Origin of the sequence: Sinorhizobium psoraleae (assembly GCF_013283645.1) — a bacterium.
Classification (GTDB): domain Bacteria; phylum Pseudomonadota; class Alphaproteobacteria; order Rhizobiales; family Rhizobiaceae; genus Sinorhizobium; species Sinorhizobium psoraleae.
Window position 1 is genome coordinate 1,644,246 of record NZ_JABEKV010000001.1, and the last position, 110,097, is coordinate 1,754,342.

Here is a 110,097-nt window from a genome sequence, read left to right on the forward strand (position 1 = left end):
GTGCCGATCGCGAGCATGGCGACCACCGAGCCGACGCCGATGACGATGCCGAGCAGGGTGAGGATGGTGCGGAAGAGGTTGGCGCGGAGCGCCCGCATCGCCATCTTCACCGCTTCGGAAACGTCGGCAATCGCGGCAAAGCCTTCGCGGGTGCGCTGGGCGAGGCCGATTGCCGCCTCCGGATTGCTGCGGCCCTTCTTCGCCCGGTCGGCGACGATGCGGCCGTCGTGGATCTCGATCAGCCGATCTGCCTGCTCGGCGACTTCACGCGAATGGGTGATGACGATCACAGTGTGGCCGTTCTCGTTCATCTCGCGCAAGAGCGCCATCACCTCGTCGCCGCTCTGACTGTCGAGTGCGCCCGTCGGCTCGTCGGCGAGGATTACGCGGCCGCCGTTCATGAGAGCACGGGCGATCGATACGCGCTGCTGCTGGCCGCCGGAAAGCTGGCTTGGCCGATGGTCGAGCCGCTCGCCGAGTTTGAGGGATTTCAGAAGCTCCTCGGCGCGGTCGTGCCGGTCGCGCGCAGGCATTCCGGCATAGACGGCCGGCACCTCGACATTCTCCCTGGCGCTCGCGGTCGGGATCAGGTTATAGGCCTGGAAGACGAAGCCGAAGGTGCGGCGGCGCAGCGCCGCGAGCTCGTCGCCATCGAAGCCGGAGACGCGTTCGCCATCGATCAGGTATTCGCCGGAGGTCGGCTGGTCGAGGCAGCCGAGAATGTTCATCAGCGTCGACTTGCCGGAGCCGGACTGGCCGATGATTGCGACGAATTCGCCGGCCTCGATATCGAGCGAGATATCGTGCAGCACCTCGACGGCGAGATCGCCGTTGAAATAGGTCTTGCTGACGTCCCGGAGCGAGAGGAGCGCGGTCATGTTCGTGCTCAGAACATCGGCGGCATGCGCATGCCGCGGGACCGCGTGTTGCGCGTGCCGCTGCCGGCCGAGGCGGTATCGACGACGACGCGGTCGCCTTCCTCAAGGCCGCTGACGATCTCGGCGCTGACGCGGTTGCGGATGCCGACCTCGACGGCGCGGGCTTCGGTTACGCCCGAGGGCGTGACCACGGTCACCTCGGCCTTGGCCGGCTTGCCGTCCGTGGCTTCGCCGTTCGCATGGATCGCCGCGCTCGGCACGACGAGCACGTCCTTGGCCGCAGCCTCGACGAAGAAGACCTGAGCGCTCATCGACATCATCAGCTCGCCCGTCGGATTGGGAACGTCGAAGAGGGCGTAATAGAGGACGACGTTGTTTTCCGTGTCCGGCATCGGCTGGATCTGCCGCAACTTGCCGGTGAAGCGCTTTCCGGGCTGGCCGAGCAGGGTGAAATAGGCGTCCATGCCGATCTTCAGCTTGCCGACATCAGCCTCGGAGACCTGCGCCTTCACCGTCATCGTCGAAAGGTCGGCGATGGTGACGATCGTCGGCGTCGTCTGGTTGGCGTTCAATCGTCGAAAGGTCGGCGATGGTGACGATCGTCGGCGTCGTCTGGTTGGCGTTCAGGGTCTGGCCTTCCTTGGCCGGATTGGCGACGATCGTGCCGGCCACAGGCGCATAAATCTTTGTGTAGCCGAGGTCGACTTTGTCGCCGGCGAGCGTCGCCTGCTGCTTGCGGATCTGCGCCTCGATCGCCTTCACGTCGGCGCCTGCCGCGGCATGGTCAGCGATCGCCTGATCCAGGGTCGATTGCGAAACGCTGTTGGTCGCGACGAGATTGCGCTGGCGCTCGATATTCGCCTGCTTCAGCACGAGCTGCGCCTTCTTCGAGATGAGCTGCGCCTCGAGATTGGCGAGCTCCGCCTGGTCGATCTCGATCCGGTTCTCGATCGTGGCCGGGTCGATTTCGGCGACAAGCTGGTTCTGTTCGACCTTGTCGCCGATTTCGACATGGAGCGATTTCAGCTGGCCGGAAACCTGCGCGCCGGCATCGACGGACTTGATCGCGTCGAGCGTGCCGACAGCGGTGACGCTGTCTTCGATGTCGCCGCGCGTGACGACCTGCGTGATCATCGCGGTGGCGGGCTCGGACCCGTACTGGCTCCAGGCGTAATAGCCGGCGCCAAGGACGGCGAGGACCACGGGCAGGGCGATCCAGAGACGCGAGCGGCGTTTCCGGCGCACCGGCGGCGGCGCTGCCGGGATCACGCGCACGTTGGCCGGGGCGGGTTTAAGCGCCGTCGTCTCGTCGCTGATCGTCTTGGCTGCCTTGCTCATGGTCTCACTTGCTTCGCTGGCGTTCTTTCCTTCTCAAGATAGAGGTGAACGAGATCGGCGAAAAGCATTGAGATCATTATATTTTTGTAATGTGAGAGAGGCGCCGGCGAGCAGCCGGGCCCGAAACATCATCTTCACCAACAACTTAGGTGACGCGGCCGCTCAGCGTAGCGGGGCGGCGAGCGTTGCGGCGTCGGCGACGCCCGCGTGATGGTCGGCGAGCGCCGCGAGTTCGGCGACGCTGCGGTCGTCGCCTTCATCGAGGCGGCGGTGCGCGATTGGAAATAGCGGGGTTCGAGCGATCCTTCACAGGAGTGGGCGGAGGTAAATGCCGCTGAACTTGCCGTCCGCGCCGAGCGCAAAGGCCCATTCCAGAGCGCCGTTGGCGAATTTCACGTCGTAGACGTCCCACCCATCCTGCGCCACGCCCTTGAAGGACACGGACTGCAGCGGCCCGAGGCGGGCGAGATCCGCCTCGATCGTCGCCGCCTGTTCCCGGGCGAGTTCGGCCAGCGGCGGGCTCATCCGGTCGTAATCGGGCTCGCCGCGCTGATGCTCGTCGATGAGGCGACGTAACAGGGCTTCGCTACCCGGCAAAGGCACCTTGTCGCGCACCCGCTTCTCCAGCGCGTCGGCCGCGCTCTTTGCTGCCTCGTCTTCAAGACGCGGGGCGATCTGCTCGTAGCCGTTTTGGTGAAGAACGAGGCTTGCGACGTTTCCCTCGGCATCGCGAACGAAGCTCAACTGCGCGGGCACGATCTTGTAGAAGAAATGATCTTCGCGTTCTGGATAGATATCGATTATCGGTTGGCCTGTCAGTTGCGCAGAGAGACCGCCTTTGCGGCGGGTGATGGTCATGATTGCGCCGAAGCCGAATTGATAGGCGCCCTCATATTCCGGCAGAAGCGATGGTTCGACCTGCACTTCCTTGCGCGGCTTTGCCTGTTCATATCGGCGCCAGGCGACAGCGTCGGATGAGGCATCGGTCATTTTCGTCTCCTTTGCTATGTCGATGAGCTCAGTGATCGAAACGCTTTCGCCGGCAGCGATTTTCTGCCGCGATGCAGCGATCAGATTCAGGCTGCGTTCGACACGTTCGTGCAGGTCGATGAGCGTGGATTGCTGCAGGGCGAGCGTGCGGTCGAGATCTGCCGTCTGACCGCCCAGCAGCGCTGTAATCCTGGAAAGGCTGAGGCCCAGCCGTTTCAAGGCGACAATCTCGTTGAGGCGGGCGAACTCCTCTGCGCCGTAGAGCCGCCAGTTCTTGCCCGTCCGTCGCGGCGAGATGAGGCCGCGGCTCTCGTAGACGCGAAGCGCCCGAACGGTCAGCCCGAGGCGTTCGGCGCATTCGGCGGCGGTTAGCCATTGGTTTTCGTCGGTTTGCCCAGTCATGCGGCCTCCTTTCGTGAAGTCCTTGTAAGGTATGACCTTGGGTCCGGCTCAAGAGGGGAGGCGCCATTATTTTGGATCGGGCCGGACAGACGCATACTATCTCGCGCTTCGCCGGCAAAACTTTCTGCAAAATCGCCTTGACGCTCTTCCTCCGTCTAACTAAAACAATGCGAACCGTACCGTACGGTACTGATGGAGCGACGGCGAAGTGCAGGGTGTCTTGGAGAGCAGGGGGGCGAGTGCCGGAAGCGGCCTGACCGAGCGTCAGGGCGCCGTGCTTGAACAGGCGCTGAGACTGCTCGTCGATGGCGGCGAGAAGGCGCTGACGACGGCAGGCGTGGCGCGCGCCGCCAATTGCTCCAAGGAAAGCCTCTATAAATGGTTCGGCGATCGCGATGGGCTGCTTTCGGCGATGATCGGCTACCAGGCGAGCAAGGTGAGGACGCTCGACGTTTCCGCCGGGGCGCTCGACGCGGCGGGTCTTCGGCGGCATCTCGTCGCTTTTGCCAAGGATCTGCTCGACGTGCTCGCCGGTGACGTGTCGCTGGCGCTGAACCGGCTGGCGATCGGCCAGGCGAGCCGCGAGGGTTCCAAGCTCGGCCACATGCTGCAGGAACGCGGCCGCCGCCAGATCGGCCGGCGCGCCGGCGCGCTGCTCGAGGCTGGACGCAAGGCCAGGCTTCTTGCCTTCGATGATGCCGAGGAGGCCTATGGCGCGCTTTACGGTCTCGTCGTTTCCGACTGGCATTTGCGGATGCTGCTTGGTGAAGAGCCAGGCGAAATGAAGAAGAGTTTCAGCCGCAGGGCGGAGCGGGCGGTCGACGCCTTTCTCACGCTCTACGGCAAGAAAGAGTAGCGGCGGGTCTCAATCGGACGCATAAGCCTTTGCGAGGATCAAGGGGATCTTACGGGGCATGCGTTGGGCCAGCCAGAGGAACAACAGACAGCAAAGGGAAGGAAAATTCGATGCGCGTCTATTACGATCGTGATGCCGATCTCAACCTGATCAAGTCCAAGAAGGTAGCCATCGTTGGCTATGGCAGCCAGGGCCGCGCCCATGCGCTGAACCTCAAGGATTCCGGTGCCAAGGAAATCCGCATCGCGCTGAAGCCGGGTTCGGCAACCGCCGCCAAGGTCGAGGCCGACGGCCTTTCGGTTCTCTCGGTCGCGGAAGCCGCCAAGTGGGCCGACCTCATCATGATGGCGACCCCGGACGAACTGCAGGCCGACATCTACAAGGGCGAGATCGCCGACAACATCCGTGACGGCGCAGCGATCGCCTTTGCGCACGGCCTCAACGTTCATTTCGGCCTGATCGAGCCGAAGGCTTCGGTCGACGTCGTCATGATCGCGCCGAAGGGCCCGGGCCACACGGTTCGTGGCGAATACCAGAAGGGCGGCGGCGTTCCCTGCCTCGTTGCCGTTCACCAGAACGCTTCCGGCAACGCGCTTGACCTCGCGCTCTCCTACGCCTGCGGCGTCGGCGGCGGCCGCTCGGGCATCATCGAAACCAACTTCAAGGAAGAGTGCGAAACCGACCTCTTCGGTGAGCAGGTCGTTCTCTGCGGCGGTCTGGTCGAACTCATCCGCGCCGGTTTCGAAACGCTGGTCGAAGCCGGCTATGCCCCGGAAATGGCCTATTTCGAGTGCCTCCACGAAGTGAAGCTGATCGTCGACCTGATCTATGAAGGCGGCATCGCCAACATGAACTACTCGATCTCGAACACCGCCGAGTGGGGCGAATACGTCACCGGCCCGCGCATCATCACCGAAGAAACCAAGGCCGAGATGAAGCGCGTTCTCAAGGACATCCAGACCGGCAAGTTCACCTCGGAATGGATGCAGGAGTACCGCTCGGGTGCTGCCCGCTTCAAGGGCATCCGCCGCGTCAACGACGCCCACCAGATCGAGGAAGTCGGCGCCAAGCTGCGCGGCATGATGCCCTGGATCGGCAAGAACAAGCTGGTCGACAAGGCGAAGAACTAAGCCTTACCTCCCAAGAGGCGAAGGAAGCCGGGGCATGTGCCTCGGCTTTCTTTTTGCACTCAATCGTGACCAGTTCCGGTCGCCGCGGCTATCCACCGCGAATGGCTTTCAGGATCGGCGGCGAGGCCGATCGTCACCCGCGTTCCGTCCTTGATCCGTTTGCGGAAAATGCCCGGACGATGTGGGTCGGCTCGAATCCTCATTCCGTCACAGGCATTCTGCAACTCGGACCGCGCGGTGCCGAGCTCGCGGGCGAGCAGCCGATCCAAGCGGAGGCCAGTGGCGAACGGAACCGCAAGGTCGATTTGCAGCGTCGTGCAGGCGTTGCATTCGCTCAGCACCTCTTTGCGGACGTCGGCATCGGCGCATTCGTCGACCGACTGGGCTTTCCGCCGGAGAGCATCGAGATCGAACGCCCAGCCGCGTACCCGATCCGGATCGTTGCATTGCAGCGCCTCCAATGTCGCGCGATCGAGATCGCGAATGTTCCGGCGCTCGAAGATCGGCCGGTTCCAGGTATTGCCGCAGCCTGAGCATCTGTAGATCAGCCAGGCATCGAGCGTCCTGCCATTGGCGTTGAGCCTGACCTTGCCGCTCGAGCGGAAAGATCTCACGCCTTCACATCGGCTGCAGGCAATTCGCGGTTCAGGGGGAGTGCGAGGAATAATGGTCCAGCGGACCCGAAGAATATTGCACATATCGTCTCGGTCTTCCGTTCGGAAGTTCGTCGAGACGACGGTCGGAGAAAGCCCTTATGGGCACGGTGTGGCGTTGTTTCGGCTGGTTGAAGAGCTGAGACGCAGGGACTGCGCGTGGCACATCTGACAAGGCCAGACCGGTCTCAGACCCACCACCCGACGAACGCAATCCTGCGTCGACAGCAACAGCTGTGCGGCACATGGGGTGAAAATGAATGAGACCGGAATTTACGACGGCAAAATCGAACCTCGATGCACCAATTAAACGTGTTGCAGCGGTCCATGCGCCTCTGAAGAGGCGCAGCGCTGCAATGCTCTTCGGTTCGAAGCTGTACCAGATAAAGGCGAACAATTGAAGCATGCTCGTCAGACTGGCCGGAAGCCCCGGCCGCTCCGCAGCTTCCACCAGAAATTTCCTACAGTAAGGAGCGAGCTAGATAATTTCACTGTTTCATTGAAACGGTGAAATGCTCTAACTCCTTGACACTACGCAATTCCGACGGAAAACCCGTTACATACGTTTCCTGGAACTGCTCCGGGCCGATCGCGCGACGTGAAGCGGAGGGCCTCAGCGTACGTCGGCCCTCGCGGCCGTTACATCGGGTCATTGCCCTTCATGGCGTTGGACATGTGGGTCTTGCACTTGTCCTGATCATTCGCCGCCAGGGCTTCCTTCGCCATAGCCAGCTCCTTCTGGGCAAGCTCCTTGCGTGCGGAGTCGGTGACCTGACTTACGTCGGTTTCGAGCTTCGCCATCGCCGCCTGGTCGCACGTGATATCTGCCTGTGCAAAGACGGGCGACGCAACCGCCGTGAAAATGGCAGCCGCAACCAACACTTTGTTCAACATGGTGGAACCTCCGATGTTCTTGCTCGCACCTCGCGTGCGGTACGTAAGGTTCAAACCACGATCCGCCATTTCGGTTCCCCCAAAACGGGCCCAGGCTCCAATATGCGCGCACGAGATGCAGCGCTGGCGGGGAGTAGATCGCCCGCGCTGTGCGATCGAAAGCTCAATCGCGATAGAAATTCCGCGGCCATTTGTGCGCACGCAGTTTCTCCCGCTCACCGGCGGGAAGGCCGCGCCCTCGCAGGTGGGATTGACCGGAGCGATCAAGTTTGCAGGTCGCCTTCGACAGGTTTCGGGCGCGAGAAGTCAGACAGGGGGGGGCGCCGGCCGCCGCAGTCGCGGATCTAGTTCCTGTCGACGGGCTTCGAGCGCATGCGCGAGACGGTTTCGCGCTCGGCGCGCTTGCAGCGCATCGGCGGCAGGCCGCGGTCCATCAGGGCCATGTCCTCGAGCACCATGTCGCCCATCCGCTTGAAGGCGATGTCGAGGGCGCCGGCGCGATGCGCCGAGCGCAGGAAGCCGGGCAGCGCGCGGACCGGATGGTCGAGGCCAGGCGGCTCTTCCGGAAAGACGTCGCTGGCGGCGACGATGTGCCCGCTGCGCACCGCCTCCATCAGCGCCTCGAAATCCACGACGCCGGCCCTGCTGAGCAGGATGAAGGCAGCACCCTTGCGCATCTTCGCGAAGGTGTCGGCGCCGAGAAAACCCTGGTTTTCGCTGGTGACGGAGGCGACGACGAAAACGAAGTCGCTCCCGGACAGAACCTCATCCAATGAGGCCGGCTCCACGCCGTGCTCGATCAACATCGACGGCGGCAGCCAGGGGTCGAACACGCGCGTGCGGGTACGGAAGCCGGAAAGCAGGCGGTTGAGCGCCTTGCCGAGGTCGCCGAAGCCGATGATGCCGACGTCGGCGCCGGAGATCAGGCGCGCCGTGCGGTTGCCTTCGCCGCCCCACAATTCCCTGCCTTGGCGGAACGCGAGATCCGCATCGACGATGCCGCGCGCGAGGTTGATCGCCATGGCAAGGCCGAGTTCCGCCACGGGCTCGGCGAAGACCGCCCCGGTCGTCACCACATGGATGCCGCGCTCGAACAGCGTCTCGTAGGGCATGTTGTCGATCAGATTGCTCTCGACGTTAAAGACGCAGCGGAGTGACTGCATGCGAGCGAGCAGTTCGCCCGAGATCGGCGGCTGGCCGATGATGTAGCGGGCCTCGGCGAGAATCTCGGCGGGGAGCGCTGCAATATCCCGATCGGTCGTCTCGGCGACCCGGTAGCCGGCGCGAAGCCGGACGAGGGAAGCAGGGGTGAAAATGAGATCGAGCGTGCGCGGTTCCGGCGCGCTTATCACCAGCGGTTGCGAACTTTCGGACATGGGTCCTTCCTTCCGGGCAAGCAGTTTCTCCATCGGCGAAAAAGTTCTGCGCATGTGACATCGGTACGGATGCCTAACTCAAACGGCTGCTTCCGCCGGTGCCGTCGGGCGAAGTTAGGCCTGAGACTTGCGAATAATCAACGACAAGTTGACTGACGGGAAGAAGCTGGTGCATCCTGCCGGCCGTCAAGACATGCCTGCATAGATTCCGGGTCGCTTCGATCCGCCGACTTAAGTTGCATGCCGTGTTGCGTCGCGTAGGCCAGGTCCCGCGTGGCGCCCAAAATTCGAGCCAGAGCATTCATTCACATAGATCAGCCGCCATTTTGGGGGAGGGGACTGTGAAGAGAAGCACGAAACTCCATGCGGCGGGCTTCGCAGCCGTGTTTGCCGCGACCGCCGCCCTGCCGGCACAGGCGGCCGATCTGGTGATCGCCATGCCCAATTGGCCGTCCGGACAGGCAACGGCCAATATCCTCAAGGAGAGCATCGCCAAGAAGTTCGGGCTCGAGGCCGAGGTGCGCGAACTCGGGACGATCAGCGCCTTCGTCGGGCTCGACAAGGGCGAGGTCGACATCCAGCCCGAGGTGTGGCGGCCGAATTTCGAGGATCTCATCAAGAAATATGTGACCGAGAAGGGTGCGGTTGTGCTGAGCGGGCGTGCCGTGCCGGCCTGGCAGGGCCTTTGCGCCACGCCGGAAGCGGCCGCGGCGGGTCTCAAGACGATCGCCGACCTGAACGACCCGGCAAAGACAGCGGTGCTCGACACCGACGGAGACGGACGCGGCGAAGTGTGGATCGGCGCGCCGACCTGGCTTTCGACGGGGATAGAGCGGGTGAGGGCGAACAGCTACGGCTATGGCGCGAACCTCACGCTCGTCGAGGCGGAGGAAGACGTGGCGATGGCGGCGGTCGATGCGGCAGTCGCGACGGCCCGGCCCATGGTGTTCTATTGCTATGCGCCGCATCACGTCTTCGAGTTGCACAGGCTCACGCGCATCGAGGAGCCGCCGCACGAGCCGGCGAAGTGGAAGATCGCGCAGGCGGACGATCCCCTGTGGGTCACGAAGTCGAGCGCGGCCACCGCCTGGGATACGGCGCATTTCCACATCGCCTATGCGACGGCGTTCGGAAAGAAGCATCCTGATATCGCGAAGTTCCTCGAAGAGGTGGATTTCTCGCCAGAGGAAGTGACCGCGATGAGCTACGCGCTCGAGGTGGAACGCCAGGCGCCTTCCGACTATGCGAAGAAGTGGGTCGACGGCCACGCAGCACGCATCGACGGGTGGGCAAAACAATGACGAAGATCCGGAATAGCTTTGAAACGGAAGGAAAGCGTGCCGGAGGGATGCGGAAGATCGGCCTGATCGTGCTTGCCGCCGGCCTCTGCCTCGGGCCACTGGCGGCGCTCGCCGCCACGCAGATCTACGACGCCCGCACGAAGAAATGGGTCGATTACGATAAGCGGAAGGCGCGGCAGTATTTTGCGCGCAACAAGCAGGTGCCGGAGGCCTTTCGCCGGCAGGTCGTTCCCTTCCGCACGGCCGAGCCGCCGGGCACGATCATCATCGACGGCAACCAGCACTTTCTCTATCTCGTCCAGCCCGGCGGCCAGGCGATCCGCTACGGCATCGGCGTCGGCCGCGAAGGCTTCGGCTGGGCGGGCATCGTTCGCGTCGGTCGCACTGCCGAGTGGCCGACCTGGACGCCGCCTCCCGAGATGGTAGCGCGCGACCCGAACGCGGCGAAATGGGCGGCCGGCATGCCGGGCGGGCCGGACAATCCGCTGGGAGCGAGGGCGCTCTATCTTTATGAAGGCGAGAACGACACGATCTATCGCATCCATGGCACCGTGGAGCCCTGGACGATTGGCCTCGACGTTTCCTCCGGCTGCATCCGGATGAACAACGACGATGTCATCGATCTGCACTCCCGCGTGAAAATCGGCGCGAAGGTCATCGTGCTGATGCAGGGGGCGGCACTTTACAAGGGTGTATGAAGTACCGGGGCGTGTGGAAAATGGCCAGCGAAGGCGACATCTGGAGGGTGAGAATTTGTCGACAACCAGCTTGAAACGGCATTCGATCGCATGGTGCGCATTTACCGTGGCATGCGTCTCGCTTGTTGCCGGATGCCGGTCATCGGCGCCCGAGCCGCAGAACATGGCCCGAACCAGCCTGCAGACTGCGCCCGCCGACCTGCAGCTCATCTGCGCCAATGCCGTCGTGGCGCAAGCCGGCGGCGCCAGGGTTCTGCCGACGAGTTCGCGCCAGCTCGATGCGACGAGCTACAGCGTCGACGTCGACGCCGGCGGCCGCAAGTTCAACTGCGTCGTCGACAGCAGCGGCGGCGTCAAATCCGTCCAGCCCGCCTAATGGGCGCAAAAACCCCGGGATGCCTATTTGCCGCGGCTATGAGCAACAGTAGGCTGAAACTCCTTCTTCTGCACGCGCTGCCGCTTGATGGCTCGATGTGGAAAGGGCAGATGCATCTTCTGCCGGGCTCCACTCATGCGCCGACGCTCTATTCTTTGGGGGACAGCATTGACGCCTGGGCAGTTGAGGCCCTGAGGTCGGTTCGCGGTACCCGCCTGATCGTCGTTGGCTGCTCGGTCGGAGGGTCCTGTGCTCTCGAGATTGCCGCACTCGCGCCGGAAAGGATTGCCGCACTGGTGCTAATCGGGACGAAGGCTCGCCATCGGCCAGATCCGACGCTCCACGTTTCCGTCTTGGAACTGCTTCAAGCAAAGGGCTTGGCGGCTGCATGGGATACCTATTGGGCTTCGCTGTTTTCCGAATCAGCCAGCAGCCAAGTGATCGACGCCGCAAAAGCCATTGCCTTTCGCCAGCCGCTGCAGGACGTTGCGCGGGGCGTCACGGTGTTTCATACGCGGCCGAGCAGAGAGCACGTTGTGTTGAGCTTGCCGCGGCCGATCGTGATCGTCACCGGCGAAGATGATCGCGCGCCTGGACCTGAGGCCAGCTCAATGCAGACAGCGCAGGCGCGGCACGGACGCCTGACGATTGTCCGAAATTGCGGCCATTACGTTCCGCTGGAACAACCGGAATACCTCAACGCCGTACTGCAAGAGCTGATAAGCGAACAACAACGGTCGTCTCCGGAGCAGCATCTTCGTTGACTTGATCGCTTGACGATAGTCGGCGAACGGGAAGCGCTCTCCCGCTCGCTGCTGTCGTCGCCAAGTTCAGAACATATCGCGTCTGCGGCTTCGTTGGTCGTTGTCCGCCAGGTGCGGCTCGTAAATGCCTCCCCGTGCCGTTCGCCTCCAAGACCGGGCGAGGTCTCCCGGATCGTCATTGATATCGACGACGGCAATCGAGGGTGCTCCATCCGCTGCACATTGTGCGACCCATTGACCGCCGGGACCAACGATTCCCGAAGGAGCAGTCAGACCACGCCGCGCGAGAACAGAGAAGCTAATCCAATATCTGTTGCTTGCGGCGTGTCCCTGCGTCTCGGCGGCGAAAGCCAGGTCATTGGACGAGCCGCCGGTGGTCGAGAACAAAACACAATCGACAGCAAGCCGCTCATATTCGATGAAAATCTCCGGAAAGTGCGACTCCATGCCCAGCGCGCAGCCGAAGCGGACCCCATCAACCTCGAACGTCACCGGGGTTGAACCCGGCGTATACATAAACAAGATCTTGGTGTTTGACAGCATGCGCTCGTCGTAACGCGTCACCACTTCCCCACGATCGGAGATGACATACAGGCTATTGTGCGGCCTGTGAGGTGGGGTGAGTTGGTGCACTGATCCGACGATCGTCCAGAGCCCCAGCTGCCGTGCAAGCTTCCTGGTGGCTTCCAGTTCCTCACGCAGGACAGTCCATTCGAACCGGCGCCAATCGGAAGTTCCGACTTGTTCGGGACCGATACTGGACATGATGCGCTTGTTAGGGGAGCAGGTCGCGCCTTCGGGAAAATGCACGAGTCTTGCTCCGGCTTCATGCGCTTGACGCATAAGGCGTCTCATTTCCAGCCCGCTAGCGCGAAGCGCCGCGACGTTGCGAGGATCATCGAAGACAGTGGATTGCGCTACAGCCAAACGCACTGATTTGGCTTCAGGCTTTATATCGTTCGACGAGCTCCGGCGAACGTGCATGAGAGCCGTCGTGTAGGACTCGCCTGTTCTAGCCGCGCGGGCGCGTACACGACGTTTGAAGTTTCCGTTTTGCGTCATTGTCGGGCCTTTCACGTCCCGGACGGAGTTCCCCAGCAACACGCCCGAAACGATCGGACCAAGACTGCGACCCGAGACAGAAGTCCCTTTGCCTCCGTTTAAGACCGTGCTGGGGAAGGTCCTGGGAGGTTAGGCGTAGGCCACGCCGAGCAGAAGGCTGCCGATGCGATTCTGATTCGTCAACTCCGGGACTGCCCGTCGCAAATATTTGTATTTGATGCTGTCTATACTCAAGCGAGTTTTGCGAGAGAAGTATTGCGCATTCATATTAGCCAGACGTCACGCCCCGGCTTTCACGGACATGCAACTTTCCGAAAAAAGCTTTTGTGCATTGCAGAATAGTGTTGTGCGGTGCAAGAATATCAGCCATTCCGCACGGTATCTCGAAATAATATTCCGCATTTCTTCTTTCTCTGGAAACCAATTCATGTTCTTATGTGTTGGTTGGCAGGAGGAAGCGCGATGCAGGCGATTCTGCAAAACTTCGCTCTTTTCGATCTCCTCATCCTGGCTGGGATCTGTTTCTTGCTGATCTGCAGCTATCTGGACGAGGGCGAGGCCTGAGCGGCACCATTCAGGCTGGAAAGGCCTTGCAGACCGGATGCAATCCGGCCTTCCCCCGTTGTTTTGCCAACGGCTCATGAAATTGGTTTAGCGGCCGACACATGCAGCCAGCGGGTCGGTTCGCCGTCGTAGCCGCCGCCATCCGCCTCGGCGATTTCCAGCTCCGCCCAGTCCTTCTTGTCGAACCGTCGCATCAGCCAGTCGCGCGAAGGATAGTTGTAATAGCGCCCAAAGCGATCGCGGCCTTCGCCGTTTCCTGCCTTGAAGCTCGCATGAAATATCCCGCCGGCTTTCAATGCGCGCTGGATGCGGGCAAGCACATCGGCAAGGTCGGCACGCGGCACATGGAGGAGGCATGCTTCCGCCCAGACGGCGTCGAACACTTCGTGCCATCCGATCTCTTCAAATCGGACGACCTCGACCGGCCGGCCGAGCAGCCGTTCTGCCTCCACCGCGAGTTCCGGCGAGCCGTCGGTTGGCGTCACGTCGAACCCCCTGGCGAGCATATAGGCGCTGTCCTGGCCGCCGCCACAGCCGAGTTCAAGGATCCTTGCGCCGGGTTCAAGCCTGGCGAGAAACCGATCGAGGCGCGCGACCGGCGCCTTGCGCTCCCGGCTTGCATAGGCTTCAGCGTTGTCGCGGTAGAAGACATTCGTCTCGTTGCTGAGCGGCGGCATCTCTTTTCCTTCATCGAACGTCATGCGTGCCTGATAAGGCGCGCCGTGACGTAGGACAAGCGCCTCCGGCGTGGCGCGGAAGAGTCTTTTCAGCCCAAGGACTTGGGCTGACTGGATTCCTGTGACAAGCACAGGAATGAGGAAGCGAGGAGATGCCTTGCAGTACCCCAACTGACGAAACATGCAGTAAGCGAGCCGCACGCACGTCTTGAACCAATCCCGCGGGTGAGGGGATCTAGCGCGCGCTCAGCAGCTCATTGAACGTCTTCAGATCGACATTTCCGCCGCTTAAGAGAATGCCCACCCTCGCGCCCGCACAGCGCAGAACGCCTTGCAGTACAGCCGCCGCGGCCAGGCAGCCGGTGGGCTCCACGATGATCTTCATGCGTTCGGCGAAGAAACGCATGGTCTCGACCAGTTGGGCGTCGGTCACGGTTACGATGTCGTGGACCGTGTGTTTCAGGATGGCGAAGTTGTGATCGCCGACATGGGTGACGATCGCGCCGTCCGCAATGGATTTCGGCGCCGGTATGCGCACGACCTCGCCCTTGCGGAGCGACTGCTGGCCGTCGTTGCCCGCCTCCGGCTCGACGCCGACAATCTTGCATGCGGGTGAGAGCGCGCGCGCGCTGAGCGCGCTGCCGGCGAGCAGGCCGCCGCCGCCAAGCGGCACGACAATGAAATCGAGCTCTCCGACCTCTTCGATCAACTCCAGCGCGGCGGTGCCCTGTCCTGCAATCACCTCCGGGTGGTCAAAGGGGGGAACCAGAGTTGCGCTGCGCTCGGCGGCGAGGCGTCGGCTTATTGCCTCGCGATCCTCAGTATAGCGGTCATAGAAATGGATTTCGGCGCCATAGGCCTTCGTCGCCGCGATCTTTATCTCCGGCGCGTCCTTCGGCATCACGATCGTTGCCGGAACGCCTTGCAATCTCGCCGCATCGGCGAGGGCTTGGGCGTGGTTGCCGGAGGAGAAGGCGACGACACCGTTGCGCCGCGAAATGTCATCAAGTGCGGCGACGGCGTTGTAGGCGCCGCGAAACTTGAACGCGCCGGCGCGTTGCAGGTTCTCCGCCTTGAAGAAGAGAGACGCCTCGGCCATTGCGTCCGCCGTGCGCGACGTCAAGACGGGGGTGCGGTGGGCTGCGCCGGAAATGCGCTCCCGCGCGGCTTCGACGTCCGCAAATGTCGGAACCTTAAGTGAAACGGATGCTGATGAAGTGTCGATCACGCAAACCTCCCGGCGCCGTCACTGCGCATCGAAAATAGCCCTGGCGTCAGCTCGGAATCTAGCACGTCGCGAAGATATCCACGAGCGCTGGCGACGCGTCAAAGATCTCACGTTACGTCATCCAAGTCACCATGCGGCAGCGGCCGGTTCGAAAGCCGTAGACGACGAAAAAAGAACTGATTTAGGTCAATAACGTTGACATAAAATGGCGGACATGATCCTGTCGCCGGACAATCGACAAAGAAACGCGGGACGTCGGAAAGCCGCTTCATCCGTGGTCCCGTTGCAAAGATCTCGAGGAAACTGCCCATGCTGAATTGGGACCATATCTTCGCGACGCGTTCGAGCCGGATGCGCGCCTCCGAAATCCGTGAGCTTCTGAAACTGCTCGATCGTCCCGATATCATCTCCTTTGCCGGCGGCATTCCCGATCCCGAACTCTTCCCCGATGCGGAATTCAAGGGGGCCTACGCCGAGATCTTCGACGGTCCGGCCGTCAGCGCGGCGCTGCAATATTCGGTAAGCGAGGGCTATCGCCCCTTGCGCGAATGGCTGGCCAAGCAGATGGCGGCCCTCGGCATTCCGGCGACGGTCGACAACATCTTCATCACCTCCGGCTCGCAGCAGGGGCTCGACTATCTCGGCAAGCTGTTCCTGTCGCCGAAGGATACCGCGCTCGTCACCTGGCCGACCTATCTCGGCGCGCTGCAGGCCTTCAATGCCTACGAGCCGACCTACGACCAGCTGAACCCCGGCGGCAACCGCACGCCCGAAGCCTATCGCCAGCAGGCCGCGCAGGCCGGCGGCCGGGTGAAATTCGCTTACCTCTCGGCCGACTTTGCCAACCCGACCGGCGAGACGGTTGATCGCGCCGGCCGCGAGCGCGTGCTCGACCTCGCCGAGGAACTCGACATCGCCGTCATCGAAGATGCGGCTTACCAATCGCTGCGCTACGACGGTGAGGCGATCCCGCCGATCCTGGCGCTGGAGATCGCGCGCAAGGGCGACATCAACAGCACGCGCACGATCTATTGCGGCAGCTTTTCCAAGACGCTGGCGCCGGGCCTTCGCGTCGGCTGGGTCTGCGCCTCCGAAGCGGTGATCCGTAAGCTGGTGCTGATGAAGCAGGCGGCGGATCTGCATTCCTCGACCATCAACCAGATGGCGATCTGCACCGTTGCCGAGCGCGGCTTCGACGAACAGGTGCAGAAGATCCACAGGGTCTACAAGCACCGCCGCAGTGCGATGCTTGCCGCACTCGAAAAATACATGCCGGCAGGCGTGACCTGGACCAAGCCGGAAGGCGGCATGTTCGTCTGGGTGACGCTGCCGAAGGGCACGGACGGTGCCGAGCTTCTGGCGAAATCGATCCAGACGGCGAAAGTCGCCTTCGTCCCCGGCCGCGCCTTCTTCGCCGACGGATCGGGCGAGAACACGCTGCGCCTGAGCTTCTCCTGCGCCAACGACAAGATGATCGAAGAGGGCATCCGCCGGCTCGGCGACCTGATCCGCGGCGAGGTCGCCGAGGCGGCCTGAACCGGAAGGACGAAGCGAGCACATTTGAAGAGGCCCGGCGGAAACGCCGGGTCTTTCGCTTCCATCAGAGCCGTTTGCCGATCGGCGGTAGTCGGATGCCCGCGGTCGCTCTTTGCTTGCCAGCGGTGGCGATTGGCGGCAAACTTGCAAGCCAGCCCATGCTCTCGCATGACGAGCGAAGCCGGCTGCCATCGTTTCCGATTCACGAGAGTTGTGCAGTAACCGAAAGGGGAGGACTGCCATGACCGATCGAAGCGAACTTGAAAACATCATGCAGGCGATCTACCAGGCGCGGGCCGACAACGACCTCGACGCGTTGATGGCCTATGTTCATCCTGCCTGCAGCTTCCGCATCGCCGGGAGCGATCGCCTCGGCCCGATGGCCCAGAAGATCGAAGGCGGGGACGCCGTGCGCCTCAATTTCAAGTCATTGATGGACGTTTGGGATCTGTCCAAGGTGGGAACACTCGCGCTTCATGTCGACGGCGAGACGGTTTTCGCACATCGCGCCGGCGAGGTGCGTTTCGTCCCGAGCGATGCCCGCTTCGAAACCGAGTTTGTCGACAAGGTCACCTTCAGGGACGGGCTGATGGTGGAGATCATGGAGTTCGTCGACACGCAGCAACTGGTCGAGGTGGCCACGCCGGTCGCTATCACGGTGCCGCTTGCGAGCTTCACGGTGACAGAGCAGGCGGGCGGCTGAAACAGCCACGGCGTTCCGGTCGTAACCGAATCATCGACTCGGCGACCTGATTCGTGTGGCGGTCCGCAGGCCAAAACAGATGTTTCCTGAACGTCGGGAGGGCGCCGGCCACGCGCAGGCGCCTTGAAGACGCACGTGCTCTCGTGGCGTTTGCGCCTGCGGTGTTTTACATGTTCGAAGCACGCCTCTCTCGTGGTCACCGACAATGTTCCCGCTCCGGCACCGTGCTTCCGACGCCACGCTGCGCAGGTCGCGTCGAACCGTGAGTTTCTTGGGTTTTCGGCATGCCGGCCCTTTCTTTTTGAGGGGGCGTGATATTCGTGTTGTTCAATCCCGGATTGTTCTCTGGCCGCACCATTCCGGGGGCATTCGGACGGCAATTGTCCGGTCTCTGTGAAGGGCGTGTGACCGGCCGGGCGCGGGTGATTGTACAAAGCCCACGGAAAAAATCGAGAAAAGCCCCATATTGACGCCTTATTTTCGGGCAGGATCACCGCACCATGATGTGCTGCGTTGCGGCAGTGAATGCTGCGTCGCGTCATATAACCCCTTGCCTCCAGATCTGTTCGTGCCATGAATAACTGGGGCGCCTGAGAAGGTATGCAACCAGCGGTATGAGTACACAAGCCCTGAGCACACAAGCAGCCCCAGGAAGCTTTCGCCCCGACATCGAAGGGCTGCGCGCCCTGGCGGTCTCCGGTGTCGTGGCCTTTCACTTCGGCATGACTGGTCTGCCCGGCGGCTTCGTCGGGGTCGATATCTTCTTCGTCATATCCGGTTACCTCATCACCAGGCATCTGCAGCAGGAGATCGCGAGGAGCGGCACGGTCAATCTCTGGCGCTTTTACGGCCGACGCGCCCGCCGCCTGCTTCCGGCGTCATTGTTCGTCATCCTGGCGACGCTGCTTTTCGGCTACTTTATTCTCGCGCCGTCCGAGCAGCAGTTTTATTCGAAAGGGTCGCTGTTTGCCTCGTCCTACATGATCAACCTGTGGCTCATTCGCTGGGCCGTCGATTATTTTGCGTCGGACGCGTCGAACAACCCGTTCATCCATTACTGGTCGCTCTCGGTCGAGGAGCAGTTCTATCTCGTCTGGCCCGCGCTCCTCCTGGTTCTTGCGCGGTTTCGTCCGGGCAAGCGCGGCCTGTTCCTCCTGCTCGCCGCCGTGGCCGCGGTTTCCTTTGCGCTTAGCTGGCGGGTGACTGCGATTTCGCAGCCCTGGGCGTTCTATTTTTCGCCGCTGAGAGCCTGGGAGTTCGCCGCCGGTGGCTTGGCTTCGATGGCGGTCTCGCAGCAGTGGGCAAGACGGTTTCGCTTTTCGCCCGTACTCGGCTGGCTTGGGCTCGCCTTGATCGCGGCGGCCTATCTGACCGTGACGGAGGATATTCCCTTTCCTGGCTCCATTGCCCTGGTGCCGGTCTTGGGCACGGTGATGGTGCTTCTTAGCGGCGCGCATGAAAGCCGCGCCGGACCGAGGTCCGTTCTCGCCCTTCAGCCGTTCCAGGAGATCGGAAAACTTTCCTATTCCCTCTATCTCTGGCACTGGCCGGTCATCGTCTATGCGGGAATCCTCGAGCCGGACCTGACCATCGCCGATCGGCTCCTGTGCCTGGCGCTCACGCTCGTCCTTTCGCTTTTCAGCTATCGTTTCATCGAAAATCCGGTGCGCCACAGCGGCTGGCTAGCGGCCAAGACCAGCCGATCGCTCGGTCTCGCCGCGCTTCTCACGGCGACAGGGGCGACGGTTGCCTACGGAAGTGCCACCTTGGCGAGCTTCAATCTCGATTCCGAGCAAAGGCAGGTCCTCAAAAGCGCCGAACGGAAATCGGCGGCGCGGGAATTCGATTCGGCCTGCGTGCTCGAGAGGGACGAGATTGCGCCAAGGGCCTGCGAATTCGGCGCCAAGAACCCTAAAAAGACGATCGTTCTCTTCGGCGATTCCCATGCCGACCATTGGTCGACGCCGCTCAAGCGAATTGCCGAGAGCAACGGCTGGAGGCTCGTCACCTATCTGAAGTCGTCATGTCCGGCGGCAAGTGTCACGACCTGGAACTCGGTGTTGGCGCGGGACTATAGCGAGTGCGACCAGTGGAGGAAGCTGGTGCTTGGTGAGATCGCCTCGCTGAAGCCTGACGTCGTGATCCTTTCGCAATATTCGTCGAGCTATGTCCGAAACGACATCAATCACATATCCAGCTACCAGATCGATGTCAGCGAGTGGGCCAAGGGCATCAAGCGCACGGTCGAGACATTGAAAGAGACCGGCAGCGATATCGTCATGCTCCGGGACGGCCCGCTGCACAAATCCTACCTGGACAAATGCGTTGCGCGCGCCCTGTGGCAGGACGAGAACCCCAGCGTTTGCGACACACCGCGCAACGAGGCGGTGGAGGAGACAATCCCGGCGGCGGAACGAAAGGTCGTTACCGAAGTGGGCCATGCGTCCTATGTCGATGTCGTCGACCTGTTTTGCAACAAAACCACGTGTCCCGCGGTGATCGACGGCAAACTGACCTTCCGCGATCGTCATCACATTGCCACGCCCTATGCGGAATCGCTCGCGGCCTCGCTTCAACGGGCGATCTTCGGCGAGACGATCGTCGGCGCGATCCGGAACAAGTAGGCGGCGGCGGTGAAGTGAGGCGAGTGTGGCAGCCCCATGGCCGCGCCGCGGGAGAGTCTTTTCAGCCCAAGGACTTGGGCTGGCTGGATTCCTGTGACAAGCACAGGAATGAGGATAGGACGAGAAGTCTTGCCGTACCGTAACTGATGAGGCTGAAGCTGGCTTCTGCCGTGCACTGTGACGTCTCGTGAGACGCGCGGCGCTGTAGTCGTCTAAAACCCCGGTTTGGCGCCTTCTTCCTCGCTGATCCGGCCATCCACGAGATGGATGCGCCGATGCATGCGGGCGGCCATGTCGAGGTCATGCGTGACGGCGACGACCGTCTTGCCGCGCTCGTTGACGAGCGCTTCCAGGATCGCAAACACCTGTTCCGAACTCTTGCTGTCGAGGCTGCCGGTCGGCTCATCGGCGAGGATGAGTGGCGGATCGTTGGCGAGCGCTCTCGCGACCGCGACCCGCTGGCGCTGGCCGCCGGAAAGTTGGTCGGGTCGCTTGTGGAGGTGTTCTTCCAACCCGAGCGATGAGAGCAGTGTCGTCGCCCGTTCGCGCATCTCGGCGCGGGTGAGGCGGGCGAGCTTGCGCATCGGAATCTCGACGTTTTCTCGCGCGGTGAACTCGGGCAGCAGGAAGTGGAACTGGAAAACGAAGCCGATGTTGGCGAGGCGCGTCACGGCGCGCTCCTTCTCGCTCATCGGTTCGGCATCGCGGCCGCGAATGTTAAGCGTTCCCGCGGTCGGCCGGTCGAGCAGACCCAGGAGATAGAGGAGCGACGACTTTCCCGATCCTGACGGGCCGGTCACGGCGACGAATTCCCGCTCGCCGATACTGAGCGTGACGTTTCTCACCAGCGTGACCGGTACCGCCTCGTGGAGAATACGCGTGAGGTCCGTCGTCTCGATCAGGCTCGTCATGTCGCGCCCCTGATGATGTCAACCGGGTTGAGATGGGCCGCGCGCCGGGCGGGCAGGTAGCCGGCGACCGCCGCGGAGCCGACCGCCGAGGCCGTTGCGATCAGGTAATGAAGCATGCTCCAGGCGATCGGCAGCCGTGTCATTTCCTGGCCGGTCGCGGCGATTTCGAAGTGTACGAGTGAAAGCGCATAGGTAATGGAAAACCCGAGCGCCCAGCCGAGGAGCGAACCCGCGCCGCCGATTGCCAGCCCTTCGAGCACGAAGAGGCGCCGCATGTCGGCTTCCGAGAAGCCGAGCGATTTCATGATGGCGATGTCGCGCGCCTTCTCGTGGGTGATGGTCGAGATGATGTTGAAGATGCCGAAGCCGGCGACGAGCATGATGGCGGCCACGACCGTATACATGATGATGTTGCGTACCACGAGCGCCTCCAGAATGGATTCGTTCGCTTCCTGCCAGGCAACCGCCTTGTAGCCGAGTTCCGCCTCGACGCGTCGTGCAATCGCGGGGGCGGCATTCGGAACGTCGAGCTTGATGCTGATCCGGTTGATCGCGTTCGGTCGGTTGGAAAGGATCTGTGCATTCTTCTGCAGCACATAGGCCTCGCCTTCGTCACGCGCGGTGGTTCCGGTGTGAAACAGCCCGACGATCTTGAAGTTGCGGGTAAGACCCTCCGACGATACCGCGGTGATCGTATCGCCAAGCCCGGCGCCCAGTCTCGAAGCCATCGTATCGCCGATCACGACATTGTTGCCGCCGGCGGTGAGCGCGGCGAAGCTTCCGTCGCGGAAATCCTCGACGATCGGCGAAACGCTTGCCTCCCTCTCCGGATCGATGCCGATCACCACGGCGCCGACCTCGCGGCCGGAATAGCGGATGACGCCCTCGGCGTTGAGCCTTGCGGCGAAGCGTCCCGGGACCCATTCCTCGAGCCATGATTGCGCTGCCGTCGGGTTGATGATGCCGCGGCGGTCGTCGCGCGGCCGCAAGCCAGATATGGCGGCTACTTCGAAGATGTCCTCCGCCGGCTGCCGGCGCGCCGAACGCTGCTCGTCGCTCACCTCGACATGCGGCATGGTATCGACGAGCTGGCGGACGAAATCGTCCTGGCCGCCCTGCATCAGCGCTGCCATCGCAATGGAGAAGCCGACGCCGACGGCCACGCCGACTATCGCGACGAAGGTCTGGCGGCCGCGACCGGCAATGTGCGTCCACGCGATATCGAGGATAAGGTGCATGATCGCCTCAGTTCCTGCCGCCTCCCGCAATGGTCACGCGCGTGCCTTCGGCAAGGTCGGCGGGGAAGGGGGAGATGACCTGTTCCGTTTCCTCAAGTCCCGAAAGAACCTCGACGCCGCCGGTGCCGCGTATGCCGGTCTCGATCTCCCGCAGGCGCACGTCACCGCCCTCGACCACGGCGACCCGCTTGCCGCTGATGGCGCCCGAGGGAAGGATCAACGTGTTCGGCGACTGGCGCACGACCACGTTGACATCGGTGGACATGCCGATCCGGAGCGGCGTGTCGTCGGGCAGGCGGAAACGCACGCGGTAGGTCTTCGTCACCGGATCGCCCTTCGGCGTGATGATGTCGACGACCGCCTCCAGTTCTTGCCCGGGAAAAGCGTCGGACCGCAACAGCGCCCGCTGGCCCACCTCGACGCGCGGGATGTCCTCTTCGTTCACTTCGGCCGTGACGATCAGGGGTCTCGGTTCGCCGACCCAGAATAAGACGGTGCCGAGCTCCGCGACCTCGCCGATCTCGCCGTCCTGGCGCAGCACCTGCCCGGCACTCGGCGCGCGCAACACATAGCTCGCGAGCCGTGCTTGCTGGGCGGCTATCAGCGCCTCCAATTGCGCCACTTCGGTGCGGGCCCTGTCAACCTCCTGCTCGCTGATCGTGTTGCGCGCGGAAAGAGCGAGCTTGCGGCGATACTCCTCCTGCGCCAGCGACAGCCGCGCCTGGAGTTCGCCGCGCGTGGCGCGCGCCTCCGTGTCGTCGAGGCGTGCGAGCACATGGTCCTTTTCCACGCGCTCGCCCTCGCAATTGCATTGCTCGACGATGCGCTCGCGCACAGTGGGCGTGACCTTGGCCCAGATGCGTGGTTCCACGACGCCGCTCGCATAGACGATTTCGGCCGCATCGCCACGCTTCGGCGTGACCACGGCCACGGGCGCCGGACGGGAGACGTACCAGTAAGCCGCCGCACCCGCCGCCGCGGTCATTGCAATGGCGATCGCATAACGCTTCAACCGCACGAAATCTCTCCACGGAAACCGAATGCCTTGCCTCCAGAGGCTGCGCGTTGGAGTAAACACGCAAAGGATGCGCCAGACTTTGATCTGGAGCATTCCTGAAGGCGGTATGCGCTCTAGTAATAGACCGACCGTCGGTCTATTATCAAGTCAATACTTCCACCGCAGGGTTTCGCGCGGGCTCGATACCACGTGTAGCACGTTGCGCCCCATTCCCAGGACGACCATGGCTCGAATTATAAAATCGCCGGATGTTCGAACGAATGAGCTGATCGATTGCGCGCAGCGTCTCTTCTTTGAACACGGATACGAGAATACGACGGTCAATGACGTGATCCGGAAGGCGGGCCTGTCCAAGGGCGCCTTCTACCATTACTTCGCGTCGAAGGAGGCGCTGCTGGAGGCGCTTGCCGCGCGAATGGCCCGCCAGAGCCTGGATGAGATGCGGCCGCTTCTCGATGATCCGTCGCTCGACGCCGTCGGTCGCCTGAATGCGCTTTTTGCCAACTCGCGGCGCATGAAGGTGGACATGGCCCCGCAATTGAAGAACACCTTCAATGCTCTCTTCAAGCCGGAAAACATCGTCCTCTACCACCGCATCGACGAGGCGTTGACCGCCGTCACCCTGCCGTTCATGACGGAAATCCTGAGGCGTGGCCAAGAGGAGGGAACCCTCGATGCGCCCGATCCCGAAGCGATGGCGCTGATGCTGCTTAACCTCCGACTGGGCGTCGCCAAGGTCATGCACCGCGCCCTGCAGCAGGCGGAAGCCGGCGACGTCGAGAGCGCGGCGGCCATGCTCGATAGCTGGATGCAGAGCTACGGTCTGGCCGTGGAACGGATTCTGAAGCTCCCGGAAGGATCGATCCAGGTCACGGAACCAGGCTTTGCCCGCGCGTTTCTCGCCGCTTAGATCATGATGAGTTGAGACGCGGGATGCGGGCGGAAAACCGCGCACACTTTTCCTCATCCCGCTTTAGCTTGCCATTTCGCTCAAGATCCTCGGCACCGGCGAGCCTGTCCATTCGAAGGTTATCGTGCGGCCCTGGCGGATGTTCTGGATGACGGCGGGGCGGAAGACGGCAAGGCATTCGCCTTGCGCGTGGCGGGCGGAGGGATAGATCACGCCATTGCCGCCCTTGGCGAGGATGGTGCCGGCGAGCGCCTGGCCGGCCGGATAGGCGACCGCCGGATCGGAATCGAGATAGGCCGCGCCCCTTTCGCCGCGCACGTCATGGAAGCGGCAGAGGAAGCCGGCGATCAGCTCGCGATAGTGGCCGATGTCGTTGAAATTTCCGGCGTCGCGGAGCGCCCGCGTGCGGTGAAAGATGATCTCCGCCTGGCAGGTCTCGCTCGCCAGCGCCCCGAAGGCGCAGTACCACGCGCCGCGCTCCTCGCCATTGAAGCGGTTGCCAGGCGGGCGGGCATGACAGAAGGCGGCGTTGATCAGCGACCAGCCATAGCCGAAGGATTCGTTGAGCAGTTCGGTGGGGCTGACGCCGGAGGGCAGCGCCAACGGGCTCAGCCGCGCCGAGGTCTGCGCCTCCAGCCGGTTGAGAATCTCCAGTTCGTCGTCGTTGTCGCAAAGCGGTGTGACCGCCGGTTCGTCGATATAGGCGGTGGAGATCAGCCGAACCGTCGCGGGATCGGTGAAGTCGATTTCGGGGATCATAGCCCACCGCGCAGGCCGTCGACATAGCGGCGGACGCGGAGCATCGCAGGGATGCCGCCCTCGATCATCGTGGCGACGGGCGTCTTGCCGTTGAAGACCGGGCCGGTATTGACCGATTTCGGCCACTGATAGGTGAGGGGACCGTTGAAGAACAGGCGCAGTCCCTTGAAGATCCCGACGATCAGGCTTGCGCGCGTCCGCTTGTCCTGGTCGAGCCTGCCCCGGAAGTCGCCGGCCTTCATGCGGTTCCAGGTAGCGATCGGCACGTCGAAGAGTTCGGCAGACTCCTTGTTGGTCAGCTTCCAGAACTCGCAGGCGCGCACGACCGCCTTGACGATGACGGCTTCTTCCTGTTTCGCGGTCCCGCGATCAGGGACGATTGCGGGCTGAAGGCTGGACATGATCGTCTCCTCTGATTTCCTTGTTTATATCATATGATATAATTCTTGCATTTCAAGGGGCAATCGGCCCACCCACCTCATTCCTGTGACGAGCACAGGAATGAGGTGGCGAAGGGCCGCCAAGGCGGCTCGATCGATGCTCGGAGGTGACCGCGAGAGCAAGCTAAATCTGGTGCCGTTCTGGCCGCAAACCTGATAAGTTCAGACTGCGGAACGAGGGGGTTTTGCAATGAAGCGTCGCCTCACAACGATCCTTTCGGCCGACGTGGCCGGCTACAGTCGCCTCATGGGAGCAAACGAGGCGGAAACGCTTGCGGCGCTGACGGCGCATCGCGCGGAGCTGGTGGATGCCATGTTGGCCGACCATCAGGGGCGCATCGTCAAGCTGATCGGCGACGGCATGCTGGTCGAGTTCGAAAGCGTGGTCAGTGCCGTCGATTGCGCCGCCAAGATCCAGAAGGAGATGCGTCAGCGTAATTCGGCCGTGCCCATGGACCGGCGGATCGAGTTCCGCATAGGCGTCAATATCGGCGATGTGATTGTCGAGAACGACGATATCTTCGGCGACGGCGTCAACATCGCGGCGCGGATCGAGAATTTCGCGAAACCGGGCGGCGTCGCCGTATCCGCCGCGGTGCGCGAGCATGTCGGCAACCGGCTCGATCTTGTCTTCGAGGATGCCGGCGAACAGCTCCTGAAGAACATCGAGCGGCCGGTCCGGGTCTACAATGTCGTTCTGGACGTTCCGCAGACGGCAAACGACCCATCCGGAGCGCCGGCAACGGCGCACAAGCCGTCCATCGCGGTTCTGCCGTTCAACAACATGAGCGACGATCCCGCGCAGGAGTATTTTTCCGACGGCATAACAGAAGACATAATCACGGATCTTTCGAAAATCTCCGGCCTTTCCGTCGTCGCCCGCCACACGGTCTTCGCCTACAAGGGGACACGGGTGACGGCGCAGCGGGTGGCGGCCGAGCTCGGCGTCAGCTTCTTGCTGGAGGGAAGTGTGCGCAAGGCGGGCCAGCGCGTCCGCATTACCGGGCAGTTGATCGACGGCAAGGATGGACGCCACCTCTGGGCCGAGCGTTATGACCGGGACCTCACGGACATCTTCGACATCCAGGACGAGATCACGCAGGCGATCGTCGCACAGCTGAAGATCAGGCTGCTGCCAAAGGAGAGGAAGGCGATCGAACAGCCCGCCACCGCAAGTGTCGAGGCCTATAACTATTGCCTCAAGGGGCGGGAGCTTTTCCACACGATGACGAAGGCATCCCTGCAACACGCCCGGCGGATGTTCACCTACGCGGCGGAACTCGATCCCGATTTTGCACGCGCCTACGCCGGCATAGCGGACTGCGACTCGTTTCTCTGTGGCTTCCACGGTGTGAACATCCCGCCGGAATCCCTGCTCGAGACGTGCGCCAAGGCGCTGGAACTCGATCCCGGGCTGCCGGAGGTGCACGCGTCGCATGGTTACGCGCTCTCGACGATCGGACGCTACGAGGAAGCGGCCGCCGCCTTCGAGCGCGCGCTCGCGCTCGATCCAAACTCTCACGAGGCCCATTATTTCTATGCGCGCCACTGTTTTGTCCGATGCGACTACGAGAAAGCCGTCGAGCACTACGAGCGGGCCGCCGAGATCCGTCCTGACGACTACCGCTCTCCGGTCCTGGCCGGAAACGCGCTAGACCGCCTTGGCCAGCTGGAGAAGAAGGAAAGGTTCATAAGGATCGGCCTTGAGCGCGTGGAGCGGAGCATGGTGCTGCACCCGGAAAGCTCCGATGCCGCCCAACTTGGCGCGTGCACATGCGCAGCCTTGGGCGAACGCGACCGCGCACTGGATTTAATCGCGCGGGTCAACGCCATCGATCCGGAGGACGCGCGGGCATGCTACAACAACGCCTGCGCCTACGCGCTGCTCGGAGAACACGACCTCGCGATGGAGTTGCTGGAACACTCCCTTCCGCTCGTTTCGCCGGAGCTTCACGCCTGGATCTGGAACGATTCCGATCTCGATTCGATCCGCTCGCACCCGCGCTTCCAGGAGCTTCTGAAAGCGACGCAGTAGGAGCGCCTCACAACACGTCCGTCAAACATGCGGCCCGAGCAGCGACAGGTCGGCCTCGCCGAGGCGATCCTTGGCGGTCCAGAGCTGGTGCCAATAGGGATAGATGAGCGGCGGCAGGCTGACGGCGTCGAGGAGCTCGCGTTCCTCGTCGGTAAGCTTGAGGCTGGCGGCGGCGAGGTTGTCGCGGAACTGTTCCTCCTTGCGTCCGCCGATGATGACGGAGGTCACGCCCTTTCGGCCGATCGCCCAAGCGAGCGCCACTTGCGCGGGCGAGATGCCGCGCTCGCCGGCGATTGCCACCAGCATGTCGACGATCTTCCACAGCCGGTCCTCGTCGCGGATCGGCGGCTCGTTCCAGCCGGCGAGCTGGCGCGTGCCTTCGGGCGTCTGGTCGCGCCGGTGCTTGCCGGACAGGAGGCCACCGGCGAGAGGGCTCCATACGAGCACGCCGAGGCCCTGATCGATCGCGATCGGGATCAGCTCGTATTCGGCCTCGCGGGCCTCGAGCGTGTAGTGGATCTGCTGGCTGACGAAGCGGTGGCGATGCTCGCTCGCGCTGATGCCGAGCGCCTTCATGATGTGCCAGCCGGAATAGTTGGAGCAGCCGATGTAGCGCACCTTGCCTTGGTTGACGAGCGTGTCCAGCGCGGCAATCGTCTCTTCGAGCGGCGTCTGGCCGTCCCATTGATGCACCTGATAGAGATCGATGACGTCCGTCTTCAGTCGCTTGAGGCTCGCCTCGCATTCGCTGATCAGGTGATGGCGCGAGAGGCCGCCGTCGTTCGGGCCTGGACCCATGGAAAAGCGCGCCTTCGTGGCAATAAGCACGCCGTTCTTTCGCTTGCCGCCGAGGACATCGCCGATGATCTCTTCCGACGCGCCGGCGGAATAGACATTGGCGGTATCGATCAGGTTGACGCCGGCATCGAGGCAGAGATCGACGTAGCGGCGCGCTTCGTCGATCCCGACATTGCCGACCTGGGCGAACTTGCCGCCGCCGCCGATGGTCATCGTGCCCATGGTGATCGTCGAGATTTTCAGGCCCGAGCGGCCGAGCAGACGGTATTCCATTTCTTGATCCTTCCGTGGTTTTCAAACTGGGTAGCGGGGGCGCGGGCGGGCGCCGCGAGCCTTGGGTCGCTGCATGTTTCCGGTCCCGATTTAAGGAACCGTGCCGTAGGCGGGCATCCGTGGAAGAACGTCCGGGCTCGCGCCGTATTGCTGTTTGCTTTGGTGATAGAACGCGATGAATTCTTCGAGCGGCAGCGGCCGGGCGAAGAACCAACCCTGGCCGAAGGCGACTCCCAGTGCCGCCAGACTATCCGCCTGTTCCTTTGTCTTGACGCCTTCCGCCACGGCGACGAGGGACAGCGTCCTAGCCATGTCTATGATGTGCGGTGTGACCGAGCTCGTCGCCGTATCCCTGCCGACCGTGTCGATGAAGGTCTTGTCGATTTTCAGGGCATCGAGCGGTAGTCCCTGCAGATATTGGAGGCTCGAATAGCCCGTTCCGAAATCGTCGATCGCGACCATATGCCCGCGTGCGCGCGCCGCTGTGATCGTCTCCCGCGCGGACTCGATGTCCATCAGGCCGCGCTCGGTCATTTCCAGCCAGATTTGCTCGTTGTGTATTCCGGTATGGTCGAGCGCGTTCTCGATCACCGACAGGAATCGCCCGGTCTTGAGGTCGGACACGCTGAGATTGATGGCGATGTGCAGCCCGCGATCGGCGACGAGAAGCTTGCCGAGATCGGAGACGACTGCCTGGATCACCTGATCGGTGATGGGCAGGATAAGGCCGCTTTCCTCGGCCAGAGGAATGAAGAGATCGGGGCGGACGATCGATCCGTCCGGACGCCGCCACCGCACCAGCGCTTCCGCGCCGACGCAAATATGCGTCTTCAACGCAACGATCGGCTGGTAGTGCACGATGAACTCCCTGTTCTGTACGGCAAGCGTCAGTTCTCCGAGCGGCGACAGCCGCTTCTTCGAAAGCCAGTAGACGATGCCGACGATGAAGGCGGCGATGAAGGCGCCGACCGGCAGGAGCATCATCTGCTGGCGCCTGAGATCTTTCCGCATGCCCGTGCGCGGCGCGGTCGCAATTGCCAGCCAGCCGTCGCGGCGGGCCACGGCGAAGAGGTTGTTTTCGTCTATGCCGGTCCGGGGCGCGGCAATGATCGATTTGATCAAGGCCGGATTCGGGGCATTCAGCGCGCTGACGAGCGTACCGTTTGCGCCGACGATGGCGAGCGTTATGTCCTCGTCGAGTATCACGTCGACGAAGCGCAAGGGATCGACCAGCACGTTGTAGTTTCGGTGGTGAAGCGCCATCATCGGTTTGCCGCCGCTGACGGCGGGCTGGATCCGGATCGTTACGGCGATGCCGTCGGGCGTCACGTAATCCGCGCCGGCCTGCTCGACCGCTCCCTCCGTCACGCCCCAGGACGTGCACCTCAGAAGCCGGTTCTCGAAATAGCCCATTTCCTCCACGGCGCGGCTGTCGAAGACGGCGAGCCGCATGCGGGCGATGTGGTCGGGCGAGCAGGGCTCTACGCCGGAATCGGCGATCGTGAAGAGCACAAGCCTTGCCTCGGCGAACGACCTGTTGGCGCGTGTGATGGCTCTTTCCGCGAAAAGCTCCAGGCGATCCTGCTCGGACCTGACGGCGAGGTTCCAGGAGACATAGAGCATCGCCGCGATCGGTACGATGGCGCCGATCACGGCAAGCGCCACAGCGACGATGACGACACGTTGCCGGTTCACTTCCGCGTCCTCGATGAAGCGGGCGATTGGCGGAATCGGCGGGCGCTTTCCGCCGGACGGTTCCTGCCAGCGCAGGCTGGCGTGGATATTACCACAGGGGCCGGCGCCGTACGATCATGAGTGGAGTTGGGCGCCGGATACGTGCGGAATTTGCGGGAGGCGACCTTCAATGCACGCAGGTTCGTCCATGTCTATTCGAGCTTGGCCCTCTGGCCGGCGTTCGCCGTCAGAGGAAACGTTCGGGGATATCGTCCTTGTAGGGGAAGAGATCGAAATAGGGCCGCGCCTCGGCGAGCGTGCGCTGGAAGGACGGGCGCAAGAGCAGCCGCTCGAAATAGGCAGCGAGGTTGGGGTGGGTTGTTTCGAACGGCACGAGAATGCCGGCATAGAAGAGGGCGGGGCAGGCGGCGCAATCGGCAATCGTGAAGCTCTCCCCGGTTGCGAAAGTCCTGTCGGCCACCTGTCGTTCGGCCATGTCATAGGCGACGGCGAGGGCTGCGCGCGCATCGGCGACGCCGCGGTGGTCGCTCTCGTCGGGTGCACGCAGCCTGTCCGTGACGATCTTCTGCATCGGCACCTGGACATAGAGGTCGAAGAAGCGATCCCAGAGCCGTGCCTCGAGCGCCTGCGCTGCGTCGAGCGGAATGAGCGGCCTCCTGCCGGGATAGTACCGCTCGAGATATTCGATGATGATCGAGGTTTCGGGCACCGTTCGGTCGCGGGCCTCGTCGCGCAGCACCGGAATCTTGCCGACCGGCCAGAGTTCGAGAAAACGGGCGTTCTCCTCGGCATCCGCGAGGTCGATGAGCCGGCCTTCAAAGGGCGTGCCGGTCTCGTAAAGCGCGATCAGCACCTTGTGGCAGAAGGAGGCGAGCGGATGGAGATAGAGAGTAAGCGCCATCGGGTAATCCTTCTCTTCGGCCGGATGCCGTCGCGTCGTGACTATAAGGCGCAATCGCGGTGCGAAAAAGGGGAGCTTTGGGAAGGCGGAGAGAGTCTCCCGCGCCCAAAGACTTGGGCGCTGCTGGATTCCTGTGACAAGCACAGGAATGAGGGAATCCTTGGCTATGTCTCAGTGAAACCAAGCCAACCGAGAAACGCTCGTCCGTTGCTGCTCGTCCTGTTGCCGACAACTCACTCGCTCACCCTGTGCTTTCCGTGAACGCGGCGACAAAGCGGTCGAGGCTTTCGCGGACGTAGTCCTGCACCGGCATGCGCGGGTCAAAACTCCACCAGAGGAGGGCGCCCTGCCACTGGGCGGCCATCATCAGGCCGATGCCGGCGGGTGCCTGCGGTGCATCGGCGAAGCGCGCATCGATCGCTTCCGACAGCACGTCGCGCCAGCGTGCGCCGCGTGCGCGGAGCGCCGGGTCACGCAAGTCCTCGCGCAGGATCATGAGGTCGTCGGCATAGGACTCGATGCCGCCGTAATCGCCGGAAAGCCCGACGAGCAGCGCCACCGCGCCTTCAGGCGTCTTCGGGGTGCTCTTGGCAAGTTCGAGCGTCAGGCGGTCGAGCCGGTCCCAGGCTTGCAGGAGGGCGGCCTGGATGAGCCGCGCCTTGCTGTCGAAGCGCTGCACCAGCGTCGAGGCGGAAAGGCCGCAGCCGGCCGAAAGTGCGGCGAAGGTCAGTGCGTCCGGTCCGTGCTTCCGCATGATCTCGAGCGCCGTGTCGAGCACGTCTTCGTCAGACATGGTTTTGGGGCGAGGCATTTAGGACCTTTATTTATAACCGAATAAGCGTTTATATATAATGCTCACGCCGAATGCCAATGGTTTGATGGAGGAAGGGATGTCGCTCACGGGAAAAGTGGCGCTGGTCGCCGGCGGAACACGCGGCGCGGGACGCGGGATCGGGGTGGAACTCGGGGCCGCGGGAGCGACCGTCTACGTCACCGGGCGGACGACGCGCACGGAGCAATCGGAGTACCGCCGGCCGGAGACGATCGAGGAAACGGCGGAGCGGGTGACGGCAGCGGGCGGCGTCGGGATTGCCGTTCAGGTCGACCATCTGGAGGCGGAGCAGGTGAAAGCGCTCGTCGAGCGCATCCGCCAGGAGCGCGGCCGGCTCGATATTCTCGTCAACGACATCTGGGGCGGCGAGCGGCTGTTCGAGTGGAACAAGCCGGTCTGGGACCACAATCTCGAAAACGGTCTCCGGATACTCAGGCTTGCGATCGACACGCATCTCATCACCGCGCACCACGCCCTGCCGCTTCTGATCGAACGCCCGGGTGGGCTTCTCGTCGAGGTGACGGACGGCACGGCCGAATACAATGCCGAGCACTACCGGCTCTCCCCCTTCTACGATCTCGCCAAGGTTTCGGCGAACCGTATGGCTTGGGCGCACGCCAAGGATCTTGCGTCCCACGGCGCCACGGCGGTTTCGCTCACGCCCGGCTGGCTGCGTTCGGAAATGATGCTGGAGGCCTTCGGCGTGACGGAGGCCAACTGGCGCGACGCGGCTGAGAAGCAGCCGCACTTCGTCATATCCGAAACGCCCCACTTCATCGGCCGCGCGGTGGCAGCACTTGCCGCCGACCCGGACAAGGCCCGCTGGAACGGCAAGTCTCTCTCAAGCGGCGGCCTCGCCAAGGTCTACGGCTTCACCGATCTCGACGGCTCGCGGCCGGATTGCTGGCGCTACATGGACGAGGTGATGGACCCCGGCAAACCGGCGGACGCGACCGGATATCGGTAAGGCCGACGACGTCGGATCACCCACCTTCCGCGCTCGTCTCGACCGGCGTATGATCGCGCTACTGCATGTTTCCTTAAAATCGGGGCCTGATTTAAGGACAAAAACATGCAGCAATCCGAAGTGCTACAGCGACCTTTGCGCGTCTGAAAAGACGCACGGCGCTGTAGGACATGTGTTTGGCGGGAGGGCGAGCACGATGGCGGAAATGGACAAGGTGTTTGCGGGCGCGATACCCGATCTCTACGACCGCCTGCTTGTGCCGCTCATCTTCGCGGGTTATGCCCGCGACCTTGCCGCGCGCGTGGCACGGCTAAAGCCCCATGACATTCTGGAGATCGCGGCCGGAACCGGTGTCGTCACCCGCGCGCTCGCGCCGCAAATGGACGCCAACGCGCGGCTCGTCGCGACCGACCTCAACCAGCCGATGCTCGATCTTGCGGCTGAAAGGCAGGGCGACGATCCGCGCATCACCTGGCGGCAGGCGGATGCGCTGGCGCTGCCGTTCCAAGCCTGGAGCTTCGACGTCGTCCTCTGCCAGTTCGGGGCGATGTTCTTTCCGGACAGAGTGCAGGCCCACCGCGAGGCTCACCGCGTGCTGAAGCCGGGCGGCTATTTCCTCTTCAATGTCTGGGACGCGATCGAGGCGAACGAATTGCCGCTGGCCGTGACGGAAGCCCTGGCCAGGCATTTTCCCGACGACCCGCCGCGTTTCCTCGCGAGAACACCGTATGGCTATGGTGACCCGGCCGCCGTCCGCGCCGACCTGGAGGCGGCCGGTTTCCGCAACATCACGCTGGAGACGCTGGAAATGAAAAGCGGAGCGCTTTCGGCGGAGGAGATCGCGACCGGCTTGTGCCAGGGGTCGCCGCTCAGAAACGAAATCGAGGTTCGCGACCCTACGGGCCTCCACGCGGCGACGCGGGCGGCAGCCGATGCCCTTCGGCAACGCTTCGGCGAGGGGGCGATCGAGGGGCGGATCAGGGCCCACGTCGTGAGCGCAAGCCGGTAGAGCATTTCACCGGTCCATGGACCTAACGCGTAAATTCCAGACGGGAAACCGTTACACGCTCTACGGTCTGCAACCTTTTCAGCATAGAACAAGCCGGATGGGGAAACCTGGCAAGCGGTTCCCGCCTGCATCCTCAAAAAAGACGGGAGGACGACGATGCGAAAGCTGCAATCGCAAGGGGTTCATCACATCACGCTGGTCGGCGCGGACCGGCAGACATCGATCAATTTCTGGGAAGGCCTGCTCGGCATGCCTTTCGTCTTCGAGCAGCCGAACCTCGACCGGGCGACGGAAAGCCATCTCTATTTCGACCCGGGCGATGGCCGGCTGATCACCGTCTTCACCGACGAGAACCGCAAGCCAGATCCGAAGCGCACGTCGACCGACATCGGCTGCGTGCATCACATCGCCTTCGCGGTTTCGCGCGCGACGTTCCAGCAGGCGGTCGAGCGCCTTGACGAGCGGGAGATCCGGCACAGCGGCGTCAAGGACCGCGGCTTCATGGACTCGATCTATTTCGAGGACCCGCTCGGGCTCTTGGTCGAACTCGCCTCCTACCGTTTCGAGCCGCCGGCCGGCCATACCCACGCCGAGGTGCTCATGGAGGCGCACAAGGTGCGGGTGGCGCGCGGTGACTACAATATCTCCGAGGTGCATCTTGCCGACGCCATCGAGGCGCTGATCGAGCGGACGCGGCCGTCGTTGTCGGCGGACCGAACGCCGAAGAACCCCTATTGACGAGGGGACAGGAAGCAACAGGGGCGGGCGGCTCAATCGCAGTCGATAGCGCGTCCGACAGACACGCCTCGCTGTCGTGGCGAGGCAGCATGCAGCGCGCGGCAAAAGCGTCCCGTCGATGCCAAACTGTCACCGCCGATAGAGCGACCAGTCCTTGCGTTGGCCGCCGGCCTTGCCTTCGGCGAAGAAGACGACGGCTTCGCCGGCCTGTTCGGCGGCGGTTTCGAGCGCCTTTTCGGCATTCGCGAAGAGGCTTGCCGCCGTATCGGCATCATAGGTGGTGCTGCAACCGAAACGGGCCGTGACCGCGGGCATGCCCGGCCGCTGACCGTTGAAGGCGCGCAGACAGCTCATGCGGATATGCTCGGCAACGCGCTGGACCTCCGCCTCGCTGGTGGTCGCGACGAGAATGCCGATCTGCGGCCGGTCGAGCCATGCGGCAAAATCAGTGGCATGGATGGTCTGCGAGACGACGGAGCCGAGCCGCTGCAGGATCGCTTCCTTGAGCTTGATAAGCTCCTTCTTCTCGAAGGGTTCGAGCGCCAGCAGATTGCAGAGGATCAGCGACGCGCCGTCCGGATAGCGCTCACCGCCGTAGAGCTCGGCGAGCTTGCGGTTGAAGCCGCGCCGGTTGGCGAGATTGGTGGCGGCGTGCGTGAACTTCGCGCGCTCGAACTCGTCGAGATCGCCGGTAATCGCGGTCACCGCCGAGATATGGGTCGACACGCTTTCCAGCATCTCGTCACTCTTCGAGCGCTGGATCTCGGTCGCCGCCCGGATCGCCTGCAGCTCGGACTGGATCCTCTGGGTGTCGCCCGGATCGATCGAGGAGAAATTGCCGCTCGCCTGACCGAGCATGGACGAGTAGCTCGAAAGCGAGTTCTGGCCTGATTGCAGCGACTCCTTCAAGGTGGAGAGCTCGCTGTGGATGCGGTTGGCGGAATCGTCGACGACCGATTGGCCGAAGTGGTGCGGCAGGTACATGCGCGCCAGCACGTCCAGATCCTCCTCGGTCACGTCGCGGCCGAGGCGCGCGAATTTCTCGCGCAGTTCCGGATTGTTGCCGCTGATGATTTCGCACATCAGCTCGTAATTGACCGGGGAGGCATCGATCTGCATCCGCTCGAGCGTGGCGAAGGCATTGTAATAGACGTCCCTGCGGATCTGCTGCGCAATATGTTTCGGGGAAGGGCTCACGACAGCCATGGTGCGGCACCTTTCAAAAGAAGCGTCTGACGCGGATGGGGAGGGAACGCATGAAGCGGAACCCCGGTCGGAAAAACGGCGGCAATGATTTTCTTCGACCCCGCATGATGCGGACGAAATGATGCGTGATGCATCCGATCGAACGGCCTAGAATAGCCGCAAGCGCGTTAAGGGCGGGTGAAAGGAATGGGGAGAATGTGTGCGGCTCGCGGGGATTTTGCAGGGACCCGCCTCTGAACCCCGATGTGCCCGACATCTCGACCCGATCGGAGTGGTCGAACTGACCGGCCGGGCGATACGCGACTACGCCCGCAATCCTGTGCTTGTCACAGGAATTCGGCAGCGGCCGAGGGCCGCAGCGCGGGAGGCTAACCGATGGCAGGAATGATCGCGGCCATGGACCGCCAGACGGACGGTTGCGTTGCCAGCCGGTTGTCGACAAACCAGGAGTCAAACACGGCGCAGACGCGCCGTGGCTGGATTTCCTGTGCATTGCTGGTCGGGCGCTTCCGGAGTTGCGCCTTCAGAGCGTTAGCGGGCGGGGCGGGCCACTTTCTTCGGACCGGGCAGCAGGCCTTCGCGCTGGAGTTTCTTGCGGGCGAGCTTCCGGTAACGGCGCACGGCTTCCGCCTTTTCGCGCACGCGCTTTTCGGACGGCTTTTCGTAGGCGCTGCGCGCCTTCATTTCGCGGAAAACGCCTTCGCGCTGCATCTTCTTCTTCAAAACGCGAAGGGCTTGCTCGACGTTATTATCCCTGACGAGAACTTGCAAAGTATATCCTTCCTTTCGACGGCAGATGCCGTGTTTCTGCATTGGTTATATGCGGTTCGTCTTGATTGAAGAGGGGTATCCCCTGTTCACATTCTCGGTTTCAGATTGCCGGCCCGGTTTCACATTGCGTGGTGGCGAACCGCATGGCGAAAACGATGGCCGCGGGCGATTGGTTCAGGCGAAGGCTTCACTTCTGCGGCTTCACTTGGCTGCCTTGGTGCTCAACGGCTTCAGCCAGGGCCGGCCGCTGACCATTGCCGCCGCGTCGTCCGGCCGGGCCGGCAAGTCCGTTTCGGTGGCATCGATATCGCCTTCGAAGATGCGCCGGTCGAAGTTCTCCGCTCCGAAACGAACGCGATACTGCGGCTCTCCGTATTCGGCCGCCGGCAGGACCCCGACGATGCAGCACTTTCTGTCGGCGCTCGCCGTCCGGGTGAGGTCGGCCCTCAGAACCACCGTGTCGCCAATGCTGTACCTGTTCCGGCTCATCGCCATCTCCTTTGTCGGAAACTTCCGGCGTCGGGAGTTTCCGGAGGCAAAACAAAAAGGCCGGGCGTTACCCCGACCTCTTCCCTGTCATTCGCGCGCGCCACTGCCAGTACATCCGTGGTCAGCGGCGGCGAATGACAAATTACGCAGAGCGCAGGTTGTCCGCCGAGCTCTTGCCGGACTTGTTGTCGCGCACGATGTCGTAGGTGACCTTCTGGCCTTCCACGAGCGAGCGCATTCCTGCGCGTTCGACGGCGGAGGCATGCACGAACACATCGGTCTGGCCGTCGTCGGGCTGGATGAAACCGAAGCCCTTGGTGCTGTTGAACCACTTTACAGTGCCTGAATTCATAACGATTTCCTTTCAATCGCGAGAGTTTCCGGACAAATATTTCATCCGGCTTGATCGATATTTGAGAGGAAATCTGACAAGCGCATCGGCGCTTCGGCAAAGGTCACAAGCAATGTTCGATTGCGCTATATATAGACGCTATTGGCGGATATGCAATGGACGGACGGAATTTAATCGGAAAGGCGGGTTTTCGGGACGGGGAAATACGATCAAGTCCGACTGGCACCCGAGATAATATTTCGGAGGACCATCGACACGCTGGCCGAGGAGTGTAGGCAGCGGTTTGGGAGTGGGGTGCAGACGAGCTAACCGGACCGCCTGAGCACGTCGAGGAGCCAGACGAGACCGGTATCCATCAGCGCCGCCTTCGGCACCACCGCCTGGACGCCGGGGCTGCCGAGGCCCAGCGTCAGCTTTGCGGTGGCGACGGCGAAGCGCTCCGCATGCATCGCGACGAAGCGCTTCGGCAGGAAGCAGATCAGCTGCGTCTTGCTGACGAGATCGAGCGCCAGCAAGAAATTCGGCACGGCCAAGGCTACGCGACGAGAAAGGCCGCGGCTTTCGAGCAACTCGTCGACAAGGCCCCGGAGGTCGCCTCTGGGGGCGACAAGCAGATGCTGCATGCGGCAATAGTTCTCGAGCGTCGGGTTTTTGAGGAAGGGATGGCCGCTCCGCGCCGCGACCACGAACTCTTCCTCGTAAAGCGGTTGCGCGCTGAAGCGGGCCGGCAGTTCGTAAAAAGGGGCGATCGCCACATCGATCAGCCGCCCATCGAGATCGGAAAGCGCCGTCTCCATTTGCATGTGACGGACGACGAGATCGATGCCCGGCGCGTTGCGGGCGATCTCGTCGAGCAACGGCGGCAGGAAAACCGAGAAGCCATCGGCCGTGCCGATCGTGAAGCGGCGCCTGGCGCGCGCCGGATCGAAGGGCTCGGCCGTGGAGATAACGCTTCTCACCCGCGCGAGAATATCGGCTATCGGCGTCGCCAGTTCCTTGGCGCGATCGGTCGGCACCACGCCCTTCGGCGTCTTCAGGAAGAGCGGATCATTGAGCAGCCGCCGCAAGCGGCCGAGACCGTGGCTGACGGCGGAGGCGGAGAGGTTCAGCCGTTCGGCGGCGCGGCCGACATTCCCCTCGTCAAGCACTGTTTCGAAGAGCACCAGCAGGTTGAGGTCAGCGCGCGACAGGTCGATTTCATTCAGCATAATGCTGAAATCATATCACTTCATTCAGTACCTATAAAGTCGTAGGTCTTCGGGCGAGGCCCGTGCGGTCTCCAACCAACTGGAGGGCGAAATGAGCGACTTCATCGGGTATATCGAAAGCTTGGCGCTGCGCAGCTTGCAGCCAGCGGAGGGAGAGCGCCAGGCACCGGCGCGTGCCGATCCAGCCGTCAACGCGCGGCTGCGCGAGGCGCTCGCCGGCGAGGCGCTTGTCGGCGAGGATAGGGCGGCGGCGGTCATCAACTTCTGGCGCGACGCGGGGCCGACACGCTGGTTTGCCAAGGAGCCGGAGTTCGATCGCATCTTTCGTGAGCGCTTCCTCGCGAGCCACGAGGCGGCGGCCCGCGGCGAACTCTTGCATTGGACGGTTTCGCCGGAGAAGACGCTGGCGCTCCTTCTTCTCCTCGATCAATTCCCCCGCAACGCCTTTCGCGGCACGCCGCGCATGTATGAGACCGACGCCCTGGCGCTCGGCATAGCACGCGCCGCCGTGGACGCGGGTTACGATCTCAAGGGGCCGGCCGACCTGCAGCTCTTCTTCTATCTTCCGTTCGGCCATTCGGAAGAGATTGCCGACCAGGAGCGCTCGGTCGAACTTGCCCGCCGTCTCGGGGAGCCGAGTCTTTCCCACGCTATAGGCCACCGCGATATCGTCCGCCGCTTCGGCCGTTTCCCGCATCGGAACGGGATTCTCGGACGGACGATGACGGAAGAGGAGCAGCGGTTTCTCGACGCGGGTGGGTTTGCGGGGTGAGAGAGGGGCGACGAGCGGACCCCTCCTGCATGTTTCCGTAAGTCGTAGGATAAGAACATGCAGCAATTCAAAGTGCTACAGCGTCCTTTGCGCGTCTGATAAGACGCGCGGCGCTGTAGTATAGGCGAATCTCCTCCGACGACGTGAGCTTCGGTGTCGTTGTTTTCAACTCAGCGAGCTGTCGCATCTGAGGCAAGAAACAAGAAGCCTCGGGTTACCCTACTTCCTGTCATTCGCCTGGCGCCGCTGCCAGTCCATCCGCAGTCAGCGGCGGCGTGTGCTCCGCCCGATCAGTTCCCGGTAATGCGGAAAGATGTGATCCGCGGTGAGGGGCGCGAGCGCCGCGCCGTCAACGTCAAACGGCGATACCCATTTCACCTCCTCGATTTCCGCCGCGGGGTGAAAGTGAACCTGCTCTGTCCGGACGAGGAAGACATCCGCATCAACGCGGTGTCCCGGTTCGTTGGATGCTTCGGCACTGAACGCACCCAGGACCTCGAAGGACGCCGGCTCGACGTCAAGGTCGATCTCTTCCCTGAGCTCCCGCGCCAAGGCCGCATCCGGCGCCTCCCCGGGACCGATCTTTCCGCCCGGCTGCATGAAGGCGCTCGCCCCGCGCTTGCGCACGAGGAGCGTTTGTCCGTCGGGGCGGAGCAGGAGGGCGGCGGCGATGCGGATTGTGGTCAATTTCTCCATCTGCTTGATCGCCTCTTCGGAGTACTCTGCCATAGCATCGTCTTCCCGCAGATGAGGCGGTCAATGGAACCGCGCTTCCAAAATAGGTGCCAAGTCACGGATCATGCGCGACTTGACGCAATACCCCAAGTTCGTCGGGATTTTGGAAACGCTTACCGGGACAGTGGAGGTGGGAACGGGCTTTACGACAATTTCGCCTTCGGCGTTGTATTGAGGGCCGCCCCAGAGAAGACCAAGTAAATGAAATCTGCTTCCAATGGCAATCCCGCCGTCCTTCATGGCGTAGCTTCCATTGTCAGCTATCATTACCGGCGAGCCCGATGAGCCCGGGAAACATGCGCAGTCGATCATGAATTCAGGACGCCCATTATAATCCCTAGCAAAAGGAGTGGCCGTGATGCCCCGGCGAACCACCGGCAGATTGTTTGATTGATCCCAAATGCCGGTTGGGTATCCAATCATCAGGATGTTTTCGATTGCAGTCAGAGAATTTATTTCACTCTCCGTCGGAATGTTCGCGAGGCTGAAGCCGCGATAATAGGCGGGCGTTGCAGCCTTCTCCATCTCGTTCAAAATAGCTCCGACTGGAAAGGCCGCGAGATCAACGCTGGGGTCGGGGTGTCCGACAATCATTTGGTCGAAGCCCTCAATGTCCCATGAGTTGAACTGACCAAAAAAGGGCTGATCACCGTCGGCGCGTGAGATATAAATCCTAGCCCTATTTGCACCATGAACGACATGCTTGTTGGTAATGAGCGTCGTCATAGTGCCCTTACCGGCGACTTCGAAATTGAAGAAGAAGCCTGTTCCTATGGACTGTTCACCGGCAGGGGTAAAAGTCTCAATCCGGCTCGTAGTGTGTGGTAACTGATCAAACATTGACATCGGTTTTCCCCCAATTCTCTTTCACAATTAATCGCAAGGAAATGGGGGCTACAATAGGTTGTAGTTTCACAATCCAAGCTTTTTCTCGACCATACCGATTTCGGCAGAGAGGGGGTCAGTTTGGTGCTACAAGGCAGCTTACAAGAGACGCTGCCCTTGTCAGACACGTGTGTATTAAGTCTCGGCTGTGTGGGGCTCTTGTGAGTTCACCCAGCGTAGTTCACCCACTGACTGCTCCCAAGTCCGCAGGCTATTAATGCGGCCTTCACCTGAAATTGGTTGCATGCCCGATGTGCTGAGGTCGTATACCGCGCACATTGCTGCTAATGCGGTCACGACTGGTGCAACGAGGGGGTTTTGAAAGCTGACGTGGGCTCTGCCATGCGCCGCAGTATTTCGTAGCCCGTGTGCGGCGTTTGCTATCAATTTACAGTCATCCAAACTGAGCAAATGCTGTAGTTTTTCGGACAGGTGTCGAAGTCGAGCAGGAAGGCTTGAACGTCGGAGAACTGAAAGAGCATTTTGAATGCGTTCTCCGGACACTGGAATGTTGTCCCGTACTGCGATGCTTAGCGCGCCTGCGGCCATGTCTTTGATATGCTTCTTCGATACATCGCTACCCTGATCCAATTCGGGCAGGCTTTCTATGGCGGCACACAGCCGAAGCACGTTTTCAATGTCTGACCGGCGATGCATATCGCGAATGACCCGACCTAACACCGCGCGAAACTGTCGGCGTTCATCTTGCTTCTCTAGCCATCCTCTCATTGCCGTGGCCAGTTTCTGACGCTCATTCCATCGATTATAGGGGATGTAGGCGGGATGAAGGCCCCGCAGTTCGCTATTTTTGGATGGCTCTTCTGACACAGGAAGGTACACGTGAGCGGGAGATTGTTCGCCTTTATCTGCGCGAGTGGAAATGGCCTCTACCGGCATAGGTTCCATGGCGATTTGTACGAAGAAATTTTGCCATTCCCACACGGCGTCAAGCGCCTGATCGAGATTGACAGGCTCATCGAACGAAATCTGCGCCACTGGGTCTACCTGAATTTCGATGTTCCCCCATCCCAAGCCTCTTGAATGGCCACCGAACCCAATTTCATAACAGCGGGTATGCAGGCGAAATTTGAAAGCTCTGGGAACACGATGCGTGATGTAAAGCGCGCCTGGATGGAAAAGTTCGTCTTTTCGTTCAGTGCCGCCAAATTCGGCGCTAAGCCACTCTGCGTTCGATTTTCTAAGCGCTAGAAGCGCCTTCATCAATTCAGGCGGTGCGCGCCAGAGGTCTTGAAATTCAATGTGCTCATAATGAAAAAAATGCTTCAATCCTACGAGCTTAAAACCTATGAATTTTACTTCTTTAAGATTTTTGCGTTGTCCAATAACAACGACGTTTGGATATATATGCGTTTCGGCTTTTCGGTTGTGGCTGTGAGTTGAATGCTTTGTTTCAATCGCATTGTGCAAAAGAAGAATGTCGCCATTTGCAGCTTCGACAGTTACGTCGAACCACCCGTTTGCGCCCTTTTTGTGCCAATAGGGATTGTCCCCAGACAGCACTAGCAGGCTTTCTGGGCCATTGAGATTTATTACACCTGCAAGGTCAGGATCATCCGCTGCTCTGACGCCTATTGCTCTAAATTTTCTGCGTATTTCTTCAAACGTTCTCATCGAAATTACCTCGGTGCGAAGATAAATGAAACATCGTCGTTGTCACGACGATTGAGATGTTTTCCGGATATTTCTCAAATGCCCTTGCCTCAGAGATGCAGGCACCCCTGAAAGACAGGCGCCCAAGCGACCATTGTTAGCGCTCAGCGGCCTCCCACTCCGCCAAGCGGCCCCTGTCACATCCCTGTAAAACACCCGCTCTATCCCTCGGCACCATCTTTCTCCCACCGAGGGCAAATCCCATGAAAACGCTTCTCTCCGCCGCTGCCGCAGCGCTTGTCGCCGGCCTTCTCTCCACCGCGGCTTATGCCGAAAGCCTGGTGCTTTATACCAGCCAGCCGAATGAGGATGCGCAGGCGACGGTGGATGCGTTCGAGGCGGCTAACCCCGGCGTCGAGGTCGAGTGGGTGCGCGAGGGGACGACGAAGATCATGGCCAAGCTGATGACCGAGATCGAGGCCGGCAATCCGGTGGCGGATGTGCTTCTGATCGCCGATACGGTGACGATGCAGCGGCTGAAGGAGGGCGGGCATCTGCTTCCCTACAAGTCGCCCGAGGCGGCGGGCTATGATGCCGCGCTCTATGATGCGGACGGCGCCTATTACTCGACCAAGATGATCACCACCGGCATCGTCTACAACACGTCCGCCGCGATGAAGCCGGAAGGCTGGCAGGATCTCGCCAAGCCCGAGGCCAAGGGCCTCGTCACCATGCCGAGCCCGCTTACTTCAGGTGCTGCGCTGATCCATGCAGAGACGCTCGCCGCCATTCCTGGCCTCGGCTGGGATTATTACAAGGCGCTTGCCGAAAACGGCGCGACGGCCGCCGGCGGCAATGGCGGCGTGTTGAAGGCGGTTGCGACCGGCGAGAAGGCCTATGGCATGCTCGTCGATTTCATGGCGATCCGCGAGAAGGCCAAGGGCGCGCCGGTGGAATTCGTCTTCCCGGCCGAGGGCGTTTCCGCCGTCACCGAGCCGGTCGGCATTTTGAAGACCGCGAAGAACGTCGACGCCGCGAAGAAATTCGTCGATTTCCTCATCTCCGAGGAAGGCCAGAAAGTTGCGGTGAAGATGGGCTATATCCCGGCTCGCAACGGCGTGGCGCTGCCGGAAGGCTATCCGGCCCGCGAGACGATCAAGGTGCTGCCGGTCGATGCCGCCGCCGCGGTCAAGAATTCCGAAGCGGACCTCAAAACCTTCTCCGGCATTTTCGGGACGAACTGATCGGCTGATGACACGAGCGGACGAGATCGCCCGCAGCCGGCGCGCGAGCGCCCCGGTGGAATCCGACGCGGAAGGCGGCTCCGGCTTCAAGTTGCTGGAGCCGCCTCGACGGTTTCTGTCGAGGGCGCGGCGCTCGGGCCCATTGCGGTTTCTCTTCGGCGGCGGGGAGGCGGCGGAAAGCCGGCCTCCCCAAACGACTCCCGCAAAACTGCCCGGCGAGTTGACGCGCGCGTTACGCGGCGTCGAACTGCCGGCAATGCCTCACCTTACGGAAGGTGACTCCCTCAAGGCGAGGTCGCCGGGCGGCGGCCGGGGAGGGCGCTGGTTCGCCTTCCGCTGGCGCAAGCGGCGGGTGTCGTCCGGCGGCGAGCCGGCCTGGCTGCTGCCCTTCGTGCTCTGTGCGGTGCTGCTGCTCTCGGTGCTGCCGCTTGCCCGCCTTACGGGGGCGGGTTTCAGCGGGCTTGTCGAAGGGCAGGCGGCACGGCTGATCTTCGAGCCGGCGACCTTCGCGGCGCTTCGCAACACGCTTGTCACCGCTACCGGCGGCATGGTCGTCTCGCTCCTCCTCGGTTCGCTCTTCGCCTTCGCGATGGCGCTCACCGATATCAGGGGAAAGCTGATTTTGAGCTTCGCCTTCATGCTGCCGATGATGATCCCGCCGCAGGTGACGGCGCTTGCCTGGGTGGAGATGTCCGGGCCGGCGAGCCCGTTGCTCAAGCCGCTGGGGCTGGCGCCGCCGCTCGGCAGCCCGCAGCCGCTCTATTCGCTTTCCGGCATCGCTCTTCTTTTGGGCGTGCAGCATGCGCCGCTCGTCTTCCTGGCGCTCAAGGCCGGGCTTGCGGCAAGCCCGCGCGACGGCATCGAGGCGGCGCGGCTTTCGGGTGCAGGGCCGTTCCGGGTCTTCCGCGATATCGTGCTGCCGCTTGCCTTTCCGGGGCTGATTGCCGGCGGGGCGATCGCCTTCGTCTCCGGCATCGGCAATTTTGGCATTCCGGCGATCCTCGGCATTCCGGCCGGTATCGAGACGCTGCCGACGCTGATCTTCAGCCGGCTTGCGAGTTTCGGTGCCGCCACCTTCGGCGAGATCGCGCTGATCTCGACGCTGATCGCGGCGATCTCCGCCGCTGGGCTCATCGTACAGCAGCGCGCCCTTCAAGGCCGCGACTATCGCCTGATCGGCCATTCGGGTGCGCGCGCCGCCTTCGCGCTCGGGCGCTTGCGCATCGCTCTCGAAGCGCTGCTCTGGTTGGCGCTGGCTCTGGTGCTGGTCGCGCCCCTCCTGGCGCTCATCGCAAGCTCGCTGGTGCCGGCCTATGGGGTGCCGCTCAATTTCAAGACCGTGTCGCTCAGCGCCTATGGCGAAATCCTCTTCCGCCAGTCGATCACGCTGACGGCGCTCAAGAATTCGGCCTTCCTCGCCTCGGCCGCAGCACTCGGGCTGCTCGTCGTCACCGTGCCGGCCGCCTATCTGCTGACGCGGCGGAAGGGCGCGCTCGCCAACCTCATCGCGATCCTGATCGAGGTTCCCTATGCGCTGCCCGGCATCGTGCTCGCCGTCGCCTTCATCCTCACCTTCGCGGCACCGCTGCCGGTCGTCGGTGTCTCGCTCTACGGCACGATCTGGATCATTCTCGTCGCCTATTTCTCCTCCTTTCTCGCCGTCAGCCTGAAGCCTGTCATGAGCGCGTTTCTCCAGATGGACCCCTCGCTCGAGGAGGCGGCAAGGCTTGCCGGCGCGGGCTTCTTCCGCCGTATGCGCGACGTGCTGCTGCCGCTGATCGCGCCGGCGGCCGGGGCCTCGATCATCCTCGTCTTGCTGATCGCGGCGAACGAGCTCACCGTCTCGGCGCTGCTCTGGTCGGCGGGTACGCAGACGCTCGGCGTCGCGATCTTCAATCTCGACGATAGCGGCTCGTCCGATCTCGCCTCGGCGCTTTCGGTGCTCGTCGTCGTCCTGGTAATCGCGCTGATGGCGGCGCTCGAATTTTTCGCAAAGTACCTGCCGGAGGGCGTGCTGCCGTGGCGCAACTGATCCTCAACCACCTGACGAAGGATTTTGGCGGTGGCAGGCCGGCGGTCGCCGACGTTTCCCTCGCGCTGCGCAAGCAGGCCTTCCTGGCGCTCCTCGGCCCTTCCGGCTGCGGCAAGACGACGGTGCTCAGGATGATCGCCGGCTTCGAGCAGCCGACGGACGGCTCGATCTCCTATGGCGAGCGGCGGCTTTCGGATGCCGAGCGCGCGCTGCCGCCGGAAAAGCGCAACATGGCGATGGTATTCCAGTCCTATGCGCTCTGGCCGCATATGACGGTCGCGGAAAATGTCGGCTATCCCTTGAAGGTGAGGGGGATTTCCGGTGCGGCCTGGCAGAAGCTCGTGGGCGAAGCGCTGTCGCTGGTCAAGCTCACCGAGCTTGCCGAGCGGCGGCCGGCCGCACTTTCCGGCGGCCAGCGCCAGCGGGTGGCGCTCGCCCGCTGCCTCGTCACGCAGCCGGACGTGGTGCTGCTCGACGAGCCGCTCGCCAATCTCGACCAGCATCTGAGAAAGTCGATGGAGGAGACTTTCCGCGCCTTCCACGAGCGCTCCGGCGCCACCATGGTCTATGTCACCCACGATCAGGCCGAGGCGATGGCGCTTGCGACCGATGTCGCAGTGATGTCGGAAGGCCGGCTTTTGCAGGTGGCGCCGCCGGCGGAGATCTATGCAAGGCCCGAGGGCCGCGTGGTCGGAGGACTGATCGGCCGCGGCAGCATTTTGCGGCTGCCGGTGGCGGAGAGCGGCCAAAGGCAACTCGGCTGGCCGGTGCTGCGCGAGGCGCTGGGGTCGCGCGATGCAATTGGTGCGACCGGCGGGCTGCCTGCCGACGTGCCGCTTACCGACGTGCTGGTTAGGCCGGAATACGTCCACCGCGGCACCGACGGACTTCTGATGCGTGTCATGTCCTGCGTCTTCGAAGGCGAGCGTTTCGCCCTCGACCTTGCGCTTGGCGATGGCCAGCGGCTGAAGGCGTTCAGCAGCGTGGCGATCGCGGAGGGGCAGGCGGTGCCCTTCGTGATTGCGAGTGGCTGGCGGCTTTGAGGCTGGCGGTGGTGGCGCCACACATACACACTCGACGGTGGTCGCAGTCCGCTGACCAGCGGCTAACCACGCGTACCTCATTCCTGTGCTCGTCACAGGAATCCAGCGCGCCCAAGTCCTTGGGCGCGGGAGAATCCGTAGGGCCGACGGTCGAACGTTTTGGGCCGTGCGCGGTGGGTTGGCCGGTGTTTCCTCCGCCGCACATGCTGAAAGCGGGTCATTCATGGCGCGGACGCGCCGTGGCTGGACTCCTGTGACGAGCACAGGAGTGAGGGAGGTTTGGGAAGGCGCCGGCCCGCATCGCCGGCGTTTTCGCATGCGCGGATGTTTTGCAAAACCAGATACAAACTAGAACCGGTTGTCTTTTGCAATCAATGTTGCCATAATGCTCATCATGATCGACCAAACAAGGGAGGCAACAATGAAGCTCTACCAGGGCATAGGACCGAACTCCTACCGCGTGCGCATCTTCATGGCGGAGAAGGCCGTCACGCTGCCGATGGCGGACATCGATTTCTTCAAGGGCGAGCATAAGTCGCCGGAATTCCTGAAGCTCAATTCACTCGGCCAGATTCCGGTGCTGGAACTCGACAACGGGACGATCATCACCGAAAGCGTCGCGATCTGCCGCTACCTCGAGGAGACGCATCCCGAGCCGCCGCTGTTCGGGACCGACGCGGTCAGCCGCGCCAAGGTCGAGATGTGGAACCGGCGGGCGGAACTGGTGATCTTCGCCACGATCGGCAATGTCGCGCTGCACACCGAAGAATTTTTCAAGGATCGCCTCACGCAGTTTCCGGCATTCGCAGAGACCGAGCGGCAGGCGGTGCCGAAGAAATGGGCCTGGCTCGACCGCGAGCTTGCCGACGGCCGGTCGTTCCTTGCCGGCGACAGTTTCTCGATCGCCGATATCACCGCCGGCGTCTGCGGCTGGCTGGGCGAAGCCTTTGGTATGGAAATCCCGGCGTCGCTCACAAACGTGCAGCGCTGGAACGAGCGGGTCAGGAGCCGCCCGAGCTGGAACGCGTGAGCGGCGAAACGCAACGGCATTCGAAACTTTGAAACTGAGCAATTCCGGACGGAAGACCGTTGCATACTTTCCTGGAATTGCTCTGGCTCGCAGGTCGGCTCCACGCCTCTGTCGGCCGCCCTTGCGGCGGGTTCAGCCGTTTTGGCGCCGAACATTCCCTGAACAAAAGCGGCGTCCGCTCATGCCCGGGAACCAGCGTCTGGCTCGCACGTTCGGTTTGTCCGGGAGATCGACGGCGACGGCCAGGAACATGCGCGCCAGGAACATGCGCGTTTGACGGCCGGGAAGAGAGGCGGCGAGCAAATGTATGTCATGGCCCTTGCGACAGATTATGATGGCACCCTGGCCGAGGACGGTGTCGTCAGGCCGGAAACCCTCGAGGCCCTGAAAAGGCTGAGGGCGACCGGCCGCAAGCTCCTCCTCGTCACCGGCCGCGAGCTGCCGGACCTCAAGCGCGTCTTCCCCCATACGGACCTCTTCGACAGGGTCGTCGTGGAGAACGGCGCCTTGCTCTATTCGCCCGATACCGAGGAGGAGCGGCTGCTTGCGCCCGCGTCGCCGCCGGAATTCGTCGCGCGCCTGCGGCAGAAAGGTGTCGAGGAAATATCGGTCGGGCGGTCCATCGTCGCCACCTGGGAGCCCCATCAGGCCACGGCCCTCGAGGCGATCAACGAGCTTGGCCTCGAACTCGAGATCATTTTCAACAAGGGCGCGGTGATGGTGCTTCCGAGCGGCGTCAACAAGGCGACCGGTCTGAAATCGGCGCTCGAGGAGATGCAGCTTTCCTTCCTGAACGTCGTGGCGGTAGGCGATGCGGAGAACGATCACGCGCTCCTGAGAACCTGCGGGTGCGGTGCAGCTGTCACGAACGCCCTGCCTTCGCTCAAGGAAACGGCCGATCTCGTCCTTGAAGGCGCGCGGGGCGCAGGCGTGGAGGAGTTGATCGGGCAGATTATTGAGCTCGATTATGCGCTCTGCGCCAATGCGCGTCACCAGGTGCCGATCGGCGAGGACGACGACGGGACGGTCGAAATCGGGCCGCCGGATGTCCTGCTGATCGCCGGAAGCTCCGGCATCGGCAAGTCGACGCTGGCAACGGCTCTTTCGGAGCGCATGCGGGAGCGGCATTGCCAGTTCTGCGTTTTCGATCCTGAGGGCGACTACGAGGGTCTCGAGGGCGCCGTGACCTTGGGCAGCAGTTCGGCGACACCCACCGACAGCGAGGTGCTGGAGCTCCTCGCCAATCCGGAGGACAACGTCGTGGTCAATGCGCTCGGCTTCGAGGTTGAGGAGCGGCCGGCGTTCTTCGCCGAACTCATGCCGGGCCTTTCGGCGCTTCGGGCCAAAACCGGCAGGCCGCACTGGCTGATCATCGACGAGGCCCATCACCTCATGCCGGCATCACGCGACAGTGCCTCGCTTGCGCTTTCGGACGACCGCTCGGGCATGATCATGATCACCGTCCATCCGGATGCCGTTTCTCCCGACGCGCTTGCGGCAGTCACCGCCGTCGCAGCGCTCGGCCCCAAGGCGCGCGAGGTGATCGAGGCTCTTTGCACGACCGTCGGCGAAGCGCCGCCGGACGGCCTCGACGAGCCGCAGGAGGAGGACGAGGTTCTTTTCTGGCAACGCTCGACCGACGCGCCCGTGCGCCGCATCCGGGTCGAGAAACCGAGGCAGACCCGCAAGCGCCACACGCGGAAATATGCCGAAGGCCATATGGACGAACAGACAAGCTTCTATTTCCGCGGGCCGAAGAACGAAATGAACCTGCGCGCCCACAATCTGATGATGTTCCTGCAGATTGCCGAAGGAATCGACGACAAGACCTGGGAGCATCATCTGCGTGCCGGGGACTATTCGAAATGGTTCGAGGAGCGCATCGGCGATCCGGACCTAGCAGCGGAAGCCGCCGGCATCGAAGAGGACCGCGCACTCTCGCCCGCCGAGAGCCGCGACAGGATCGCCGAGGCCGTACGCCGTCGCTACACCGCACCCGCATTGGGGTAGAACTGATCTCGGCCCATGGGCGACGTTTTTGGCGTTCAAATCCCCACGTCACCACGAACGCCAAGCGCTGGAACGAGCGGGTCAGGAGCTGTCCGAGCTGGAATGCGTGAGTGATTTCATGCGTCGCGGCAGGCACGTGGTTGAAGCATTCGCAAGATGTTAATTCAGCACAAGTACAACTCCGCGACGACCGAGGCTGAGACTGTGCTGATGATAACAAGAATGCCCGATTTTCGACGTGACGTGCTCGCAGCGGCCCTGCTGTCCGGCGTTCTTTACGGTACACCTGTCCCCGCCCAGGAACTTCAGAAGTTGAGTGGCATGGCTATGCTCACCGGCACCTGCGAACGTCTTGTTATGGGTGGTGACGACTTGTCGGGTCTTTGCGGCGGCAAAGTCGTCCAGTCGATCTATAGCACCGTTCGGACCGGATTTACCGTCGTGATGGGCGAAAAAGGGGCGGTGACTTTCAGCGGGATCGAGGGCGCGAAGCCGGACGCCGATACCCAATTACAGAGCTTGGATGGGATTATTCTGAATCTCGGGGTAGAGGGAACACCGCCAAGCTCTCAGGCCGTTACGGGCAGTTGCACCTATGGCAATCCGTTTAAACGGCCGGCGACGATCAGTTGTCAGGGCGTCGACGCGAACAAGGAGGAATACCTCCTGCAGTTCACGTCAGATGGGGGCCCTCCGATCATGAGATATTTCGATCAGGAATAGCTACTGCAATTCAAAAAGCTACAGCGTCCTTTGCGCGTCTGATGAGACGCGCGGCGCTGTAGTAAGCGGTTGAAACGAGAGGCTCTACCGCTTCGACTTCGGCTTCTGCTTCGTTCCTGCACTCTTGCCGTCAGAGCTTTTGGAGCGCTCGTCGAACCGTTCGGCGCCTTTGCGGAGATCGGACCCTTTCTGCGCTTCCACCTTCTGCTCTTCTTTCGCGGTGCTCTTGTGCAAGCCGCGAGCGGATCGTTTGCCCTTTTCGGTAGGGGCCTGATCGACACCCATTGCAGCTACTCCTCCACTGACTATGTGCCATCCGAACGTACGGGGAATGTGCTTGTTCCCTTTGCTGGGGCCATCCTTCCGCGCTTTGACAAGCCGCACTGCGTTTCGCCTGCCCATCCACGTAGCTGTGGACTTGCCTCGTTTTTGCCGTTCTTGCCTTCTCCGTGGCCTTTTTGAGTTCCTAAAATGACTGACTGATTCGCGCCCGCACCGCTTTCGTCGCAGTTTCCGGGGACGGACAAGCCTTTCAACCGCGGAACTGCCCAAGGAGAAGAGCCATGACAGAGTACAAGAAGCCGATCATCACGGAGATGCGTCCGAAAATCACTGTCATCGGTGTCGGCGGCGGTGGCGGCAACGCCATCAACAACATGATCGCGGAAGAGCTGCAGGGCGTCGATTTCATCGCCGCCAACACTGACGCGCAGGCGCTTTCGATGTCGAAGGCGGAGCGGCGCATCCAGCTCGGCGCGGCCGTGACCGAAGGCCTCGGCGCCGGCTCGTTGCCCGATATCGGCAACGCCGCGGCACAGGAATCGATCGACGAGATCATGGATCATCTGGGCGGCACGCATATGTGCTTCGTCACCGCCGGCATGGGCGGAGGCACGGGCACGGGGGCGGCGCCGGTCATCGCGGAGGCAGCACGCCGCGCCGGCATCCTGACGGTTGCGGTGGTCACGAAGCCCTTCAGCTTCGAGGGCAAGCGGCGGATGCAGACGGCGGAGCAGGGCATCGAGCGGCTGCGCGAGAGCGCCGACACCGTCATCGTCATCCCCAACCAGAACCTCTTCCGCATCGCCGACGCCAAAACCACCTTCGCCGATGCCTTCATGATCGCGGACCGGGTGCTCTATTCGGGGGTCAGCTGCATCACCGACCTGATCGTCAAGGAAGGCCTGATGAATCTCGACTTCGCCGATGTGAAGACGGTGATGAAGGGCATGGGCCGGGCGATGATGGGAACGGGCGAGGCGACCGGAGACAACCGCGCGATGATGGCGGCCGAAGCGGCGATCGCCAACCCGCTGCTCGACGAAGTCTCGATGCGCGGCGCCAAGGGCGTGCTGGTCTCGATCTCCGGCGGCATGGACATGACGCTGTTCGAGGTCGACGAGGCGGCCACCCGCATCCGCGAGGAGGTCTATGACGAGGCCGACATCGTCGTCGGCGCGATCTTCGACCGCACGCTCGACGGTACCTTCCGCGTGTCGGTGGTGGCAACGGGCCTCGACAGCCCGCGCATGGCCGGCGACATGCAGGGCCAACCCGAGATGGCCAACGGCCAGCCGGCACAGATGCCATCGCGCACGCTGCAATAAGTCTGCGAAAGCCGTCGCACGCTATCCGTGGAATTGCTTAGGCGGGGGAGCCGGAGAAGCAGGGGGTGCAAGGCGAGCCTTCTCGTCCCGCAGCTTCTCCGGCACTGCCTATCCCGGCAAGCCGGCGCGCTCGAGGTCGGTGGCGAAGCGGTCGATGAAGTGTTCCGGCATGGCCGGGACGCCGCCGAAATAGAATTCGGCTCGTGCTTTTTCGATCGTCATCTCCGGCCGGAACTTGAGAAGCTCGGTGAGCGCCGCAGGTGCCGCCTCGGCGTTGCCTTGGGCGCCGACGACTGCCGTCAGCACCATTGCCGGCCAGAAGGTGGTGTTTTCCTGCCTGAGCGATGCGCGGGCGGCGGCTTCGGCTTGCGTGAGCCGGCCCGACTGGTAATGCGCGATCGCCAGCATGTTGTGAAACGTCCAGAGGTGCGGATCGCGCGGGCTCAGCCGGAACGCCTCGTTGATTTCGGCGATGCCTTCCTCCGGGCGTTCGACGTAGCAGAGTGCCTGCCCGAGGGCGAAATGGCCCTGGGCAAAGCTCGCGTCGAGCTCGAGCGCATTGCGCAGGTGGGTGATGCCGCGTTCCGGCTGGCCGCGCAGAGCCAGCGCCCGGCCGAGGGCGACATGGGCGGCGGGCTCGCGGCTGTCGAGGGCGATTGCGCGTTCCGCGAGCCGGATGGCGTCGGCGATCCGCGCGCCGCGCTCGTCCATCGCGCCATACCAGCCGAGCTGGATGTGCACATAGGCGAGGCGCGCATAGGCCTGCGCGAATGTCGGGTCGACGCTCACCGCGCGTTCGAAGAGGTCCTTGGCGATCTTCAGGTCGTCCAGATTGAACTTGTAGAGATGCCAGAGACCTTTGAGGTAGATGTCCCAGGCATCCATGTCGGCGGCGGTCTGCCCGCGAAGGGCAGCAAATTCGATGATGCCGAGTTCGGGCTGGACCGTGCCGGTGATCTGGCCGGCGATCTCGTCCTGAAGCACGAACAGGTCGTCAAGCGTCCGGTCGTAGCGTTCCGCCCAGAGAAGAGTGGCACTGTCTGCGCGCAGAAGCTGGGCGGTGATGCGGATGCGGTCGCCCGAGCGCCGGATGCTGCCTTCGATCACGTATTTCACGCCGAGCTCCTCGGCGGCCTTCCTTATGTCCACGGGCTTGCCCTTGTAGGCGAAGGAGGAATTGCGGGCGACGACGTGCAGCCACCGGCAGCGCGCGAGCGTGTGGATGAGCTCTTCGGTGAAGCCGTCGGCAAAATGCTCCTGTTCGTCGACGCTGGACATGTTGATGAACGGGAGCACCGCGATCGACGGCCGCTTGCGATCGGGGAGGGTGCGGGCGGCGTGAGCGGATGGGGGCTGGTCGCACTGGTCGTCTTCACCGAACCGAGGCGCCGCCGCGGTGCTGCCGGGCGCTGCGTCCGGCATCCAGCGCCAGACGCGAACGGGGTGGCGAATGTCGTGGAGCGTGCGGCGGCCGAGATCGGTCAAAGGAAAATCGAGCTTCGCCCCGATATGGTCGTGGACCTGTTGCGAGATGCAGATGCCGCCGGGCGGGGCGATCTCCTGAAGCCGCGCGGCGACGATGACGCCATCGCCGTGGATGCTGTCGTCTTCTACGATGACGTCGCCTAGGTGGATGCCGATCCGCAGGTGCATGTGGCGGTCGGAGTCTGCGGTTTGATTGCGCCCGAGCATTGCCCGCTGGATCTCGAGCGCCGAGGTGACCGCGCCGAAGACGCTCGGAAATTCGGCGAGCAGGCCGTCGCCGATCTGCCGGACGACCCGCCCGCCATGTCCGGCGATCGCCGGGAGAATGACCTCCGTCTGGTGAGCCTTCAGCGCCGCGAAGGTGCCGGCCTCGTCAAGCCGCATCATTCGGCTATAGCCGGAAAAATCAGCATCCAGGATTGCTGCCAGCCGTCGCTTCATGCGCCCCGTCTCCTACAGCGCGGTCGCGTATTTCAGACGCACTAAGATCGCTGTAGCACTTTGAATTGCTGCGGAAGAGTAGCAATCGCGGAATTGAGAGTCCATGAAGACGGCCGGCGGCGCAGGGCCTTTCATTCGATCAGCGGTAGCCGGACCGCTGTGGCTAAACCAGACCGCGCTCCGGTCCGTCGGCGTCCGTCGGATGAGAGAATTCACGGCTGCGTCTTACGCGTTGAACCCGCTAGCGCCCGTTTGCCGGCGTCACGCGCCAGATGACGTTGCCGACGTCGTCGGCCACCAGCAAGGCGCCTTTCTTGTCGATCGCCACGCCGACCGGGCGCCCCAGCGCCTTGTCGTCGGTGTCGATGAAGCCGGTCAGGACGTCCTTCGGCGGGCCGGCGGGTTTGCCGTCGCGGAAGGGCACGAAGATCACCTTGTAGCCGCTGCGCACGCTGCGGTTCCACGAGCCATGCTGGCCGACGAAGGCGCCGTTGGCGTAGTCCGGCCCGAGCCGCGCGCCGGCCGCGAAGGTCAGCCCCAGCGAGGCAGTGTGAGCGCCGAGCGCATAATCGGGCTTGATCGCCTTCTCGACGAGGTCCGGGCGCGGCGGCTTGACGCGCGCGTCGACGTTCTGGCCGAAATAGCTGTAGGGCCAGCCGTAGAAGCCGCCATCACGCACGGAGGTCATGTAGTCCGGCACCAGGTCGTCGCCGAGTTCGTCGCGCTCGTTGACGGCGACCCAGAGCCTGCCGTCGTCTGGATTCCAGGTAAGCCCGTTCGGGTTTCTCAGGCCCGAGGCGAAGACCCGTGTGCGGCGGGTCGCCGCGTCGACCTCGAGAACGGCGGCGCGATTTTCCTCCGCGGCCATGCCGTTTTCCCCGACATTGCTGTTCGATCCGACGGTGACATAGAGCTTGCTGCCGTCGCGGCTGGCGATGACATCCTTGGTCCAGTGATGGTTGAGGTCTCCTGCGGGCAGGTCGACGATCTTTTCGGGAGTTGCCGTCATTCGCGTCAGGCCGTCGGAGTAGGGGAAGGCGACGAGGGCATCGGTGTTCGCGACGTAAAGCCTGCCTCTGGAAAGTGTCATGCCGAAGGGGGAGTTCAGGCCCTCGATGAAGGCACTGCGCTGATCGGCGACACCGTCGCCATTGGTGTCACGCAAGAGTGTGATGCGGTTAGCGCTCGGGGTGGCGGCACCGGCGCGCTTCTGGGCCTGGTCCGTGAAGACCTTCTTTATGCTGAAATATTCGTCGTGCTTGGCGGGAGCATTGCTTTCGGCGACCAGCACGTCGCCGTTCGGCAGCACATGCAGCCAACGGGGATGGTCGAGGTCGCCGGCGAAGGCGTTCACCTTCAGCCCGCTTGCCGTCTTCGGCTTGGCGCCATTTGGCCAACCCTTGGCCTCGGCGATGTTGACCGTCGGTATCAGCGTGCTGCTGGGCGCCGGCAAAGTCGGGTCGGGGCCGTAGCCGCCGCTTTGCTCCGCGCGTCCTTGCGCCGAAACGCCGGCGCAAGCCGCGACGAGCGCACCGGCGAGGACGGTAGCTGCAATTCCAATCGCACCGGTTTTCATCTTGCGTCCTTCGAGCGGAATATTCGTGCCGCACTCGCATCGTCTCACGAGACTTCGATCCGCTCCAGCTTCTTTCTCACGCGCTCCTAACGGCGGTGTCCGGCCATCGTTCCCTGCAATCTTTGCGCGGGGCGTCATTAGGAGTATTCTTAAATGCTTAGGCGAAAAAGCCTATGTTTTCGGGAGGAAAAGATGAAACGCAGAACCCAGACCGGGGGGAGGACGTCGCGTCGCAAATTCCTGAGTGGCGCAGCAATGGCCGGGGCGGCGATGGTCGCTGCACCGAGCATCGTCAAGGCACAGGGGCCCATGAACATGCGCTGGCAGAGCACATGGCCCTCCAAGGACATCTTTCACGAATTCGCGCTCGATTTCGCCAAGAAGGTCAACGACATGACCGGCGGGGACCTCAAGATAGAGGTGCTGCCGGCGGGTGCGGTGGTGCCGGCCTTCGGCCTGCTGGACGCCGTCTCGGAAGGGACGCTCGACGGCGGCCACGGTGTTCTCGTCTATCACTACGGCAAGCAGACGGCGCTGGCGCTGTGGGGCTCCGGCCCGGGCTTCGCCATGGATGCCAACATGCTGCTCGCCTGGCACAAATACGGCGGCGGCAAGGAACTGCTTGCAAAACTTTATGAATCGATCGGCGCCAATGTGGTGTCGTTCCCCTATGGACCGATGCCGACGCAGCCGCTCGGCTGGTTCAAGAAGCCTGTTGCCAAGGCCGAGGATATCCAGGGGCTCAAGTTCCGCACCGTCGGCATCTCGATCGACGTCTTCACCGGTCTCGGTGCCGCCGTCAATGCGCTGCCGGGCGGCGAAATCGTCGCGGCTCTGGACCGCGGCCTGCTCGACGCGGCCGAGTTCAACAATGCCTCGTCCGACCGGGTGCTCGGTTTCCCGGACGTCTCGAAGATCTGCATGCTGCAGAGCTATCACCAGAACGCCGAACAGTTCGAGATCCTGTTCAACAAGCCCAAATATGACGGCCTGCCTGACCAGATGAAGGCGATCATCACCAATGCGGTTGAGGCAGCATCGCAGGACATGCACTGGAAGGCGATCGACCGCTATTCGAAAGACTATGTCGAGATGCAGACGAAGGACCAGGTCAAGTTCTACAAGACCCCGGAGGCTATCCTGAAAAGGCAGCTCGAGGTTTACGACGAGGTCGTGAAGAAGAAGGCTGGAGAAAACCCGCTGTTCAAGGAGATCCTCCAGTCCCAGATCGCCTTCGCCGAGCGGGCGACGCGATGGGAACAGGATACCGTCGTCGGCCGGCGGCTGGTCTTCGACCATTACTTCGGCCAGGAGGGCGTGGCCAAGGAGCTTTAGCTCGACAAGGCCTCGGGCTGCTGGGCCCGAGGCCGCAAACATCACCGATTCCAATGAGATAGAGCGGTGATGCGGCCACGGCCGTGTCTGCCGCCGCCGGTGGGAGGCGCGGGGTGAACGTCCAGCATTTTCTCCTGAGGGTCGATGCGATCAGCGTTTGGGTCGGGAAGGCTTCGGCCTGGCTGATCATCGGCCTGATGACGCTCGTCTGCGTCGAGGTCTTCAAGCGCTACATCATGAACATGCCGACGGCGTGGATCTTCGATGCCAGCAACATGTTCTACGGCACGCTGTTCATGCTCGCCGGCGCCTATGCGCTGGCGCAGAACGCCCATGTGCGCGGCGATTTTCTCTATAGTTCGCTCAGGCCCCGCACGCAGGCGGCGCTCGACCTTTTGCTCTACATCCTCTTCTTCCTGCCCGGCGTCGCGGCCCTGATCTATGCCGGCTATGACTATGCGGCGCTGTCCTGGCGGATCGGGGAGCATTCGACGGTGACGGCGGAAGGACCGCCGATCTATTATTTCAAGACAGTCATTCCGATAGCGGGCGCGCTCGTGATGCTGCAGGGGCTCGCCGAGATCGCTCGCTGCGTCGAGTGTCTCAGGACCGGGGAATGGCCGAGCCGGCTGCGCGATGTCGAGGAGATCGACGTCGTCGCCGAGCAGCTCGCGCACAGCGAATATGTCGACGAGGAAGCCCGCGAGGCGGCGATCGAGCGGGCGCAGAACATCGAAAAGGCGGCCCGGCAACGGGGCATGGGGGGAGAGGCCGAAACGTGAGCGATCCGTTCCTTGGACTGGCGATGCTGGTGCTCATCATCGTCGTCATCATCATGGGCTTCCCGACCGCCTTCACGCTGATGGGGCTCGGCATGCTCTTCGGCTTCTATGCCTTCTACAATCCGGCCGAGCACTGGATCGACAACCGCGTCTTCGACCTGATGGTCCAGCGCACCTATGGGGCGATGACCAACGATGTGCTGATTTCGATCCCGCTCTTCGTGCTGATGGGCTACGTGATGGAGCGTGGGGCGCTGGTCGACAAGATGTTCTACAGCATCCAGCTCTCCTTCCGGCGGGTGCCGGCGTCGCTCGCCGTCGCGACGCTCATCGTCTGCACCTTCTGGGGCATTGCCAGCGGCCTTGTCGGCGCCGTCGTGGTGCTGATGGGCGTCATCGCCATGAACCCGATGCTGCGCGCCGGCTACGACGTCAAGCTCGCCTCGGGAGTGATCACCGCCGGCGGCACGCTCGGCATCCTCATTCCGCCCTCGGTGATGATCATCGTCTATGCGGCGGTGGCAGGGCAGTCGGTGGTCAAGCTCTATGCCGCCACGATGTTTCCCGGCTTCTTCCTGTCGCTTCTCTATCTTGCCTATATTCTCGGCTGGGCGGCGATCAATCCGAAGATCGCGCCGGCTCTGCCCGAGGAGCAGACGCGGGTTCCTGTTGCCTCCTGGATGCCCCGCTTTCAGGCAGCCTATTCGCCAAACATGCTGGCCGGGCTTTTCAACGCCCTGATCTCGCCGTCGAAGGCGATGGCGCTCGATACCGGGGAGGGGCGGCTCACCTATTGGCGGCTCGTCAAGAATTTCGGCGCGGCGCTGGTGCCCTTCTCGCTGACGGCCTTCACGCTCGCGCTCGTGTGGTGGTATGCCGTCATCCATCCGCAGGCCTCCGCCGAGACGGAGGCGCCGGAGGGGCTGGAGCAACTCGGCGCGCCGGCGGCGGATGCGGGCCCGGCCGCGGTCGACGGGCCGGCGACCAGTTTCTACGTGTCCTTCGGCATTGCCGCCGCGATCGCCGCCGTGGTGCTCATCCGCTACTATCGCAACATGAGCGCGGAGCGGCTGCAGGTGATGAAGATGCTCGTCTCCTCCGTCTTGCCGCTCGCCATCCTGACGGTCGTCGTGCTTGCGGTCATCCTGTTCGGCATCACGACCGCGACCGAATCCGCGGCTGTCGGCGCCGCCGGTGCCTTCCTGCTGGCGTTTCAGGCGCGCACGCTCAACTGGAAACGCACCAAGGAAGCAGTGTTCCTGACGGCTAAGACCACGGCCATGGTGTGCTGGCTCTTCGTCGGCTCGGCGCTCTTCTCCGCCGTCTTCGCCATTCTCGGGGGACAGGCGCTGATCGAACAATGGGTGCTGGCGCTCGATCTCACGCCCGTGCAGTTCATGATCCTGTCGCAGGCGATCATCTTCATTCTCGGCTGGCCGCTCGAATGGACCGAGATCATCATCATCTTCGTACCGATCTTCCTGCCGATGCTGAGGCACTTCGACATCGACCCGGTTCTCTGGGGCGTGCTCGTCTTCGTCAACCTGCAGGCGGCCTTCCTGTCGCCGCCGGTCGCGATGTCCGCCTATTACCTGAAGGGCGTCTCGCCGCCGCATGTCACCTTGAACCAGATCTTCGCCGGCATGATGCCCTACATGCTGATCGTCATCCTCTGCATGGTCCTCATGTATCTCTGGCCCGGCATGACGCTCTGGCTACCCGAGTATCTCTACGGCTGAGAGGGACCCGCGCAATTCTTGCCTCGCCTGACGGGGGTGTGGTAGTTTGACTACTTTCCGCCCATGGGGAGAACGAAGATGGCGCGGAGCATGTCGTATCTTGTTTCCGTCGTTCTTGGTGCCATGCTTTCGGCCTCGGCCGTCGTGGCAGGGCCGCTGCACGACGCGGCGAGGGAAGGCGACGTCGGACGGGTCAAGGAACTCATCGACAAGGGCGCCAAGGTGGCGGAACCGGACGATACCGGCGAGCCCGCATTGCTGATCGCGGCGCTTGCCGGAAAGAGCGATGTCGTGATGCTTCTCCTGGAGCGGGGCACCGACATCGAGATCCGCAACAAGGGTGGGCTGACCGCACTGCACGCGGCCGCCTATGGCGGAAATCTCGAGGTCGTGAAACTGCTCGTCGAGAAGGGCGCGGCGGTCAACGACGACAAGAATTTCTACAGGATGACGCCGCTTCATGCGGCGGCCGAGGAGGGCCACGCGGACGTGGTTGCTTTTCTGCTCGCCAACAAGGCGGTGGTCGAAGCGAAGGAAAGAAACGGCTACACGCCTCTGACCCAGGCGGGGTGGCGCGAGCACTGGGATGCCGCCGGCCTGCTGCTCAAGGCGGGTGCCGCCTGCCAGGGCGCCGATCTTGTCGGCAAATGGCTCTACGACGAGTGCACCAAGCGGAAATGACGCTCGCCACTAAGCGGACAACGGTCGGAATTCGGAGAACTGTCATGACGAACTATCAAGGAAAATGCGGGGTGCGGATTGCCCTCGCGCTCGGCGCGGCGACCATCCTCTTCTCCTCTGGAGGGGTTGCGAGCGCCGAAAACCTCGTCAACACCGGCTATTTCGGCGACGTCGCCATCAAGGGTTACGACCCGGTCGCCTATTTCACAGAGAACAAGGCGGTCGAGGGATCGCCGCAATATTCGCACCGCTGGCTTGGCGCGACCTGGCATTTCGCCAGCGCCGAACATCGCGACCTTTTCATGCGCGAGCCCTCGAAATACGCCCCGCAATATGGCGGCTATTGCGCCGATGGCGTCTCCTTCGGGACGGTCACCACCAATATCGACCCGAAGGCGTGGCGCATCATCGACGGCAAGCTCTACATCAGCTACGACCCGGGTGCGGCCGACGGCTTTGAAAAGAACCCGAGCAAGGTCGTCGACTCGCAGAAACACTGGTCCGAGGTGCAGCAGACGCTGGTCAGCGAAAAGCTGCAGACGAACTGGCAGGCCAGCGCCAAGTGAGGCGCCACGAAGCGCGAAAGCGCTGCGCCGCGCCGATCGCGCTACGGCAAGGCTTCTCCTATCCTCATTCCTGTGCCCTGTCACAGGAATCCAGCCAGCCCAAGTCCTTGGGCTGAAAGGCTCTTCCGCGCCGCAGACGCGGCGCTGCTGGATCCCTGTGACAAGCACAGGGATGAGGGCGACACACGCGTCAGCCGACCCCATTACCTTACTGTCGTGTACTGTGGCGTCTGAAAGCGGCCGCGACACACTCTGTGCGCGGCCGAGCGAGTTCGCTATCCTCACGCGGGCAAAGGCGCCGGCTCGGCCTTTGCCTTGGGGAAGGGCCTGAAGGTCAATGCGATCAGGAAGGCGCCGATTCCGATGCCCCAGGCGCCGATATAGAGCCAACCGTAACTGGCGAAGGTGTCGTAGATCAGGCCTCCCGCCAAGGGACCGGTCGCCATGCCGAGACTGCCGGCCATTGCCGTTCCGCCGATGACGGTGCCCATCATGCGCAGTGGAAAGTTCTCGCGCGCAATCACGGCGTACAGCGGCATGACGCCGGCGTAGATGAAGCCGAACACCGCCGCCACGGCATAAAACGCGCCAAGGTCGCGCACGAAGAAATAGGCCAAGGCGCCGAACGCCTGCAGCAGCAGCCCCGAGACCAGAACGCGTTTGGCGCCGAACCGGTCTCCGAAAAGACCGAAGGCGACGCGGCCGCCCATGCCCGCCAGGCCCTCCACGCTGTAGATCGAGACCGCCGCGATCATCGGAATGCCGCAGCTTATCGCGTAGCTCACCGTATGGAAAATCGGGCCAGAGTGCGTGGCGCAGCAGAAGAAGTTCGTCAGAAACAGGATGATGAACTGCGGCGACCTCATCGCCTGTCCGACGGACATGGCGGATTGCTGCTCTCCATCCGGAGAAGCGACGGCGTTTGGACCTTCGAGAGCGGGCGGGCGGCGTACGAGCAGCGCGACCGGGATCATCACGGCTCCGGCGAGGGCGGCGATGATCAGGAGCGACGTTCTCCAATCATAGATGGTGACGAGCCAGGCGGCGAAGGGAGACATGGTCATGGGCGCCATGCCCATGCCGGCCGATACGAGTGAGACGGCAAGGCTGCGGTGCGTGTCGAACCAGCCGGTCACGCAGGCCATCATCGGGGCAAAGATCGCCGCGGTCGCGCCACCGACAGCCAACCCGAAGACGAGTTGAAACTCGATAAGGGAGGTCGCCTGGCTTGCCAGAGCCAGCGCTGCGGCCAAGACAGCCGAGCCGATCGACACGACCACGCGAGGCCCCCAGCGGTCCGACAGAGTACCCCAGATCATGCTTGCCAGGGCCATGGCGACAAACCCGATGGTCATGGCACTGGATACGCCCGTGACCGACCATCCGGTATCCCGGGAGATGGGCACGAGAAAAACCGGCAGTGAAAACATGGCGCCTATTGCGATGCAGCCCAACAGGCCACCGGCGGCAACAATCACCCAGCGATATGAACTTTGTGTCTGAAACTCAGCGTGCGACATGAGACTACCTCGTGGCAAAATTGGCGGCGACGTTCCTCCAAGACGAACGAGCCGCGTGCAAAACGACACGCCTGCCGAAAAATCTTGCACGACAGCGCCGCGCGGCTTTTGAGACGCGCAGAAATCGCTGTGGCACTTTGAAAGGGACTGCGGCTTTCACCATGGCCGCGGCTTGCCGCGACCGGGGATCGTTATCTGCGCCCGGAGCGGGTGCGGGCTCGGGGCGGATCGCCAAACCCTACCTCGGGCGACGGACGGCTCTCACCTTGCCGGCGCTTCCGCCGCCGCAGAAGAAGCGGTCGCCGCCATCGGACTCGAGCCCAGACACGCCCATGCCAGGCGGCATATCGACCCTCTCCAGGATGTCTCCCGTTTCGGGGTCGATGCGCCTGACATCGCTCTCGTCGCCTTCCCAGGTGCCGTGCCAGAGTTCGCCGTCGATCCAGGTGACGCCGGTGACGACGCGGTTGGACTCGATGGTGCGGAGGACCTTGCCCGTTTCGGGATCGACCTGATGGATCTTGCGGTCTCGGTACTGGCCGACCCAGAGCGTGCCTTCGGCCCAGGCGAGGCCCGAGTCGCCGCCGTTGCCGGGCGCAGGGATGGTGGCGAGCACGCGGCCGGTCTTCGGGTCGATCTTCTGGATGCGATCCTCGGCGATCTGGAACAGGTGCCGCCCGTCGAAGGCCGTTCCCGCATGCGCGGCGACGTCGATCGAGCGCGTGAGTTCCCCGTTCGCCGGATCGAAGGCGTTCAACTTGTCTCCGGATGCAAACCAAACCCGGCTGCCGTCGAAGGTGACGCCATGCACGTTGTCGGCTCCGGGGAAGGGGCCGTATTCACAGAGAATTTCGGCGGCAGATCGTTTCATGCTTTTCCTCCTGAGACATGATTTTCTGCAGCGCGGCACAAAGCTCGCCGCAGCATCTGGCTTGCTGCAATGCGCCTATCGATCGGCAGACCAGCACCGCATTCTTATTCCACGATTTTCCAATAGGAGTCCTTGCGGATCACCTTACCGTTGCGAAACGTGTAGAAGTCACAACCCCGGACCTCCGTTCTCATCCCGTCGCGGGTCGTGCCCGTGAGGGTCCATTTCGAGATGCCGGTGTCGGTAGCCGAGTCCACAAAATGCTCATCGTTGCCGTAGTGGACATCGGGCAGGCCTTCAAAGCGTGTTGCCAGCGCTTCACGTACGTTCTCCTTGCCCTCGAAGCGAGAGCCCCAGGGCTTGCTTCCCCTCGGCATCTCCAGGACGCAATCGTCAGAAAAGCACGCCATGATGCGATCGAGATCGTGCGCATTGAAGGCCTCGCATAGCTCCTCCAGTGTTGATCGAATGTCCATCGCCCCAGCCTCCGTCCGGTCGGTCGATCTTGAACATGCAGCACCGTCGCAGCGCGCCAGCCGCGCTGCGAACTATCTGCCTTTATCCAGGTCGCATCAATCCGGTTGTGATCCTGAACCCTAGTCGCTCGGCAGCGGGCCGGGGAGTAACAAGATTGTCGGGAAACCGGTGAGCGGCGGGGTCATCCAGCGGCGCGCCGGTCCGCGGCCGAAGGATTGCACCTTGCCGGCCTCCGCAAGCTGTTCGAGCGCCCGCTGCACTGTGCGGGGGCTCGCGCCGAGTGCGATCGCCAGCGCCGAGCTCGACCAGGATTCGCCGTCGGCAAGGAAGGCGAGCACCGCGGCGTGCCGTTCCTCGACGGGCGGCGCAAGCACCACGACTTCGCCTGCGCGGCGCGGCACCAGCGCAAAGCCATTCTTTGTCGCGCTCACGTCCGCCAGCGCCCGAAGCTCCGCGCGGAGCCGTCCGATCTCCACCCTGAGCCGCGCGCGATGCGATTCATCGGCGTGTTTCGCCCGGAAGGCGCGGGAAAGGAGCGTGCTCCTCGATACGTCTCCCGGCCAGGCTTCGGCGAGCGCCCGCGCCAGCGCGAACAGGATCGGGCGGGTCGCGAGCGAGACCACCTGTCTCTCGTCGCGCACGACATTGCGGCAGGCGTCGACGACAAGTGCGCCGGACGCGAAGAGCGCCTCGACCTCCTCGAGCAGGAGCGTGCGTTCCTCGCCACGCGCGATCAGCCGCGCCGCCGGCGTCTTGAGCACGAGCGCTGCGTTTTCGACCTCCGCCGTCAGCGCCGGGATATCCGCCTTGCGCGCGGCCTCGGCGGCGCGGCTGAGCGCGGCATGCGCCGTCTTCGTCTGCAAGCGCCGAGCGGCGATGCCAGCGACCGCGAGTTCATGGGCGGCGCGCGCGGCCGGTGGAAGCGGCGAGGGATCGAGAGCGGAGAGCATGCGCTCGGCCTCGTCGAGGCGGCCGATCAAAAGCAGGCGGCGCACTTCAACGTTTCGTGCATGCGCGGCGTTCACGCGGTCGCCATGTGCTTCGAGCGTCGCGCGCGCTGCGTCGAGCGCCTTCGCGGGCCAGCTGAGATCGCGCGAGACGAGGGCGATCTCGGCCTCGGCGACGACGCATCGTGCGCGCGCCACCGCCTCTCTGCGGCCGAAGGCGCGCGCGGCACTTTTCAGCAGCGCCTTAGCGCGCACGAGATCGCCGAGCTGCGCCATGGCAATGCCCCGGAGCGCGAGCGCAGGCGCGTCGTCACGGAGCGCAACCCGCTTCAATGCGCCGAGGGGATCACCCGCCGCGAGTGCATGCGCCGCGGCGGTGATCAGCGAGTCCATCGGAATCCCGTCACACTTGTCACTCTCACCATTCGATACCCGGTCGTAATCTATCTCCCGACCAACAAGCAACACGTCGCACCGAAAACGGGACGGCGCCAGACAGGAGAAGAATGATGACGGAACATCTGACCGGGACGCGCGACGAGTGGCTTGCGGCACGGCTCGATCTGCTCGAGGACGAGAAGGAGCTGACGCGGCGCAGCGACGCGTTGGCGCTCAGGCGCCAGGCGCTGCCCTGGGTCCGGATCGACAAGGACTACCGGTTCGAGACCGAGGAAGGAAGCGCATCGCTCAAAGACCTCTTCGGAGGCCGCTCGCAGCTTCTCGTCTACCATTTCATGTTCGGCCCCGACTACACGGCCGGTTGCCCGTCCTGCTCTTCGATCGCGGATGGGTTCAACGGCATCGTCGTCCATCTTCAGAACCACGATGTCGCCTTCTCGGCGATCTCGCGAGCGCCGCTCGCAAAGCTGCAGGCATTCAAGCGGCGGATGGGGTGGAGCTTTCCCTGGGCCTCTTCGAACGACGGCGACTTCAACCGAGACTTCAGCGTCTGGTTCACCGAGGAAGAGCAGCGCAAGGGCGGCATAGAATACAACTTCCGCCGCGAGCCGCCGGCGCCGGAGCCGCTTGCCGGAAAGACCGTTCAGGAATGGCGCGGCGACGAGGGACCGGTCGCCCAAATCGCGGCAATGACCGGCACCGACGTTCCCACCTATACGCGTGACCGGCCGGGCGTGAGTGCCTTCGTGCTCGACGAAGGCGTCGTCTATCATACCTATTCCAGCTATGCGCGCGGACTGGACGGCCTATGGGGCATGTACCAATGGCTCGACCGTGCGCCTTTCGGGCGCAACGAGCACGGTGTCTGGTGGCGCCATCACGACGCCTACGGGCGGAGCTGACGCCCGATGTTGCGCCCCTCGACCAGCCCGAAGAGGACGCCGGCCGCAGGCAGCGGATCGGCCGGCGTTCCAGGCGGTAGCACCGCCACTTTCGGCGCCGCCGACTGGCTGTCCTTCGCGGCCGCGCCGACCTTCGCAACCATGGCGCTGCTGACCGGCGTTCTTGGCCCGGAGGATATGCTCTGCTCGTCCGCGCCGGATGCGTCGCCCTTGACCGGAATGGTGCCGATGTACCTGCTGATGAGCGTCTTTCATCTGGCGCCCTGGCTGAGGCTGGTCTCCAAAGCGCGGCGCCCCGGTCCCGCAATGTCTGCAAATAGAAAAGCAGGAGGCTGAACATCAGCACCAGGGCGTTTCGCATGCGGAATGGCTGAAGACGCCACCAGACTCCGTCATTCCTGTGCTTGTCACAGGATTCCAGCAGCGTCCAAGTCCTTGGGCGCGGGAGACTCCATCGGACCGGCAGCACGAGCGGTCTGGTATAGCCCGGCACCTCCTCCGCCGCGTCTCAACAGTGGAAACGTCATTCACGGGCCGACGCGCCGTGGCTGGATACCTGTGACAGGCACAGGGATGAGGGCGTGCCTGTTGGCTACCGTGTTCCCCTTAAATCGCCTGGTGTTCACCGCTCCAGCGAGAAGAACTTCAGCGCCTGCGGGGTGACGTGGATGTAGTCCTTGTCGGTCTGCTCGCCCGTGGTGTTGCGATAGACATAGCCGCAGACCATGCGGTCGAGGAAATAGCCGCCGATCTTTTCGCAGAGCTGGTCGTCCCGGATTTCCGCCATGCCGGTGATGCTGGTGTTGGCGGTGCGATAGGCAGTGTTGCCGGCCGTGTCGAAGGCCTGGAGGAATTCGGTGCCGTTCTTGTGTTTGCCGATCCAGGTCTTGTCATCGATGAGGCCGGCGAGATCCGCCTCGGAGAGGCGGTCGGCCGCCGCCCCGGCAAAGCCGAAGGGCCACTCCGGCACGCCCGCCGCTTTCAGACCGGCGAGGTGGTAGGCCAGATCCTCCTTGCCCCAATAATCATAGAGATAGCTGTAGTAGGTGAAATTGGCCTCCGGAAAGAGCGCCTTCAGCTTTCCGACCTCCGCGGCCGCGCGCGCCGCGTCGCCACGACGGGCATAGGCGGCGGCGAGATATTCGCGGGCGGGTTCGGCGTCGGGCAGCGCGTCGCGCGCCGCTTCGATCAGGGGGATGGCGCGGTCGTTGTCGCGGGCGGTGTAGAAGACGATGCCGGCGAGCAGCTGGAAGCTCGGCGGCGGCGAGGGGTCGAGCCGCAACGCGCGCTGCATTTCCGCGATCGCCTCCTGATGGCTGCCGGTATGCGCCAGGATCAGCGCCAGGTGGCCGTAGGCCTCCGCGTCGCTCGGCTGGGCGGCGACGGCGCGATGGGCGGAATCGAGCGCTTCAGTGTCACGGCCGTCGACGAGCTGCAAAAGCGCGAGCACAGTGTGGGCGCGGGCATTGTTGGGGTCGATCTTCAGCGCCTCGCCGGCGGCGTCGTAGGCGATCTTGCGGGCGACGGCGGCGGACCAGAGGAAGTTGTAATCGTTGCGCCAGACATCGACCGCGACCCGGGCGATGCCGGCATGGGCGTCGGCGAAACGCGGGTCGAGATCGATCGCCTTCTGGTAGAAGGAGAGGGTGCGGCGATAGGTGTTGACGTCGCTATAGATCAGGCCCTCCTGCTCGGCCCGGAGATAATTGTCGTAGGCCTCCAGATTGTCGGTCGGTATGCGGGAGAGCCGGTCCTGCTCGCTCTGGCTGAGTTTGACCTCGAGGGCCGACGTGATCTTGCCGATGACATCGTCCTGGACGGCGAAGAGATCCCTGTACTGGCGGTCGTAGCGCTCGGCCCAGAGGGAGTGGCCAGTCATCGCGTCGATCAGCTTGACATTGATGCGCAGCCGCGAATCCGCGCGCTGCAGCGAGCCTTCGAGCACGTAATGGACGCCGAGTTCGGAGGCGACGTCCTGGGCCGTGGCCTCGGAGCTGCGCATGGCGAGGACGGAGTGGCGGGCGATGACGAAGAGGCCGGAAACCTTCGAGAGCTCGGTGATGAGATCGTCGGTCAGGCCCCGCGCCAGATGGTCCTGCGTCTGGTCGCCGCTGACATTGATGAAGGGCAGCACGGCGACGGAGGGCTTGTCCGGCAGGGGATAGGCGATGCGCCGGGGAGGCGGCTCCGGCCAGACAAGCGTCCAGGGCTGCCACCAGAGCACGGCTCCGGCCAGTATCGCCGCAACGGCCGCGGCGACCGCTGCGGCGAGCCCGGTGCCGCGGGTCCTGGGTGCGGCGACAGTCTTGCCGGCCGCTGCCGGATCGAGCACGACGCGATAGACGCGCACCGGCTCGGGAATGTTCTTCACCTTCTGCTCGCCGAGCGAGACGAAGCCGACGGCAAGCTTCGTCCTCAACTGGTCATAGGCAGAGCCGGAAATCGCGATGCCGCCCGGTTCCGCGAGCGCCTCCAGCCGGGCAGCGATGTTGACGCCGTCGCCGTGGATATCGTCGCCCTCGACGATGACGTCACCCAGGTTGATGCCGATGCGGAATTCGAACCGTTGCTCGCGCGATGCGTCGGCATTGCGCCGAGCCTTCTCCCGCTGCACGCCCACCGCGCAGCGAAGCGCATCGACGACGCTATGGAACTCGACGAGCAGGCCGTCGCCCATGGTCTTGACCAGGCGCCCATGATGCTCGGCGATCTGCGGCTCGAAGATCTCGGACAGATCCGTGTGGAAACGGATGCGCGTGTCCTCCTCGTCGATCCGGCTCAGACGGCTGTAACCGACGACGTCGGCAATGAGGATGGCTGCGAGATGGCGCTCCATGCCCGGTCTTCCATGCGCGGCTTTCCCGCAATGCGTGCGTATGCTCCGCCGATTTCCTCGGCATGATAAATCATGCTGTAATTCAAAGTGTTACAGTGACCCCTGCGCGTCTGAAAACACGCGCATCGCTGGTCAGAAGGGACGTGGGCTGGAAACGACTCCACATCTTGCGCGACAGCTTACAGCAGGTGCTTCTCCGATGCCATTAGAACGGCAGACCGCAAGCGGGAGGCGCCGCCGGCGGCATTCATCCGTTGCTGCTGCGCCTGCATGTTTCCTTGAATCAGGGCCGATTTGAGAATTGAAACATGCAGCAATTCAAAGTGCTACAGCGGCTTTTTCGCGTCTGAAGAGACACGCGGCTCTGTCGTGGCGGACTCTTCCGCTTCAACCTTGCCGTTGATGTCCGCGCGAACTTTTTTCAGTTCCTTGCCGTCGAGCTGGTCGATGCCTATGAAGCGGTTTTCGGCACCGCTGGTGAGGATCAGTTCGTCGAGCTTGGCCTGAAGCGCCTGACCGTCGCGGTTTTGCGAGTTCTGCAGAACGAAGACCATCAGGAATGTCGTGATCGTCGTCGAGGTATTCACCGCGAGCTGCCAGTTCTGCGAAAAGTCGAATAGCGGCCCGCATAAGCCCCAGGCGACGATCGCCAGGAATGCGAGGGTGAACGTCACGGGCCGTCCGCGAGATCGGACACCTTGTTGGAAAATCGGGTGAAAATCGGTTCCATCGGATGCTCTCCTTCCGAAGGCCCCGAACGTTTCCTCGCGATCATTTGGTTCCGGCGGCGGAAAACAGTCCGACCGACACGGCTTGACGTCCCAAACGCAAAAACAGAGCCCGCTCCACAGGAACGGACTCTGAGAGAAGTTCGCGACGAAATGCCTGCCAACTTATTGGCGCTCATCCATTATCAGAAACGCCGTACCCACCCAAAAAGCATTCGGGCCAATCCGTTTAAAACCCCTCTCGCGTTCCTCGGGAATCGCCGCCATCCCAGCGAGTTCGAACTCCCAATCAGAGCTCACATGCAGGCAGCGAGCTCTGATCTAAAGGGACACTGAAATGAATTCTCTATATGAATTCTCACGGATTTGCATGCCCATATTTGCCAAATCCACCGCCCTGGTCCAGTAACTTTTAAGGGCGATTTGTAACGAAATACGATTGTTTCCCGTGTGACGACGGTCGCTCCGGAACCGCCCGGAAATCCGAAACGTTGTGACTGTAAAGCCGGTCCAATCGAAAACGGAAGGAGGGCGGAAATGGCCCACCGCGACGCAAATCCGACGTATCACACCGAAAGGGTGAAAGGCGAGCTGAACGCGCTCATCGAGCACCTGCGCGAGGACATTACCAAGGTCGACGATCCGCAGTTCAAGGCGATGTTCGAGACCTCGGCAGAGGTCCTCGGCGGGCTGGTGAAGGCCTTCACCCACTACGAACAAAAGAGCGAGGCGGCCTGGAAGCCGTGACGGTTGTCCTCAAGGCCGCGACGCAGTCTCGTACAGAGTGGCTAGAGCGGCTCACGTGGGTTCGCGCCGCCGCTCTACCTGTTTGTTTTTGCAGCATTCGTGCAACGTCAGGTGATTCCACCTGACTGCAAAATGCTCTAGCCGTTGAAGGCGCGTTCCAGCGTTGCAACGTCGAGCTTGACCATGGTGAGCATGGCTTCCGTCGCGCGCTTGGCGCGTTCGCGGTCGCGGTTCGCAACCATCTCGCCCAGCACGCGCGGCACGATCTGCCATGATAGGCCCCAGCGATCCTTCAGCCAGCCGCATTGTTCCGGCTCGCCGCCGTTGTCGATAAAGGCGTCCCAGACGCGGTCGATCTCCTGCTGGTTGTCGCATTCGACCTGGATCGAGAACGAATGGTTGAAGGAATCGAGCGGGCCGGCTTGCAGCGCCGTGAAGTTCTGGCCGCAGAGCTTGAACTCGATGATCGAGACGCTGCCGGGAGGGCCGCTCGGCGTCTCGGCCGGGACGATCGTTTCTCGGCCGATAGAGGAGTTGGGGACGACCGATACATAGAATTCGACGGCCTCACGCGCGTTTTCGGCGAACCATAGGTTAGAGATGACCCTGGACATGGGAAAAGCCTCCTGTTGAACCGGTATCCGGTGCTACATAGGACGCTTCCCCTTCGCCGCTACCGACAGCGGGGCCGCGATTTTTTTTGACCTGCCCGATTACTGCCCTTCCGCTTTTGTGCCAAGCACCGCGAGGTCGAGCCGATCGAGCCGTTCCGGATCGGCAAGAGCATCGATCGCGACGATCCTGCCCTCGCGGATCGTGATCGCCAGGACGACCCGCAACTGGCCGCCGGGGGCGACGAGCAGCCCGATCGCGCCGTCGACCAGCGCCGGCTGCGCTCCCTGGGCGCGGCCCTTGAATGTTTCGGCGACGGCCGCCGCGCCGCGGATCTCGGCGCGGACGCCGAGCCGGGCTGCGACCGGGTCCGCCCGGAACACCACGTCGGGGGCAAGCACTTTCAACAGCGCATCGAAATCGCCGGCGCGCGAGGCGGCGAGGAAGGCATCCACCACGCTCCGCTGGCGGGCGATATCCGGCTTCGCGCCGGTATCGGCACCCTGGACGCGGCGGCGGGCGCGGCTTGCGAGCTGGCGGGCAGCCGTCGGCGTGCGCTCGACGATCGGCGCGATCTCGTCGAAGGAGAGATCGAACATGTCATGGAGCACGAAGGCGATGCGCTCGGAGGGCGTCAGGCGGTTCAGGACCACGAGCAGCGCCAGTCCGACGGAATCCGCAAGCAGTGCCTCCTGCTCCGGGTCCGGGCCTTCCGTGCGACGGGCGGCGGGCGAGGGCGCCTGGGCTTCCAGAGGCTCCTCGCGCCGGGCTTTTCGCGTGCGCAGCATGTCGAGGCAGACCCGCGCCACCACCGTCGTCAGCCAGCCGCCGAGATTTTCGACTTCACCCGCATCCGTGCGGCTGAGGCGCAGCCAGGCTTCCTGCACGGCGTCCTCGGCTTCCGTCTTCGAGCCGAGCATGCGGTAGGCGACGGCGCTCAGGCGCCGCCTGTTGCCTTCGAACTGCTCGGCCAGAAATTTTTTCTCATCCATCGGTCACATTCCTCCGCTCGGCTCCGTCATGGGCATGACGAACGAAACCCGGCCGATGTGACAGGAGATCGGCCGGGTTGCCGTCGAATTTGGCCAACACATCCGAAGGAGATGCACGATGCAAGCCAGAATGAACAACATCGCCATGATCGCACCCGAAGCCATGCACGCGCTGCAGGCGCTTGGTGCTTCGGCGGAGAAGAGCGGCGTGCCGGAACTCACGGTCGGCCTTGTCCACCTGCGCGCCAGCCAGATCAACGGCTGCAGCGTCTGCGTCGACATGCATCCGCGGCTGATGAGGAAGGCCGGCGAAAGCGACAAGCGCATCATGGCGGTCTCCGCCTGGCGCGACGCGCCCTATTTCACCGATGCCGAGCGGGCCGCACTGGCGCTGACCGAGGCGGTGACGCGGCTTGCCGACCGGGCGGACCCGGTGCCGGACGAGATCTGGGACGAGGCGGCGAAACACTATGACGAACAGGCGCTCGCCGCGCTCATCATCCAGATTTCGCTCATCAACACCTGGAACCGCTTCAACGTCGCGACCCGGCAGGTGGCGGGCCAGTGGGACTGGAGCTGAGGGCGAGCGGACGCCGTTCTCAAGCTGTTGCAGCGACATCGGCGCGTCTGACTAGGCACCCCTGTGCTTGTCACAGGGGTGAGAGCCACGGCGCGTCGGCGCCGCGAATGACCCGTTTTCGACATTTGCAGCTTTGTCAAATTCGCACGGTAACGAGGAATCCGAACCATTCGGCATTGACGTCCTTACGCGCCGATTGTACTGATTGACACAGAGTTTACCGAACAGTACAGTCGACCAACGAAGGAGATTGAAGATGTCCGAACAACGCCCGCCGCTGCCGCCCTTCACCCGTGAGACGGCGATACAAAAAGTGCGTGCCGCAGAAGACGGCTGGAACAGCTGCGATCCGGAAAGGGTGTCGCGTGCCTATACGGTCGACAGCCGGTGGCGTAACCGCGCCGAATTTGTGAGAGGCCGCGGGGCGATCGTCGCTTTCCTGACGCGCAAGTGGAACAAGGAGCTCGAATATCGCCTGATCAAGGAGCTGTGGGCGCATGACGGCAACCGCATTGCGGTCCGCTTCGCCTATGAATATCGCGACGACTCCGGCAATTGGTATCGCGCCTATGGCAACGAGAACTGGGAGTTCGACGAGAACGGCCTGATGCACACGCGTCATGCCAGCATCAACGACATGCCGATCAAGGAAGCGGACCGGAAGTTCTTCTGGGAGAGGTCCGCGCCGCGGCCGGCGGATCACCCCGGCCTTTCGGAACTCGGATTGTAATATCATGGCAAAGATCGTCGCGGAGCGCTCGGACGTCATCCCTGTGCTCGCCGAGATTTTTCGGGAACACGGCTTCGAAGGCGCGAGCCTTTCGGTCATCAGCGCCAAGACCGGGCTCGGCAAGGGCAGCCTCTACCACTTCTTCCCGGGAGGGAAGGAGGAGATGGCGACGACCGTGCTCCGCGAGATCGATCAATGGTTCGATGATCACGTCTATGCGCCGCTTCGGCAAGCCGAGGATCCGCGCGAGGCGATCGGCGCCATGTGCCGGTCGGTGGCGGACTATTTCCGCTCCGGCCGCCGTGTGTGCCTCGTCGGCGCCTTCGCGCTCGACAATATCCGCGACCGCTTCGCCGATCAGGTGCGCGACTATTTCGCCGGGTGGCGGGCGGCACTCGCCACGGCCCTGGAGAAGACCGGCAACGACCCGGCCTCGGCGCGCGAGCTTGCCGAGGAGGCGGTGATCGCCATCCAGGGCGCGCTGGTTCTCGGCCGCGCACTCGACGATCCGGCGGTGTTCGAGCGGGCGCTGGCGCGGGTCGAAGCGCGCCTGCTGGCAGGCAAGGATTGATCGGAGGTTCCGATGACGGGCTGCTTCGATAGCGGCGGCTGCCGCACGGCGCTTGCTCCCTGACGGCTGCGCGAGACGCTGTAGCGGCCTGAACTCCGTCCCTGCAGCGCCGCGCGTTCAACCGGACGCGCAAAGGTCGCTGTAGCACTTTGAAATCGCTGCATGATTTTGTCCTGATCGAGTCCGATCTAAGGAATCATGCAGTGACGGGAATGAGCGTGGCAGCGGTACGATCCGAGGGGCGATCACTGGCGGCAAGACCGGACGCAACGCCGGCCCGGTCCGCTGCATTGCGGTTCTGGCTCATCTTCCGCTTACCCTCCAACCGGGTAATCGGCATGCGAAGTCCGACGATCCCTCTGAGCTGTGCCCTGATGAAATCTTCGGGCGCATCGCCGACCGCCCACGGATCCGCGCGCGGCTCTTCGTGCAGTCTGGTGAGACGTGTGACGACGTCGAGAAGCCTTTCGTCGTCCTCGAAGAATTCCGCAGGACCGTAGGCGTGGACGGCAAGATAGTTCCAGGTGGGAACGACCTTGCCGGTCTCGTGCTTCGTCGCGTACCAGCTCGGCGTGATATAGGCGTCCGGTCCCATGAACAGGGCCATTGTTTCCCCGATCGCGGCAAGCTTCCACTGCGGGTTCGCCCGCGCAAGGTGACCGTAGAGCGTTCCGTACGGCCCTTCCGTCGGGTCGAGAAACAGCGGAAGCGGGGTTGCGACCGGACCCTCATCCGTGGCCGTCACGACGTTGCAGAGACGCGCGGCCCGAATGGTTTCGTGGAGAGCAGACAGTTCGTCTTCGCGGAAGGCCGGGGGAATGTACATCTGATACCTTTCCAGCGCCCCACGTCATGTCAAACGCGCAAAAGGTCGCTGTAACGCTTTGAATTGCCGCATGTTCTCGTCTTTGAATCGCTACGATTCAAGGAAACAGCAGCAGGCGGATTTGAGGTGAAAGTGCCATCAGACTGGCCTATTGTGGACTGCCAGTTTCTGCATTTAACATTGGACCAGTTGATGGCGAAATCCGAGAAGGCACCGACCGTCCTGAAGCGCATTTGCGATGCCATCAAGGGCCAGATCAGGGACGCGACGTTCCGCCCGGGCGACAGGTTGCCGTCCACGCGCGGCCTTGCCGCCGAGTGGGGCGTCTCGCGGACGACCGTGACGGCGGCCTATGAGCAGCTTGCCGCCGAAGGCTATCTCGAAACCCATCAGGGGGCGCCCGCAAGGGTCGCGAAGAACGTCGATCTCGATGTCACCGCTCGTCCGCCCGTCGATGAAACCCCGCGGCATCCCGGTCTTTCGGATTACGGCCTCAGGATCATGCGTCTGCCCGCCGCCACCCGGCCCGCGTCGGACCGGCTGGCCATCGACTTCCGCTACGGCGATCTGTCTTCGTCCGACTTTCCGAGCCAGGCCTGGAAGAAGGCAGTGAACGCCGTGCTCATGCGGCGGCCGACGCGTCTTCGCTATGCGGATCCGGCTGGCGCGCCCGCGCTGCGGGCGGCCTTGCAAGGCTATCTCTGGAGAGCGCGCGGTCTCCGGTGCCAGCCCGACCAGATCATCGTCGTAAACGGATCGCAGCAGGGCCTCGATCTCTGTGCCCGACTGTTTGTCAATCCGCGGGACAGGGTTGTCGCGGAGAATCCATGCTATCGCGCGGCCTGCCACGTCTTCATCGGGGCCGGTGCGGAACTGGTTCCGCTCGATGTCGACAACGAGGGCATGCGAACCGACGGGCTGGGCGAGGGGCGGCTGGCCTATGTAACGCCTTCACACCAGTTTCCACTCGGAATTGTCATGTCGGTCGGCCGCCGGAAAGAGCTTCTGGCGTGGGCGCAACGCCGAAACGCCTACGTCATCGAGGACGACTACGACGGTGAGTATCGGTACGATATTGCGCCCATACCCGCCCTGCAGACGTTGGACAGCGCCGATCGCGTCATCTATCTCGGAACCGTTTCGAAGACGCTTTCGCCGACGCTGCGCCTCGGTTACCTCGTCGTGCCCATGGCTCTTCGCATCCCCTTTGCCACCGCCAAGCGATTGACCGACAGGCATACGCCGACCGCGGAGCAGGAGGCTCTGGCCGCGCTCATCGAAAGCGGCGCATACGAACGGCATGTGCGGCGCGTGCGCCGCCGCAACGGGGAAAGAAGGGCGACCCTGCTGTCCGCCCTGAAGCGGGCCTTCGCGGACCGGATACGGATCATGGGCGCGGACGCCGGGCTGCATGTCGTCGTGTGGCTGAACGACCTGGCGAGGGAACGGGAGCAATTGCTGGTCGAGCGCGGGCTTGCCTGCGGGCTGGGTCTCCACCCGATCGGCCCCTTATTCGCCGCCTCGGACGGTCCCGGCACTGCCGGCCTGGTGCTGGGTTATGCCAGCCTGGAGTTACCGGAAATAGAGGAGGGGGTGCGGCGCCTCAAGCGCGTAGTCGACGAACTGCATCCTGCGTTGTCGTCGTGACGCCCCGATCTCAATGCGGTACTAACCGACCTCTCTCAGGCGCCGAACCAATGTCCGTCCGCGACGGATCGCGGTCAGTGCCGCACCGAGGGCGACCGCCCAAAGCGCGATCGTCAGCACCTCATTGTGGCCCTGCCACAGGGGCTCGAGCGAGGAGATCACCGCGGCGGCGGTGACCGTTGCCATGCGGTGCTGCTTCGCCATCGGCCCGGAGAAGTCGCTCGGGATTCCGGTGGCGCGGCCGAGCTCGCGGACATAGGCGGTCAGGATGGCGAAGGCGGCGGCGGCCCAGCCGAGGCCGGGTGTGCCGATGCCATAGCCGATGCCGGCGAGGATCAGGAGGTCGGCGACGCGATCCGGAAACTCGTTCCAGAAGGGACCGTCCGGCTCGCCCTTGCCGGCCTCGACGGCGACCATGCCGTCGAAGAGGTTGCAGAGCAGCCGGAGCTGGCAGAACAGTGCCGCCGAGAGCAGGCAGACGATCCTCATCCCGCCCGCGCCCTGGCCCGCCAGGAAGAACGCGCCGCCGGCGAGAGCCGCGGCCACCATGCTGCCTTTGGAGATCTGGTTGGGGGTGATCGTCCGCGACGCCATCCATCGGGCAATCGCGCCCGCCCAGCGGGTATTGCGGCTTGCGAGAGGCCGCCGATCGCCTGTCTCAGTCATGATCCAACGCCTCTTTCCCGGGAAATCGAATAAGCATAGGTCCACGCATAGGTCGTCGAGACCAGGAGCGGAACCGCGACGGTCTTGAGTATTTCGGGCGTTCCGCCGAGCGCGTGGAGCGACACCAACAGGCCCGCCGAGCCGAGGCAGGCGATCAGCGGCGGTGCCCAGAAACGCGCGGCACTGCTGAAGCGCCTCGAAAGCGCGTCGATCACGGACTTGAGGAAAAGCGTGAGACCGGCCGAGAGCGCGCCCTGCAGGAGCCCGGAATAGAGCGGCTGCGGCATGGCATGACCGCTGTTGGCGAAGACGGCCCATCCGCCCATGGCCAGAAAGGCGAAGAGCACATGCACCGTGCCGCTTCCCGCCCAGTCCCGCAACACGGATTTCATGAGAGCGACCACCAATAGCGCACGATATGGAAGAAGATCGGCGCCGAGAAGACGACGGAATCCAGCCTGTCGATCAGCCCGCCATGGCCGTCGATCAGATTGCCCCAGTCCTTGACGCCGCGATCCCGCTTGATCGCCGACATCACCAGCCCTCCAAGGAACCCCATGAGGGTGATGATGAACGACAGGAGGCCCGCCTGGAGCGGCGTGAACGGGGTGATCCACCATAGCGCGGCCCCGATCAGCGTGGCGCTGGCAACGCCGCCGACAAAGCCCTCGACCGTTTTCGACGGCGAAAGCTTCGGGGCGATCTTCGTGCGGCCGAAGAGCTTGCCCCAGACATATTGCAGCACATCGCTCAGCTGCACGACGATCACCAGGAAGGCGATCAGCAGCACGTTGCGCCCTTCGTAGCCCGGTATGTCGAGGGTCAGCAGCGCCGGCACATGCGAGACGCAGAAGACGCAGATCATCAGCGCCCATTGCACCTCGGCGATGCGGAGCAGGAAGCGCTCTGTGTCGCCCCGGAGCACCGAGATGATCGGCATCAGCAGGAAGGCGTAGACGGGAATGAAAATCGAGAAGATGCCGTATTCCTCAGCCCAGAGCAGGTAATACTGGATCGGCAGGACGAGGAAGAAGGCAGAGGCGAGCGCCCAGTGATCGGCGCGCCGGGTGTAGATGAGCGTGATGAATTCCCTCAGCGCCGCAAAGGAGCAGAAGGCGAAGAGAACGAGGACGCCGATGCGGCCGGCGATGAAGGCTAGGCCGATCAGGATGACCATCGCCCACCATGCCCGGATGCGGGCGTTGAGGTTTTCGACCGCCGCGTTCGGCCCGTCGGCCGCGAGGCGTTGCTCAAGCATGTAGCCGATCGCCGACGCGGCGATCAGCACGCCGAAGATGCCGAGGACCAGTGTCAGGAGATCCGAGCCTGCCGCAGTCATTCGCCGCTCCCTGCCGGTTTCGGAGCGAGCGCGATCAGGGCGGCCCGCATCCGTTCGAGAAAGGCTTCCTTTTCTTCGCCGGGGTCAATGCGCAGCGCCTTGCCGAAGGTGACGGTGCAGATCAGCGGGATCGGCACGATCTCGCCCTTCGGCATGACGCGGTTGAGATTATTGATCCACACCGGCACGAGCTCGACCTCCGGGCGCTCGGTGACCAGATGGAAGATGCCGCTCTTGAAGGGCAGCAGCCTTTCGTCGGTCTGGTTTCGCGTACCCTCGGGAAAGACGATCAGTGACGAGCCGGCGTCGATCGCCGAGGCCATCAGCGCGATCGGGTCCTCGGTTCGCTTTTCCCGATCGCGCTCGATCAGCACCGCATTGAAGACGTCGCGTCCGATGAAGGCGTCGGTGTGAGATTTCAGCCAGTATTCAGCGCCGGCCACCGGGCGGGTGCGATGCCTCAGCCTCGGCGGCAGCACGGCCCAGACCAGCACGAAATCTCCGTGGCTCGAATGGTTGGCAAAATAGATGCAGGGTTTGGCCGGCAATCCCTCTTCCGGCCATATGGCGCGAACCGCGGTTATCGCGCGGGCAAACAGAACGAAGGCAGCCGCAGCGACCTTCGCAACCAAAGCCTTCATCCGGATTCAACCCCCGCCGGCCCCCATGACGTTCATGAAACTGTAGCACGGCGGCGGCGGCAGGGAAGATGCCTTGTTTGGTGCAAAGCGGAAGGGCCGCGAGGGTGCCCGCCGAGCGCTGCGCATGTTACTTCACGGCGATCGAAGAACTTTGACGAAGCCGACCAGGATGCTAAACACGGAAGGAACAAGGACGAGGAAGAACGGTCCCTGCGCCGGCTTCGCGCCGGAAACCGCCGCGGCGCGCTTCAGTCTGTAATTGCCGGCGTCGACGCATGACAGACATTCGCCGGAGGCTCCCCGGCGTTCGACTCAGATTGCGTAAAGCTCAACCGGCTTATCGAAGCCTTTCAGGCGGTATTCACGGCCTTCGCTTTCAGCCGTTTGGTTCTTCGCCCGCTCGCAAACGGCCCTGGTGACGAGAATCCGCCCCGCTTCGGCCGCTGACTGGGCGCGAGCGGCAGTGTTCACCACCGTTCCAATCGCAGTCAGGTCGCGATGCGATCGGCCGAACTCTCCGAAGCTGGCCTCGCCGGAGTCGATGCCGATGCCAACGCCGAGTTCGCTTTCGCGCAGGCCGGCACCCTCAGCCAGGTGACGTTCACGACGCAATTGGCAGCGGCGCTGGATTTCCCGCGCAGCGAGAACGGCACGTTCGGCGTGGTCCTGATGGGGGATCGGAAAGTTGAATATCGCCATGATCGCATCCCCGACCGTCTTGTTGAGAAGGCCGTCGAATTCCCAAATGGCCGTGGCACATTCGTCGTAGAAATCATCCAGCAGCGACGAGACGGCATCTGCCGAGTAGGACTGCGAAAGCGTCGTATAGCCCCTCAGGTCTGCAAAAAGCACAGACACGTCAACAGTGATCTTGCGGGCTTTCATCACGCGCGTGAACATGAGCTCGCAGATCGTGCAGGTGTTCGGATTCATCCGGCTCGGGCGGATACCAAAGGCGCGGAAGGGAATGGAGGCCGGTCCGCGCAGAGGCACGGGGATACGCATCTGCTCCCAGCAGCCCTTGCAAATCCTCGATTGAGAAAACGACATCTTGTCGCCCGCCCCATTTTGCGTCGCTAGGCGATTCTACCACATCTGAGTACGCAACCAATGGCCGGTCGGTGGAAACGCCGATCCGGCCTCGTCCTGTGCTCGTCACAGGAAACCAGCCGCGGCGCGTGCGCGCGGTGCTATAGTCCGAGTGGGAATTCAAGAATGAACAGGTGTTACCGCCGCCGGCGCTGCGCGCCCGACGCGGCCGATCAAGCGGAGGAGGGGCGAACGTGGGAAACGAACTCAAGCATGCGCCGGATTTCAGCCTGGCGGGCAAGGTGACATTCGTTACCGGCGCATCGCGCGGGATCGGCCGCGCCTGCGCCCTTGCGTGCGCCGCTGCCGGATCGGACATCGTGCTCGGCCTGCGCGACATTGCGGCGTCGACGGGACTGATCGCGGAAATCAGGGACATGGGCCGGAAGATCCTTCCCGTCAAGCTCGACCTTTCGAAGCGCGCCGATATCGAGGCCTCGGTCGCCGAGGCGGTCGCGACGTTTACGCGGATCGACGTGCTCGTCAACAATGTCGGGGTCGCGCCCGGCAATCTGGCGGAGGATGTCGTTGAGGCCGATCTCGACGAAATCCTGAACGTCAACGTCAAGGGCACGTTCCTGATGACGCAGACCGTCGGCCGGCAGATGATTGCGCAAAAGGCGGGCCGCATCATCAACATCAGCTCGCAGGCGGGCACGGTGACGCTTCGCGGCGAGGCGATCTACTGCATGAGCAAGGCGGCGATCAACCACCTCTCCCGTTGCCTCGCCGCCGAATGGGCCCGCCACGGCATTACCGTCAACACCGTTGCCCCGACCTTCATCTGGACAGACGGGACGAAGCCAGCGCTTTCCGACAAGGACTTCCACGAGCAGACGGTCGCGCATATTCCCTTGGGTCGCATCGGCGACACGGACGATGTCGTCGGCGCCGTCGTCTTCCTGGCCTCGCCGGCAGCATCGCTGATCACCGGACTGAACCTGCTCGTCGACGGAGGCTGGTCCGTCGCCTGAGGAGAGCGCAGGCGGGGCAGCTGAGGCGGGCGATGGCCAAAGCATTCTTTGGCCGTGCCGCGGCAGGGCGAAACTGATATCTTGCGCTTTCGGCCGCTCCGGCGCCGCGCGTTTTTCTTGAGCGCGCAAAGGTCGCTGCAGCCGTTTGATTGGCAGCAGCGCGAGGAGGAAAGGCCATGCGGATCGCGGTGATGGGCTCGGGCGGCATCGGTGGCTATATCGGCCTCAGGCTCGCGAAAGCGGGCGAAGACGTTACTTTTATCGCACGCGGCGAGCACCTTTATGCGATGCGCAGCAACGGTCTCAGGCTCGAAAGCCCGCTCGGCGACGTCAGCCTGCCGAATGTCAACGCCACGGACGATCCCGCCGAAGCCGGAACCGTCGATCTCGTGATTTTCGCGGTGAAGCTGTACGACAGCGAGGAGGCGGCCGCCGCCATCCTCCCGATGGTCGGCCCGAAGACGACGGTCCTGACGTTGCAGAACGGCGTCGATGGCGTCGATCTCCTGGCGCGTTCCGTGCCACGCTCGCAGGTCGTCGCCGGCGCCATCTACATTTCCACCTATCTCGAAGCGCCGGGGCTGATCAGGCAGACGAGCGGGATGACGCAGATGACCGTCGGCGGGCGCAACGACCCGGCGATCGCCGCCTTCCGCGATGCCTGCGCGCTGGCCGAGGGCATCTCCCTCCAGGCGGTCGACGACGTCGATCCGGTGCTGTGGATGAAGTTCGTGACGCTCGCCGCCTTTTCCGGCGGCACCAGCCTGATGCGCTCGGGCATCGGGGCGATTATTGCGGACCCGGAAGGCCGGATCTTCATGGAGCAATTGCGGGACGAGGGCATGGCGATCGCCGCCGCCAAGGGCCACCCGATGCCGGACGGCTATGTGCAGCAGACGACATCGCTCTGGCAAATGGTGCCGCCCGAGACGCAATCCTCCATGGCCAACGATCTTCAGCGCGGCAAGCGGCTCGAACTCGAATGGCTGTCGGGACGCATGCACTCCTTCGGAAAGGAACTCGAAGTGCCGACCCCGGCCCACACGGCGGTCTATCGGGCGCTTCATCTCTACGCGGACGGGGCTCCGGCGCGGTGAGGGGCTCTATCGCGCGATCTCCCAATGACGCCGCACGGCTTCGGGTTCCACAGTACACGACAGAAGCGTAGTGGCATTGGCGGATTCTTTTTCTCCCTCATTCCTGTGCTTGTCACAGGAATCCAGCAGCGCCGCGTCCGCGGCGCGGAAGAGTCTTTTTCAGCCCAAGGACTTGGGCTGACTGGATTCCTGTGACGAGCACAGGAATGAGGGCAGGAGGAGATGCGTTATCGTACCGTGACCAATGAGGCCGCACGTCTTCGGACCCCACAGTACACGACAGAAGCGTAGTGGTATTGGCGGATACTCTTTCTCCCTCATTCCTGTGCTTGTCACAGGAATCGAGCAGCGCCGCGTCCGCGGCGCGGAAGAGTCTTTTCAGCCCAAGGACTTGGGCTGGCTGGATTCCTGTGACAAGCACAGGAATGAGGCAGGGGGAGATGCGTTACCGTACCGTGACCAATGAGGCCGAAGCTGGCTTGATCGAACGCGCAAAGGTCGCTGTCGCAACTTGAATTGCTGCATGATTTTATCCTCAAATCGATTCCGATTTGAAGAATCATCTCTACAGCGCCGCGCGTCTGACAAGATGCGCAAAGGTCGCTGTAGCAACTTTGAATTGCTGCATGATTTTGTCCTCAAATCGATTCCGATTTGAAGAATCATGCAGTAAGCTCCGCGGCAATTTCTCACCGGAATTGCCCGATGTCGCTTCGCCTTGCCACCTTCAATATCGAAAACCTCATGAGCCGGTTCGATTTCTCCGGCTTTCGCAACCAGTTGAAGCAGGATCGCGTGTTGAGGCTGTTCGAGGTCCGCAGCGAGGCGGAGTATCAGCGGCTGGAGGAGGCGCGCACCATCGCGCATACGGACGACACGCGGCAGATGTCGGCGCTCGCCATCGCCGACTGCGACGCGGATATCCTCTGCCTGCAGGAGGCCGACAACATGGCGGCGCTGCAGGCCTTCGAATACGGCTATCTGTTCCGCATGGTCGGCAACGGCTACCGGCAGAAATACCTGATCGAGGGCAATGATTCGCGCGGCATCGACGTCGCCGTGCTGACGCGCGAGAAGACGCGCGACGGCCAGCCGATCGAGTGCCTCGAGGTGAAAAGCCATGCGGGGCTTACCTATGCCGACCTCGACCTTTTCAACGATGAGCTGGCGCAAACCAACCGGCCTGCCGACCGCATCTTCAAGCGCGACTGCCTGGAGCTGGATTTGAGGATCGGCGGCCGGCCGCTGACGCTTTACGTGGTGCACTTCAAGTCGATGGGGCCGGCGCGCGAAGGACTCGACGGCCGGCAGGCGACGATGCCGCTGCGCGTGGCGGAGGCGAAGGCCGTGCGCCATATCATCGAGAGCCGCTTCGGGCGGGGCCGCACGGCCGACAAGATGTTCGCGATCTGCGGCGACATGAACGATTACCAGGAGAAGGTGGCGATCCGCGGCGACCGGCGCAACGGCTATGAATTCGTGCCGAGCGAGGAGGGGACAAGCGCGCTCGACGTCTTCACCATGGACGGCTTCGTCGAAAACCCGATGCTGCGCCGGCCGGTGCTCGACCGCTGGACCCTGTTTCACAGCCGGGGGCCCGAGGAGCGGCATCTCTGCCAGCTCGACTATATCTGGCTGTCGCCGGCGCTCGCGAGCCGCAACGCAAGCCGGGTGCCGGAGATCATCCGCGCCGGCCAGCCGTTCCGGACGATCTTTCCGGCCGGGCAGGAGGTGGAGCGCTATCCGCGCACCGGCTGGGACCGGCCGAAGGCCTCCGACCATTGCCCGGTCGCGATGACACTGGATATCTGACCATGAACCTTCTTGAAAGCAACCGCGCAGAGTGGCCGGCCGAGGGCACGGTTTTCCCGGTCTCGGCTGTCCGGATCGACGTTTCCCCGGAGCCGCATCCGTTCCACCTGGCCGAGGTGGAACGCGCGCAGGAAAGCTGGCAGCGCGAGATTGCCGCAAACCCGCATCTCTTCGACGGCAGGATGGTGCTGCAGCGGGCGATCCGCATCGAGGAGGGGCGCATTGTCGCCAACGCCCATGTCGTGCCCTATTCGACCTTCCTCTGGTGGCGCAAGAGTCGCGCGCCCGGGGCCCTGCATATCTTCGCGATGCCGATGCTGCTTTCGTCCGACGGCGCGATGATCGCCATCCGCATGGGAAGCCACACGGCCAATGCCGGACGCGTCTACAGCCCCGGCGGCTCGCTGGAGCCCGAGGATATCGTCGACGGACGTTGTGATATCGACGGCAATATTGCGCGTGAGGTGCGGGAGGAGACAGGCATCGAGCTCTCCGACGCGACAGCCGAGCCCGGCTATCACGCGGTGCACATGAAGGGGACTGTCGTCGTGTTCCGCACCCACCGGCTGGCGGCGACGGCCGACGAGCTCGTTTCGCGGGTGGCCGGGCATGTCTCGACCGACCCGCATCCGGAAATCGACGAGGCCGTGGCGATCCGCGGGCCGGAGCCCGATGCGCACAACTATCCGGACTTCTTCCCGGCGATTCTTGAGTGGTATTTTGCGAAGAACGGCGGATGGGCCGATCCCTAAAACGCTCAAATTGAACTCTATGCTTTGACGAACCAGCGGTGGGGCATGCTGCCGTGAGCGCCACAAAACTCCTGCTGATCCTGCCGCTGATGGCGATCTTCGCCTATGTGTCGCTTGTTGGCTTGGTGTATTTTTCGCAGCGCGCCCTCCTGTATCCCGGCGTGAGCGCGACCCTCGCGCCAGAGCAGCCGAGTTGGGGCGAAAACGCATACATCAAGACGCCGGACGGAGAGACGCTTCATGGACTCTACAGTCAGGGCGACGCGGACAAGCCGGCCGTGCTGCTCTTCTTCGGAAACGGTGACCGGGCCGACAATTACGACTTTCTTGCACAGGCGCTGGCCGCGCGCGGCATTGGATTGCTGGCGATTTCCTATCGCGGCTATCCGGGATCGACCGGCTCCCCGAGCGAGGAGGGGCTGCTGACCGACGGCATCGCCGCGTTCGACTGGCTTTCAGGACGCTCCAGAAGCGGGATCATTGTGCTGGGCCGCTCGCTCGGCTCGGGCGTCGCCGTGAACACGGCCGCGCAGAGGCCTGCCGTCGGTGTCATCCTCGTGTCCGCATACCTCTCGGTTCTTTCGGTCGCGCAGACGCATTATCCGTTCTATCCGGTTGCGCTTCTTCTCAAGGATCCCTTCCGTTCCGACCTCATTATTGCGAAGGTGAAACAACCGAAGCTGTTCATCCACGGTCGACTTGACGGCAGCATACCGCTGTCTTCGGGCGAGGCCCTGTACCGCATCGCTCCCGAGCCGAAGCAAAAAGTGATCTACGACGGCCTGGGTCACAACGACATCTGGAACGAAAGTACGGTCGGCCATGTGATCCGCTTCGTGGAGGCGCTGAGACGATAGAGGCCGTCAGGCAGCGGCGACTGCCGGGATCTCCGATCCCACTCCGTTGCCTCTTTCGACGTCTGTGAGAGAGGGCTAAAGTACAACGTACTGCGTGTGGAGATGGCGGGATGGCGAACGAGCGTGTCGAGCGGCGACTTGCGGTTATTATGGCCACCGATATCGTCGGCTACTCGCGGCTGATGGAGGCCGACGAAACCTCCACGCTTACCGCGATGAAGCGCTTGCAAGGCTCCATAGTCGCTCCGAACATCGCCGCACGCGGCGGCCGTATCGTGAAGCTGATGGGCGACGGCTCGCTCGTCGTCTTCAACTCGGCGGTCGACGCGGTGGACTGCGCGATATCGCTTCAGGAAGAACTGGCGTCCGATCAGAAGGACGTGGCGATCGACGACCGCATCCTCTTCAGGATCGGGATCAATCTCGCCGATGTTGTCATCGAGGGGGATGACCTGTTCGGCGACGGCGTCAACGTCGCCGCTCGCCTGGAGGCAACCGCCGGGCCGGGCGGCATATGCATCGCCGATGTTGTCCATCGGCAACTCGGCGTAAAGAATTGTTCGGCCTTTTGGGACGGCGGCGAGATAGCGCTGAAGAACATCGCGCGGCCCGTGCACGTCTGGCACTGGAAGGACGCGCCGACGGTCGGGCCATCCACGTCTTCGGCGGCGCGAACGTCGATCGCCGTTCTGCCGTTCGAGAATCTCAGCGGCTCGCCGGACCAGGATTTTTTCAGCGACGGCATCACCGAGGACATCATCAGCGGCCTTGCCCGGTTTCGTTCGCTGTCCGTCGTCGCCGCCAGTTCATCCTTCAGCTTTCGCGGGAAGGATGCGGGGCTCAAGGAAATCGGCAAAAGGCTCTCCGCCACCTATCTGGTCGAGGGTAGCGTTCGACGGTCGGGTGAACGGATGCGCATCACGGCGCGGCTTATAGAGGCCGCAAGCGGAACGCACCTGTGGTCGGAACACTACGACCGCAGCGTCACCGATATTTTCGCCGTCCAGGACGAGGTGACGCGGATGATCGTCTCGACGCTCGTCGGGCAGATCGAGAGCGCCGACGTCCGGCAGGCGCTGCGCAAGCCGACGACGAGTCTTGCGGCCTACGAATTCTTCCTGCGCGGGCTGGTGCATATCCGGGGCTATGGCGCCGACGACAACGAACAGGCCCGCATGATGTTCGAGGCGGCAGTCGAACGTGACCCGCAATTCGGGCTCGCCCACGCATATCTGGCACTCGCGAGACTGGCACTTCACGGCTACGCCAATGCGCCGGCCGATATTCTGGACGCGGCTCTGGCGCTTGCTCAAAAGGCGGTGCGGCTCGATGGAGGTGACAGCGGCTGCGAGCGCTTGCTGGCCCTCATGCATTACTTCCGCCGGGATTTCGAGCTGGCGGAACGGCATTATCGCCGCGCCTATCAGTTGAACCCCAACGATGCGAACACGATGGTGCAGATGGGCGGGCTGCTCGCGCGGCGCGGCAGGCTCGAGGAGGCGATGCAGTGGATCGACGAGGGTTTGCGCCTCAATCCATTCCCGCCGCAATGGTATAGCGTAGCCCTCGGCAACACCCTCTATATACTCGGGCGATACGAAGAAGCGGCGGCGGCGCTCAAGGAGCAGCCCAATCCGGGCCAGTTCACCTGCGCACGCCTCGTTGCCTGCTACGCACAATCCGGAAACGCGGCCGCGACCGAGGAAGCGAAGGCGCGCCTTCTGAAACTCCGCCCGGATTTTTCGACGGAAGACTTCATCACGCGCGGCCTGCTCCTGGAGCGTCCCGAGCAGCGCGAGATGTTCCGGGAGGGCTTGCTGAAGGCCGGCCTGCCGGCGTGAAGCGGGCGGTCGCCAGCGCGATTCGGTTGCGTATCTGCCAGAGCCTCATGTAGCCTGCAGCGTGTTGCGTCGCGGGGGGGCGCCGTAGCACCTTGAATTACCGCATTTTTTTGTCCCTGAATCGTCGCGATTCAAGGAACAGCGTAGCGCTTACGGACAGGAGAAGGCCATGGCCGATGCGAACTCCGGCACCGCCAGGATGCTGACCGGCAGATGCCTGTGCGGGGCCGTCGAGTACCGGGTGGCGGACCGGTTCGAATATGCGATGAACTGCCATTGCTCGAACTGCCGGCGCGCCACCGGTTCGGCCTTCAAGCCGTTCGCCGGCGTCAAGCGCGGGGAACTCGGTCTCGTACGGGGCGCGGATGCGACCTTGATCTATGGCGACGAGAGCGAGGCGCATGACGTGCATTGCGCGGCTTGCGGCTCGCTGCTCTTTTCCGTCGTGCGCGAGGGAGCCTACGCGCACGTCACGCTCGGCACGCTCGTGGATGCGCCGACGATCCGCCCTTCGGCGCATATCTTCGTCGGGTCGAAGGCGGAATGGTTCCACATCACCGACGACCTGCCGCAATACGCGGAATTCCCTGACGATTGAGCCTGTCCCGCGTGACAGGCGTCGAGTGCGGTCCGTATTGCACGGAGCAATCCCTCCCACGATCAAACCGTGACGACGATCTTGCCGAACTGTTCGTTTGACTCCAGGAAGCGGTGCGCCTCGACGATCTCGTCGAAGGGAAAGGTCCTGGCGATCACCGGCCGGAGCGAACCGGACGTCAGCCCTTCGAGGATGAAGCTCTTGGCGGCCGCGAGCCGCGCCGGGTCGCCGATGATCTCGTGCACGAGGTAACCGCGCAGCGTCAGGCGCTTGCTCAACACGCTGAACAACGGGAAGGGGGTCGGCTCGGGGCTCAAGCCGCCATATTCGATGAGAATGCCGCCCTGTGAGATCGCCGCCGTCAGAGGCTCGAAGGAGGGGCCGCCGACCGCGTCGAGCACCACGCGCACGCCCGCCGGACCGGCGATCTCCTTCAGCCGGGCTTCCAGATCCTCCTCGGCGGCAGCGATGACATGGGCGGCGCCGAATTCGGTGAGCGCCCGCTTCTTGGCGGACGTCCGCGTGACGGCGATCGTGGTTGCGCCGACGACGTTGGCAATCTCGATCGCGGCGAGCCCGACGCTGCTCGATGCGGCGGTAATGACGACGAAGTCTTCGCTGCGCAGCCCGGCAATATCGATCAACGCGCCATAGGCGGTGAGATATTGCATCCAGACGGCGGCCGCCGCCTCGAAGCCAAGCGACGGCGGGTGCTTGACGACGAGCCTTGCCGGAAAGCTGGCGAGTTCGCCATAGGCGGGCCAGCGAACCATCGACGGCGGCGGCACGATGCTGACGGCATCCCCCGGCGCGAAGCCGTCGACCCCTTCACCGAGCGCTTCGACGATGCCTGCCGCCTCAAGGCCAAGGCCGGAGGGCAGCACCGGCGTCTCGATATAGGTGCCCGAGCGCAGCAGCGCCTCGGCCCTGTTGAGCCCGAGCGCCTTGACCCGGATTTGAACCTCACCCGGACCAGGCCCCTGCACATCGACGTTTTCGATGCGCAGAACCTCGGGACCACCAAGCTCATGAAAGCGAACGACGCGGACCATCGACGTAACTCCAAAACAATTGAACTGAATAAGGGCTATGCCAGTCGCCTATGAGCGGGATAAATGGCTGTCGAGGCAGAACAGTAGAAACCAGGAGTTCTCAATATGGATCGCCTTGCGAGCATGGCCGTCTTCGTCAAAGCCGTTGACCTCGGCTCGTTCGCGGCTGCTGCGACCGCGCTCGACCTGTCCGGACCGATGGTCGGCAAGCATGTACGGTTCCTGGAAGAGCGGCTCGGCGTGCGCCTCCTGAACCGCACGACGCGGCGCCAGAGCCTGACGGATTTCGGCCGGGCCTATTACGAGCGTTGCCGCGTGGTCCTTGCCGAAGCCGAGGCCGCGGATGCGCTCGCCGCCGATCAGCTTTCCGAGCCGCGCGGACGGCTCAGGGTCACCATGCCTGCGCTGTTCGGCCGGCGCTGTGTGGTCCCGATCCTGCTGGAGCTTGCCCGGCGACATCCGGCGCTCGAATTCGACCTTTCGTTCAGCGATCACTTCGCCGACCTCGCAGGCGACGGCTACGATCTCGCGATCCGCAGCCTTTCTGCCGGTACCGGCAATCTGGATGACAGGGCCGGGACGATCGTGCGTCGCATAGCGCGCCATCACATGGTCGTTTGCGGCTCGCCGTCCTATCTCGCGAAGCACGGCGCGCCACGGCAGATCGAGGACCTCGGCGGGCACCACGGGATCATCTACAGCCGGTCGGGCCGGGTTCGCCCATGGCTGTTTCCGCGCAGCGATCACGCCCCGGCGGAGGTGACGCCGATCAACCGCCTGCGCCTCGACGACCTCGATGCAATCGCCGACGCTGCAGTCGCCGGGATGGGGCTCGCCTGGCTCCCGGGCTGGCTCGTTCGCGAGCGCCTCCAGGCTGGCGCACTCGTGCCGCTGCTCGCCGATCAGCCGGGACTTCACTACGACAACTACGCGCTCTGGCTGCAGACACCACATCTGCCGCTGAAGGTGCGATATGCGGTGGACGCGCTGGCGGCTGCGTTGCCGAGATTCATGACGTAAAGGGGCGGGGCTTTACGGTAGACGAGCGCGGCCGTTGTTTCATTTCATCGGGGAAGCGTGCTCGGCTGTGATCATGATGGGCGACCCGAACTCATCGTAGTGCAGACTTTGCCGGGGCGCATTGGAATGCTGCAACGGGTCGGGAAAACCCTTTGAGCCGCCGGCGCTTCGTCGCGGTAAAGGCGTCCGGGCTGCCGTGCTCGCGATAGACATTCTCCGAGACGAGGGTCTGATCCGCGGCGGCAGCCGAACACAGGCGGGCCGCGAGTTGTACGGTGGTGCCGAAGAGATCATTGCTGTCCTCGACAGGCTCTCCGCAGTCGAGGCCGATGCGGACGTGGATCGGTTCGGCGTTTCCGCTGTTGTAGCGCCGGAAATCGCGATGGATCGCCGTGGCGCAATCAACGGCGTGCTTCGTCGAAGCGAAGGATGCCATGATCCCGTCGCCGGTGTGCTTCACCTCGCGTCCGCCAAACTCGTTCAGGCACCTGCGCACGATCGAATCGTGTGCCCTGACCAGTTCGGTGGCCATGCGGTCGCCGAGGCGCGCCGTCATTTCCGTGGAACCGACTATGTCGGTGAACATGATGGCGCGATGCCCGCAGTCCTTATCGTCCTGCGGATGGCCGGCGGGCGGCTCTGGGTCCTGGATGCGACCGAGAAAAGCCTCGACCGCCGAAAGCGCGACCTCGACGATCTCGCCGGCAACATGGCCATGTGCCTCGCGATGCACGCATTGCGCGGTTTCCTTGTCCGGGGCGTCGATGAGGCAGAAAGTGGTGCCGCGCTGCTGGTCGAACCAGTAGGTGAGGAACTTTACGCCGTATTGATCCTGGATTTCGAGATCCTTGCGATGCGCCTCGGCGACATCGGCCGCCGAGTATCCCTTGAGGTCATGCCGGTCCATGAAAATGGCCACTATCGCCCCCCGCTGTTACCTCATCTCGCGCTTTGCAGTCTATGTGTGATCCGATTGTTGAGCAATCGCTAAAGTCCCGATGTCGCTCGGTCACCGCGAGGCTCGTTGCTTGCGGCTGTATAGATCCATGAAGTAGTTCAAAGTGGCCACTGTTCGGGGGCGGTCCACGGAGGCAAGGCAGGTTCTATGAAGACTTCCGCGACGCAGGTGCTGATCGTCGGGGCAGGGCCGACGGGGCTGGTGCTGGCGCTGTGGCTGAAGCGGCTCGGCGTCGATCTCCGGATCATCGACAAGGCGTCCGGGCCGGGCGAGACCTCGCGCGCGATCGCGGTGCAGGCGCGCACGCTCGAATTCTATCGGCAATTGGGCATCGTCGACGATGTGCTCGCCGCCGGCATTCGTGTCGAGCGGCTTGCCGTGCGCACGCCGTCAGGCATCGCGGCGACGCTGAAGCTCGGCGATTTCGGCGCGGGGCTCAGCCGCTACCCCTTCGCCTTCGCGCTGCCGCAAGACATTCACGAGCGCATTCTGGTCCGGCATCTCGAAAAGGCGGGCGTTGCGGTCGAGCGGCGCGCCGAACTCATGAGCTTCGAGCAGGATGCGGCGGGCGTGACGGCGACGGTGGTGAAGGACGGCGCCGGCGAGGTCATCCGGGCTGCCTATCTATGCGGGGCGGACGGCGCGAGCAGTACGGTGCGCCACGGCCTGAAGCTCGGCTTTCCGGGCGGCACCTACGAGCAGTCCTTCTATGTCGCCGATGTCGAGGTGGAGGGTACGATCGCCCGCGACGGCCTGAATGTGTGCCTTGATACGCACGGCTTCGCGATCGTGCTGCCGGTGCGCCAGTCGGGTTCGGTGCGGCTGATCGGCATCGTGCCGGCAGAGAATGCGGCGGAGGAGAGGATCACTTTCGAGACGAGCCGTGCCGAGGTCGAGCGGATTACCGGTGTCACCGTCAAGGCGGTCAACTGGTTCTCGACCTATCGCCTGCACCATCGGGTCGCGGAGCGTTTTCGCGTGGGCCGGGTGTTTATCGCCGGCGACGCCGGCCATATCCACAGCCCCGCCGGCGGCCAGGGCATGAATACCGGGATCGGCGACGCGGTGAACCTCGGCTGGAAGCTCGCCGCCGTTGTCGGCGGTCGCGCGGACGCGCGGCTCATCGACAGCTACGAGCCGGAGCGGATCGCCTTCGCCCGGCGGCTGGTCGCAAGCACTGACCGGGCGTTCCGGGTGTTGACCAGCCGCTCGGTGCTCGCGGGCCTCTGGCGCCGTTATCTCATGCCCCGGATGATCGCCCTGCTGGTCGCGACGCCCGCGGGCGCGCGGTTTGCGTTCCGGACCGTGTCGCAGATCGGCATCACCTACCGCGACCGCGGCGGGGCGGGCCAATTGCGCGGCGGCGATCGGCTGCCCTACGTCGACGCGTTGTCGGGCGACAACTTCGCGCCGCTTTCGTCGCTCGACTGGCAGGTTCACGTCTATGGCGCGGCCAGCCCAGCCTTCCGCGCGGCGCTGACCAAAACGGGAATACCGGTCCACGCCTTCCCCTTCACGCCGGCCGCCGCCGAGGCGGGCTTCGGCCGCGACGCCGTTTATCTCGTGCGCCCGGACGGCCACGTGGCGATGGCCACGGCGACACAGGATCCGGCGCCGTTCCTCCGCTATATCGAGGCGTTCGCCATCTCGCCCGGTGTGCGTCCGTGCCCGTGAATGACTTTGCGGGCTGATCCAGAAGTACATCAGCGCGCCACGCATCCGATCAGACACCGTGCCGCCAAACGTCGAATGCCGCGTCATTGCCCTCAAATTGGCTCCGATTTAGGGAATCATGGATCGGCAGCGGGATGCTTGCGTTCGCGGAGGACGACGATTTAGTCGGCATCTTCCGGGCGGAGGAGGGCACATGAGGCGTGAAAGCCGTCGGGCCCATTGGGAGAAGGTTTATCGCGGCAAGGGCGAGGACGAGGTTAGCTGGTTCGAGGAAAATCCGGCGCCGTCGCTGGAGCTGATCGCCGTCCTCGGCGCGACGTCCGAGACCTCTATCATCGACATCGGCGGCGGGGCCTCGCGCCTTGTGGACCATCTTTGCGACAGGGGATTTCGGGCCATCACCGTCCTGGACCTGTCGGAGGGCGCGCTCGCGGCGGCGAGAAGCCGGCTTGGCGAGCGCGCCGCACGCGTCCGCTGGATCGTCGCGGACGTCACGACGTGGCGGCCGACGGCGGCCTACGAGATCTGGCACGACCGGGCGGCGTCCCATTTCCTCACGGAGAAACATGACCGGGCCGCCTATGTCGCGCACTTGAGCGAAGGCCTGAGAGCCGGCGGCCACGCCATCATTGCGACCTTTGGCCCGGACGGGCCGGATCGCTGCAGCGGCCTGCCGGTGATGCGCTACAGCCCGGAGAGCCTGGCCGAAACGCTCGGCAGCGCCTTCAAGCTTGTCAGCTCGCGCAGGCATGAGCACACGACCCCATGGGGATCGAGGCAATCCTTCCAGTTCAGCGTGTTCCGGCACGTGACCGAAGAGCCGTGGCGCAGAAGGGAGGCGGCTGCTCATCGATATCCCGGCAGATGATTTCCCAACAAGGATCGACGGCAGAGAAGTCGTCGTCCTTTCAATCGGTTGTGTCAGGTTTCTTATGCCTGACCGATTGGCTGACGTAAGGTCAGGCCGATCCTTTTCGCGACAGGAACGGGGCGGCCGCGTTCATGTTCAATGCTTTTTGCCTTGCCGCCCGCGCCACGGCATTGCAAGGTCTTCGGTGGAGTGTGCCGCAATGCCTGCGGATGGATGCTCCGGGGCGTGCGGCACGACGCTGGAACGCGCGTGATTCCTTCACAAGACCGGTCGGTTCTTCAAGGACAGACGCCGCTACAGCATTTGAATTTCCGCATGGCTTCCTCAAATCGGGACCGATCCAGGGAAACGTGCAGTACCGGTGGGGGCATTGATGACACGGCGATATGCGATCTACGACGTTTTCACGCGGAAGCGTCTGGAGGGCAATCCCCTTGCCGTGGTGTTCGACGGCGATGGCTTGAGCGACGGGGCCATGCAGGCGATCGCCCAGGAATTCAATCTTTCGGAAACGGTGTTCCTGCAGCAGCCGGGAAGTGCCGCCCATTCGGCGCGGCTGAGAATCTTCACGCCGGCGCACGAGCTGCCCTTCGCCGGGCATCCGACCGTCGGCGCGGCGGTGGCGCTGGCGGAGGCCGCGCATGGCGACTCCGGCAAGGCGCTCGACCTCATGCAGGTGCTGGAGGAGCGGGTGGGTCCGGTGCGCTCTGCCGTGCGGCTGAAGCCGGGCGAGGCGGCATTCGCGGAGTTCGACCTGCCGCGCAAGCCGAGCCGGCTCGAGGCGCGCTTCGACAAGCACGAGATCGCCGATGCGCTCAGCCTGAAGGCGACGCAGATCGGTTTCGAGAATCATGTGATCTCATTCTGGAGCGCGGGCGTGCCCTTCGTCATGGTGCCGCTGCATGATGTCGGCGCGGTGGCGGCGGTGGAATTCGACGCGCAACGCTGGGAGCAGCTTGCGCCGCTCGCCGAAGGACGGCTCGCCGCCGCCTATCTCTACTGTCGCGGCGGCATCAACCACATGGCGCGCTTCCACGCCCGCATGTTCAAGCCGGAGATGGGCGCGGTCGAGGATCCGGCGACCGGCTCGGCCGCCGCCGCCCTTTCGGGCGCCATCCACCTTTTCGACGAACTCGTCGACGGGCACCACCCGATCCTGATCGAGCAGGGCGTGGAGATGGGTCGCCCGTCCTTCATCCACCTGCATCTCGACATCGCCGGCGGCAAGATCGCGACCGCCCGCATCGGCGGCCATGCGGTGAAGGTCGCGAGCGGCGAACTGGCGATCTAGTCTTTGAAGCTACGCAATTCCGAACGGAAGACCGCTACACAGGCGCATGTACGGGGTGCGCGGAGGGAAGCCATGGCACTGCGCATAATTTCGCTGAACGCATGGGGCGGCCGCGTGCATGCGCCGCTGATCAAATATCTTGCCGACAGCGATGCGGATGTTCTCTGCCTGCAGGAGGTGACGCGCACGACCGGCTCGACGGCCGACTGGCTGGTCTATCGCGACCGCGGGCTCGAACTGCCGCAGCGCGCCAACCTCTTCGATGAGATCGCCGCCGTTCTTCCCGGGCACGATGCGTTCTATTGCCCGACGGCGCGGGGCGAGCTCTTCGATGGCGCAGAGCGGGTCCTCTCCGAGTTCGGGCTCGCGACCTTCGTGCGCAAGTCGCTCGCTGTCATCGGCCAGGCGCTCGACTTCGTCCACGGCGGCTTTTCGGCCGACGGCTGGGGCGCGCATCCGCGTGCGCGAAACGCCCATTGCCTTCGGCTGATGAGCTACGGGGACGGCTTCGCCATCACCATCGCCCATATGCATGGTCTGCGCGACATTGCCGGCAAGGGGGACACGCCGGCGCGCCGGGCCCAGGCGGAGGCGCTGGTCGGCCTGGTGGAGCGGGTGAGGCGCGACAACGAACGGCTGGTCGTCTGCGGCGACTTCAACGTCCTGCCGGGAAGCGAGACTTTCGAGGTGCTGGGGAAGCTCGGGCTTACCGATCTCGTGACGTCACGCGGCTTCACGGATACGCGCACCTCCTATTATGAAAAGGAAAACCGCTTCGCCGATTACCTGCTGGTGACGCCGCAGGTGAAGGTCAACCGTTTCGACGTGGTCGAAGAGCCGGAAGTCTCCGACCACCGGGCACTGTTCGTCGAGGTTGGTTAGGCGAGCGGCGGGCGACAGCGCCGTGCGTCTTTCCGGGCGCGCACGGTACAAGACAGCAACACTGCGCCTCGTTGGTAGCGGTACGGGAAAGTTTTGCTTCGTTCCTCATTCCTGTGCTTGTCACGGGAATCCAGCAGCGCCGCGTCTGCGGCGCGGGAGACACCTCGAGGGCGCGAATGATCGCGGGTAACCCACGGGACGCCGGACCACGTCTCGTCCGTCTCGAATACTGGAGGCCACTTCATTCACGGCGCGGACGCGCCGTGGCTGGATTCCTGTGACAAGCACAGGAATGAGGTGGGTGGGGTGGCCGCGCGCGCAAAAGTTGATGCAACACTTTGAAGTGCTGCATGGTTTTCAATCCTTAAGCCGACCGGATCTCCACCGGAACGCCCTTTTTGAGCGTGTTGGCAACCATGCAGATAGCCTTGGCGCGATCGATGATCGCCTGCGGATCGGACCCGTCGAGCGTTTCGCAGCTGACCGACATGGCCGCGGCCGTTGTCAGCAGCGGCTCGCCTTCGAGCTCGACCGTAACGCTGACGGCGATCTTGCCGAGGGCGGAGCCCATCTGGTGCGCGGCATAACGCAGATCGTTGCAGAAGCAGCCGCCAAGCGCCAGCGCCAGCAGCTGCGCGCCGTTGAAGCCGAGCCCGCGTCCGCCCGCCTTGCCCTCCGGCCGGTCGATGACGACCGTATGGCTCCCGGCCCAGCCGATCGCCGCCTCCGTGCCTTCGACATTTCGCAGTTCAACCGTCATGGACGCCATCGTCTTTCCTCCTGTCGAGAGGTGGAGTTTAGAGCGGGACGGAGCCAAGCGTGAGCGGTTTTGCGCAATCTCGGCGCCGCTCAACGAGGGAAAAGAGGCAGACGGCATCGTCCACGCCACCCGCATCACCGGCTTCCCCGCCATGCGATGAGCCTTTGAAAAATTTCCCGAAAATTTTGCAAAGGGTGCTGGACAAGCCGGACGAAGGCCATTATACGCCCCTCCAGACCGCAGCGACGCGGTTCTGGACGGGTGATTAGCTCAGTTGGTAGAGCAGCTGACTCTTAATCAGCGGGTCCACGGTTCGAGCCCGTGATCACCCACCATTTTCCCTTCATCACGCCAAAGTTATCGTTTCGTCTGCGAAACAATGACAGTTTCTGCTGCTATTCAGCGGCTCTCGCTCCCGGCGGGCTCTGATCGCCGTGCAGGTGCGTCGTTCCCGCAGCGTTTGGTTGCGCGTCTGGGTGGCGGTCTGAATTGAACGGACTGAAGCAAATCCAGCAGAAGCGTGTAACGGTTTTCCCTCCGGAATTGCGTCATTTCAAAGAGTTAGATCATCTCACTGTTCAGTGAAAACGATGAAATGATCTGGTCGCCATTCGCCGCTGTGCTATCCTCGGTCGTGAGGTAGGGCACAAGATGAATATCCTACGTGGCCTCTTTCGACTGTGGTTGATCGTTTCTGCGCTTTGGGTACTGACATTGGTCGTCTACGTGGAAGTCGAAGGACGGCGGCGAGGCGTGACCGATGGAAGCTCCATCTTCGTCAAGGGCTGGGCAGTGATCGCCGACGGCTGGAAAGCCGAGAAGGAGGTGGCGTCCATAAGGGAAAGGGCCGCTGCATCTGGAAGCGGGAGCATTGTCGTGCCCGATGAGATCGAAAGCCGACTTCAAACCGGCAGGCAGCTACAGAAAACGGCTTGGCTTTTCGGCGGGATGCTGCTGGGCCCGCCACTTATCCTGCTTGTGCTTGGGGCTTGGGTTATCCGTGGTTAGAGTATAGTGAAGCGCCCAACTCGGCCCGCCATTTCCATTTATGCCATCGGGCAGGGCGCAATTCCGCTCGTTGCCGCTCCACAGCGCCGCGCGTCTTATCGGACGCGCAAAGGGCGCTGTAGCACTTTGAATTGCTGCATGTTTTCATCCTTAAATCGGCAACGACTTAAGGGAACATGCAGTAGCGCGACGGCTGTTGCCTCACAAAGGCCACTTCACTAAGGTCCACGCGCGGCCATGTGGCAAGGGGGCAATCATGTCGATCAAGGCGATAGACCATTCCGGTTTCCAGGAGACGGTCTCCGTCGTCCCGGCGGGAGAGGCGCCCAAAAAAATGGGGTCTTCCTTTTTCCGGGGCAGTGCCAGTAACTTCAATCCGTACGGCTCCGATCACGTGAAAGACGACTTTGCGTCGCGATTCCTGTTGAAGGGCTGGACCCCGGATAAGCCGTTCATCTCTCCCACGACGAACGTTACCGCCTTCGGCTCGTGCTTTGCCGAGAACATCAGCAAGCATCTTGCGAAGCTGGGGTTCGATGTATCCAAGAACCGAGATCGCGACATCTACATCTCGTCGATGGGCGAGGGGCTGGTCAATGTCCATTCGATCGTCCAGCAGTTCCGCTGGGCGCTCGAAGGCGTGGCACCGCCGACAAACCTCTGGCACGGCTACAAGGCCGAAGAGTTCGACCTGACGGAAGAGATCCGGACGCGCACCCGGGACGTGTTCCTGAAGACGGACGTCTTCATCCTGACGTTCGGCCTGTCGGAAATCTGGTACGACGAGCTGACCGGCGGCGTTTTCTGGCGTGCCGTTCCGATGAAGCACTACGATCCGAGCCGGCATAAGTTCCGGGTTTGCAGCTTCGGCGAAACGAAGGCCTGCATTCAGGAGATCATCGATCTTATCGGCAAACACGTGCCTCGGGCGAAGATCGTCGTCACCGTCTCGCCGATCCCGCTCGTCGCAACATTCCGGCCAGTCGCCTGCCTGACGGCCAACTCGGCATCCAAGGCGATCATTCGGGCCGCCGTAGACGAGACGATTCGCGATCGCGCCGATGAATGGGCGGGCCGCCTCTATTATTTCCCCGCCTACGAGATCGTGAACGAGACGTTTCCGAACCGTTTCGTGGAGGACGGCAGACACCTGCAGAACATGATCGTGCCCGCGGTCATGAACCTGTTTCAGGCGACCTATTGCGACACCGACCTGACGATCGACCAGGCCGAGAAGACGCTGAGGGCCGCCCGGCTGCAATCGGCGAGGACCCTGGACGGCCATGCCCTTTTCTCGAGAGCCAGGCTTGCCTCGAATTTCTCCGCCGCCGTCAGGCGCCTTGTCGGCAAGGGGGCGGCGTCGAAAGCGAAGTCTCGCTAGCGCAATTCCAGGAAAACTGTGTAACGGTCTTCCGTCCGGAGTTGCGTCATTTCAAAGCGTTAGATCATTCCGCTGTGTCATTGAATCAATGAAATGATCTACAACGCCGCGCGTCCAGTCGGACGCGCAAAGACGCCGTAGCAGCTGAATTGCTGCATGTTTCTATCCTGCCGCCACAAACGCGAAAGCGCGCTCGTTTGGGCCGAGCGCGCTCGAGGCGAACGATCTACGGAGGGGTGCCGGCACCCGCGATCGAACAGCTTGAATATAGCACTGAATCGAGAGAGGAACAACGCGGCGCCTGGCGCTCCCGCTCGCGGCTGCGGTGCACCGATTCGGCCGTTAGGCCGCCGATCGAACAATCGTTCCTGGCTCGAAGCAGGACCGCGCGGTGTTGCACGTTTGCGCGGGGCAGCCATTGCGCGCCCGCTTTTTCCGGAAAATCGGGCTCGTGCGGCGAAAAATTGCCCAGATTGATCCTTAGCGGCGCATTTAGCGAAACCTAATATTGGGAACCTGATGCGCGGATATCTGATCCTCTCCGAAGCAAGAAGCGGCTCCAGCTGGCTAAGTACTCTCCTTGGCCATTCCGGCGGCATGGGATTGCCGGCCGAGTGGCTGGCTCCGAAGGCCCATCGTCTTGATACCACGGCGCTGTCCTTCGACGCCTTCTTCGGGGAAATCATCGGCAAGTGCTCGACCCCGAACGGGGCGTTCGGCATGAAGATCTTTCCGAACCAGCTTTTCGTGACGCAGGAGCGCTACGGCCGGGATTTCATCCGCCATTGCCTTTGCGAACACGAAACGGCGCTCGTCTTCCTTCGCCGGAAAGACACTCTGAGGCAGGCGATTTCCTTTGCCCGGGCAAGGCAGACGCGCGCCTTTGCCGCTCATCGAGGAGCGAAGGCCGAGCCGCACTACGATTTCGAACAGATCGCCCGTTGCTTCTTCTACATCCGCGAAAGCTACAATTTCTGGCAGAGCTATCTGGAGCTCCTCGGCGCGCCGTTCGCCGAATTTGTCTATGAGGATCTGGCCGGCGACCCGAGCCCCTTCATCACGCATATCGCCGAACACCTGCACGTTGCCCCGCCCGAGAAGGCCGAGACCCGGATGGTCATTCAGCGCGACGGCCTCACCGAGGAGTGGATCGCCCGCTTCAACGAGGATTGCCGGTCTGGAGACCTGCTCAGGGCCTATGACCGTCGCGAGCACATTCCCGGCAAGATGCGCAATTTCGCGAAACTGGCGACCGGGAAGCTCGAGCCGCGATATCCGTTCGCGTTTTAGCGGCGGCCTTCGAGTGCGCCGCCGGTCCTCGCCGCACGGGAACTGCGGATTTGCGCCGCCGCGGGCTGCCGAGTTGAATTCCGGTGATGATCCCGATAAACGCAGCTATCGCAGCGGCACCTGGAGCGGATTTTGAAGGATCTTCACTACCCCTTTCGTCTTTCGGAAGTTGAGAAAGGGCGGGTCGAACTTGCGAACGGGCGGGGTCAGCGAAGCGTTCTCGACCGGATCGTGACCCGGTACGAATCCTTCAAGCTGGCGGCGCGCGAGCGCAAGAGAAAGCGCGTGATCGAAATGTCGTGCCTGAACGAGGGCGGTGCGCGGCCGCTCGGGCGCGACGACATTCCGGTGGTCTTCAACACGCATAACGACCTGAAGCTGATGCCGTCCTTTCTCGCCCACTACAGAAGGCTCGGCGTTTCGCGCTTCATCTGCATCGACGACGTTTCGTCCGACGGTACGCGCGAATATCTCAGGTCGCAGCCAGACGTGGACGTCTGGAGTTCGCCGTTGCGCTACCGGGACGCCCGGCGCGGGCGCGAATGGCGCCAGACGCTGTTCGAGCGCTACGGCAAGGATCGGTGGTATCTCAACGTCGATTCGGACGAATTCCTGATCTACGACGATTGCGAACGCCAGCCGCTTCGCAACCTCATCCGGGCGCTCGAAGCGCGCGGCGAAAAGCGCCTTGCGGCCCCCATGCTTGACATGTACCCGGTCGGCCCGCTCGGTTCGGCGACACTCGACGGCACGGATGCGCGGATGCCCTGGGAAATCGCTGACCACTTCGACGGCGCCGGCTACGAAATCACCTATACGAAGCGGGCGATCAGCATCACCGGCGGACCGCGCAAGCGGAAGTTCGCGCACGTGCTGGAACTCATGAAATATCCTGTGATCTTGTGGGACGAGGATTGTAGCCTGGGGGTCAGCATTCACCAGCCGCTTCCCTGCGAGCGCAATTTTCCGGCAATCTCCGGCGTGCTGCTGCACTTCAAGTTCTTCTCCGACTACAGGGAGAAGATCGAGCATGCGGTGACGGACGGACAGTATTTCGACGGTGCCGCCGCCTATCGCACGATGCTGGACGATTTGCAGAAATCCGGCGAGTTTGACTTCCAGAGCCCGGACTCCGTGCGGTTCTCCGGCTCGAAGCAATTGCGCGAACTGGGCTTCATCGCGCCTGTCGCGTTCACGTCGGACTAAAACAGGTGTGCAACGCTGCGTGAAGAGCAGCCGGAGCGGGCGCATCTCCATCTGCGCCGGCGATAAAGTTTGAGCCTTCTCGCGCCGCCGACGCGGCGCGGCTGGATTCCTGTGACAGGCACAGGAATGAGGTGCGCATAGGTAAGCGCCCGTGGCCCCGGAACCGCCGCGAGAGCTTTTGCCCTGCCCGTTAGTGGGATCGTATGCGTCTACCGCCTGAGGGCTGATGACGACGTCGAACTCGGCCTTGGCCGCTTTCGCGACGACCGCCGGGCTATCGAAACAAGCGAGCGCCTGCGCGACGTAGGTTTTTGACCTCATCGGAATATTTCGGATTGGCCATCTCTCTATAAAGGCTCCATCAAGGTATGCTCTTTGCGGTCGCGTGCAATGATGATGGAGGCACAAGTGGAGGACCGTGAAATAGAGCGACGTGCAAAGAAGCTCTGGGAACTAGAGAACCCAGGACGGCCATGGCAGCCTATCGCGCACCGGATTGAAACGGGACAAGACCTCTCGACGGGAGCAACCGAGGAGGATCGAGAACGTTACCGGCGGCGCGTTCGCGACGGCGAGTGATCGGGACTAGGCGACCCTAAGTTGGCAGGTGCCGCACGGATGTGCGATCTGCACTCTTGCGATCTCGGGTTTCTGGTTGGCTGCATCGACCATGGCACGGACGCCGGCTGCATCTGCCCCGTAGCGACGAACGACGCCGACGAACTCTTCCACATCATGTCCGCGGATGGTGAAGATCGGCCGTCCGGTCGACTTACTGAACTTTGGAGCGCCGAATGCATCCGTCTCTTGGGCGGCGTGGTAGAGCTCGTGCTCGACTAACACCATGAACTCGGCGTCTCCGCACTCCCTGCAATATTCGGCATCCAAGGTGATGATGGGACGAAGCCGAACCACTGCTTGATCTGCATCTCTGCCCGGGCGCGGGCCCATTTGCCCATTGTTCCCTGCGGAGATCCTGTCTCACACTGGCCGATGATCCGTCTGCCCTTCCTGCTGTTCTCGACGACGGTCCAGAGGAAACCGATTTCCGCGTGCGCCAGGTGAGCATGCTCCGGATTGTGGAGCGGAGACGAAGGATCGATGAAGGTTGCCTCTATCCATTCTGGCATGTCTGCGGCTGGGACGAAGGTCGGTGAGTTGATGTCCTCGAACAACGAGGATGGCGGCTGGGGTCTCATTGTCCGGATATCCCCAAGCACCTGTGAGTTGCGGGTGTAACTGTCTCCCGATGCCGTCTTGAGGTTGCGTATCGCCCACGTTAATCGTTTCCTGCTTATGCAACCAGAAAGGAACGATGATGACTTCATACGTGGTTACTTACGACCTGAACGGCGACGAGGGTTCTTCGGCGTACAAGCCCCTGATTAACGAGATCAAACGTCTCGGTGGGCACAAGTATCAGTTCTCAGCCTGGCTCATCAACGGGAGCAATACGGCCGAGGAGCTGCATGACCATCTGAAAAAGCTGATGGACAAGGACGATGCGCTCTGGGTTAGTGAGATGGTCAAGAACCGGTATTACTCTGGTGCAAAGGCCGGAACGAACAATTGGATAAAAGAGAATCCGGCTTCGCGCTGAAGAAGATTAATTGCAGTGGCGGGATTTGAACCTGCGCTGTCGGCTGTAAACGAAAGTCTGCTCAATGCGCTACAAAGTGACCGCCTACTCCGACGCTCCGGTCGAACATCTCAATCTGCCGTTTGACCCAGCTGGTTACGGTGACTTCTCGGTATTGTTCGACGACACACAACTCAAAGTTCGTTTCGAGTACCGCGTTGATGGAGTGGATCGGCTGGGCGAAATTCAATTCGACTTCTGCGTCGAGTACCGTGTTAGCGGCGTGCTGAGCACACACGCGGAGATGGGCTACGATTGCATCTACATAGCCGGCGATGTCGAGTACGAGGAATGGCAGCTGAAACAGTATGTCTTTATGTTGAGCGGCAGCGACTTTCAGTTCAACGTCACAGCAAAGAGTTGCACGTTTTCCGGTTGAATGCGGCTGCATCCGCTTATGAGGCTGGCGAGCTACCGGGCCGCTCTGCCCGACATTTGGCTACAACCTGCTATACTTCGTTGGAATGCTTTCCCTCGAAGGGACAAAAACCATGTGGCTGAAACTGCACGACAACAATGGCCCGATCTTCGTCAACATGGACACTGTTACGCACTTCCAGCGGGTTGAAGGGCAGCGGCGCACCACTCTCGTCACTTTCGCGCCTAACAACGCTGCTTGTATGACGCTCCAGGTTCAGGAGTCCCCTGACGAGATCATGGAAATGCTTTGGGAAGAGTGACGCAGTTCTCGACGCGGTATGACTTCTTATTCGCACCACCTTTAAAGGTTCCCCGTTCATGGCCATGCTGATTGATATCGAGAAAGCTCGCGCCGAAATTCGCGAAGTGTTGCTTCACGCCTGGGACCCCATCGGCATATCTGACCTTCCGGAGGCAAGGGACGAATATGACGCCTACGCCGACGACGTTCTCAGCATGCTGGCCGACGAGGACACAACGGCAGAAGAAATTGCCGACTATCTCCTCAAAATAGCCACAGAGCACATGGGGCTCAGCGAACACCACGTGGTTGAGCTATGCGGAAGAGCAGCAAAAGCAGTTGTCTCGCTCAAGGCCAGTTTCTAAGCCATTATCTCGAAGCTGGTTGCAGGTCCGGGAATCGAACCCGGTCTCTCGTGGTTATGAGCCACGCAGCTTACCGTCTCCAATGAAGATCGTCTCTGATATGATCTGATAACCTTTAGCGTGCCTTGCCTTTGCCCAGAGGCTGGGCGAACTTCCCATCTCGGGCATTCTTCAGGACTGGCATTCGAGACCTATGAGCAAAACAGTTTTAGACAATTTGACCGGCATGTACTTCACCCTCGACGCTCCCGATGGAAGCTATGGGACAGGCCAGGTAATTCGCCTGGCTGCCGAGGGCGTCTATTTCGTCCGGTTCGACGGCAACGAGGTGACCTTACCCTTGGAACTCGTGACCGTTGGCGAGATGCTGGAAACGACTGAGGAGGAGTACAAGCTCTGGCGGTTCTTCGACACGATCGAAGAAAGGGATAAGTGGATCGAATGGCTAGACGCGCCGTCTAAGCCACGGGTCGTCTCGCTTGTGAGACCGACCAAGTAAGCGAGGCGAAGATCAGCAGCCAATCGAGGTCGATCGACCCTACCGCGTAGACGGCGGTCAAGGGTGGTCGCGCTTGCCCAGTCGGGATCTTCGGCATTTTCCGGCAGCGCTACCAGGGCTTATTGACCGAGCGGCCCCCAGCCTGCTTCTTTGGCCAAATGGAAAAACCCTATCCCGTCGACTGGAAATCTACCCAAGTTCACCCGGTGCTGATCGCACTCGGTAAAGAATTAAATGGCAGACGCCTGCATCCGACGCTCATTCGTGCATTCGAGAGCCAATCGGACACGTCTACCAAATCACCATCGCGGGACCGCGTTTCAGCGGAACGTGGAACCTCTTTTCAGGCGAGCTGGAAGATCTGGTTAATTCGATAATCCCAGCGTAAGTTTGCGCGGGAATCCGCCCGGTGCTTCGTATGAGCCACGCGGCTTACCAGTTGCCTTGCCTGCGGAAATGTTTACCGGATTCATCCTCCTCTCCGGCGGGAGGCAAAGGTCGCCACTACCAATGGCGCTGGATCTTAATTCTTGCCTTTGGCCCACAAGACGCGCGAATTTGCCTCGCCGTAGCACCTGAAATCGCAACTGGGGGATGAAAGATGGCCTACATTGACCAGATCATCATGTTTTGCGCCGGTCTCTGGATGACCGCTGCGGGCTTTGGTTACGTTCAGACGAACACTCAGGTTCCTTGGCTCGCTCAACTCACAAGGCACTTTCGATGGATGGGGCCGCTGCTGATCGTTATCGCCATTGTCCTGGTGTTTGCCTCACCCGCCGCATAGACGGCGATCATCTGGTGGTCAGCTGCGCGCTCGCGTTTTACCTAGCTCGGTCAACGCGAAATACGCGAGAGATTCGATAAAGCCAATTGCCCCTGCAAAAAGCGCAACGACACCACCGAACCACTCTGCGATCACTATTGCTACGAATCCGCAGACAGCGGTGGTGGCGATAATTTTGAATGCGAGTTTCGGGTCACCAGTTGGCAGCATGCCAACAACTTAGCAACCATTGCGCTCGTTGCAGGCTCCCGGCTGGGCCACGCGGCTTACCAACCTGAGGATGCGTCGGCTTTGCGGCAGGCGATCGTCGGCGGCCGCCATGCGCCGATAGCCGGTGCGACGCGGATTCCGTACCAACGTGATCTCTTCATGCTTTTCCCGACTTCGTAATGCGATGGCCTGCAAGCGCTCTGGATTGGTGGTGTTGGCAGTATTTTCCGGCAGCCTTGGCAGCACAGAAAAGGTATGGGCCACCGTGGTTAAGGGGCCACTTGCATTCGCCGGGCAGCAAATCCTCTAGATGCTTGGCAACTGGCAAACGCTTCACATCGTAATCTGAAGCCGGGATTGGTACTCCCTCGTGCGGGCTGTAAGGCTTGCGCGTTTCGACCTTCCTCGGATCCGGTACGGCCTTTTGGGGCCCGGTACTCCTAGATCGTTGTTTCTCCGGGAAAAACGCGCGATTTCGAAATGCGATCCCAACGATCACGTTTCGGCTGACACCCAAGCGCGAACCGCGACCGTGAACACCCCCGGCCATTACTTGGCTCCGCTATGACAACACGCTCCGTCATCCCTGCGCCTGCCACACGGATCCAGCCACGGTGCGCCCGCGCCGTGAATGACTTGACGCGGTATACCCAACTCGCGAGGAGGATGCGGTTTGCCACGTCGATCCACTGTGCGGCAGCAGCAACCGCAAGCGCGGGGTCATCCTTCGCGGCTCTGACGCAACGGCCTCAACGGAACGGAAAGGAACGCATCAGGCGATCAATCGTCTCCGTGGATGGAACTGCGGGAGCGTTGCCGGCCTTGTCGACCCCGCCGGCCGTGAGCAGGCTTTCGAAATCGACGGGGCCGGGGAGGGGTGCGCCGCGGAAGCTGAAGTAATCCGCGAACTTGAAACCGTCGCCCTTTATCCTGCCGTGGGGCTCCATCCAGATCGAGGGCACGCCATAGGCGTCCGCGACGATGAGGCCGTGGAGACTGCTGGATATCACCAGGTCGCTGGCGGAGATCGCCTCGCAGATCTTCTGCGGGTCGCCAAGAAGGTTGAGAACCCTCCAGTGCCTGGGCAGGGACGCTCCATAGCGCTCCAGAAAGGTCTGGTAGGTGACGAAGTGCGGGATGACCACGACTTCCGACGTGGCGACGTTTTTCCTGGGCCAGATCAGCGGCAACAGGATGGCTGGATCGCCAAGGGCGATGTCGCGGTCGGGCGCGACCCTTGCCTTCGACAATTCGCCGCGAACCGCATCAAAGACGAGGCGTTGCGGCCAGAGCGCCGGTGTACCGGCGTGCATGAAACCCGAGCCCCAGACGTGCAGTGTTCTCCAGGGGCGCTTGCGCCAGAACGCATATTTCTTGCGGCTGTATCGATAGTAGGCGTCGATGATGCTGCCGACACCGATGAGTTCCGCGTGCGCGGGTTCGACATAGACCGGATCGACCGAAAACAGGTTCTGGAGAATATCGGCCATCAGATTGTCGCCGAAGTTCTCGATGGTCTTGCCGAAGCTCTCGCCGACCGTGGCCGAAAACACCTTCACCTTGCGCACGCAAACTCCTGTGAGGCCTAATCATCAGGCCCATTGGGAAGCATCACTCTCGATCGCTCGCGAATGCCGCATCCATCGCGTCACTCGCGGCACCGTGGTCATCGACCGGACCTCGCGTGTTATCCGCAAAGGTCGCCGACTGTGCATTGCTGCATGATTTTGTCCTTAAATGGGCTGAGAAAATCACGCAGCAGTCGATTGTCGACCGGTATTCTCGATGCAGCCTTACGGCTTGGAATTGAACGCGTTCCTCCGGGTCGACGCGGAGATCGTAGAGTGCCGCGATGTCGCGCGCAAACTTCCGTTTCAAAACGCTAATTAAGTCGTGAATACCGGAACCCTGACCTGAGAGGTGCCGAAGAGTTGCAGCGGCCCGGCAATACTACCGGAAGCTCACAACCGATGGTAAGCTCACTGGGAGGTGGAAGACCGCCTCACGCCTTTCCTCATCCCGCTTTTTTAGACGCGGGATGTGGACGGAAAACCGCTTCACACTTTTCCTCATCCCGCTTTTTTAGACGCGGGATGCGGGCGGAAAACCGCTTTACACTTTTCCTCATCCCGCTTTAACCGGGGAGGGCGCGACATGCCGCTGCAGGATGGCTACGGGCTCGTGATCGGCACGAAGCTCGATTATTTTCGCGACGATCCCGACGATTTCGGGCGCTACTACCACGGCAATCTGATCGTCGGCACGCCGCAGGGGCCTTACCACTGTGCAATCGACGTCGATCCGAAGAACATGCCGAACGGGATCGAATGGCGCGTGGTTGCGCTTGCCGCCGGCGCCATGAGCCAGTTCAGCCAGCTTGCCAACGGGTGGCACACGCTTGCCTCGAACGACAGTTCCGGCGCGCTCGACTATATCCGCTCGCCGATGCTGCACCCGCCGCTCGGCATCCTCTTCGTCCGACACAACAGCTTCCTCTCGCGCCTTCTCGATTTCATCCGCTGGAACCCGCCGTGGAACAAGGGTCTCGGCATCGACGCGCTGACCGATCTCGAAGGGGTGCTGACCAATGCCGCGCGCTGCTATGTCTTCGGCGAGCCCTTCAATGTCGGCCTCGGCGTCCATAACATCCACCAGAACCAGGGCGACCCGGTCACATCCCCTTTCGCCGCCGAGAACGGCATCTGGCAGGACGGAGCGACGATCATCGAGAGCACGTCCGGCATGTTCACGGCTTTCCTCAACAAGTTCAGGACGCAATCCTACCGGACCGATGCGCTTGGCCGGCCGGCTTAAGAGTCTGGGGACCACTGCGTCTTTCCTGGGGACTTCGGCTGCGGCGACCAATGCACTCCGTCATTCCTGTGCTTGTCACAGGAATCTAGCCACGGCGCGCACCGTGATTGACTCTCGTTTTGTCGGAAACGGAGGTTGGTAAGGGCATCGACGATCGGCACCCTGGCGCATGATTCCTAGCGTCATTCTGTGCATCGGCCGGCTCGGTCTTCCGCGCCGCGAACGCGGCGCTGCTGGGTTCCTGTGACAAGCACAGGAATGAGGAGCGTGTCGCGGCGACCGCAAGGCAGGGAAATCCGACTTATGCCCTTAAACTTGACGCCGGAAATCGCTATATGGCCTTTTGCAGCGCCGTGCGTCTCTTCAGACGCACAAAGGTCGCTGCAGCAGTTTGAATTGCTGCATGGTTTCTCTTTGAACCATGCACGGGCCGGGACCGCCGGCTGGAGGAACAACGGGAATGAATGGCATGCAGCGTTTTGGACGAGTTCTGGCAATGGTCGCGGTTGGCCTCACGGTCATGATGACGGTGGTCGACGTGGCCGAGGCACGGCGGGCGGGCGGCGGCTTCGGCTCGCGCGGCAGCCGCACTTTTTCCACCGCGCCGGCGACCCGCACGGCGCCGACCAATGCCGCGCCGATCGAGCGGACGATGACGCCGCGGCCCGCTCCGACGACCAATCCCGCGACCAACCCAGCGGCGCAGAATCGGACCAACCAGAGGCCCGGCTTCTTCAACAGCTTCGGCGGCTCCATGCTCGGCGGCCTGATGATGGGCGGCCTGATCGGCATGCTTCTCGGCCACGGCCTTGGCGGCGGCATCGGCTTCCTCGGCCTGCTCCTGCAGGTAGGGCTGATCATCGGCGCGATCATGCTGGCGATGCGGTTCCTCGGCGGCAGCCGGCGCCCGGCTTATTCCGGCGCCAGTGCCTCGGCCCGCTCCTCCGCCGCTTCTTCCGGTATGCCGTCCTTCCGCATCCCGAGCATCGGCGAGGGAACGGGCAGCATAGGCGAGGGGAAGGGAAGGGCCGCGAGCGCGAGCGGGCAGGGTGCCACCGCGGCTTCCGCCGCCGCACACTCCTCCGCCGCAGCGTCGGGCAAGACGGATGAAATCGGCATCACCCAGCGCGACCTCGATCGCTTCGAGACGATGCTGAAGGAGGTGCAGGCGGCCTATGGCGCCGAGGACTATGCGGCGCTGCGTCGGCTGACCACGCCGGAGGCCATGTCCTATCTCGCCGAAGAACTGAGCGAGAACGCGACGACCGGGCTCAAGAACGAGGTTCGCGACGTTCATCTCGTCCAGGGCGATGTCGCGGAAGCCTGGCGGGAGAACGGCACCGATTACGCGACCGTTGCGATGCGCTACGAGAGCATCGACGTGATCCGCGAGCGCTCGACCGGCCGCGTCGTCAGCGGCGACGCCGACAACCTCACCGAGGCGGTCGAGCTTTGGACCTTCCAGCGCAAGCCCGGCGCCGAATGGCAGGTCTCCGCCATCCAGGGCGTCCAGGCCTGACGCACGGTTTCGGCGGTTTCCGGCCGCCGTTCCCGATTTCGTGAATCGTCGCCTGCATAATCGCTTAAGCCGAGCCCGGCTTGAGCGTAAAATCATGTCATCGATTCTAAGAACCTACTGCATGTTTCCTTAGATCGTCGCCGATTTAAGGACAAAAACATGCAGCAATTCGAAGTTCTACAGCGTCCTTTGCGCGTCTCATAAGACGCGCGGCGCTGTAGAGCGGGATGCGGGCGGAAACCGCTCACACTTTCCCATCCCG

At 62.8% G+C, this 110,097-nt stretch carries 106 protein-coding genes, 1 tRNA gene and 3 pseudogenes; 59 read left to right on the forward strand and 51 right to left on the reverse strand.

From position 1 onward, the window contains the following. The 3 genes and pseudogenes from ILFOPFJJ_RS07685 to ILFOPFJJ_RS07695 all read right to left on the reverse strand — a co-directional run. Nucleotides 1-878, reverse strand: an 878-nt coding sequence (locus tag ILFOPFJJ_RS07685) for an ATP-binding cassette domain-containing protein (RefSeq protein ID WP_173510185.1), incomplete at its 3' end; no start/stop codon positions are given. 8 nt (nt 879-886) lie between these two features. After that, nucleotides 887-2,216, reverse strand: a pseudogene (locus tag ILFOPFJJ_RS07690) (permuted SH3 domain-containing protein). 306 nt (nt 2,217-2,522) lie between these two features. Further along, a complete protein-coding gene (locus ILFOPFJJ_RS07695; protein WP_173509927.1) occupies nt 2,523-3,608 on the reverse strand; it encodes a MerR family transcriptional regulator in 1,086 nt (361 codons plus the stop codon). A 208-nt stretch (nt 3,609-3,816) separates the two neighbouring features. Here ILFOPFJJ_RS07695 and ILFOPFJJ_RS07700 point away from each other — a divergent pair, with 208 nt between their 5' ends. Together ILFOPFJJ_RS07700 and ilvC are read left to right on the forward strand one after the other, a co-directional pair. After that, nucleotides 3,817-4,464: a TetR/AcrR family transcriptional regulator C-terminal domain-containing protein gene (locus ILFOPFJJ_RS07700; protein WP_173509928.1), complete on the forward strand. Its 648-nt coding sequence runs from the start codon at nt 3,817-3,819 to the stop codon at nt 4,462-4,464. A 110-nt stretch (nt 4,465-4,574) separates the two neighbouring features. Next, the gene (ilvC, locus tag ILFOPFJJ_RS07705) at nt 4,575-5,594 is read left to right on the forward strand and encodes a ketol-acid reductoisomerase (RefSeq protein ID WP_173509929.1); all 1,020 of its coding nucleotides are present in this window, start codon (nt 4,575-4,577) and stop codon (nt 5,592-5,594) included. A 59-nt stretch (nt 5,595-5,653) separates the two neighbouring features. On the opposite strand, the gene ILFOPFJJ_RS07710 is transcribed toward ilvC, so the two are convergent. From ILFOPFJJ_RS07710 to ILFOPFJJ_RS07725, 4 genes are all read right to left on the reverse strand, one after another. Then, nucleotides 5,654-6,208, reverse strand: a complete 555-nt coding sequence (locus ILFOPFJJ_RS07710) for a DUF1062 domain-containing protein (protein WP_312032682.1) — start codon at nt 6,206-6,208, stop codon at nt 5,654-5,656. 31 nt (nt 6,209-6,239) lie between these two features. Next, the gene (locus tag ILFOPFJJ_RS07715; protein WP_173508540.1) at nt 6,240-6,698 is read right to left on the reverse strand and encodes a hypothetical protein; all 459 of its coding nucleotides are present in this window, start codon (nt 6,696-6,698) and stop codon (nt 6,240-6,242) included. A 188-nt stretch (nt 6,699-6,886) separates the two neighbouring features. Beyond that, complete coding sequence (locus ILFOPFJJ_RS36195) at nt 6,887-7,141, reverse strand: hypothetical protein (protein WP_173510186.1); 255 nt, start codon at nt 7,139-7,141, stop codon at nt 6,887-6,889. Nucleotides 7,142-7,485: 344 nt separating this feature from the next. Continuing rightward, entirely contained in the window at nt 7,486-8,517 is a 1,032-nt protein-coding gene (locus ILFOPFJJ_RS07725; RefSeq protein ID WP_173509931.1) for a hydroxyacid dehydrogenase, read from the reverse strand. Between the two features lie 383 nt (nt 8,518-8,900). Between ILFOPFJJ_RS07725 and ILFOPFJJ_RS07730 the strand changes: the two genes are divergently transcribed. From ILFOPFJJ_RS07730 to ILFOPFJJ_RS07745, 4 genes are all read left to right on the forward strand, one after another. Continuing rightward, nucleotides 8,901-9,818 (forward strand): ABC transporter substrate-binding protein, encoded by a 918-nt coding sequence (locus ILFOPFJJ_RS07730; protein WP_376741396.1) that lies wholly within the window; start codon nt 8,901-8,903, stop codon nt 9,816-9,818. A 47-nt stretch (nt 9,819-9,865) separates the two neighbouring features. Continuing rightward, on the forward strand, nt 9,866-10,516 hold the full coding sequence (locus ILFOPFJJ_RS07735) for a L,D-transpeptidase (protein WP_269282467.1): 651 nt from the start codon (nt 9,866-9,868) through the stop codon (nt 10,514-10,516). 163 nt (nt 10,517-10,679) lie between these two features. Next, on the forward strand, nt 10,680-10,892 hold the full coding sequence (locus ILFOPFJJ_RS07740; protein ID WP_173509933.1) for a hypothetical protein: 213 nt from the start codon (nt 10,680-10,682) through the stop codon (nt 10,890-10,892). Between the two features lie 38 nt (nt 10,893-10,930). Then, the gene (locus tag ILFOPFJJ_RS07745) at nt 10,931-11,656 is read left to right on the forward strand and encodes an alpha/beta fold hydrolase (RefSeq protein WP_173509934.1); all 726 of its coding nucleotides are present in this window, start codon (nt 10,931-10,933) and stop codon (nt 11,654-11,656) included. A gap of 66 nt (nt 11,657-11,722) precedes the next feature. Here the strand turns inward: ILFOPFJJ_RS07745 and ILFOPFJJ_RS07750 are convergent, their stop codons facing one another. From ILFOPFJJ_RS07750 to ILFOPFJJ_RS07760, 3 genes are all read right to left on the reverse strand, one after another. Beyond that, a complete protein-coding gene (locus ILFOPFJJ_RS07750) occupies nt 11,723-12,718 on the reverse strand; it encodes a carbon-nitrogen hydrolase family protein (protein ID WP_173509935.1) in 996 nt (331 codons plus the stop codon). A 638-nt stretch (nt 12,719-13,356) separates the two neighbouring features. After that, nucleotides 13,357-13,959 (reverse strand): class I SAM-dependent methyltransferase, encoded by a 603-nt coding sequence (locus tag ILFOPFJJ_RS07755; RefSeq protein ID WP_173509936.1) that lies wholly within the window; start codon nt 13,957-13,959, stop codon nt 13,357-13,359. A gap of 235 nt (nt 13,960-14,194) precedes the next feature. Next, the gene (locus ILFOPFJJ_RS07760; RefSeq protein WP_312032684.1) at nt 14,195-15,187 is read right to left on the reverse strand and encodes a threo-3-hydroxy-L-aspartate ammonia-lyase; all 993 of its coding nucleotides are present in this window, start codon (nt 15,185-15,187) and stop codon (nt 14,195-14,197) included. Between the two features lie 309 nt (nt 15,188-15,496). Here ILFOPFJJ_RS07760 and ILFOPFJJ_RS07765 point away from each other — a divergent pair, with 309 nt between their 5' ends. The 3 genes from ILFOPFJJ_RS07765 (at nt 15,497) to ILFOPFJJ_RS07775 (ending at nt 20,050) form a co-directional block, all read left to right on the forward strand. Further along, nucleotides 15,497-16,723, forward strand: coding sequence for an aminotransferase-like domain-containing protein (locus tag ILFOPFJJ_RS07765; protein WP_173509937.1), 1,227 nt, complete (start codon nt 15,497-15,499; stop codon nt 16,721-16,723). Nucleotides 16,724-16,964: 241 nt separating this feature from the next. After that, nucleotides 16,965-17,426, forward strand: coding sequence for a nuclear transport factor 2 family protein (locus ILFOPFJJ_RS07770; protein ID WP_173509938.1), 462 nt, complete (start codon nt 16,965-16,967; stop codon nt 17,424-17,426). Nucleotides 17,427-18,040: 614 nt separating this feature from the next. Next, the gene (locus ILFOPFJJ_RS07775) at nt 18,041-20,050 is read left to right on the forward strand and encodes an acyltransferase family protein (protein ID WP_246299492.1); all 2,010 of its coding nucleotides are present in this window, start codon (nt 18,041-18,043) and stop codon (nt 20,048-20,050) included. Nucleotides 20,051-20,262: 212 nt separating this feature from the next. Here the strand turns inward: ILFOPFJJ_RS07775 and ILFOPFJJ_RS07780 are convergent, their stop codons facing one another. From ILFOPFJJ_RS07780 to ILFOPFJJ_RS07790, 3 genes are read right to left on the reverse strand one after another with little or no spacing between them, the layout of a single operon-like run. Beyond that, nucleotides 20,263-20,961 (reverse strand): ABC transporter ATP-binding protein, encoded by a 699-nt coding sequence (locus tag ILFOPFJJ_RS07780; RefSeq protein WP_173509939.1) that lies wholly within the window; start codon nt 20,959-20,961, stop codon nt 20,263-20,265. Further along, a complete protein-coding gene (locus ILFOPFJJ_RS07785) occupies nt 20,958-22,199 on the reverse strand; it encodes an ABC transporter permease (protein ID WP_173509940.1) in 1,242 nt (413 codons plus the stop codon). The genes ILFOPFJJ_RS07780 and ILFOPFJJ_RS07785 overlap by 4 nt, the downstream gene beginning before the upstream one ends. A gap of 7 nt (nt 22,200-22,206) precedes the next feature. After that, a complete protein-coding gene (locus ILFOPFJJ_RS07790) occupies nt 22,207-23,184 on the reverse strand; it encodes an efflux RND transporter periplasmic adaptor subunit (RefSeq protein WP_173510190.1) in 978 nt (325 codons plus the stop codon). Nucleotides 23,185-23,440: 256 nt separating this feature from the next. Here ILFOPFJJ_RS07790 and ILFOPFJJ_RS07795 point away from each other — a divergent pair, with 256 nt between their 5' ends. Next, entirely contained in the window at nt 23,441-24,127 is a 687-nt protein-coding gene (locus ILFOPFJJ_RS07795; RefSeq protein ID WP_173509941.1) for a TetR/AcrR family transcriptional regulator, read from the forward strand. 63 nt (nt 24,128-24,190) lie between these two features. Here ILFOPFJJ_RS07795 and ILFOPFJJ_RS07800 read toward each other — a convergent pair whose 3' ends face one another. Beyond that, entirely contained in the window at nt 24,191-24,886 is a 696-nt protein-coding gene (locus ILFOPFJJ_RS07800) for an RES family NAD+ phosphorylase (RefSeq protein ID WP_173509942.1), read from the reverse strand. Continuing rightward, complete coding sequence (locus tag ILFOPFJJ_RS34960) at nt 24,883-25,287, reverse strand: antitoxin Xre-like helix-turn-helix domain-containing protein (RefSeq protein ID WP_173509943.1); 405 nt, start codon at nt 25,285-25,287, stop codon at nt 24,883-24,885. Before ILFOPFJJ_RS34960 ends, ILFOPFJJ_RS07800 begins: the two co-directional genes overlap by 4 nt. 229 nt (nt 25,288-25,516) lie before the next feature. Between ILFOPFJJ_RS34960 and ILFOPFJJ_RS07810 the strand changes: the two genes are divergently transcribed. After that, nucleotides 25,517-27,361 (forward strand): adenylate/guanylate cyclase domain-containing protein, encoded by a 1,845-nt coding sequence (locus tag ILFOPFJJ_RS07810; RefSeq protein WP_173509944.1) that lies wholly within the window; start codon nt 25,517-25,519, stop codon nt 27,359-27,361. 21 nt (nt 27,362-27,382) lie between these two features. Here ILFOPFJJ_RS07810 and ILFOPFJJ_RS07815 read toward each other — a convergent pair whose 3' ends face one another. From ILFOPFJJ_RS07815 to ILFOPFJJ_RS07830, 4 genes are all read right to left on the reverse strand, one after another. Continuing rightward, nucleotides 27,383-28,432, reverse strand: a complete 1,050-nt coding sequence (locus tag ILFOPFJJ_RS07815; RefSeq protein WP_173509945.1) for an aldo/keto reductase — start codon at nt 28,430-28,432, stop codon at nt 27,383-27,385. 90 nt (nt 28,433-28,522) lie between these two features. Beyond that, nucleotides 28,523-30,127 carry an EAL domain-containing protein gene (locus ILFOPFJJ_RS07820; RefSeq protein ID WP_173509946.1) on the reverse strand — a complete coding sequence of 535 codons (1,605 nt, stop codon included), beginning with the start codon at nt 30,125-30,127 and terminating at the stop codon, nt 28,523-28,525. A gap of 226 nt (nt 30,128-30,353) precedes the next feature. Then, nucleotides 30,354-31,028, reverse strand: coding sequence for a glutathione S-transferase family protein (locus ILFOPFJJ_RS07825; RefSeq protein WP_173509947.1), 675 nt, complete (start codon nt 31,026-31,028; stop codon nt 30,354-30,356). 241 nt (nt 31,029-31,269) lie between these two features. Beyond that, nucleotides 31,270-31,839 carry a TetR/AcrR family transcriptional regulator gene (locus ILFOPFJJ_RS07830; protein ID WP_173509948.1) on the reverse strand — a complete coding sequence of 190 codons (570 nt, stop codon included), beginning with the start codon at nt 31,837-31,839 and terminating at the stop codon, nt 31,270-31,272. A 79-nt stretch (nt 31,840-31,918) separates the two neighbouring features. Here ILFOPFJJ_RS07830 and ILFOPFJJ_RS07835 point away from each other — a divergent pair, with 79 nt between their 5' ends. The 3 genes from ILFOPFJJ_RS07835 (at nt 31,919) to ILFOPFJJ_RS07845 (ending at nt 34,574) form a co-directional block, all read left to right on the forward strand. Then, the gene (locus tag ILFOPFJJ_RS07835) at nt 31,919-32,827 is read left to right on the forward strand and encodes an SDR family oxidoreductase (RefSeq protein ID WP_173509949.1); all 909 of its coding nucleotides are present in this window, start codon (nt 31,919-31,921) and stop codon (nt 32,825-32,827) included. Nucleotides 32,828-33,023: 196 nt separating this feature from the next. Then, nucleotides 33,024-33,836 carry a class I SAM-dependent methyltransferase gene (locus ILFOPFJJ_RS07840; protein WP_173509950.1) on the forward strand — a complete coding sequence of 271 codons (813 nt, stop codon included), beginning with the start codon at nt 33,024-33,026 and terminating at the stop codon, nt 33,834-33,836. A gap of 156 nt (nt 33,837-33,992) precedes the next feature. Further along, complete coding sequence (locus tag ILFOPFJJ_RS07845) at nt 33,993-34,574, forward strand: VOC family protein (protein WP_173509951.1); 582 nt, start codon at nt 33,993-33,995, stop codon at nt 34,572-34,574. Between the two features lie 129 nt (nt 34,575-34,703). On the opposite strand, the gene ILFOPFJJ_RS07850 is transcribed toward ILFOPFJJ_RS07845, so the two are convergent. The 5 genes from ILFOPFJJ_RS07850 to ILFOPFJJ_RS07870 form a co-directional block, all read right to left on the reverse strand. Beyond that, nucleotides 34,704-35,780, reverse strand: a complete 1,077-nt coding sequence (locus ILFOPFJJ_RS07850) for a diguanylate cyclase domain-containing protein (RefSeq protein ID WP_173509952.1) — start codon at nt 35,778-35,780, stop codon at nt 34,704-34,706. A 531-nt stretch (nt 35,781-36,311) separates the two neighbouring features. Continuing rightward, nucleotides 36,312-36,551: a 30S ribosomal protein S21 gene (gene rpsU / locus ILFOPFJJ_RS07855; RefSeq protein WP_173509953.1), complete on the reverse strand. Its 240-nt coding sequence runs from the start codon at nt 36,549-36,551 to the stop codon at nt 36,312-36,314. 201 nt (nt 36,552-36,752) lie between these two features. Next, nucleotides 36,753-37,040 carry a cold-shock protein gene (locus ILFOPFJJ_RS07860; protein ID WP_173509954.1) on the reverse strand — a complete coding sequence of 96 codons (288 nt, stop codon included), beginning with the start codon at nt 37,038-37,040 and terminating at the stop codon, nt 36,753-36,755. A gap of 142 nt (nt 37,041-37,182) precedes the next feature. Further along, entirely contained in the window at nt 37,183-37,392 is a 210-nt protein-coding gene (locus ILFOPFJJ_RS07865) for a cold-shock protein (protein WP_173509955.1), read from the reverse strand. A gap of 305 nt (nt 37,393-37,697) precedes the next feature. Then, a complete protein-coding gene (locus ILFOPFJJ_RS07870; RefSeq protein WP_173509956.1) occupies nt 37,698-38,600 on the reverse strand; it encodes a LysR family transcriptional regulator in 903 nt (300 codons plus the stop codon). Nucleotides 38,601-38,691: 91 nt separating this feature from the next. Between ILFOPFJJ_RS07870 and ILFOPFJJ_RS07875 the strand changes: the two genes are divergently transcribed. After that, entirely contained in the window at nt 38,692-39,372 is a 681-nt protein-coding gene (locus ILFOPFJJ_RS07875) for a DUF924 family protein (RefSeq protein ID WP_173509957.1), read from the forward strand. A gap of 264 nt (nt 39,373-39,636) precedes the next feature. Here ILFOPFJJ_RS07875 and ILFOPFJJ_RS07880 read toward each other — a convergent pair whose 3' ends face one another. From ILFOPFJJ_RS07880 to ILFOPFJJ_RS07890, 3 genes are all read right to left on the reverse strand, one after another. Beyond that, entirely contained in the window at nt 39,637-40,101 is a 465-nt protein-coding gene (locus ILFOPFJJ_RS07880) for an NUDIX hydrolase (RefSeq protein ID WP_246299493.1), read from the reverse strand. A 27-nt stretch (nt 40,102-40,128) separates the two neighbouring features. After that, a complete protein-coding gene (locus tag ILFOPFJJ_RS07885) occupies nt 40,129-40,953 on the reverse strand; it encodes a S1 family peptidase (RefSeq protein ID WP_173509958.1) in 825 nt (274 codons plus the stop codon). 174 nt (nt 40,954-41,127) lie between these two features. Continuing rightward, nucleotides 41,128-42,624 (reverse strand): hypothetical protein, encoded by a 1,497-nt coding sequence (locus ILFOPFJJ_RS07890; protein WP_173509959.1) that lies wholly within the window; start codon nt 42,622-42,624, stop codon nt 41,128-41,130. 242 nt (nt 42,625-42,866) lie between these two features. On the opposite strand from ILFOPFJJ_RS07890, the gene ILFOPFJJ_RS07895 reads away from it, so the two are divergent. The 6 genes from ILFOPFJJ_RS07895 to ILFOPFJJ_RS07920 all read left to right on the forward strand — a co-directional run bounded on the left by ILFOPFJJ_RS07895 (nt 42,867) and on the right by ILFOPFJJ_RS07920 (nt 50,685). After that, complete coding sequence (locus ILFOPFJJ_RS07895) at nt 42,867-43,847, forward strand: ABC transporter substrate-binding protein (RefSeq protein ID WP_173509960.1); 981 nt, start codon at nt 42,867-42,869, stop codon at nt 43,845-43,847. A 7-nt stretch (nt 43,848-43,854) separates the two neighbouring features. Next, nucleotides 43,855-45,879 (forward strand): ABC transporter permease, encoded by a 2,025-nt coding sequence (locus ILFOPFJJ_RS07900; RefSeq protein ID WP_173509961.1) that lies wholly within the window; start codon nt 43,855-43,857, stop codon nt 45,877-45,879. Next, the gene (locus tag ILFOPFJJ_RS07905; protein ID WP_173509962.1) at nt 45,867-46,922 is read left to right on the forward strand and encodes an ABC transporter ATP-binding protein; all 1,056 of its coding nucleotides are present in this window, start codon (nt 45,867-45,869) and stop codon (nt 46,920-46,922) included. Before ILFOPFJJ_RS07900 ends, ILFOPFJJ_RS07905 begins: the two co-directional genes overlap by 13 nt. 421 nt (nt 46,923-47,343) lie before the next feature. After that, entirely contained in the window at nt 47,344-47,952 is a 609-nt protein-coding gene (locus tag ILFOPFJJ_RS07910) for a glutathione S-transferase family protein (protein WP_173509963.1), read from the forward strand. A gap of 303 nt (nt 47,953-48,255) precedes the next feature. After that, the gene (locus ILFOPFJJ_RS07915) at nt 48,256-49,962 is read left to right on the forward strand and encodes an HAD family hydrolase (protein ID WP_173509964.1); all 1,707 of its coding nucleotides are present in this window, start codon (nt 48,256-48,258) and stop codon (nt 49,960-49,962) included. 222 nt (nt 49,963-50,184) lie between these two features. Then, complete coding sequence (locus tag ILFOPFJJ_RS07920; RefSeq protein WP_173509965.1) at nt 50,185-50,685, forward strand: hypothetical protein; 501 nt, start codon at nt 50,185-50,187, stop codon at nt 50,683-50,685. A gap of 84 nt (nt 50,686-50,769) precedes the next feature. Here ILFOPFJJ_RS07920 and ILFOPFJJ_RS07925 read toward each other — a convergent pair whose 3' ends face one another. Beyond that, nucleotides 50,770-50,970 (reverse strand): hypothetical protein, encoded by a 201-nt coding sequence (locus ILFOPFJJ_RS07925; protein ID WP_173509966.1) that lies wholly within the window; start codon nt 50,968-50,970, stop codon nt 50,770-50,772. 278 nt (nt 50,971-51,248) lie between these two features. On the opposite strand from ILFOPFJJ_RS07925, the gene ftsZ reads away from it, so the two are divergent. Next, complete coding sequence (gene ftsZ / locus ILFOPFJJ_RS07930; protein ID WP_173509967.1) at nt 51,249-52,292, forward strand: cell division protein FtsZ; 1,044 nt, start codon at nt 51,249-51,251, stop codon at nt 52,290-52,292. Between the two features lie 108 nt (nt 52,293-52,400). Here the strand turns inward: ftsZ and ILFOPFJJ_RS07935 are convergent, their stop codons facing one another. After that, nucleotides 52,401-54,218, reverse strand: coding sequence for an adenylate/guanylate cyclase domain-containing protein (locus ILFOPFJJ_RS07935; protein WP_173509968.1), 1,818 nt, complete (start codon nt 54,216-54,218; stop codon nt 52,401-52,403). 241 nt (nt 54,219-54,459) lie between these two features. After that, on the reverse strand, nt 54,460-55,794 hold the full coding sequence (locus tag ILFOPFJJ_RS07940; protein WP_173509969.1) for a PQQ-dependent sugar dehydrogenase: 1,335 nt from the start codon (nt 55,792-55,794) through the stop codon (nt 54,460-54,462). 192 nt (nt 55,795-55,986) lie between these two features. On the opposite strand from ILFOPFJJ_RS07940, the gene ILFOPFJJ_RS07945 reads away from it, so the two are divergent. From ILFOPFJJ_RS07945 to ILFOPFJJ_RS07965, 5 genes are all read left to right on the forward strand, one after another. Continuing rightward, nucleotides 55,987-57,129 (forward strand): TRAP transporter substrate-binding protein, encoded by a 1,143-nt coding sequence (locus ILFOPFJJ_RS07945; protein WP_173509970.1) that lies wholly within the window; start codon nt 55,987-55,989, stop codon nt 57,127-57,129. A gap of 113 nt (nt 57,130-57,242) precedes the next feature. Further along, nucleotides 57,243-57,911: a TRAP transporter small permease subunit gene (locus ILFOPFJJ_RS07950; protein WP_173509971.1), complete on the forward strand. Its 669-nt coding sequence runs from the start codon at nt 57,243-57,245 to the stop codon at nt 57,909-57,911. Then, complete coding sequence (locus ILFOPFJJ_RS07955; protein WP_173509972.1) at nt 57,908-59,650, forward strand: TRAP transporter large permease; 1,743 nt, start codon at nt 57,908-57,910, stop codon at nt 59,648-59,650. The genes ILFOPFJJ_RS07950 and ILFOPFJJ_RS07955 overlap by 4 nt, the downstream gene beginning before the upstream one ends. A 90-nt stretch (nt 59,651-59,740) precedes the next feature. Continuing rightward, complete coding sequence (locus ILFOPFJJ_RS07960; protein WP_173509973.1) at nt 59,741-60,331, forward strand: ankyrin repeat domain-containing protein; 591 nt, start codon at nt 59,741-59,743, stop codon at nt 60,329-60,331. Nucleotides 60,332-60,375: 44 nt separating this feature from the next. Then, the gene (locus ILFOPFJJ_RS07965) at nt 60,376-60,897 is read left to right on the forward strand and encodes a YHS domain-containing (seleno)protein (RefSeq protein ID WP_173509974.1); all 522 of its coding nucleotides are present in this window, start codon (nt 60,376-60,378) and stop codon (nt 60,895-60,897) included. A gap of 281 nt (nt 60,898-61,178) precedes the next feature. On the opposite strand, the gene ILFOPFJJ_RS07970 is transcribed toward ILFOPFJJ_RS07965, so the two are convergent. The 4 genes from ILFOPFJJ_RS07970 to ILFOPFJJ_RS07985 all read right to left on the reverse strand — a co-directional run bounded on the left by ILFOPFJJ_RS07970 (nt 61,179) and on the right by ILFOPFJJ_RS07985 (nt 65,105). Next, complete coding sequence (locus ILFOPFJJ_RS07970) at nt 61,179-62,417, reverse strand: MFS transporter (RefSeq protein WP_173509975.1); 1,239 nt, start codon at nt 62,415-62,417, stop codon at nt 61,179-61,181. Between the two features lie 238 nt (nt 62,418-62,655). Continuing rightward, nucleotides 62,656-63,288: a Vgb family protein gene (locus ILFOPFJJ_RS07975; protein WP_173509976.1), complete on the reverse strand. Its 633-nt coding sequence runs from the start codon at nt 63,286-63,288 to the stop codon at nt 62,656-62,658. A 104-nt stretch (nt 63,289-63,392) separates the two neighbouring features. After that, entirely contained in the window at nt 63,393-63,764 is a 372-nt protein-coding gene (locus ILFOPFJJ_RS07980; RefSeq protein ID WP_173509977.1) for a nuclear transport factor 2 family protein, read from the reverse strand. A gap of 120 nt (nt 63,765-63,884) precedes the next feature. After that, the gene (locus tag ILFOPFJJ_RS07985; RefSeq protein ID WP_173509978.1) at nt 63,885-65,105 is read right to left on the reverse strand and encodes a helix-turn-helix domain-containing protein; all 1,221 of its coding nucleotides are present in this window, start codon (nt 65,103-65,105) and stop codon (nt 63,885-63,887) included. A 116-nt stretch (nt 65,106-65,221) separates the two neighbouring features. Here ILFOPFJJ_RS07985 and ILFOPFJJ_RS07990 point away from each other — a divergent pair, with 116 nt between their 5' ends. Together ILFOPFJJ_RS07990 and ILFOPFJJ_RS07995 are read left to right on the forward strand one after the other, a co-directional pair. Beyond that, entirely contained in the window at nt 65,222-66,013 is a 792-nt protein-coding gene (locus ILFOPFJJ_RS07990; protein WP_173509979.1) for a DUF899 domain-containing protein, read from the forward strand. A 6-nt stretch (nt 66,014-66,019) separates the two neighbouring features. Then, nucleotides 66,020-66,349 carry a hypothetical protein gene (locus tag ILFOPFJJ_RS07995; RefSeq protein ID WP_173509980.1) on the forward strand — a complete coding sequence of 110 codons (330 nt, stop codon included), beginning with the start codon at nt 66,020-66,022 and terminating at the stop codon, nt 66,347-66,349. 286 nt (nt 66,350-66,635) lie between these two features. On the opposite strand, the gene ILFOPFJJ_RS08000 is transcribed toward ILFOPFJJ_RS07995, so the two are convergent. Both ILFOPFJJ_RS08000 and ILFOPFJJ_RS08005 read right to left on the reverse strand, forming a co-directional pair. Next, complete coding sequence (locus ILFOPFJJ_RS08000; protein WP_173509981.1) at nt 66,636-68,849, reverse strand: adenylate/guanylate cyclase domain-containing protein; 2,214 nt, start codon at nt 68,847-68,849, stop codon at nt 66,636-66,638. A gap of 326 nt (nt 68,850-69,175) precedes the next feature. Further along, a complete protein-coding gene (locus tag ILFOPFJJ_RS08005) occupies nt 69,176-69,523 on the reverse strand; it encodes a low affinity iron permease family protein (RefSeq protein ID WP_376741387.1) in 348 nt (115 codons plus the stop codon). Nucleotides 69,524-70,114: 591 nt separating this feature from the next. Between ILFOPFJJ_RS08005 and ILFOPFJJ_RS08010 the strand changes: the two genes are divergently transcribed. Beyond that, nucleotides 70,115-70,324 (forward strand): hypothetical protein, encoded by a 210-nt coding sequence (locus ILFOPFJJ_RS08010; protein WP_173509982.1) that lies wholly within the window; start codon nt 70,115-70,117, stop codon nt 70,322-70,324. A 137-nt stretch (nt 70,325-70,461) separates the two neighbouring features. On the opposite strand, the gene ILFOPFJJ_RS08015 is transcribed toward ILFOPFJJ_RS08010, so the two are convergent. After that, nucleotides 70,462-70,938, reverse strand: a complete 477-nt coding sequence (locus tag ILFOPFJJ_RS08015) for a VOC family protein (protein ID WP_173509983.1) — start codon at nt 70,936-70,938, stop codon at nt 70,462-70,464. Between the two features lie 99 nt (nt 70,939-71,037). Beyond that, nucleotides 71,038-71,928, reverse strand: a complete 891-nt coding sequence (locus ILFOPFJJ_RS08020) for a sigma-70 family RNA polymerase sigma factor (RefSeq protein ID WP_173509984.1) — start codon at nt 71,926-71,928, stop codon at nt 71,038-71,040. A gap of 118 nt (nt 71,929-72,046) precedes the next feature. Between ILFOPFJJ_RS08020 and ILFOPFJJ_RS08025 the strand changes: the two genes are divergently transcribed. The 3 genes from ILFOPFJJ_RS08025 to ILFOPFJJ_RS08035 all read left to right on the forward strand — a co-directional run bounded on the left by ILFOPFJJ_RS08025 (nt 72,047) and on the right by ILFOPFJJ_RS08035 (nt 73,809). Next, complete coding sequence (locus ILFOPFJJ_RS08025) at nt 72,047-72,508, forward strand: carboxymuconolactone decarboxylase family protein (RefSeq protein WP_173509985.1); 462 nt, start codon at nt 72,047-72,049, stop codon at nt 72,506-72,508. Nucleotides 72,509-72,764: 256 nt separating this feature from the next. Then, nucleotides 72,765-73,238: a nuclear transport factor 2 family protein gene (locus ILFOPFJJ_RS08030; RefSeq protein WP_173509986.1), complete on the forward strand. Its 474-nt coding sequence runs from the start codon at nt 72,765-72,767 to the stop codon at nt 73,236-73,238. Between the two features lie 4 nt (nt 73,239-73,242). Continuing rightward, entirely contained in the window at nt 73,243-73,809 is a 567-nt protein-coding gene (locus tag ILFOPFJJ_RS08035; RefSeq protein WP_173509987.1) for a TetR/AcrR family transcriptional regulator, read from the forward strand. A 196-nt stretch (nt 73,810-74,005) separates the two neighbouring features. Here the strand turns inward: ILFOPFJJ_RS08035 and ILFOPFJJ_RS08040 are convergent, their stop codons facing one another. Beyond that, nucleotides 74,006-74,635 (reverse strand): FMN-binding negative transcriptional regulator, encoded by a 630-nt coding sequence (locus ILFOPFJJ_RS08040; RefSeq protein WP_173509988.1) that lies wholly within the window; start codon nt 74,633-74,635, stop codon nt 74,006-74,008. A gap of 192 nt (nt 74,636-74,827) precedes the next feature. Here ILFOPFJJ_RS08040 and pdxR point away from each other — a divergent pair, with 192 nt between their 5' ends. Next, entirely contained in the window at nt 74,828-76,282 is a 1,455-nt protein-coding gene (gene pdxR, locus ILFOPFJJ_RS08045) for a MocR-like pyridoxine biosynthesis transcription factor PdxR (RefSeq protein WP_173509989.1), read from the forward strand. Between the two features lie 21 nt (nt 76,283-76,303). Here the strand turns inward: pdxR and ILFOPFJJ_RS08050 are convergent, their stop codons facing one another. The 5 genes from ILFOPFJJ_RS08050 to ILFOPFJJ_RS08070 all read right to left on the reverse strand — a co-directional run bounded on the left by ILFOPFJJ_RS08050 (nt 76,304) and on the right by ILFOPFJJ_RS08070 (nt 79,933). Beyond that, the gene (locus tag ILFOPFJJ_RS08050) at nt 76,304-76,948 is read right to left on the reverse strand and encodes a CDP-alcohol phosphatidyltransferase family protein (protein WP_173509990.1); all 645 of its coding nucleotides are present in this window, start codon (nt 76,946-76,948) and stop codon (nt 76,304-76,306) included. Further along, nucleotides 76,945-77,340, reverse strand: coding sequence for a hypothetical protein (locus tag ILFOPFJJ_RS08055; RefSeq protein WP_173509991.1), 396 nt, complete (start codon nt 77,338-77,340; stop codon nt 76,945-76,947). Before ILFOPFJJ_RS08055 ends, ILFOPFJJ_RS08050 begins: the two co-directional genes overlap by 4 nt. Beyond that, entirely contained in the window at nt 77,337-78,287 is a 951-nt protein-coding gene (locus ILFOPFJJ_RS08060) for a phosphatidate cytidylyltransferase (RefSeq protein WP_173509992.1), read from the reverse strand. The genes ILFOPFJJ_RS08055 and ILFOPFJJ_RS08060 overlap by 4 nt, the downstream gene beginning before the upstream one ends. Next, nucleotides 78,284-78,928 (reverse strand): lysophospholipid acyltransferase family protein, encoded by a 645-nt coding sequence (locus ILFOPFJJ_RS08065; RefSeq protein ID WP_173509993.1) that lies wholly within the window; start codon nt 78,926-78,928, stop codon nt 78,284-78,286. Before ILFOPFJJ_RS08065 ends, ILFOPFJJ_RS08060 begins: the two co-directional genes overlap by 4 nt. Nucleotides 78,929-79,240: 312 nt before the next feature. After that, the gene (locus tag ILFOPFJJ_RS08070; RefSeq protein WP_376741388.1) at nt 79,241-79,933 is read right to left on the reverse strand and encodes an adenylate/guanylate cyclase domain-containing protein; all 693 of its coding nucleotides are present in this window, start codon (nt 79,931-79,933) and stop codon (nt 79,241-79,243) included. Nucleotides 79,934-80,211: 278 nt separating this feature from the next. Between ILFOPFJJ_RS08070 and ILFOPFJJ_RS08075 the strand changes: the two genes are divergently transcribed. The 7 genes from ILFOPFJJ_RS08075 to ILFOPFJJ_RS08105 all read left to right on the forward strand — a co-directional run bounded on the left by ILFOPFJJ_RS08075 (nt 80,212) and on the right by ILFOPFJJ_RS08105 (nt 87,948). Further along, on the forward strand, nt 80,212-80,991 hold the full coding sequence (locus ILFOPFJJ_RS08075) for an SDR family NAD(P)-dependent oxidoreductase (RefSeq protein WP_173509995.1): 780 nt from the start codon (nt 80,212-80,214) through the stop codon (nt 80,989-80,991). Between the two features lie 176 nt (nt 80,992-81,167). After that, entirely contained in the window at nt 81,168-82,088 is a 921-nt protein-coding gene (locus ILFOPFJJ_RS08080) for a ketopantoate reductase family protein (protein WP_173509996.1), read from the forward strand. A gap of 705 nt (nt 82,089-82,793) precedes the next feature. Further along, nucleotides 82,794-83,900 carry an endonuclease/exonuclease/phosphatase family protein gene (locus tag ILFOPFJJ_RS08085; protein WP_173509997.1) on the forward strand — a complete coding sequence of 369 codons (1,107 nt, stop codon included), beginning with the start codon at nt 82,794-82,796 and terminating at the stop codon, nt 83,898-83,900. 2 nt (nt 83,901-83,902) lie between these two features. Further along, nucleotides 83,903-84,652 carry an NUDIX hydrolase gene (locus tag ILFOPFJJ_RS08090; protein ID WP_173509998.1) on the forward strand — a complete coding sequence of 250 codons (750 nt, stop codon included), beginning with the start codon at nt 83,903-83,905 and terminating at the stop codon, nt 84,650-84,652. 53 nt (nt 84,653-84,705) lie between these two features. Next, nucleotides 84,706-85,509 (forward strand): alpha/beta hydrolase, encoded by an 804-nt coding sequence (locus ILFOPFJJ_RS08095; protein WP_173509999.1) that lies wholly within the window; start codon nt 84,706-84,708, stop codon nt 85,507-85,509. 110 nt (nt 85,510-85,619) lie between these two features. Further along, nucleotides 85,620-87,350 carry an adenylate/guanylate cyclase domain-containing protein gene (locus ILFOPFJJ_RS08100; RefSeq protein WP_173510000.1) on the forward strand — a complete coding sequence of 577 codons (1,731 nt, stop codon included), beginning with the start codon at nt 85,620-85,622 and terminating at the stop codon, nt 87,348-87,350. Between the two features lie 169 nt (nt 87,351-87,519). Continuing rightward, nucleotides 87,520-87,948 (forward strand): GFA family protein, encoded by a 429-nt coding sequence (locus ILFOPFJJ_RS08105; RefSeq protein WP_173510001.1) that lies wholly within the window; start codon nt 87,520-87,522, stop codon nt 87,946-87,948. Between the two features lie 62 nt (nt 87,949-88,010). Here ILFOPFJJ_RS08105 and ILFOPFJJ_RS08110 read toward each other — a convergent pair whose 3' ends face one another. Beyond that, on the reverse strand, nt 88,011-89,000 hold the full coding sequence (locus tag ILFOPFJJ_RS08110; RefSeq protein WP_173510002.1) for a zinc-dependent alcohol dehydrogenase family protein: 990 nt from the start codon (nt 88,998-89,000) through the stop codon (nt 88,011-88,013). Nucleotides 89,001-89,105: 105 nt separating this feature from the next. On the opposite strand from ILFOPFJJ_RS08110, the gene ILFOPFJJ_RS08115 reads away from it, so the two are divergent. Continuing rightward, nucleotides 89,106-90,020, forward strand: a complete 915-nt coding sequence (locus tag ILFOPFJJ_RS08115) for a LysR family transcriptional regulator (RefSeq protein WP_173510003.1) — start codon at nt 89,106-89,108, stop codon at nt 90,018-90,020. A 91-nt stretch (nt 90,021-90,111) separates the two neighbouring features. Here the strand turns inward: ILFOPFJJ_RS08115 and ILFOPFJJ_RS08120 are convergent, their stop codons facing one another. Beyond that, nucleotides 90,112-90,939: a nickel-binding protein gene (locus ILFOPFJJ_RS08120; RefSeq protein ID WP_173510004.1), complete on the reverse strand. Its 828-nt coding sequence runs from the start codon at nt 90,937-90,939 to the stop codon at nt 90,112-90,114. Nucleotides 90,940-91,125: 186 nt separating this feature from the next. On the opposite strand from ILFOPFJJ_RS08120, the gene ILFOPFJJ_RS08125 reads away from it, so the two are divergent. The 4 genes from ILFOPFJJ_RS08125 to ILFOPFJJ_RS08140 all read left to right on the forward strand — a co-directional run bounded on the left by ILFOPFJJ_RS08125 (nt 91,126) and on the right by ILFOPFJJ_RS08140 (nt 95,696). Next, on the forward strand, nt 91,126-92,652 hold the full coding sequence (locus ILFOPFJJ_RS08125; RefSeq protein WP_173510005.1) for an FAD-dependent monooxygenase: 1,527 nt from the start codon (nt 91,126-91,128) through the stop codon (nt 92,650-92,652). 193 nt (nt 92,653-92,845) lie between these two features. Continuing rightward, complete coding sequence (locus ILFOPFJJ_RS08130; RefSeq protein ID WP_173510006.1) at nt 92,846-93,520, forward strand: class I SAM-dependent methyltransferase; 675 nt, start codon at nt 92,846-92,848, stop codon at nt 93,518-93,520. A gap of 376 nt (nt 93,521-93,896) precedes the next feature. Beyond that, a complete protein-coding gene (locus tag ILFOPFJJ_RS08135) occupies nt 93,897-94,814 on the forward strand; it encodes a PhzF family protein (RefSeq protein ID WP_173510007.1) in 918 nt (305 codons plus the stop codon). A 78-nt stretch (nt 94,815-94,892) separates the two neighbouring features. Beyond that, a complete protein-coding gene (locus ILFOPFJJ_RS08140; protein WP_173510193.1) occupies nt 94,893-95,696 on the forward strand; it encodes an endonuclease/exonuclease/phosphatase family protein in 804 nt (267 codons plus the stop codon). Between the two features lie 364 nt (nt 95,697-96,060). On the opposite strand, the gene ILFOPFJJ_RS08145 is transcribed toward ILFOPFJJ_RS08140, so the two are convergent. Beyond that, the gene (locus ILFOPFJJ_RS08145) at nt 96,061-96,465 is read right to left on the reverse strand and encodes an OsmC family protein (RefSeq protein WP_173510008.1); all 405 of its coding nucleotides are present in this window, start codon (nt 96,463-96,465) and stop codon (nt 96,061-96,063) included. A gap of 250 nt (nt 96,466-96,715) precedes the next feature. Here ILFOPFJJ_RS08145 and ILFOPFJJ_RS08150 point away from each other — a divergent pair. The 5 genes from ILFOPFJJ_RS08150 (at nt 96,716) to ILFOPFJJ_RS08170 (ending at nt 101,341) form a co-directional block, all read left to right on the forward strand. After that, nucleotides 96,716-96,791 (forward strand) — tRNA-Lys (locus ILFOPFJJ_RS08150). A 316-nt stretch (nt 96,792-97,107) separates the two neighbouring features. Then, nucleotides 97,108-97,464 carry a hypothetical protein gene (locus tag ILFOPFJJ_RS08155; protein ID WP_173510009.1) on the forward strand — a complete coding sequence of 119 codons (357 nt, stop codon included), beginning with the start codon at nt 97,108-97,110 and terminating at the stop codon, nt 97,462-97,464. A 256-nt stretch (nt 97,465-97,720) separates the two neighbouring features. Continuing rightward, nucleotides 97,721-98,845: a GSCFA domain-containing protein gene (locus ILFOPFJJ_RS08160; protein ID WP_173510010.1), complete on the forward strand. Its 1,125-nt coding sequence runs from the start codon at nt 97,721-97,723 to the stop codon at nt 98,843-98,845. A 519-nt stretch (nt 98,846-99,364) separates the two neighbouring features. Further along, the gene (locus tag ILFOPFJJ_RS08165; protein WP_173510011.1) at nt 99,365-100,135 is read left to right on the forward strand and encodes a Stf0 family sulfotransferase; all 771 of its coding nucleotides are present in this window, start codon (nt 99,365-99,367) and stop codon (nt 100,133-100,135) included. A 228-nt stretch (nt 100,136-100,363) separates the two neighbouring features. Beyond that, on the forward strand, nt 100,364-101,341 hold the full coding sequence (locus tag ILFOPFJJ_RS08170; protein WP_173510194.1) for a glycosyltransferase family 2 protein: 978 nt from the start codon (nt 100,364-100,366) through the stop codon (nt 101,339-101,341). Nucleotides 101,342-101,578: 237 nt separating this feature from the next. On the opposite strand, the pseudogene ILFOPFJJ_RS08175 reads toward ILFOPFJJ_RS08170, so the two are convergent. Together ILFOPFJJ_RS08175 and ILFOPFJJ_RS08180 are read right to left on the reverse strand one after the other, a co-directional pair. Further along, nucleotides 101,579-101,662: pseudogene (locus ILFOPFJJ_RS08175) on the reverse strand (DUF2280 domain-containing protein); the annotation flags it as partial. A gap of 264 nt (nt 101,663-101,926) precedes the next feature. Then, a pseudogene (locus ILFOPFJJ_RS08180) lies at nt 101,927-102,540 on the reverse strand (putative metallopeptidase). Nucleotides 102,541-102,659: 119 nt separating this feature from the next. Between ILFOPFJJ_RS08180 and ILFOPFJJ_RS08185 the strand changes: the two are divergent. From ILFOPFJJ_RS08185 to ILFOPFJJ_RS08210, 6 genes are all read left to right on the forward strand, one after another. After that, nucleotides 102,660-102,941, forward strand: a complete 282-nt coding sequence (locus ILFOPFJJ_RS08185) for a CRISPR-associated endonuclease Cas2 (RefSeq protein ID WP_173510012.1) — start codon at nt 102,660-102,662, stop codon at nt 102,939-102,941. A gap of 64 nt (nt 102,942-103,005) precedes the next feature. Next, on the forward strand, nt 103,006-103,359 hold the full coding sequence (locus ILFOPFJJ_RS08190) for a hypothetical protein (protein WP_173510013.1): 354 nt from the start codon (nt 103,006-103,008) through the stop codon (nt 103,357-103,359). Nucleotides 103,360-103,471: 112 nt separating this feature from the next. Then, on the forward strand, nt 103,472-103,660 hold the full coding sequence (locus ILFOPFJJ_RS08195; RefSeq protein WP_173510014.1) for a hypothetical protein: 189 nt from the start codon (nt 103,472-103,474) through the stop codon (nt 103,658-103,660). 58 nt (nt 103,661-103,718) lie between these two features. Beyond that, nucleotides 103,719-104,006, forward strand: a complete 288-nt coding sequence (locus ILFOPFJJ_RS08200) for a hypothetical protein (protein WP_246299495.1) — start codon at nt 103,719-103,721, stop codon at nt 104,004-104,006. 193 nt (nt 104,007-104,199) lie between these two features. Next, on the forward strand, nt 104,200-104,505 hold the full coding sequence (locus ILFOPFJJ_RS08205; protein ID WP_173510015.1) for a hypothetical protein: 306 nt from the start codon (nt 104,200-104,202) through the stop codon (nt 104,503-104,505). A 601-nt stretch (nt 104,506-105,106) separates the two neighbouring features. Next, the gene (locus tag ILFOPFJJ_RS08210; protein ID WP_136507703.1) at nt 105,107-105,292 is read left to right on the forward strand and encodes a hypothetical protein; all 186 of its coding nucleotides are present in this window, start codon (nt 105,107-105,109) and stop codon (nt 105,290-105,292) included. Between the two features lie 219 nt (nt 105,293-105,511). Here ILFOPFJJ_RS08210 and ILFOPFJJ_RS08215 read toward each other — a convergent pair whose 3' ends face one another. Beyond that, a complete protein-coding gene (locus tag ILFOPFJJ_RS08215) occupies nt 105,512-105,766 on the reverse strand; it encodes a hypothetical protein (RefSeq protein ID WP_173510016.1) in 255 nt (84 codons plus the stop codon). A gap of 485 nt (nt 105,767-106,251) precedes the next feature. Next, nucleotides 106,252-107,070, reverse strand: coding sequence for a polysaccharide pyruvyl transferase family protein (locus ILFOPFJJ_RS08220; RefSeq protein WP_173510017.1), 819 nt, complete (start codon nt 107,068-107,070; stop codon nt 106,252-106,254). A gap of 586 nt (nt 107,071-107,656) precedes the next feature. Between ILFOPFJJ_RS08220 and ILFOPFJJ_RS08225 the strand changes: the two genes are divergently transcribed. Continuing rightward, complete coding sequence (locus ILFOPFJJ_RS08225) at nt 107,657-108,316, forward strand: DUF2278 family protein (RefSeq protein ID WP_173510018.1); 660 nt, start codon at nt 107,657-107,659, stop codon at nt 108,314-108,316. A gap of 469 nt (nt 108,317-108,785) precedes the next feature. Next, nucleotides 108,786-109,835: a Tim44 domain-containing protein gene (locus ILFOPFJJ_RS08230; protein WP_173510196.1), complete on the forward strand. Its 1,050-nt coding sequence runs from the start codon at nt 108,786-108,788 to the stop codon at nt 109,833-109,835. Nucleotides 109,836-110,097 lie beyond the last annotated feature (262 nt).

Bases quoted from the DNA above. Each gene is read 5' to 3' on its own strand.
- ILFOPFJJ_RS08060 (WP_173509992.1), bottom strand. From the start codon at position 78,287: ATGACTGCGGCAGGCTCGGATCTCCTGACACTGGTCCTCGGCATCTTC.
- ftsZ (WP_173509967.1), top strand. From the start codon at position 51,249: ATGACAGAGTACAAGAAGCCGATCATCACGGAGATGCGTCCGAAAATC.
- ilvC (WP_173509929.1), top strand. From the start codon at position 4,575: ATGCGCGTCTATTACGATCGTGATGCCGATCTCAACCTGATCAAGTCC.
- ILFOPFJJ_RS08085 (WP_173509997.1), top strand. From the start codon at position 82,794: ATGTCGCTTCGCCTTGCCACCTTCAATATCGAAAACCTCATGAGCCGG.
- ILFOPFJJ_RS08110 (WP_173510002.1), bottom strand. From the start codon at position 89,000: ATGGTCCGCGTCGTTCGCTTTCATGAGCTTGGTGGTCCCGAGGTTCTG.
- ILFOPFJJ_RS08160 (WP_173510010.1), top strand. From the start codon at position 97,721: ATGTCGATCAAGGCGATAGACCATTCCGGTTTCCAGGAGACGGTCTCC.
- ILFOPFJJ_RS07975 (WP_173509976.1), bottom strand. From the start codon at position 63,288: ATGAAACGATCTGCCGCCGAAATTCTCTGTGAATACGGCCCCTTCCCC.
- ILFOPFJJ_RS07970 (WP_173509975.1), bottom strand. From the start codon at position 62,417: ATGTCGCACGCTGAGTTTCAGACACAAAGTTCATATCGCTGGGTGATT.
- ILFOPFJJ_RS07985 (WP_173509978.1), bottom strand. From the start codon at position 65,105: ATGGACTCGCTGATCACCGCCGCGGCGCATGCACTCGCGGCGGGTGAT.
- ILFOPFJJ_RS07995 (WP_173509980.1), top strand. From the start codon at position 66,020: ATGTTGCGCCCCTCGACCAGCCCGAAGAGGACGCCGGCCGCAGGCAGC.
- ILFOPFJJ_RS07800 (WP_173509942.1), bottom strand. From the start codon at position 24,886: ATGATCCCCGAAATCGACTTCACCGATCCCGCGACGGTTCGGCTGATC.
- ILFOPFJJ_RS08125 (WP_173510005.1), top strand. From the start codon at position 91,126: ATGAAGACTTCCGCGACGCAGGTGCTGATCGTCGGGGCAGGGCCGACG.
- ILFOPFJJ_RS07940 (WP_173509969.1), bottom strand. From the start codon at position 55,794: ATGAAAACCGGTGCGATTGGAATTGCAGCTACCGTCCTCGCCGGTGCG.
- ILFOPFJJ_RS07725 (WP_173509931.1), bottom strand. From the start codon at position 8,517: ATGTCCGAAAGTTCGCAACCGCTGGTGATAAGCGCGCCGGAACCGCGC.
- ILFOPFJJ_RS08065 (WP_173509993.1), bottom strand. From the start codon at position 78,928: ATGAAGGCTTTGGTTGCGAAGGTCGCTGCGGCTGCCTTCGTTCTGTTT.
- ILFOPFJJ_RS07860 (WP_173509954.1), bottom strand. From the start codon at position 37,040: ATGAGCCGGAACAGGTACAGCATTGGCGACACGGTGGTTCTGAGGGCC.
- ILFOPFJJ_RS07795 (WP_173509941.1), top strand. From the start codon at position 23,441: ATGGCTCGAATTATAAAATCGCCGGATGTTCGAACGAATGAGCTGATC.
- ILFOPFJJ_RS07845 (WP_173509951.1), top strand. From the start codon at position 33,993: ATGCGAAAGCTGCAATCGCAAGGGGTTCATCACATCACGCTGGTCGGC.
- ILFOPFJJ_RS08090 (WP_173509998.1), top strand. From the start codon at position 83,903: ATGAACCTTCTTGAAAGCAACCGCGCAGAGTGGCCGGCCGAGGGCACG.
- ILFOPFJJ_RS07755 (WP_173509936.1), bottom strand. From the start codon at position 13,959: ATGCCGCCGCTCAGCAACGAGACGAATGTCTTCTACCGCGACAACGCT.
- ILFOPFJJ_RS07770 (WP_173509938.1), top strand. From the start codon at position 16,965: ATGACCGATCGAAGCGAACTTGAAAACATCATGCAGGCGATCTACCAG.
- ILFOPFJJ_RS08080 (WP_173509996.1), top strand. From the start codon at position 81,168: ATGCGGATCGCGGTGATGGGCTCGGGCGGCATCGGTGGCTATATCGGC.
- ILFOPFJJ_RS08020 (WP_173509984.1), bottom strand. From the start codon at position 71,928: ATGGATGAGAAAAAATTTCTGGCCGAGCAGTTCGAAGGCAACAGGCGG.
- ILFOPFJJ_RS08230 (WP_173510196.1), top strand. From the start codon at position 108,786: ATGCAGCGTTTTGGACGAGTTCTGGCAATGGTCGCGGTTGGCCTCACG.
- ILFOPFJJ_RS07875 (WP_173509957.1), top strand. From the start codon at position 38,692: ATGAGCGACTTCATCGGGTATATCGAAAGCTTGGCGCTGCGCAGCTTG.
- ILFOPFJJ_RS08165 (WP_173510011.1), top strand. From the start codon at position 99,365: ATGCGCGGATATCTGATCCTCTCCGAAGCAAGAAGCGGCTCCAGCTGG.
- ILFOPFJJ_RS07945 (WP_173509970.1), top strand. From the start codon at position 55,987: ATGAAACGCAGAACCCAGACCGGGGGGAGGACGTCGCGTCGCAAATTC.
- ILFOPFJJ_RS08010 (WP_173509982.1), top strand. From the start codon at position 70,115: ATGGCCCACCGCGACGCAAATCCGACGTATCACACCGAAAGGGTGAAA.
- ILFOPFJJ_RS07840 (WP_173509950.1), top strand. From the start codon at position 33,024: ATGGCGGAAATGGACAAGGTGTTTGCGGGCGCGATACCCGATCTCTAC.
- ILFOPFJJ_RS08200 (WP_246299495.1), top strand. From the start codon at position 103,719: ATGGCCATGCTGATTGATATCGAGAAAGCTCGCGCCGAAATTCGCGAA.
- ILFOPFJJ_RS07810 (WP_173509944.1), top strand. From the start codon at position 25,517: ATGAAGCGTCGCCTCACAACGATCCTTTCGGCCGACGTGGCCGGCTAC.
- ILFOPFJJ_RS34960 (WP_173509943.1), bottom strand. From the start codon at position 25,287: ATGTCCAGCCTTCAGCCCGCAATCGTCCCTGATCGCGGGACCGCGAAA.
- ILFOPFJJ_RS07965 (WP_173509974.1), top strand. From the start codon at position 60,376: ATGACGAACTATCAAGGAAAATGCGGGGTGCGGATTGCCCTCGCGCTC.
- ILFOPFJJ_RS07835 (WP_173509949.1), top strand. From the start codon at position 31,919: ATGTCGCTCACGGGAAAAGTGGCGCTGGTCGCCGGCGGAACACGCGGC.
- ILFOPFJJ_RS07830 (WP_173509948.1), bottom strand. From the start codon at position 31,839: ATGCCTCGCCCCAAAACCATGTCTGACGAAGACGTGCTCGACACGGCG.
- ILFOPFJJ_RS08155 (WP_173510009.1), top strand. From the start codon at position 97,108: ATGAATATCCTACGTGGCCTCTTTCGACTGTGGTTGATCGTTTCTGCG.
- pdxR (WP_173509989.1), top strand. From the start codon at position 74,828: ATGGCGAAATCCGAGAAGGCACCGACCGTCCTGAAGCGCATTTGCGAT.
- ILFOPFJJ_RS07750 (WP_173509935.1), bottom strand. From the start codon at position 12,718: ATGACGCAAAACGGAAACTTCAAACGTCGTGTACGCGCCCGCGCGGCT.
- ILFOPFJJ_RS07850 (WP_173509952.1), bottom strand. From the start codon at position 35,780: ATGGCTGTCGTGAGCCCTTCCCCGAAACATATTGCGCAGCAGATCCGC.
- ILFOPFJJ_RS08070 (WP_376741388.1), bottom strand. From the start codon at position 79,933: ATGCGTATCCCCGTGCCTCTGCGCGGACCGGCCTCCATTCCCTTCCGC.
- ILFOPFJJ_RS07815 (WP_173509945.1), bottom strand. From the start codon at position 28,432: ATGGAATACCGTCTGCTCGGCCGCTCGGGCCTGAAAATCTCGACGATC.
- ILFOPFJJ_RS07990 (WP_173509979.1), top strand. From the start codon at position 65,222: ATGACGGAACATCTGACCGGGACGCGCGACGAGTGGCTTGCGGCACGG.
- ILFOPFJJ_RS07695 (WP_173509927.1), bottom strand. From the start codon at position 3,608: ATGACTGGGCAAACCGACGAAAACCAATGGCTAACCGCCGCCGAATGC.
- ILFOPFJJ_RS07765 (WP_173509937.1), top strand. From the start codon at position 15,497: ATGCTGAATTGGGACCATATCTTCGCGACGCGTTCGAGCCGGATGCGC.
- ILFOPFJJ_RS08130 (WP_173510006.1), top strand. From the start codon at position 92,846: ATGAGGCGTGAAAGCCGTCGGGCCCATTGGGAGAAGGTTTATCGCGGC.
- ILFOPFJJ_RS07785 (WP_173509940.1), bottom strand. From the start codon at position 22,199: ATGCACCTTATCCTCGATATCGCGTGGACGCACATTGCCGGTCGCGGC.
- ILFOPFJJ_RS08115 (WP_173510003.1), top strand. From the start codon at position 89,106: ATGGATCGCCTTGCGAGCATGGCCGTCTTCGTCAAAGCCGTTGACCTC.
- ILFOPFJJ_RS08205 (WP_173510015.1), top strand. From the start codon at position 104,200: ATGAGCAAAACAGTTTTAGACAATTTGACCGGCATGTACTTCACCCTC.
- ILFOPFJJ_RS08210 (WP_136507703.1), top strand. From the start codon at position 105,107: ATGGCCTACATTGACCAGATCATCATGTTTTGCGCCGGTCTCTGGATG.
- ILFOPFJJ_RS07865 (WP_173509955.1), bottom strand. From the start codon at position 37,392: ATGAATTCAGGCACTGTAAAGTGGTTCAACAGCACCAAGGGCTTCGGT.
- ILFOPFJJ_RS07910 (WP_173509963.1), top strand. From the start codon at position 47,344: ATGAAGCTCTACCAGGGCATAGGACCGAACTCCTACCGCGTGCGCATC.
- ILFOPFJJ_RS08145 (WP_173510008.1), bottom strand. From the start codon at position 96,465: ATGGCGTCCATGACGGTTGAACTGCGAAATGTCGAAGGCACGGAGGCG.
- ILFOPFJJ_RS08055 (WP_173509991.1), bottom strand. From the start codon at position 77,340: ATGAAATCCGTGTTGCGGGACTGGGCGGGAAGCGGCACGGTGCATGTG.
- ILFOPFJJ_RS36195 (WP_173510186.1), bottom strand. From the start codon at position 7,141: ATGTTGAACAAAGTGTTGGTTGCGGCTGCCATTTTCACGGCGGTTGCG.
- ILFOPFJJ_RS07825 (WP_173509947.1), bottom strand. From the start codon at position 31,028: ATGGCGCTTACTCTCTATCTCCATCCGCTCGCCTCCTTCTGCCACAAG.
- ILFOPFJJ_RS07735 (WP_269282467.1), top strand. From the start codon at position 9,866: ATGCGGAAGATCGGCCTGATCGTGCTTGCCGCCGGCCTCTGCCTCGGG.
- ILFOPFJJ_RS07935 (WP_173509968.1), bottom strand. From the start codon at position 54,218: ATGAAGCGACGGCTGGCAGCAATCCTGGATGCTGATTTTTCCGGCTAT.
- ILFOPFJJ_RS07790 (WP_173510190.1), bottom strand. From the start codon at position 23,184: ATGACCGCGGCGGCGGGTGCGGCGGCTTACTGGTACGTCTCCCGTCCG.
- ILFOPFJJ_RS08015 (WP_173509983.1), bottom strand. From the start codon at position 70,938: ATGTCCAGGGTCATCTCTAACCTATGGTTCGCCGAAAACGCGCGTGAG.
- ILFOPFJJ_RS08195 (WP_173510014.1), top strand. From the start codon at position 103,472: ATGTGGCTGAAACTGCACGACAACAATGGCCCGATCTTCGTCAACATG.
- ILFOPFJJ_RS08035 (WP_173509987.1), top strand. From the start codon at position 73,243: ATGGCAAAGATCGTCGCGGAGCGCTCGGACGTCATCCCTGTGCTCGCC.
- ILFOPFJJ_RS08050 (WP_173509990.1), bottom strand. From the start codon at position 76,948: ATGACTGAGACAGGCGATCGGCGGCCTCTCGCAAGCCGCAATACCCGC.
- ILFOPFJJ_RS08190 (WP_173510013.1), top strand. From the start codon at position 103,006: ATGCGCTACAAAGTGACCGCCTACTCCGACGCTCCGGTCGAACATCTC.
- ILFOPFJJ_RS08185 (WP_173510012.1), top strand. From the start codon at position 102,660: ATGACTTCATACGTGGTTACTTACGACCTGAACGGCGACGAGGGTTCT.
- ILFOPFJJ_RS08025 (WP_173509985.1), top strand. From the start codon at position 72,047: ATGCAAGCCAGAATGAACAACATCGCCATGATCGCACCCGAAGCCATG.
- ILFOPFJJ_RS07745 (WP_173509934.1), top strand. From the start codon at position 10,931: ATGAGCAACAGTAGGCTGAAACTCCTTCTTCTGCACGCGCTGCCGCTT.
- ILFOPFJJ_RS08100 (WP_173510000.1), top strand. From the start codon at position 85,620: ATGGCGAACGAGCGTGTCGAGCGGCGACTTGCGGTTATTATGGCCACC.
- ILFOPFJJ_RS07740 (WP_173509933.1), top strand. From the start codon at position 10,680: ATGGCCCGAACCAGCCTGCAGACTGCGCCCGCCGACCTGCAGCTCATC.
- ILFOPFJJ_RS07885 (WP_173509958.1), bottom strand. From the start codon at position 40,953: ATGTCAATGTTTGATCAGTTACCACACACTACGAGCCGGATTGAGACT.
- ILFOPFJJ_RS07915 (WP_173509964.1), top strand. From the start codon at position 48,256: ATGTATGTCATGGCCCTTGCGACAGATTATGATGGCACCCTGGCCGAG.
- ILFOPFJJ_RS08105 (WP_173510001.1), top strand. From the start codon at position 87,520: ATGGCCGATGCGAACTCCGGCACCGCCAGGATGCTGACCGGCAGATGC.
- ILFOPFJJ_RS07780 (WP_173509939.1), bottom strand. From the start codon at position 20,961: ATGACGAGCCTGATCGAGACGACGGACCTCACGCGTATTCTCCACGAG.
- ILFOPFJJ_RS07920 (WP_173509965.1), top strand. From the start codon at position 50,185: ATGCCCGATTTTCGACGTGACGTGCTCGCAGCGGCCCTGCTGTCCGGC.
- ILFOPFJJ_RS08135 (WP_173510007.1), top strand. From the start codon at position 93,897: ATGACACGGCGATATGCGATCTACGACGTTTTCACGCGGAAGCGTCTG.
- ILFOPFJJ_RS07880 (WP_246299493.1), bottom strand. From the start codon at position 40,101: ATGGCAGAGTACTCCGAAGAGGCGATCAAGCAGATGGAGAAATTGACC.
- ILFOPFJJ_RS07900 (WP_173509961.1), top strand. From the start codon at position 43,855: ATGACACGAGCGGACGAGATCGCCCGCAGCCGGCGCGCGAGCGCCCCG.
- ILFOPFJJ_RS07980 (WP_173509977.1), bottom strand. From the start codon at position 63,764: ATGGACATTCGATCAACACTGGAGGAGCTATGCGAGGCCTTCAATGCG.
- ILFOPFJJ_RS07775 (WP_246299492.1), top strand. From the start codon at position 18,041: ATGAGTACACAAGCCCTGAGCACACAAGCAGCCCCAGGAAGCTTTCGC.
- ILFOPFJJ_RS08040 (WP_173509988.1), bottom strand. From the start codon at position 74,635: ATGTACATTCCCCCGGCCTTCCGCGAAGACGAACTGTCTGCTCTCCAC.
- ILFOPFJJ_RS07960 (WP_173509973.1), top strand. From the start codon at position 59,741: ATGTCGTATCTTGTTTCCGTCGTTCTTGGTGCCATGCTTTCGGCCTCG.
- ILFOPFJJ_RS08000 (WP_173509981.1), bottom strand. From the start codon at position 68,849: ATGGAGCGCCATCTCGCAGCCATCCTCATTGCCGACGTCGTCGGTTAC.
- ILFOPFJJ_RS07895 (WP_173509960.1), top strand. From the start codon at position 42,867: ATGAAAACGCTTCTCTCCGCCGCTGCCGCAGCGCTTGTCGCCGGCCTT.
- ILFOPFJJ_RS08225 (WP_173510018.1), top strand. From the start codon at position 107,657: ATGCCGCTGCAGGATGGCTACGGGCTCGTGATCGGCACGAAGCTCGAT.
- ILFOPFJJ_RS08030 (WP_173509986.1), top strand. From the start codon at position 72,765: ATGTCCGAACAACGCCCGCCGCTGCCGCCCTTCACCCGTGAGACGGCG.
- ILFOPFJJ_RS07870 (WP_173509956.1), bottom strand. From the start codon at position 38,600: ATGCTGAATGAAATCGACCTGTCGCGCGCTGACCTCAACCTGCTGGTG.
- ILFOPFJJ_RS07925 (WP_173509966.1), bottom strand. From the start codon at position 50,970: ATGGGTGTCGATCAGGCCCCTACCGAAAAGGGCAAACGATCCGCTCGC.
- ILFOPFJJ_RS07890 (WP_173509959.1), bottom strand. From the start codon at position 42,624: ATGAGAACGTTTGAAGAAATACGCAGAAAATTTAGAGCAATAGGCGTC.